General features: G+C 54.9%; 100 protein-coding genes and 1 tRNA gene (2 of these 101 running past the window's edge). 42 read left to right on the plus strand and 59 right to left on the minus strand.

Translation table 11 applies throughout. The annotated features are described in order from the left end of the window. On the plus strand, positions 1-599 hold the final stretch of the coding sequence (argH, locus tag FFI61_RS15525) for an argininosuccinate lyase (RefSeq protein WP_200203313.1). It extends 811 nt beyond the left edge of the window; 599 of the gene's 1,410 nt are visible here — the last part of the coding sequence; its start codon lies beyond the left edge, outside the window; its stop codon occupies positions 597-599. 38 nt (positions 600-637) lie between these two features. Here the strand turns inward: argH and FFI61_RS18030 are convergent, their stop codons facing one another. Continuing rightward, positions 638-3,106: an EAL domain-containing protein gene (locus FFI61_RS18030; RefSeq protein WP_200371665.1), complete on the minus strand. Its 2,469-nt coding sequence runs from the start codon at positions 3,104-3,106 to the stop codon at positions 638-640. Between the two features lie 117 nt (positions 3,107-3,223). Here FFI61_RS18030 and FFI61_RS15535 point away from each other — a divergent pair, with 117 nt between their 5' ends. From FFI61_RS15535 to FFI61_RS15570, 8 genes are all read left to right on the plus strand, one after another. Then, positions 3,224-6,094, plus strand: coding sequence for a class I adenylate cyclase (locus FFI61_RS15535; protein ID WP_200371666.1), 2,871 nt, complete (start codon positions 3,224-3,226; stop codon positions 6,092-6,094). A 70-nt stretch (positions 6,095-6,164) separates the two neighbouring features. Further along, positions 6,165-6,347, plus strand: a complete 183-nt coding sequence (gene lptM / locus FFI61_RS15540) for an LPS translocon maturation chaperone LptM (protein ID WP_227714976.1) — start codon at positions 6,165-6,167, stop codon at positions 6,345-6,347. A 41-nt stretch (positions 6,348-6,388) separates the two neighbouring features. Beyond that, positions 6,389-7,639 (plus strand): diaminopimelate decarboxylase, encoded by a 1,251-nt coding sequence (lysA, locus tag FFI61_RS15545; protein WP_200371667.1) that lies wholly within the window; start codon positions 6,389-6,391, stop codon positions 7,637-7,639. Between the two features lie 14 nt (positions 7,640-7,653). Beyond that, positions 7,654-8,577, plus strand: a complete 924-nt coding sequence (dapF, locus tag FFI61_RS15550; protein WP_200371726.1) for a diaminopimelate epimerase — start codon at positions 7,654-7,656, stop codon at positions 8,575-8,577. A gap of 16 nt (positions 8,578-8,593) precedes the next feature. Beyond that, complete coding sequence (locus tag FFI61_RS15555) at positions 8,594-9,340, plus strand: DUF484 family protein (RefSeq protein ID WP_200203325.1); 747 nt, start codon at positions 8,594-8,596, stop codon at positions 9,338-9,340. Between the two features lie 16 nt (positions 9,341-9,356). Continuing rightward, complete coding sequence (gene xerC / locus FFI61_RS15560; protein WP_227714977.1) at positions 9,357-10,316, plus strand: tyrosine recombinase XerC; 960 nt, start codon at positions 9,357-9,359, stop codon at positions 10,314-10,316. Beyond that, on the plus strand, positions 10,316-11,761 hold the full coding sequence (locus tag FFI61_RS15565) for a GGDEF domain-containing protein (RefSeq protein WP_200371668.1): 1,446 nt from the start codon (positions 10,316-10,318) through the stop codon (positions 11,759-11,761). The genes xerC and FFI61_RS15565 overlap by 1 nt, the downstream gene beginning before the upstream one ends. A gap of 26 nt (positions 11,762-11,787) precedes the next feature. Then, a complete protein-coding gene (locus tag FFI61_RS15570) occupies positions 11,788-14,571 on the plus strand; it encodes an ATP-binding protein (RefSeq protein ID WP_200371669.1) in 2,784 nt (927 codons plus the stop codon). Positions 14,572-14,577: 6 nt separating this feature from the next. On the opposite strand, the gene FFI61_RS15575 is transcribed toward FFI61_RS15570, so the two are convergent. Next, positions 14,578-14,943, minus strand: a complete 366-nt coding sequence (locus FFI61_RS15575; protein WP_200371670.1) for a hypothetical protein — start codon at positions 14,941-14,943, stop codon at positions 14,578-14,580. Between the two features lie 227 nt (positions 14,944-15,170). Between FFI61_RS15575 and FFI61_RS17995 the strand changes: the two genes are divergently transcribed. Both FFI61_RS17995 and FFI61_RS15585 read left to right on the plus strand, forming a co-directional pair. After that, the gene (locus FFI61_RS17995; RefSeq protein WP_200203340.1) at positions 15,171-15,764 is read left to right on the plus strand and encodes a hypothetical protein; all 594 of its coding nucleotides are present in this window, start codon (positions 15,171-15,173) and stop codon (positions 15,762-15,764) included. A gap of 7 nt (positions 15,765-15,771) precedes the next feature. Then, a complete protein-coding gene (locus FFI61_RS15585; RefSeq protein WP_200371671.1) occupies positions 15,772-18,015 on the plus strand; it encodes a patatin-like phospholipase family protein in 2,244 nt (747 codons plus the stop codon). 17 nt (positions 18,016-18,032) lie between these two features. Here the strand turns inward: FFI61_RS15585 and FFI61_RS15590 are convergent, their stop codons facing one another. From FFI61_RS15590 to FFI61_RS15600, 3 genes are all read right to left on the minus strand, one after another. Next, positions 18,033-18,695, minus strand: coding sequence for a GntR family transcriptional regulator (locus FFI61_RS15590; protein ID WP_200203344.1), 663 nt, complete (start codon positions 18,693-18,695; stop codon positions 18,033-18,035). Positions 18,696-18,781: 86 nt separating this feature from the next. Beyond that, positions 18,782-20,212, minus strand: coding sequence for a cardiolipin synthase (gene cls, locus FFI61_RS15595; RefSeq protein ID WP_200371672.1), 1,431 nt, complete (start codon positions 20,210-20,212; stop codon positions 18,782-18,784). Next, positions 20,212-21,261, minus strand: a complete 1,050-nt coding sequence (locus tag FFI61_RS15600; protein WP_200371673.1) for an AraC family transcriptional regulator — start codon at positions 21,259-21,261, stop codon at positions 20,212-20,214. The genes cls and FFI61_RS15600 overlap by 1 nt, the downstream gene beginning before the upstream one ends. A gap of 399 nt (positions 21,262-21,660) precedes the next feature. Between FFI61_RS15600 and FFI61_RS15605 the strand changes: the two genes are divergently transcribed. The 4 genes from FFI61_RS15605 to FFI61_RS15620 all read left to right on the plus strand — a co-directional run bounded on the left by FFI61_RS15605 (position 21,661) and on the right by FFI61_RS15620 (position 25,137). Further along, complete coding sequence (locus FFI61_RS15605; protein ID WP_200371674.1) at positions 21,661-22,464, plus strand: alpha/beta fold hydrolase; 804 nt, start codon at positions 21,661-21,663, stop codon at positions 22,462-22,464. Between the two features lie 38 nt (positions 22,465-22,502). After that, positions 22,503-23,585 carry an SMP-30/gluconolactonase/LRE family protein gene (locus FFI61_RS15610; RefSeq protein WP_200371675.1) on the plus strand — a complete coding sequence of 361 codons (1,083 nt, stop codon included), beginning with the start codon at positions 22,503-22,505 and terminating at the stop codon, positions 23,583-23,585. Next, the gene (locus tag FFI61_RS15615; RefSeq protein WP_200203355.1) at positions 23,585-24,049 is read left to right on the plus strand and encodes an acyl-CoA thioesterase; all 465 of its coding nucleotides are present in this window, start codon (positions 23,585-23,587) and stop codon (positions 24,047-24,049) included. Before FFI61_RS15610 ends, FFI61_RS15615 begins: the two co-directional genes overlap by 1 nt. Positions 24,050-24,153: 104 nt before the next feature. Next, positions 24,154-25,137 carry an NADP-dependent oxidoreductase gene (locus FFI61_RS15620; RefSeq protein ID WP_200371676.1) on the plus strand — a complete coding sequence of 328 codons (984 nt, stop codon included), beginning with the start codon at positions 24,154-24,156 and terminating at the stop codon, positions 25,135-25,137. A 22-nt stretch (positions 25,138-25,159) separates the two neighbouring features. Here FFI61_RS15620 and FFI61_RS15625 read toward each other — a convergent pair whose 3' ends face one another. The 3 genes from FFI61_RS15625 to FFI61_RS15635 form a co-directional block, all read right to left on the minus strand. Continuing rightward, on the minus strand, positions 25,160-27,133 hold the full coding sequence (locus tag FFI61_RS15625; protein WP_200371677.1) for a cation:proton antiporter: 1,974 nt from the start codon (positions 27,131-27,133) through the stop codon (positions 25,160-25,162). A 21-nt stretch (positions 27,134-27,154) separates the two neighbouring features. Beyond that, positions 27,155-27,946, minus strand: coding sequence for a tRNA cyclic N6-threonylcarbamoyladenosine(37) synthase TcdA (gene tcdA, locus FFI61_RS15630; RefSeq protein WP_200203363.1), 792 nt, complete (start codon positions 27,944-27,946; stop codon positions 27,155-27,157). A gap of 187 nt (positions 27,947-28,133) precedes the next feature. Continuing rightward, complete coding sequence (locus FFI61_RS15635; RefSeq protein ID WP_200371678.1) at positions 28,134-29,909, minus strand: acyl-CoA dehydrogenase C-terminal domain-containing protein; 1,776 nt, start codon at positions 29,907-29,909, stop codon at positions 28,134-28,136. A gap of 198 nt (positions 29,910-30,107) precedes the next feature. Between FFI61_RS15635 and FFI61_RS15640 the strand changes: the two genes are divergently transcribed. Further along, on the plus strand, positions 30,108-30,851 hold the full coding sequence (locus tag FFI61_RS15640) for an SDR family NAD(P)-dependent oxidoreductase (RefSeq protein WP_200371679.1): 744 nt from the start codon (positions 30,108-30,110) through the stop codon (positions 30,849-30,851). Positions 30,852-30,894: 43 nt separating this feature from the next. Here FFI61_RS15640 and FFI61_RS15645 read toward each other — a convergent pair whose 3' ends face one another. From FFI61_RS15645 to speA, 3 genes are all read right to left on the minus strand, one after another. Then, a complete protein-coding gene (locus FFI61_RS15645) occupies positions 30,895-31,533 on the minus strand; it encodes a ChrR family anti-sigma-E factor (RefSeq protein ID WP_200371680.1) in 639 nt (212 codons plus the stop codon). After that, positions 31,530-32,129, minus strand: a complete 600-nt coding sequence (locus FFI61_RS15650; RefSeq protein WP_200203649.1) for a sigma-70 family RNA polymerase sigma factor — start codon at positions 32,127-32,129, stop codon at positions 31,530-31,532. The genes FFI61_RS15645 and FFI61_RS15650 overlap by 4 nt, the downstream gene beginning before the upstream one ends. 131 nt (positions 32,130-32,260) lie before the next feature. After that, the gene (gene speA / locus FFI61_RS15655) at positions 32,261-34,171 is read right to left on the minus strand and encodes a biosynthetic arginine decarboxylase (protein ID WP_200371681.1); all 1,911 of its coding nucleotides are present in this window, start codon (positions 34,169-34,171) and stop codon (positions 32,261-32,263) included. A 214-nt stretch (positions 34,172-34,385) separates the two neighbouring features. Here speA and speE point away from each other — a divergent pair, with 214 nt between their 5' ends. Beyond that, positions 34,386-35,267: a polyamine aminopropyltransferase gene (gene speE / locus FFI61_RS15660; RefSeq protein ID WP_200371682.1), complete on the plus strand. Its 882-nt coding sequence runs from the start codon at positions 34,386-34,388 to the stop codon at positions 35,265-35,267. A gap of 75 nt (positions 35,268-35,342) precedes the next feature. Here the strand turns inward: speE and FFI61_RS15665 are convergent, their stop codons facing one another. Then, the gene (locus tag FFI61_RS15665) at positions 35,343-36,611 is read right to left on the minus strand and encodes an ammonium transporter (protein ID WP_200371683.1); all 1,269 of its coding nucleotides are present in this window, start codon (positions 36,609-36,611) and stop codon (positions 35,343-35,345) included. 71 nt (positions 36,612-36,682) lie between these two features. After that, a complete protein-coding gene (glnK, locus tag FFI61_RS15670) occupies positions 36,683-37,021 on the minus strand; it encodes a P-II family nitrogen regulator (RefSeq protein ID WP_200203395.1) in 339 nt (112 codons plus the stop codon). A gap of 390 nt (positions 37,022-37,411) precedes the next feature. On the opposite strand from glnK, the gene FFI61_RS15675 reads away from it, so the two are divergent. The 3 genes from FFI61_RS15675 (at position 37,412) to trmB (ending at position 40,105) form a co-directional block, all read left to right on the plus strand. After that, positions 37,412-37,666 (plus strand): accessory factor UbiK family protein, encoded by a 255-nt coding sequence (locus FFI61_RS15675; protein WP_200203397.1) that lies wholly within the window; start codon positions 37,412-37,414, stop codon positions 37,664-37,666. 88 nt (positions 37,667-37,754) lie between these two features. Then, positions 37,755-39,281, plus strand: a complete 1,527-nt coding sequence (locus FFI61_RS15680) for a YifB family Mg chelatase-like AAA ATPase (RefSeq protein ID WP_200371684.1) — start codon at positions 37,755-37,757, stop codon at positions 39,279-39,281. A 71-nt stretch (positions 39,282-39,352) separates the two neighbouring features. Then, positions 39,353-40,105 (plus strand): tRNA (guanosine(46)-N7)-methyltransferase TrmB, encoded by a 753-nt coding sequence (gene trmB, locus FFI61_RS15685; RefSeq protein ID WP_200371685.1) that lies wholly within the window; start codon positions 39,353-39,355, stop codon positions 40,103-40,105. A gap of 17 nt (positions 40,106-40,122) precedes the next feature. On the opposite strand, the gene FFI61_RS15690 is transcribed toward trmB, so the two are convergent. The 10 genes from FFI61_RS15690 to FFI61_RS15735 all read right to left on the minus strand — a co-directional run bounded on the left by FFI61_RS15690 (position 40,123) and on the right by FFI61_RS15735 (position 49,191). Continuing rightward, positions 40,123-40,656, minus strand: a complete 534-nt coding sequence (locus FFI61_RS15690) for a hypothetical protein (protein WP_200371686.1) — start codon at positions 40,654-40,656, stop codon at positions 40,123-40,125. Next, on the minus strand, positions 40,656-41,804 hold the full coding sequence (gene hemW, locus FFI61_RS15695) for a radical SAM family heme chaperone HemW (RefSeq protein ID WP_200371687.1): 1,149 nt from the start codon (positions 41,802-41,804) through the stop codon (positions 40,656-40,658). Before hemW ends, FFI61_RS15690 begins: the two co-directional genes overlap by 1 nt. A 5-nt stretch (positions 41,805-41,809) precedes the next feature. After that, positions 41,810-42,409 (minus strand): RdgB/HAM1 family non-canonical purine NTP pyrophosphatase, encoded by a 600-nt coding sequence (gene rdgB, locus FFI61_RS15700; RefSeq protein ID WP_200371688.1) that lies wholly within the window; start codon positions 42,407-42,409, stop codon positions 41,810-41,812. 7 nt (positions 42,410-42,416) lie between these two features. Beyond that, positions 42,417-42,842 (minus strand): DUF4426 domain-containing protein, encoded by a 426-nt coding sequence (locus tag FFI61_RS15705; protein WP_265092152.1) that lies wholly within the window; start codon positions 42,840-42,842, stop codon positions 42,417-42,419. A 32-nt stretch (positions 42,843-42,874) separates the two neighbouring features. Continuing rightward, positions 42,875-43,477, minus strand: a complete 603-nt coding sequence (gene metW, locus FFI61_RS15710) for a methionine biosynthesis protein MetW (protein WP_200203419.1) — start codon at positions 43,475-43,477, stop codon at positions 42,875-42,877. Then, on the minus strand, positions 43,474-44,622 hold the full coding sequence (gene metX, locus FFI61_RS15715; protein ID WP_200203423.1) for a homoserine O-succinyltransferase MetX: 1,149 nt from the start codon (positions 44,620-44,622) through the stop codon (positions 43,474-43,476). The genes metW and metX overlap by 4 nt, the downstream gene beginning before the upstream one ends. A gap of 136 nt (positions 44,623-44,758) precedes the next feature. After that, on the minus strand, positions 44,759-46,723 hold the full coding sequence (locus FFI61_RS15720) for a dynamin family protein (protein ID WP_200203433.1): 1,965 nt from the start codon (positions 46,721-46,723) through the stop codon (positions 44,759-44,761). 253 nt (positions 46,724-46,976) lie between these two features. Then, positions 46,977-47,561: a YggT family protein gene (locus FFI61_RS15725; protein WP_200203436.1), complete on the minus strand. Its 585-nt coding sequence runs from the start codon at positions 47,559-47,561 to the stop codon at positions 46,977-46,979. A 30-nt stretch (positions 47,562-47,591) separates the two neighbouring features. Then, a complete protein-coding gene (proC, locus tag FFI61_RS15730; protein ID WP_200371690.1) occupies positions 47,592-48,425 on the minus strand; it encodes a pyrroline-5-carboxylate reductase in 834 nt (277 codons plus the stop codon). Positions 48,426-48,486: 61 nt separating this feature from the next. Then, entirely contained in the window at positions 48,487-49,191 is a 705-nt protein-coding gene (locus FFI61_RS15735) for a YggS family pyridoxal phosphate-dependent enzyme (RefSeq protein ID WP_200203441.1), read from the minus strand. A 139-nt stretch (positions 49,192-49,330) separates the two neighbouring features. On the opposite strand from FFI61_RS15735, the gene FFI61_RS15740 reads away from it, so the two are divergent. The 3 genes from FFI61_RS15740 to FFI61_RS15750 all read left to right on the plus strand — a co-directional run bounded on the left by FFI61_RS15740 (position 49,331) and on the right by FFI61_RS15750 (position 53,135). Then, positions 49,331-50,365, plus strand: coding sequence for a type IV pilus twitching motility protein PilT (locus tag FFI61_RS15740; RefSeq protein ID WP_200203444.1), 1,035 nt, complete (start codon positions 49,331-49,333; stop codon positions 50,363-50,365). 44 nt (positions 50,366-50,409) lie between these two features. Continuing rightward, positions 50,410-51,531 (plus strand): PilT/PilU family type 4a pilus ATPase, encoded by a 1,122-nt coding sequence (locus FFI61_RS15745; protein WP_200203447.1) that lies wholly within the window; start codon positions 50,410-50,412, stop codon positions 51,529-51,531. Between the two features lie 122 nt (positions 51,532-51,653). Continuing rightward, a complete protein-coding gene (locus FFI61_RS15750) occupies positions 51,654-53,135 on the plus strand; it encodes an OmpP1/FadL family transporter (protein WP_200371691.1) in 1,482 nt (493 codons plus the stop codon). 64 nt (positions 53,136-53,199) lie between these two features. Here the strand turns inward: FFI61_RS15750 and polA are convergent, their stop codons facing one another. Beyond that, the gene (polA, locus tag FFI61_RS15755; RefSeq protein ID WP_200371692.1) at positions 53,200-55,947 is read right to left on the minus strand and encodes a DNA polymerase I; all 2,748 of its coding nucleotides are present in this window, start codon (positions 55,945-55,947) and stop codon (positions 53,200-53,202) included. A gap of 87 nt (positions 55,948-56,034) precedes the next feature. Here polA and FFI61_RS15760 point away from each other — a divergent pair, with 87 nt between their 5' ends. Further along, the gene (locus FFI61_RS15760) at positions 56,035-56,373 is read left to right on the plus strand and encodes a DUF2782 domain-containing protein (RefSeq protein WP_200203454.1); all 339 of its coding nucleotides are present in this window, start codon (positions 56,035-56,037) and stop codon (positions 56,371-56,373) included. 13 nt (positions 56,374-56,386) lie between these two features. Here FFI61_RS15760 and FFI61_RS15765 read toward each other — a convergent pair whose 3' ends face one another. Then, positions 56,387-56,902, minus strand: coding sequence for a fibronectin type III domain-containing protein (locus FFI61_RS15765; RefSeq protein WP_227714980.1), 516 nt, complete (start codon positions 56,900-56,902; stop codon positions 56,387-56,389). A gap of 362 nt (positions 56,903-57,264) precedes the next feature. On the opposite strand from FFI61_RS15765, the gene FFI61_RS15770 reads away from it, so the two are divergent. Continuing rightward, positions 57,265-57,645: a hypothetical protein gene (locus FFI61_RS15770; protein WP_200203456.1), complete on the plus strand. Its 381-nt coding sequence runs from the start codon at positions 57,265-57,267 to the stop codon at positions 57,643-57,645. A 126-nt stretch (positions 57,646-57,771) separates the two neighbouring features. On the opposite strand, the gene FFI61_RS15775 is transcribed toward FFI61_RS15770, so the two are convergent. Then, a complete protein-coding gene (locus FFI61_RS15775; protein WP_200203458.1) occupies positions 57,772-58,425 on the minus strand; it encodes a DUF4124 domain-containing protein in 654 nt (217 codons plus the stop codon). A gap of 3 nt (positions 58,426-58,428) precedes the next feature. After that, positions 58,429-59,067 (minus strand): orotate phosphoribosyltransferase, encoded by a 639-nt coding sequence (gene pyrE, locus FFI61_RS15780; RefSeq protein ID WP_200371693.1) that lies wholly within the window; start codon positions 59,065-59,067, stop codon positions 58,429-58,431. 81 nt (positions 59,068-59,148) lie between these two features. Between pyrE and FFI61_RS15785 the strand changes: the two genes are divergently transcribed. Beyond that, on the plus strand, positions 59,149-59,955 hold the full coding sequence (locus FFI61_RS15785; RefSeq protein ID WP_200203462.1) for an exodeoxyribonuclease III: 807 nt from the start codon (positions 59,149-59,151) through the stop codon (positions 59,953-59,955). Positions 59,956-60,226: 271 nt separating this feature from the next. Here FFI61_RS15785 and rph read toward each other — a convergent pair whose 3' ends face one another. Then, positions 60,227-60,943 carry a ribonuclease PH gene (gene rph / locus FFI61_RS15790; protein ID WP_200203464.1) on the minus strand — a complete coding sequence of 239 codons (717 nt, stop codon included), beginning with the start codon at positions 60,941-60,943 and terminating at the stop codon, positions 60,227-60,229. A gap of 170 nt (positions 60,944-61,113) precedes the next feature. Here rph and FFI61_RS15795 point away from each other — a divergent pair, with 170 nt between their 5' ends. After that, positions 61,114-61,980, plus strand: a complete 867-nt coding sequence (locus tag FFI61_RS15795) for a YicC/YloC family endoribonuclease (RefSeq protein ID WP_200203466.1) — start codon at positions 61,114-61,116, stop codon at positions 61,978-61,980. A gap of 36 nt (positions 61,981-62,016) precedes the next feature. Here FFI61_RS15795 and FFI61_RS15800 read toward each other — a convergent pair whose 3' ends face one another. Then, complete coding sequence (locus FFI61_RS15800; protein ID WP_200203504.1) at positions 62,017-62,601, minus strand: TetR/AcrR family transcriptional regulator; 585 nt, start codon at positions 62,599-62,601, stop codon at positions 62,017-62,019. Positions 62,602-62,752: 151 nt separating this feature from the next. Between FFI61_RS15800 and FFI61_RS15805 the strand changes: the two genes are divergently transcribed. Continuing rightward, the gene (locus FFI61_RS15805) at positions 62,753-63,973 is read left to right on the plus strand and encodes an oxygenase MpaB family protein (RefSeq protein ID WP_200371694.1); all 1,221 of its coding nucleotides are present in this window, start codon (positions 62,753-62,755) and stop codon (positions 63,971-63,973) included. A 264-nt stretch (positions 63,974-64,237) separates the two neighbouring features. Beyond that, positions 64,238-64,852 (plus strand): TetR/AcrR family transcriptional regulator, encoded by a 615-nt coding sequence (locus FFI61_RS15810; protein WP_200203508.1) that lies wholly within the window; start codon positions 64,238-64,240, stop codon positions 64,850-64,852. Positions 64,853-64,863: 11 nt separating this feature from the next. Here the strand turns inward: FFI61_RS15810 and FFI61_RS15815 are convergent, their stop codons facing one another. From FFI61_RS15815 to FFI61_RS15835, 5 genes are read right to left on the minus strand one after another with little or no spacing between them, the layout of a single operon-like run. Next, positions 64,864-66,285, minus strand: a complete 1,422-nt coding sequence (locus FFI61_RS15815; protein ID WP_200371695.1) for a coniferyl aldehyde dehydrogenase — start codon at positions 66,283-66,285, stop codon at positions 64,864-64,866. A 1-nt stretch (position 66,286) separates the two neighbouring features. Then, positions 66,287-67,249 (minus strand): alpha/beta hydrolase, encoded by a 963-nt coding sequence (locus tag FFI61_RS15820; protein ID WP_227714981.1) that lies wholly within the window; start codon positions 67,247-67,249, stop codon positions 66,287-66,289. Between the two features lie 2 nt (positions 67,250-67,251). Further along, entirely contained in the window at positions 67,252-68,787 is a 1,536-nt protein-coding gene (locus FFI61_RS15825; protein ID WP_200371696.1) for an AMP-binding protein, read from the minus strand. Positions 68,788-68,820: 33 nt separating this feature from the next. Further along, entirely contained in the window at positions 68,821-70,431 is a 1,611-nt protein-coding gene (locus FFI61_RS15830) for a GMC family oxidoreductase (RefSeq protein WP_200371697.1), read from the minus strand. After that, positions 70,421-71,920 carry a flavin-containing monooxygenase gene (locus FFI61_RS15835; protein ID WP_227714982.1) on the minus strand — a complete coding sequence of 500 codons (1,500 nt, stop codon included), beginning with the start codon at positions 71,918-71,920 and terminating at the stop codon, positions 70,421-70,423. The genes FFI61_RS15830 and FFI61_RS15835 overlap by 11 nt, the downstream gene beginning before the upstream one ends. A 366-nt stretch (positions 71,921-72,286) precedes the next feature. Between FFI61_RS15835 and FFI61_RS15840 the strand changes: the two genes are divergently transcribed. Next, a complete protein-coding gene (locus FFI61_RS15840) occupies positions 72,287-73,060 on the plus strand; it encodes an enoyl-CoA hydratase/isomerase family protein (protein ID WP_200371698.1) in 774 nt (257 codons plus the stop codon). 6 nt (positions 73,061-73,066) lie between these two features. On the opposite strand, the gene FFI61_RS15845 is transcribed toward FFI61_RS15840, so the two are convergent. Further along, on the minus strand, positions 73,067-73,882 hold the full coding sequence (locus FFI61_RS15845) for an RluA family pseudouridine synthase (RefSeq protein ID WP_200371699.1): 816 nt from the start codon (positions 73,880-73,882) through the stop codon (positions 73,067-73,069). After that, a complete protein-coding gene (locus FFI61_RS15850) occupies positions 73,882-74,769 on the minus strand; it encodes a universal stress protein (RefSeq protein ID WP_200371700.1) in 888 nt (295 codons plus the stop codon). Before FFI61_RS15850 ends, FFI61_RS15845 begins: the two co-directional genes overlap by 1 nt. Before the next feature lie 178 nt (positions 74,770-74,947). Here FFI61_RS15850 and gmk point away from each other — a divergent pair, with 178 nt between their 5' ends. The 4 genes from gmk to FFI61_RS15870 all read left to right on the plus strand — a co-directional run bounded on the left by gmk (position 74,948) and on the right by FFI61_RS15870 (position 78,636). After that, the gene (gene gmk / locus FFI61_RS15855) at positions 74,948-75,592 is read left to right on the plus strand and encodes a guanylate kinase (RefSeq protein WP_200203526.1); all 645 of its coding nucleotides are present in this window, start codon (positions 74,948-74,950) and stop codon (positions 75,590-75,592) included. An 89-nt stretch (positions 75,593-75,681) separates the two neighbouring features. Then, entirely contained in the window at positions 75,682-75,894 is a 213-nt protein-coding gene (rpoZ, locus tag FFI61_RS15860) for a DNA-directed RNA polymerase subunit omega (protein WP_200203528.1), read from the plus strand. Between the two features lie 147 nt (positions 75,895-76,041). Then, complete coding sequence (locus tag FFI61_RS15865; protein ID WP_310965258.1) at positions 76,042-78,183, plus strand: RelA/SpoT family protein; 2,142 nt, start codon at positions 76,042-76,044, stop codon at positions 78,181-78,183. 66 nt (positions 78,184-78,249) lie between these two features. Further along, positions 78,250-78,636, plus strand: a complete 387-nt coding sequence (locus FFI61_RS15870; RefSeq protein WP_200371702.1) for a RidA family protein — start codon at positions 78,250-78,252, stop codon at positions 78,634-78,636. A 67-nt stretch (positions 78,637-78,703) separates the two neighbouring features. On the opposite strand, the gene FFI61_RS15875 is transcribed toward FFI61_RS15870, so the two are convergent. Next, positions 78,704-79,570: an NAD-dependent epimerase/dehydratase family protein gene (locus FFI61_RS15875; protein ID WP_200203534.1), complete on the minus strand. Its 867-nt coding sequence runs from the start codon at positions 79,568-79,570 to the stop codon at positions 78,704-78,706. Positions 79,571-79,646: 76 nt separating this feature from the next. Between FFI61_RS15875 and FFI61_RS15880 the strand changes: the two genes are divergently transcribed. The 3 genes from FFI61_RS15880 (at position 79,647) to FFI61_RS15890 (ending at position 84,155) form a co-directional block, all read left to right on the plus strand. Continuing rightward, entirely contained in the window at positions 79,647-80,603 is a 957-nt protein-coding gene (locus FFI61_RS15880) for a hydrogen peroxide-inducible genes activator (RefSeq protein WP_200371703.1), read from the plus strand. Positions 80,604-80,611: 8 nt separating this feature from the next. After that, positions 80,612-82,687: an ATP-dependent DNA helicase RecG gene (gene recG, locus FFI61_RS15885; protein ID WP_200371704.1), complete on the plus strand. Its 2,076-nt coding sequence runs from the start codon at positions 80,612-80,614 to the stop codon at positions 82,685-82,687. 103 nt (positions 82,688-82,790) lie between these two features. Continuing rightward, on the plus strand, positions 82,791-84,155 hold the full coding sequence (locus FFI61_RS15890; RefSeq protein WP_200371730.1) for an aminoacyl-tRNA deacylase and HDOD domain-containing protein: 1,365 nt from the start codon (positions 82,791-82,793) through the stop codon (positions 84,153-84,155). A gap of 296 nt (positions 84,156-84,451) precedes the next feature. On the opposite strand, the gene FFI61_RS15895 is transcribed toward FFI61_RS15890, so the two are convergent. From FFI61_RS15895 to rpsU, 8 genes are all read right to left on the minus strand, one after another. After that, positions 84,452-84,907: a DUF2489 domain-containing protein gene (locus FFI61_RS15895; RefSeq protein ID WP_200203542.1), complete on the minus strand. Its 456-nt coding sequence runs from the start codon at positions 84,905-84,907 to the stop codon at positions 84,452-84,454. A 19-nt stretch (positions 84,908-84,926) separates the two neighbouring features. After that, positions 84,927-87,224 (minus strand): molybdopterin oxidoreductase family protein, encoded by a 2,298-nt coding sequence (locus FFI61_RS15900; protein WP_200371705.1) that lies wholly within the window; start codon positions 87,222-87,224, stop codon positions 84,927-84,929. 154 nt (positions 87,225-87,378) lie between these two features. After that, positions 87,379-90,621, minus strand: coding sequence for an Ig-like domain-containing protein (locus FFI61_RS15905; protein ID WP_200371706.1), 3,243 nt, complete (start codon positions 90,619-90,621; stop codon positions 87,379-87,381). Positions 90,622-90,634: 13 nt separating this feature from the next. Further along, complete coding sequence (gene aupA / locus FFI61_RS15910) at positions 90,635-91,972, minus strand: alkane uptake protein AupA (protein ID WP_200203554.1); 1,338 nt, start codon at positions 91,970-91,972, stop codon at positions 90,635-90,637. Positions 91,973-92,395: 423 nt separating this feature from the next. Further along, positions 92,396-92,472, minus strand: a tRNA-Ile gene (locus FFI61_RS15915). Positions 92,473-92,572: 100 nt separating this feature from the next. Beyond that, a complete protein-coding gene (rpoD, locus tag FFI61_RS15920; RefSeq protein ID WP_200203556.1) occupies positions 92,573-94,426 on the minus strand; it encodes an RNA polymerase sigma factor RpoD in 1,854 nt (617 codons plus the stop codon). Positions 94,427-94,534: 108 nt separating this feature from the next. Then, a complete protein-coding gene (dnaG, locus tag FFI61_RS15925) occupies positions 94,535-96,271 on the minus strand; it encodes a DNA primase (RefSeq protein WP_200371707.1) in 1,737 nt (578 codons plus the stop codon). A 150-nt stretch (positions 96,272-96,421) separates the two neighbouring features. Continuing rightward, complete coding sequence (rpsU, locus tag FFI61_RS15930) at positions 96,422-96,637, minus strand: 30S ribosomal protein S21 (RefSeq protein ID WP_072794797.1); 216 nt, start codon at positions 96,635-96,637, stop codon at positions 96,422-96,424. Positions 96,638-96,877: 240 nt separating this feature from the next. On the opposite strand from rpsU, the gene tsaD reads away from it, so the two are divergent. Further along, complete coding sequence (tsaD, locus tag FFI61_RS15935; protein ID WP_200203566.1) at positions 96,878-97,936, plus strand: tRNA (adenosine(37)-N6)-threonylcarbamoyltransferase complex transferase subunit TsaD; 1,059 nt, start codon at positions 96,878-96,880, stop codon at positions 97,934-97,936. Between the two features lies 1 nt (position 97,937). Here tsaD and plsY read toward each other — a convergent pair whose 3' ends face one another. After that, positions 97,938-98,528 carry a glycerol-3-phosphate 1-O-acyltransferase PlsY gene (gene plsY, locus FFI61_RS15940; protein ID WP_200371708.1) on the minus strand — a complete coding sequence of 197 codons (591 nt, stop codon included), beginning with the start codon at positions 98,526-98,528 and terminating at the stop codon, positions 97,938-97,940. 140 nt (positions 98,529-98,668) lie between these two features. Here plsY and folB point away from each other — a divergent pair, with 140 nt between their 5' ends. Together folB and folK (FFI61_RS15950) are read left to right on the plus strand one after the other, a co-directional pair. After that, positions 98,669-99,046: a dihydroneopterin aldolase gene (gene folB / locus FFI61_RS15945; protein WP_227714984.1), complete on the plus strand. Its 378-nt coding sequence runs from the start codon at positions 98,669-98,671 to the stop codon at positions 99,044-99,046. Further along, positions 99,039-99,563 (plus strand): 2-amino-4-hydroxy-6-hydroxymethyldihydropteridine diphosphokinase, encoded by a 525-nt coding sequence (gene folK / locus FFI61_RS15950; RefSeq protein ID WP_200203571.1) that lies wholly within the window; start codon positions 99,039-99,041, stop codon positions 99,561-99,563. Before folB ends, folK (FFI61_RS15950) begins: the two co-directional genes overlap by 8 nt. Here the strand turns inward: folK (FFI61_RS15950) and pgi are convergent. The 10 genes from pgi to dksA all read right to left on the minus strand — a co-directional run bounded on the left by pgi (position 99,546) and on the right by dksA (position 111,497). Continuing rightward, the gene (gene pgi, locus FFI61_RS15955) at positions 99,546-101,207 is read right to left on the minus strand and encodes a glucose-6-phosphate isomerase (protein WP_200371732.1); all 1,662 of its coding nucleotides are present in this window, start codon (positions 101,205-101,207) and stop codon (positions 99,546-99,548) included. The genes folK (FFI61_RS15950) and pgi overlap by 18 nt on opposite strands. 35 nt (positions 101,208-101,242) lie before the next feature. Beyond that, a complete protein-coding gene (panC, locus tag FFI61_RS15960) occupies positions 101,243-102,091 on the minus strand; it encodes a pantoate--beta-alanine ligase (RefSeq protein WP_200203574.1) in 849 nt (282 codons plus the stop codon). Further along, positions 102,088-102,882, minus strand: a complete 795-nt coding sequence (gene panB / locus FFI61_RS15965; protein ID WP_227714986.1) for a 3-methyl-2-oxobutanoate hydroxymethyltransferase — start codon at positions 102,880-102,882, stop codon at positions 102,088-102,090. Before panB ends, panC begins: the two co-directional genes overlap by 4 nt. Before the next feature lie 72 nt (positions 102,883-102,954). Next, on the minus strand, positions 102,955-103,452 hold the full coding sequence (gene folK / locus FFI61_RS15970; protein ID WP_200371709.1) for a 2-amino-4-hydroxy-6-hydroxymethyldihydropteridine diphosphokinase: 498 nt from the start codon (positions 103,450-103,452) through the stop codon (positions 102,955-102,957). Further along, a complete protein-coding gene (gene pcnB, locus FFI61_RS15975; RefSeq protein WP_227714987.1) occupies positions 103,452-104,834 on the minus strand; it encodes a polynucleotide adenylyltransferase PcnB in 1,383 nt (460 codons plus the stop codon). Before pcnB ends, folK (FFI61_RS15970) begins: the two co-directional genes overlap by 1 nt. A gap of 701 nt (positions 104,835-105,535) precedes the next feature. After that, positions 105,536-106,930: a sigma-54-dependent transcriptional regulator gene (locus FFI61_RS15980; protein ID WP_200371710.1), complete on the minus strand. Its 1,395-nt coding sequence runs from the start codon at positions 106,928-106,930 to the stop codon at positions 105,536-105,538. A 7-nt stretch (positions 106,931-106,937) separates the two neighbouring features. Further along, positions 106,938-109,901, minus strand: a complete 2,964-nt coding sequence (locus tag FFI61_RS15985) for an ATP-binding protein (RefSeq protein ID WP_227714988.1) — start codon at positions 109,899-109,901, stop codon at positions 106,938-106,940. Beyond that, complete coding sequence (locus FFI61_RS15990; protein ID WP_200203579.1) at positions 109,891-110,067, minus strand: hypothetical protein; 177 nt, start codon at positions 110,065-110,067, stop codon at positions 109,891-109,893. Before FFI61_RS15990 ends, FFI61_RS15985 begins: the two co-directional genes overlap by 11 nt. Positions 110,068-110,117: 50 nt before the next feature. Continuing rightward, positions 110,118-110,993 carry a tRNA glutamyl-Q(34) synthetase GluQRS gene (gluQRS, locus tag FFI61_RS15995; protein ID WP_200371711.1) on the minus strand — a complete coding sequence of 292 codons (876 nt, stop codon included), beginning with the start codon at positions 110,991-110,993 and terminating at the stop codon, positions 110,118-110,120. 63 nt (positions 110,994-111,056) lie between these two features. Then, positions 111,057-111,497, minus strand: coding sequence for an RNA polymerase-binding protein DksA (dksA, locus tag FFI61_RS16000; protein ID WP_200203589.1), 441 nt, complete (start codon positions 111,495-111,497; stop codon positions 111,057-111,059). A gap of 181 nt (positions 111,498-111,678) precedes the next feature. Between dksA and sfsA the strand changes: the two genes are divergently transcribed. Continuing rightward, complete coding sequence (sfsA, locus tag FFI61_RS16005; protein ID WP_200203591.1) at positions 111,679-112,410, plus strand: DNA/RNA nuclease SfsA; 732 nt, start codon at positions 111,679-111,681, stop codon at positions 112,408-112,410. Here the strand turns inward: sfsA and FFI61_RS16010 are convergent. From FFI61_RS16010 to FFI61_RS16020, 3 genes are all read right to left on the minus strand, one after another. Then, entirely contained in the window at positions 112,394-112,780 is a 387-nt protein-coding gene (locus FFI61_RS16010) for a Rieske (2Fe-2S) protein (RefSeq protein WP_200203600.1), read from the minus strand. The genes sfsA and FFI61_RS16010 overlap by 17 nt on opposite strands. After that, entirely contained in the window at positions 112,777-113,133 is a 357-nt protein-coding gene (locus FFI61_RS16015) for a pentapeptide repeat-containing protein (RefSeq protein WP_200203602.1), read from the minus strand. Before FFI61_RS16015 ends, FFI61_RS16010 begins: the two co-directional genes overlap by 4 nt. 82 nt (positions 113,134-113,215) lie before the next feature. Beyond that, entirely contained in the window at positions 113,216-114,757 is a 1,542-nt protein-coding gene (locus FFI61_RS16020; protein WP_227715008.1) for a bifunctional aminoglycoside phosphotransferase/ATP-binding protein, read from the minus strand. 157 nt (positions 114,758-114,914) lie between these two features. On the opposite strand from FFI61_RS16020, the gene mrcB reads away from it, so the two are divergent. Then, positions 114,915-115,343: the 5' portion of a penicillin-binding protein 1B gene (gene mrcB / locus FFI61_RS16025; protein ID WP_200371713.1), read on the plus strand. It continues 1,905 nt past the right edge of the window; only the first 429 of its 2,334 coding nucleotides appear in the window; the start codon lies at positions 114,915-114,917; its stop codon lies beyond the right edge, outside the window.

Consider the following 115,343-nt stretch of genomic DNA (forward strand, 5'->3'; position numbering starts at 1 on the left):
GGACCTCGGCGCAGTTTGATTTTATTGATTTGCCGGATCGTTTTTGCACCGGCTCGTCCATCATGCCTCAGAAAAAGAACCCCGATGTGCCGGAGCTTGTACGCGGAAAATCCGGGCGGGTAACGGGCCATCTGATGTCCTTGCTCATGCTGATGAAAAGCCAGCCGCTGGCGTACAACAAGGATAATCAGGAGGACAAAGAGCCCCTGTTCGACACGGTCGACACCATCAAAGGCTGCCTGAAAGCATACGCCGACATGGTCCCGGCCATTCGTGCAAAAGCCGATAATATGCGTGTTGCTGCCAAACGCGGGTTTTCGACGGCAACAGATCTGGCGGATTATCTGGTCAAGAAAGGCATGCCGTTCCGCGATGCTCACGAAGTTGTAGGCAAGGCTGTGGCCTTTGGTGTCGCTGAAGAGCGGGATCTTTCTGATATGACTCTGGAAGAGCTGAAGCGTTTCTCTGACACCATCGGTGAAGATGTGTTTGATGTCCTCACACTTGAAGGATCGGTTCAGGCCCGTGATCATTTGGGTGGAACAGCACCGGCTCAGGTGCGGGCTGCTGTGGCCCGAGCGCGTAAGCTGCTGAGCTGAAACCTGAGCCCCCGAGCTGTTTGTTTTGAGCCCGGGGCTTAGCCGCCGATTCGCCCGGTGGGAAGGTCTACCGCCACCGGCTTCAGTTCTGCCAGAGGTTTGGGTGGTCCAAGCCTGAATCCCTGGCCGAAATGAATGCCCAGCGTTCGGACCTTCCGGAGAATGTCATCGTTCTCGATAAAAGTTGCCACCGTTATTTTTCCTGCGTCCTGCGCAATCCGGTGCAGCGCCTCTACCATGACCTGCTGAACCGGGTCGGCTCCCAGTCTGAGCATCAGGCTGCGGTCGAGTTTGATTACGTCTATGGGCAGTTTTGCCGCCAGCCTGTAGCTCTCTACAGATGCGCCAGCACCATCCAGTGCTACGCGACAACCAATCCGGTGCAGGGCATCGCACAATACGGCCACTTCATCCGGGTACTGTGTTGCATGGGCCTCACAGATCTCAAGGCAGAAGGACTCTGCCGGGTAGTTTGAAGCCCCGAGAACAGATTCCATGAAGTCCGCAAAGGTGTCATCCAGCACGCTGGCTAGCGACAGGTTGAAACCGCAATATTTCAGCCTGGGCTCCAGTAACCTGTGTTCTCCCAGCCAGGTAAACGTTTGCAGTATGACTTGCCGGTCCAGTCGTTTGGCCAAATCAAAACGTTCTGCTACCGGCAGAAACTGGTCTGGTTGCAACCATTGTTCATGGGCACTGTTACCTGGAATTCGTGCGAGAATTTCGATGTGATCACCCCAGGTAACGCTGGCTACCGGCTTGAGCGGCTGGAACTCCAGTATCAGCGCCTGCCTGTCCAGGGCTTTTCGGATCCGGTCGACGAGTTCGTTGCTGTCGTTATGATCGGATTCCGGACGTGAGGCGTGGCCAGTATGAATCCGGTTCCGTCCCGATGTCTTGGCGTCATGGCATAAATCCGCTGCCTGCCCCAGCAGTTGCTCGGGGTTAGGGTATGTGTCTTTTCCCATGATCAACAGACCACCACTGGCGGTGGTTTGCAGTTGGTGCCCTTGCCACTCAAAAACAAAATCACGGATGAGGTTCAGAAGGTTGTCTGCAAGCTTACGGGCTGCAGACTCTGTGCAGTCTTCGATGAGTAGGGCGAAGGTATCACCGGCAAGTCGCGAAACTGTGTCCTGTGGCCTGCTCCGCACATCGAGAATGCTGGCCAGTTCCCTGAGATAGCGATCGCAGGCACCGTTTCCTGCAATGTTGTTGAAGTGCCCGAATGAGTCGAGGTTCAGATATAAAAGGCAACTGTCGACCGCATCGTCGCCAGCCTGTTCCACCTGCCGCTGAAGGCGAGCGACAAACTCCCTGCGGTTGGTGAGACCGGTAACCGGGTCGTGTCGGTATCTGTATTCGCTATCACCGGTTTTGCTGGCGCGGTTGCTGATATCGCTGGCTACAACCACAGCACCTGCGGTTTCGCTTTTTTCTGCACCGGAGTCCCCGATTTTGCTGTTTGTCAGGCGCTGGTAGTGAAATTCGTACACAGGCCACTCGCCGCTTTGTTGCGTGACAGGCATGTCGACAATAAAGCTGTCCTGCTCAAAGGCCCGGTGCCAGAGCTGTTCCGCCAAGTGCCGCTCGTTCGGGTGTTTTTCAAGCAGCTGGCGCAGGTTGTCTCCCACCTTGGGCGTGGCGCCAAATATGCTGCCAAACAATCGGGCATAGGGCGCGTTGAAGTGCAGCAGGTTAAGATTTTTGTCAACGGCAGCTATCAGCCCAGGGCTGGCGGCTGAGGTGGCATTCAGTATGTTTTCAGCTCTTGCGCAGGCCAGGTCGCGCTGCATTTCCCCCGTGCGATCGACCAGGGTTCCGCCAAGCTTTCGCACCCTGCCGCCGGTTTTAAGGGCTCGACCACTTAGCGTTGCGCGAATGTTTTTTTCTTTGGCTGTGAGCAAATGAAGCTCAATTGTGAAGGGTGCACCGGTGCGTGCGCATCTGCGGAACAGGGCCCGAACTCGTTCCTGGCCACTCTTGCAATAGAACAGCGCCTGCTCCGGTGTGATTTCTGTCCCCGGTTTCAGCTCCAGCAACCGATATAACCCTTCTGTCCAGGTCATTTGGTTACTGGTGACGTCCAGTTCCCATATTCCGAAGCCCGCAGCGCTTTCAGAAAAGCGTAGCAGGCGGGTGTCTATGGCGGAGTTTTCCTGTTGAGCAATGCGGGCGCTGGCGGCGCCATCTGAATCGCGCATGCTGATACGTAATGAAAGACTCGCCGTGTAGAAAAACCCTTCCTTGTGGCGAAAAGTGACCAGTACCGTTTGGCCGCTCTCGATACGGTGTCGATTGGCAGGTGCAAAGGGGTCGTCTTCTCTGGAAGCCAAGAACCGGTGTACCATAACGCCTTCCAGTTCGCTGGCATCGTATCCCAGTACAGCCTCGGCATTATTGTCTGCAAATAAAACCTTACCTTCGTCGTCAATACGCAACAGGGTCTGGCGACCGGTGCCACTGGATGTATCAGCACGATAACGCTGTATGACAAACTCTTTCACTGGGCCGGGCCTCGGGGTTTCTCAAGCGTATTCCGCTTTTAATTATTGATGGTTGTGCCACGATGAGTTCATCATACTGATAATTAAACCGGAAAGAACCTCTCCCCCGGAGCTGCCTTGACTGCTCACGCTACACCGATTGTCCTGGATTTTGATGAGGGCATTGATCGCAAAACCCTGCGCCGACTGCGGGACAGATTTCTCGTGCTTAACCGGCAGCGCTGGGAGCGAGCCCACTCGTCGCTTTCCTATCGACAGCAGGTGGTGCTGGAAATTTTGCCACTGGTGTTTCACACCAATCATCCCGCGCTGCCGGGCTATCTGGATGTTGATTGTCCTTACGGTCTGAGCCACTACCAGCCGGATTCAGCCATCATAAGTGCAGCACGGCGCCTGGCCCGTACCTTCAGCATGCGGGATGAAGGCAAACGCAGGGCCGACCTGGAGGCGCTGTTTCTGATGGGTAGCCCAGGCACCTTGGGCCATTCTGTTACCAGTGATCTTGATGTGTGGCTTTGCCATAGGGACGATCTTCACGGGCATGGGATCAGATTGCTGGAGCGTAAGGCTGAACGGTTAACTGAGTGGGCCCTGTCGTTTGGTATTGAGTTGCACGTGTTTGTATTTTCTGCGGCCGAATGGCGGGAAGGCCGGCAGCGGATAGAAGTGACGGGTGAGAACTGCGGTAGCGCCCAGCACTATTTACTGCTGGATGAATTCTACCGCACGGCCATCCATCTGGGTGGCTGTTATCCCATGTGGTGGCTGGTTCCCCCGGAGCAGGAAGGGCATTATCAGAAGTGCGTCGCTATGCTGGTGGACTATCGCTTTATTCGCGGCGATGCATATGTTGATTTTGGTGCTGTGCCATCCATACCGACCGGTGAATTTCTGGGAGCGGGAGTGTGGCAGCTCTACAAGGGAATCGATGCGCCCTGGAAGGCCATTCTGAAACTGCTGCTGATTGAATGCTATGCCCACACGCAGGATCTACCGGTCCTGTCGCTTATTTTCAAACAGGCAGTGTTCGATGGTGATACAGACGCGGATGATTTGGACCCCTATGTGATGCTCTATCAGCGCCTTGAACAGTGGCTTCTTAGTGACGGTGCCAGTTCGCGGTTGGATTTGGTGCGTCGCAGTCTGTATATCAAGGCGGGTCTGCCACTGACTCGCACCGGGATGGCGGGGCAGCAGGGGGTGGAGCCCTGGAGGGCTCGGCTGCTGAGGAGTCTGGTTGATGACTGGGGGTGGCAGCAAAACCAGCTTGAGTTGCTGGATAATCGTCACCGTTGGCGGGCAGAGGAGGCGTCTTCCCTGCGCCGAGTGGTGGTGTCGGAGCTGACCCACAGCTATAGGCTGCTGTCGAAAATGGCCCGTGATCACGGCGAGCAATCCGCTATCAGTGCAAACGATATCAACTTGCTTGGCCGCAAGCTCTACGCAGCATTCCAGCGCAAAGCCGGCAAGGTAGAGCAGATTAACCCGGGGTTGGTGCCATCACTGGCCGAGGAAAACCTGGCCTTTCATCATCAGTCAGAGCAAGGCGGCACAGGAACGGGCTGGCTGTTGTACAGGGATCTTGAGGACCCTTCGGACGCTTTCTGGCAACCGGTTATCCGGCGTTCGGGTAATCTCGCGGAACTGGTGGTCTGGTGCTACTGCAACGGCTTGCTCACCCGGGCAACTCGCCTCAACGTTCGTTCCGGGCAGGGCATTGCCTCCGTTAGCGAATTGCGGGAAATGCTGGATGCGCTTGCAGGATTTTTGCCATTTCCTGTCGAGCCTGCCGAGCGAGAGGCTCTTGCCCGTGGTGTTCGCCCTCTGCGCAACCTCCTGCTGATTAACGTAGGTGTTGATCCGCAATCCCACCTTACTGAGCGCGGCCTGCACAAGCTCAGTGCCAGGCATGACTCTCTGGGGTTCAGCGGCGGTCGCGAAAATCTGGTTGTTACCATTGACCAGATAACGCTCAACAGCTGGCAAGAGGTTAGCCTTCAGCACTATGCATCCGGGGACACCTTGATTCAGTGTCTGAAGAATGTTCTCGCTTCTGTGGCCATGGCGCCCCATAGCATTCCCGACCTTGAGGTACACAGCCATAACCGGGGGCATGGCAATGCTATCGCCAGGAGGGTGCGGGAGCTTTTTGCCGACGTGTTTCGCCAGTTCTTTGCAGGAGGAGCTGGTCCTCATCCCCTGCGTTATGTAATCGAAATGGATCTCCGGTATTTTTTGCTGGAATTCAGCGGCACCGAGCCCGGGTTTATGGCTCTGGAAAGCCGGGCTGCCTTGATGGAGTGCCTTGCTCAGCCTCGCGACACCTATTTGCCTGTTGTGTTTGACCGCCATGCATTGCTGGACGACCCGGGTTTGCGGGCCGCCTGCCAGGCGAGTGAGCCGGACAGCATTCAGGTGTTCTACAGGTTAAGGGGCGAAAAGGTTCTGATTCGGGTGATTGATGAGCGTGGATCTGTTTTTGGTTGGGATCAGCAGGTTGCTGGCCGACGCAATTTGCTGGCCCCATTGTTGCGCTTTCTGGAAAATCTGGTGGAAAGACGCACTTTGCGTAATACCGAAATGCCCGTAGGTCTTGCTGGAGTGCGTTGTTATGAGTTGGTTTCAAACAACGGAGTCTGGCGCCCGGAATATCGGCCGCAAACAGATGCCGGTTCGCCCCTGCCTGGATTTGAGGTGCAGGCTGTGGGCGTGCAGGAGGGTGATAGTCGCGTTCGCTTTGACCTTTACTGCGGTGAACAGGAGTTTACAGTGCTGCAATACGGTGACCAGCTGATTCCAGCTGTTGCTCACTATATTCACTCACTTCGGCAGAGCCGTGATCGTTATCCGGTTTACCTGACGGATGTGCACTTGCCCCACGATCTGGATCCGAGGGTGTATCAGCAGGATATACAGACCAGTCAGTACCTGTATTACCGGGCTTTTCTTGAGGATGCCCTGAACCGTGAACTGGAGTCATTTCTGTAGCTCGCCGGCCTCGCCGTGCAGGGCGTGGGTCAGGTATACTTTGGGCATTATGAACTCAGAGGTGTCAAGTATGCGCGCGAGGAAGATGCCGGTCGTGATACTGGTGATGGCAGCAGCACTGGGTGGCTGTGGTCAGAAAGGGCCGTTATACCGGGAAAGCCCGGAATCATCGTCCGAGCCAGTCGAGCAGGCAACCAGTGCCGCAACTCAGAGCGAGCGCCAGGACGACCAGGCAGATGCACTGGTTGAATAGCCCTGCACATACCAGACACCGATTTACGAATCAGGAATAAAATGGATTATTTCAACTACCGTGACGGCGAACTTTACGCCGAAGATGTACCTGTCTCCTCCATTGCTGAGCGTTTTGGTACGCCAGCTTATGTGTATTCCCGTGCCACACTGGAGCGCCATTACAGGGCCTATGATGAAGCCCTGAGTGAGCGCGAACTTCTTATCTGCTATGCCGTGAAAGCCAATAGCAATATTGCCGTGCTGAATGTGCTGGCACGCCTGGGTGCCGGTTTTGACATAGTGTCTGCGGGCGAACTGGAGCGGGTTTTGCGGGCCGGTGGCGACCCCGGCAAGGTAGTGTTTTCCGGAGTGGGCAAGCAGGAATGGGAAATGCGCAGGGCCCTGGAAGCAGGCGTTCGCTGCTTTAACGTGGAGTCTGACACCGAGCTGGACCGGCTTAATGCAGTTGCAGGCGAGTTGGGGGTTAAGGCGCCTATCTCGTTGCGAGTGAATCCGGATGTTGATGCCGGCACACACCCGTATATCTCTACGGGCCTGAAAGAGAACAAGTTCGGCATTGATATCGCGGAAGCGCTGGCCGTTTATGCCCGCGCTGCGACCTTGCCAAACCTGGAGATTTTAGGTGTGGATTGCCACATTGGATCCCAGCTTACATCTGTAACACCGTTCCTGGATGCGCTGGATCGTGTGCTGGAGCTGATTGACGCTTTGGCAGACAACGGTATTCATATCCGGCATCTGGATATGGGCGGTGGTTTGGGTGTTACCTACAATGATGAAACGCCGCCTCAGCCTGCTGAATACGTGAAAGCGCTGGATCAGCGTATTGGTGAACGTAACCTGACTCTCGTTCTTGAGCCCGGCCGTTCCATTGCCGCCAATGCCGGCATCCTGATTACCCGGGTTGAATTTCTGAAGTGCACTGAACATCGTAATTTCGCGATTATTGATGCAGCCATGAACGATCTGATCCGCCCTGCGCTGTATAGCGCCTGGCAGGCGATTGTCCCGGTGCAGCCTCATCAGGATGCAGAAGAAAAAATCTGGGATCTGGTTGGCCCTGTATGCGAAACCGGAGACTTTCTTGGCAAAGACCGGCCGCTCCAGCTCAAGGCGGGGGATCTCTTGGCGGTGCGCTCCGCTGGAGCCTATGGTTTCGTAATGAGCTCAAACTACAACACCCGTAACCGTCCGCCGGAATTGATGGTTGATGGTGACCAGGTGCACATTGTTCGTCACAGGGAAACCATTGAGGAACAGCTCGCGCCCGAAAATTGCCTGCCCGAATGAGTGATGGGCAGGATATGAACCCGCAGCGTCGCCATCAAGGGCAGGGGCCATTGCTCCGGTTCAGCAAAATGCATGGGCTGGGCAATGATTTCATGGTTGTTGATGCCATTAGCCAACCATTCAGGCTGCGCCCGGAAATGATTCGGGAACTGGCCGACCGGAATTTTGGTGTCGGTTTTGACCAACTTCTGGTTGTGGAGCCACCGGGTTTGCCCGATGTGGATTTCCGTTATCGGATATTCAATGCCGATGGCTCTGAGGTTGAGCAGTGTGGCAATGGCGCCCGGTGCTTTGCAAAGTTTGTCCGCGATCAGCGCCTGACAAACAAGAAGACCATCCGTGTGCAAACGGCCGGCGGCGTAATTGAGCTGCGAATAGCTAAAGACGGCATGGTCATGGTCAATATGGGCGTGCCTGAGCTGAACCCTCAGGCCATTCCTTTTGCCGCTGAGCACCGCAAGAACGTGTACACGGTGCAAGTGGGCGCAGAAACCGTTGAGCTCAGCGCGGTTTCCATGGGCAACCCCCACGGCGTTATTGTCGTTGAGGATGTGGATATTGCGCCAGTGGAGCACCTTGGGCCGCAACTGGAAAGCCATCCACAATTTCCCGAGCGGGGCAATATAGGGTTCTTGCAGGTTATCAGTCGGAACCATGTGCGCCTGCGGGTGTATGAACGCGGTTCTGGCGAAACCCTTGCATGTGGCAGCGGTGCCTGTGCGGCCGTTGTTGCAGGGCGCTTGCGCGGCCTGCTTGATGACCGCGTGGAGGTGGATCTCCGCGGCGGTCGGCTGGTCATCGAATGGAAGGGCGAAGGGTCGCCTGTTATGATGGAAGGCCCCGCAACAAGTGTATTTGAAGGGCAGCTGAGACTGCCCGGTGAATCAGGTGGTGCCCGGCGTAGAAGGCCCAGCCGCCCACACAAACAACGGATCTGATAGCCAGGAGAGCGCAATGACAGACCAAACGGCCCACCAGAAGGCCGGTAAGCTCACCCGGGAAGCGGTGGCTGAGTACCTGAGAGACAATCCCGATTTCTTTGTCGATCAGGACGAACTCCTGCGCAGTCTGACCTTGCCCCACGACAGTGGAAGGGCAATTTCCCTGGTGGAACGCCAGGTACACCTTTTCCGCGAACAGCGGGACACGCTTCGTCATGAGCTGGTTGAGCTGGTATCCATCGCCCGCCATAACGATCGCCTGTTTGAAAAGAGCAAGCGGTTGCTGATGCAGGTAATCGAAGCCCGCAATCTTATGGATATGGCTTCCACCATTGATGACAGCATTCGTGGTGATTTCGGTCTGGATGCAGCCTCTGTGATTCTGTTTGCTGATGCAGCGGTGGCTGGCAGTTCCCAGGGCGCACTGCACGTAGTGACTCCGGCAGAAGCCCAGGAGCATCTCGGCAACCTTCTGGAAGGCAGTCGAGCGGTCTGCGGCCAGTTCCGTGAGAACCAGCGGGAGTTTCTGTTTCCGGATCGCGACGACCCTATTGCGTCCGTGGCGCTGGTGCCTTTGCGTCATGAAGAGCTGGTGGGTGTTTTTGCGGTCGGCAGTTGTCAGCCCGGTTACTTCGATGAGCATATGGGCTCACTGTTCCTAAGCTACATCAGCGATACATTGAGCCGGCTCCTGCCCCCGATGGTGCGTCGCCACACCACTGCTGCCCCGGTCGCTGACCTTGCGACGGAGTCCCGCTAGAGTGGTTGCGGTGTCCATGCCAGCTCAAATACCTGATGAGCTGGGCGGGCACATGGCAGATTTCATGCAACACATGGCCTCCGAGAAGCGCCATTCCCCCCGAACCTGTGACAGTTACCAACAAGATCTGCAGCGCTTGGCGATTTGGCTCATGGAGCAGGGTAGCACTCAGTGGTGTGCTGTCAGCGGTCATGATCTTCGCCGTTACGTTGCTAACCTCAGTCGTCAGGGGCTCAGTGGTCGAAGCATTGCCCGCCACCTGTCAGCTGTAAGACGTTTCTATCAATACCTGTTACGGGAAGGTTTTGCCAAGGACAACCCGGCACTCGATATACGGGCACCCAAGAGCAGCCGTCGTCTGCCCCGCGTGGCCGACGTAGACCAGGTCAACTCTCTTCTTGATGCTGCACCGGATGATCCCCTGGAAGTGCGCGACAGATGCATGTTTGAACTGATGTATTCCTCCGGCCTGCGTCTTGCGGAATTGGCCAGCCTGGATGTTAATTCGGTTGACTGCAAAGCTGGCGAGGCACGGGTTGTGGGGAAGGGTGGGAAAACGCGACTGCTCCCGGTGGGGCGAAAAGCGCTTGACGCCATAAGCCAGTGGCTGCCTGTCCGTGCTGGGTTGGCTCCCGAAACAGAACCGGCGCTGTTTGTAAGCCGTCGGGGCGACCGAATCAGCCATCGCAGTGTTCAGGCCCGGCTCAGCCGCTGGGGCATTGTGAAAGGGGCAGATCAGAAGCTCCATCCACACATGCTAAGGCACTCGTTTGCAAGTCATATGCTTGAATCCAGTGGTGATTTGCGAGCGGTGCAAGAATTACTGGGTCATGCGGACATAGCCACAACTCAGGTCTATACTCATTTAGATTTCCAGCATTTGGCTCGGGTTTATGACCAGAGTCATCCCAGAGCGCGCCGACGCAGTTCCCGGGGCCGCGACGACCAGAACGCCGGACAGGAAGGAAACACTTGATGTCATCCGATCAAACCTGGAAAACCAAGTACTTCCAGGAACTTGAGTCTGCAGAGCAGCGGGAGGCGCATTGGAAAGCCGAGCGCAATGCACTGGAGCGTATGTTGGTGCGTACCAGTCTCGCATCTGCGGGCCAAACAGCGGAACTCGATCTCCTGCTTGACCAAATCCGGTCGGATCTTCGCAAAAGCAAAGTGGATGTAGACAGCTGGCGGAAACTGCAGGAGCAGATCGATCGCCAGGTTGCTCTGCTCGATGATGCACCAGCTCCGGTAACCAGGAATTCCCAGCCGTCTGCTGTCCCGGAACCGTCTTTGTCAGCAACAGAAGAGCCCCCGGTAGACGTTGCGGATGAAACCGATCAGCCAGTGCCGGTCGCGGATGTTGAAGAACAAAGCCAGCGCCTGCGGATTGCCCGGCGTGTCGGGCACCTCCTTGGCCAGTTACTCAGCCAGGTTTCCCTGGAACCGGACGCCGAAGCCCGTGCGCGAAATCTTCAGAGAGCGCTGCTCTCCAGCGATGACTGGGATGAGTTAAGAGAAGGTTTGAATCAGGTTGCAGATTTGATTGTTGCGGCTGTAACCCGCAGCCAAAGGGAGTTTGAAGCCTTCCTCAAACGTCTGGATGAGCGCCTGGCGATGCTGCAGGAGCATTTCTCCGTTCAGTCATCAGCGCAGACTGAACGCGAGGCTGCAGCGGAAGCGCTTGACCGTAATATTCGTAATGAGATTGAACAGGTTGGCCAACATATCGAAGCCAGCGGTGATTTACAGGAACTGAAACTGTCTGTTACCAGCCATCTCGAATCGATTGGCGAGGCGGTTGGCCGCTTCCGGGTTGAAGAAACAGAACGGGAAAAAATGTTATCTGAACAACTGATGGCCATGCAGGAAAAGATGGTCATCATGGAAACGCATGCTGAGCAGATGCGCGGGCAGATGCGCAAGGAACGTGAGCGGGCGGTGACAGACTTGCTTACGCAATTGCCTAATCGAGAGGCCTGGCAAGAGCGACTGTCATTCGAGTACAACCGCTGGAAGCGTTATCAGTACCCGCTAACAGTGGGTGTTCTGGATATCGATTTATTCAAACGGATAAACGATTCCTATGGGCACAAGGCCGGGGACAGGGTGCTTCAACTGGTGGCCCGGGAAATCAGAAACAGGTTGCGCAAAACGGATTTCGTCGCCCGTTTTGGCGGTGAAGAATTCGCGCTGCTGTTTCCGGAAACGCCTCCTGAAAATGCTCAAGCTGTTCTGGACAAACTTCGTGCCCACGTCAGCGCCTTGCCGTTTCATTTTGGCGGTGAACCGGTAACGGTTACCTTCTCTGGAGGGGTGGCAGGCTTTGGCCCCGATGACACTGAAGAAACGGTCTTTGACAGAGCCGACAAGGCGCTCTACCTTGCCAAAGACAGCGGCCGGAATTGCATCAGGATCGGCTAGTGCAGTACAACTTTTCAGGACATCCCGTGAAGGTCTCCCTTCTGTTTTTAACATACTTGTTGCTGCTGGTTTTTCAGTCCGCTGCATGGGCAGACCCTCCCCAGGCTTCGCCGGCACCCGTATTGGGCAGTAAAGACCTGAGCTGGATCAGCGAGCAGAAGGAGCTCAGGGTCGGTGTTCGTGCGGACCAGGTGCCCCTGGTGTTTGATACCGGAAATGGCACCCTTGCCGGCACCTACATCGACTACCTTGCCCGGCTATCCGACAAACTCGACCTGCCCATTGAACCTGTTGTGATAGGCGCTGACAGCAGCGCCGAGCCGCAGTTTGAGTCACCTGAAATCGATGCGCTTCTGACCACCAGAGTTCCAGGCTCGCCAGTGCCCGGTGGAAAACGTTTTACCACCCCCCTGATGACCCTCACCTATGGCCTGTTTGTGAGCGCAGGTGATGCCGCTATCCGCTCATTGGCGGATCTTGAAAGCGGTCGTATAGCGGTTTTGGAGGGCGACCCCAACCAGTACAGCATGCTGGATACTGTTGAAAAGTTTACGCCGGTACCTGTTCAGAGCCTGGGGGAAGCTGTCAGTCAGGTACTGTCGGGCCAGGCCGATGCCTTTCTCGGGCCGGTGCCGGTGGTTTCCGACTACCTTCAGTCTGCCATGATTAATGGTATCGGGCTTTCGATGTTGCTTGATCAGAAATCAGTTGATGTGGTGTTTCAGGTAGATGAGCGCAATGAGCCTTTGTTCCGGGTATTGGATAAAACCGTAGAGGCCATAAGCCATAATGAGCACCGCGTGATCCGGCAGTCCTGGCTGCAAGTGGATCTTACTGCGCTGGAGCAAAGTGGTGTGGAGCTCTCCGGTTCCGACCTTGAATGGCTCAAACGTCACCCTGATCTTAAGGTTGCTTTCCGTTCTGACTGGCCGCCATTTGAATACGCCCAGGATGGTCGCGCCACAGGCTTGGTACCAGACCTGGTCGCGCGGCTGGAGAATCAGCTGGGCGTGCGGTTTGAACGAAAAATACTGGAAGACCGCGTGGTTGCAGAGCAGGCACTGATGTCCGGGGAAGTGGATATTCTGCCCGGCTTGTCACGCACCCCAAGAACGGAAGAGTCGTTTCTGTTTACCCGGGCTTATGTGAATGTGCCAATTGCCTTGGCGATACGGGATGACGGGCGCTTTATCGGGGACCTGAGGGAGCTGCGCAGAGAGCGTGTGGGCGTGGTTAATCGCCATGCCGCCCACGATTACCTGCTTATCAATCATCCAAACCTCGACCTTTACCCGATGGCGACGATAGAAGCCGGGTTGCTTGCGCTGTCCAACGGCGATCTTGATGTCATGGTGACCCATATCCCGGCCGTCAGTTATACCGTTGCCAGATTGGGGCTTTCGAATCTTCGGATCACCAGTATCACTCCCTATCAGTACGATCTCCGTCTTGCAGTGCGAAACGATAGCCCGGAGCTTCATCGAATCCTGAATAAGGCCCTGGGTAGTCTCAAACCAGCAGAAACCGAGGCTATCTACAACCGCTGGATCCATCTCGATATCGAGCAGGAAACCGACTACACAGTGGTTCGCCGGGTTGTTCTGATCGCTATAGTGGTTGTGCTGATATTTCTTTATTGGAACCGCAAGCTCTCACGGGAGGTAGACGAGCGGATTCGTTCAGAAAACGCCTTGCGCCGGAGTGAAGATGAACTGAGAGCAGCAAAGCTGGAGGCGGAGCGTCTGGCTCGAAAGGCTGAAGCTGCCAGCCGCACCAAGAGCGAGTTTTTGGCCAATATGTCCCATGAAATCCGAACACCCATGAATGCGGTGATCGGTTATAGCGATCTGCTAAGTAACACCGTTACGGACCCTCAGCAGCGCAACTATCTGGACGCCATCCGGGCGGGCAGCCGAAGCTTGCTGATGCTGATTAACGATATTCTTGATCTGTCCCGAATTGAGGCCGGCAAAATGCGGTTGGATTATTCCCCCGTTTCCGTCCGCCGGTTGCTTGATGATGTGCGGCATATTTTTGATCTGCGTGCCCGTGAGCAAGGCATCACACTGGAAGTCAGTGTTGGCTCGGATATGCCAGTCGCCATGATGCTGGATGAAACGCGGTTTCGGCAGGTGCTGTTTAACCTGGTGGGTAACGCCATCAAGTTTACCCATGAGGGTGGGGTGACTGTGCGGGCAACAGTCAAACCGGTTCACGGCAAAGCCGGAGAAACACCCGAGCAGCAAAGCTATCGGCTCACCATCAAGGTGAAAGATTCGGGAATCGGCATCCCCCCCGACCAGCTTGAGCGTATTTTTGACGCCTTTGAGCAGCAGGAAGGACAAAACACCCGCCGCTATGGAGGCACCGGACTCGGGCTTGCCATTAGCCGTAAGCTGGCCCAGATGATGGGCGGAGAGTTAAGTGTGGATAGTGAGCCGGGGAATGGTTCTGTTTTTACACTCACCCTTCCTGACGTTCAGGCAACAGGAGATCAGGCTGAGGACGAAGGTGAAACCAAAGAATCTGAAAGGCTTTTGGCCCAAACGCTGAGTATTCAGGAACGGGGCTGGCTGAAAGAACAGCTCACGACTGACTTCGGTGACGAATGGGAAGCTGTTCGGGAAAGCGGTGATCCTGAAGAAATGAATGACTTTGCTCGCCGGGTATTGGAGTGGGGCGAACGTTATCGCTCACGGTCTGTAACGCGATACGGTGAGAAGTTGAAGGCTGATGTGGAAGCCTTCAATCTGGACGCTGTTAACAGTGCGCTTGATGCCTTCCCGAAACTGCTGGGCCGGGAAGATTAAGCAAGTTTACAGGCAGTCGAACTGGGAGCGGCGGTCAAAAGCTACAGAAACCATGTCATAGCCGGAGTCTGAAAGGCTGCGAACCAGTTCGCGGTCTTTCAGTAATGCCATACAGACTTTGTGAACACTGGCCTGGAGATGCTCTGCTGCTGGCTGGCTTGCGGCAAGGCGAAAGTCGACCACGAGATACTTGCGATCAATGGCAGAAGTGAGCGGGATGTCTTCGCGTTCAATACTTTCAAAACCGATATAAGTTGCCTGGTCCAGAGGAAATACCTGACTCATAACAATGTCCAGGTTTTCCGCTTGTGCCAGGGGCGCGCAGAGTATGATTGCAGTGGCTGCCGAACGGATCAGGTTTTGAATAGTCATGGCGGCAGCTCCCCCGGTGTACTTTTTTGTTGGTGCGTAACGAAGTGTAATGTTTGGTTAAGTTTGATTATTGCAAATACTGTCGCCTATTGCGCGAGATTAGGTCTACCTTTTTCAATTGTTTGCAGTTTGCATACATTTAAGCGATATGTTCCGCGGACGGGGGCTCCCCTGACACTGCGCTATCTACTATCATGAAATGAAAACCGACGGCAGGAGAGTTGCCCATGTTTCAGCTTGTGTTCAAGGGCGAGTGTGCCTCTGGCACCGATATGACAACAGCGCGGAACAACGCCCGCACGCTGTTTAAAGCCAGCGTTGAGCAAATAGAGCGCATGTTCAGCGGTAGCCCTGTAGTGATCCGCAACAAGTTGGATGAAGATCAGGCTGAAAAGTACCGCCAGGTGCTACACAAGCACGGCATGGTTGCCTATGTTCAACCCATGCCTGGAAGCCAGCCGCAGGCAAGACCTGCACCAGCGCCTGTACCCGCCCCCGAGCCCCAGCCAGCTAGCGCTGCTCCAGCTCCCGCAAAAGCAGCTTCCGGTTCGGCTACACCTGCGGTTGAGCCTGGTGATCGTTTGCCGGTGGCAGGCGACAAGGTTGATGACATCCTTGCGGGGTCAGCTCTTGGGCTCGACCCTGTCGGGGTAACTCTGGTGGAGCCAGAGGAAGTCGAGCCTCCCATGTTCCAGCATCTTGACGACTGGACGCTGGCACCCCCGGGGAGCGACATAGGTGTTGAAAGGGATCTTCCGCCACCTATGGTGCCAGATGTGTCTCATCTTTCGCTGGTAGACGATGAGTCGAAGAAAAAGTGAATATGGGATGCATGGAGTTTCTCGGGTTTTGACGCCCTATTCATTGCTGGCCCTCACCTGGCTAATTTTGGTATCCCCTCTATCTTTCGCTGCAACGGCCAGCGATGCAGCAGCAGAACGCCCTCGCGTAGGTTTGGTGCTTAGTGGTGGTGGAGCCAAAGGCATGGCCCACGTAGGCGTGCTCCGGGTGTTGGAAGAAATGAAAATCCCGGTGGACTTTGTGGTGGGAACCAGCGCCGGCTCAGCAGTGGGCGCACTTTACGCCTCTGGCATGCCGGTAGGAGAAATCGAGCAGCGATTTATCCAGTTGGACTGGTTGTCGAGCTTTCGGGATGATCCCGGTCGGGCGTACAAACCGGTTCGCCGGAAGCAGGTAGACTGGCGATTTCCCGTAACGCCGGGGCTTGGTGTCAGTTCGGATGGCTTGCACCTGGGTGCCGGCATTATTGCGGGCCAGAATCTTGGTTTTATACTCAACGAGCTGACCCATAGCGTTGCCCTGGTCGAGGATTTCGATCGTTTACCCATTCCTTTTCGTGCTGTTGCGACCGACCTGGAAACCGGTGATATGGTGGTGCTTGGCCATGGTCATCTTGCGACGGCCGTGCGTGCCAGTATGAGCATCCCTGGGGTATACGCTCCGGTCAACCTTGATGGCCGTTTGCTGGTGGATGGCGGCATTGCGAACAACTTGCCGGTCAGTGTTGCTCGCGAAATGGGTGCTGACATCATCATTGCGGTTGATATTACAAACGAATTGATGGGGTCGGATCAGTTGCGCGAAGCCTTCTCTGTGTTTGACCAGTTGACCACGATCATGACCCGGCGCAATGCCGATCAACAGCTAGGGTTGCTGGGAGCCAAAGACGTGCTTATCCGGCCAGATCTGGAAGGTCATGGTTCGGCAGACTTTTTTAACGGCCCGATACTGTTTGAGCTGGGCGCCACAGGCGCCCGCGCGCATGCAGTGGAACTCAACCCCCTGTCCGCATCTGATGAAGCCTGGCGTGCATACAAGTCGCGACTGGTCTCTGCCAGTCACAGTGCAGGATTGATCGTCGGAATTGAGATTGAACATGATCGCCGGCTGGGCCAGGAGTTCCTTAGGGAGCGAATACGGCAGAAAATCGGCGAGCCACTGGATGTGGAGGCTCTGGAGGCAGATCTGAAGCGCATCTATGGGCTGGGCTATTACGAAATTGTGTCCTACTCCCAGTCTCCGTCACCAGATGCAGATGGAACGCTGTTGATCATCAAGGTTCAGGAGAAAAGCTGGGGTCCTAATTACCTGTCATTTGGTCTGAACTATGAAGACAATTTTGACGGTGATACCCGCTTTAATCTTGCGGCATCTGTGCGAATGACCGAGTTGAATGAGCTTGGAGGTGAATGGCAAACCGGAGCGCAGCTTGGCACGGAGCCTTTCATAAGAACCCAGTGGTACCAGCCGATCGATTATGGCTTTGAGCGGTTTTTGCTGGCGGGTGCCGAGTATGCCCGCGACACCGTGAGCGTATATGATTCCGGAGGTAAGCGTGTTGCCGAGCTGGACGTGACGCTCCGCCAGGCGGATCTTGGCTTGGGAATGGAGCTCGGCAGAAACTCCCAGGCCAGCTTCACTTATGCCCGTGGTTACGCCACCGTGGACAAACAGGTGGGTGCGCCAGTCGCGCCCGAAGACGCAGTTCACCAGGGCAATGTCAGCCTCCAGTTGCTGCACGACTCCCTGGACGATGCGTTCTTCCCGAGAGAAGGAGCCTTTGCCGGAATCCGTGGCCGTGTTGAGCGTGAAGATCTGGGGTCAGACCGACATTTCGACGCGATAACGGGGATGGCGCTGGGCACGGGAAGCTGGAAAGAGTTTACCCTGACAGGGCTGCTCTATGCTCACACGGTGACCCGTGGGAATGCGGGAATTGAGAACACTGTCCGCCTGGGTGGTTTCCGGCGGTTATCTGCATACGCTCCAGGTCAGATTACCGGTGACAGTGCCGCTATGGCGTCGGTTTATGCCCGGCAGACATTCGGTGGCCCGATTACGCCCTGGTTTGCAGGGATGGGCCTTGAGACGGGGAATGCCTGGGATTCCCTCAGTGATGCCGGGTGGAATAGCTCGGTGAAATCCTGGAGTGTCTTTGCTGGTGTCGATACCTTCCTCGGTCCTGTGCAGTTAGCTACTGCCTACAGTAGTAAAGACAGCTGGGCGGTTTACCTGAATATCGGCTTTTCGTTTACCCAACTTTTTTATTAAGTCGACCCGGCAGGCAATTAAGTGCCAGAAACTGCCTCACATACTTGCTGGCACTGCTGAACTGCATAACGGTGGAGCACGGAGACGAGTCTGTGTTCATCTCTGTCCCGGAGCGCACCGATAGATTCCCGCATGTGCTCAAGGTTGTCTTCCAGAACCCGTTTGCCGCCCCTCTTGAAAGCGACGAAGGCGCAACGCCTGGCGGAGGGCCATAAGTCCTCAATTGCCGATACGATAAAGTAGTTGTCCGCGTAGGCTAGAGACGCTTTGGTGTACTCAATGCCCAGATCCAGAAATGCCATCAGGTCATTGTTGTGATAGTGGTCTTCCATTTTCTGGTTGAGCTGCTCCAACCGCTCCAGGTCTTCGGTTTGCCACTGGCGAGCAAGCTTGCACCCGGTATGGCACAGATACAGCTCCAGTGTTTCGTATAGGCTGCGCACAAAAAAATCATCCAGCTCTGTTACAAAGGCGCCTTTGCGGGGCACGTTTTTCACCAGATGGCGCTTTTCGAGAAGTAAAAGACCCTCCCGGATCGAACCGTGGCTGACCTCCATTTTCTTGGCCATGGCGGCTTCGTATATGCGCTCACCGGAATCAAGTTGGCCGAAAACGATCAGGTTCTCGATGTGGCGGGCGACCTGTTCGGTCAGTGTCACTTTAGGTTGGAAGGCCTTCATGGATGATGGTCGCTGGGCTTGGTTGAAAGAATGAAGGGAATAGTCGCATATTCACCCATTGCGGAGCCAGCGCACCGGAGGCCTGGTCAGAGCAGAGGTGCCAATAGACGCACTGCGCGGCAGGTCAGCCGGAACGCAATGGAGCGCCCCTGGTAATCCTCCTGCGTCATTTTGCGACAATAGGAAAGATCCTCCGTGAGCATGGCATCCACATCGGAAACAAACGTTTGTGAGGTGTTGATAGCCATTATCTCGAAGTTCAGGCGCATGGAGCGGTTGTCCAGGTTTGCTGTGCCCACAGCGGCATAGTGATTATCCACGAGAACAACTTTCTGATGCATGAAGCCGGGCTGGTAACGATAAATGCCAATGCCTGCCTGGCTGGCTTGAATCAAGTAGGAATAGGCCGCCAGACCAACCAGCCGGCTGTCTGATTTTTCCGGAATCATGATTCGCACGTCTACCCCTCGCAGGGCTGCGAGCTGCAGTGCGTTCACAACCTGAACGTCTGGAACAAAGTAGGGTGACGCAATCCAGATGCGGGATTGGGCATTATTGATGCAGCTCAGGAAAAACAGCGTGCAGGTTTCCCACGTGTCTGCCGGGCCTGTGGGGAGCACCAGAACCTGTTCATTACCAGGCAGCCTATCCTTCGGAGTCCAGTCCAATTGGGGAAACTCATTACTTGCCCAGTTCCAGTCTTCCAGCCAGGCAAGCTGTAACCCGGTTACGGCCGGGCCTTCTATCCGGCAATGAGTGTCTCGCCAGAACCCTTGGCCCAGTACAGTGCCCATATACTCATCGCCGAGGTTGATGCCTCCGATAAAACCGATTCTGCCATCGCAAACCAGCAGCTTTCTGTGGTTGCGAAAGTTGATCTGAAACCGCAGGCGCCGAATGTTACCGTCACCAAACGACGCCACTTTGGCGCCGGCTTTTGCCAGTTCATTCAGGTAACGTCGGGATAGCCCGAAACTGCCCACGTCATCGTAGAGAAACCATACCTGCACACCCTCGGAAAGCTTTTTCTCCAGCGCCGTTTTGATGCGCTGGCCAATTTTGTCTGAGCGTACAATGTAAAACTCAAGAAGAACATAAGACGTGGCGTTCTCAATAGCCGTAATCAGCGCCTCAAATGTTGCTTCGCCATCCCTCAGCAGCGTGCATTTGTTGCCCTCGGTGAACGGCTGACGTCCGAGCTTGCAAAGAACCTGCATCTGCTTGTCAAGATCTTGCTGCTCCGGCATGGAAAGGGATGTGGTGTGCTGTTCGAAGCGTGTGAGCAGGGCCGTGAGGGACTTGTCTCCCATGCGTCGCGCTTTGACGTACCCGCCGAAGCGCGAACGTCCGAAAACAAAGAAAAGCGGCACCGCAATATAGGGTAAACCAAGCAGGCCAATGATCCAGGCGATGGCGCCCTGGGTCGTGCGGTAGGTCAGCAGAATCCTATAAATACAGGCTGCTGAGCCCAGATAAAGCAGACTGACAGCGATGGCAACTAATGATGTATCAGGCATTATTCATCCGATTTCACAGTAAGGTGCTGCTCGCGGTACTGGGCCGGAGCCATGCCCGTCCAGCGTTTGAATGCGCGGCTGAACGCACTCAGCTCGGAGAACCCGAGAAGAAATGCGATTTCACCCAAAGCGTATTGGTCTGACGCAACGTAGCGCAGAGCCTTGTCCTTACGCACATGCTCTACTAGCTCATGAAAGCTGTAACCTTCCTTTTTCAGCCTCCGGTACAGGGTCTGGCGACTCATGTGAAACTGCCGGGCCAGAGTATCTGCATCAATCTTGTCGGTCGCCATCTGGCGAGATATCAATTTGCGTATCTTGCGACTGAAAGAACGTCGGGTTTGCAGGCGTGCCATCAGGCCGTTGACCTGTTTGAGAACGGCTGAATACACATAAGGGTTGCGATGGGGTATTGGGTGACTCATGTGGCGACTGTTGATGGCCAGTCGGGTTACGGCAGCCCCGAATACCACTGGACCACCCAGGAGGGTTTCATATTTATCGGCATAATCCGGGCGTGGGTGGGCAATTTCTGCCCACTCTACTGTCAGCCCGGGATAGATAAAATGCCGGCCTCGCGATAAGGCAGCCGCAACCGTACGATCCATGTCCTGGCGACAATAGTGTTCGGGCGAGTCAGCTTGCCAGGTCAGGATGGCGAGATCGTCAGTCTGCTCGAAACTCAAAATCACTGATTCGTTAATAAGCCTGTGTAAACGCACATATTGGGTGACTGCTTCGCCCAAGGTATCGCAATTGAAGAATACATGTCCCACCAACCCCATGCGCTCCGGGTCAATAATCTGGCCAGCTTTCAGGCCTACCGCCGGGTCGCCCGTGACCCTCTCGGCATGATCCCAAAGGCGGTAGTGCGCCTGCGCAGGTACGCGCCTGTCTGGTTCTCTGAGTGCTGACAGGTCCATACCAAGAATTTGCTCAACCCGTTGCCTGTTCAGCACACCCTGGCGATTCAGGTAGTGAGCCAGCGCCAGCGTACTGGATGCAGCAACAAAGGGTGTTGTTGTCGTGTTAATAGGCGTTTGGGTCACATTTACTGGCTCATTAACGGGTTTTCATGGATTTGTTACAAAATGTCAAGCGATTGGGACAGTCTGTCAACGCGCTTCATCTCTTGTAACGATAGCATTTAAGGCACAGGTTGAAGTAATGGATAACTCATCAAGGAGATGTTTTATGAAACCAGTCATTTTTGTACCGAGCACAGAGTTTGAGCGCAAAAACGTAGCAGCGCTGGCAGAATATCTTGGCGAGATTTACTACTGCTAATTGCTCAGTAAGTTAGCTTATGACTTTTACAGCCGGGCTCTGCCCGGTTTTTTTCTGCCCGAAGAAAGCCCTACCGACAATCCTTCCCCTTGCTAGCCTGACTGGCAGTGTTAATGTAACGGAATCTGAACCTTGTGATACCTGACGGAGACAGCCTGCCCATGAGTGCAATACTGAACCATCGAATTACCGGAGAAGGTGCCCCAATTATTCTGCTGCACGGCCTGTTCGGAGCTCAGGAAAACCTGGGTGCGATTGCCCGGAAATTCCATACGGACTGGCAGGTTCACGGCCTGGATTTGCGCAACCATGGCAGTTCCTTTCATGCAGATACAATGGACTACCCTTCCATGGCTGAGGATGTACTAGCCTACATGGACGAGAAAGGGCTTGATAAAGCCTGCCTCCTTGGGCACTCAATGGGTGGCAAGGTTGCCATGCAGGTCGCTTTGCAAGCGCCGGAGCGGGTGGAAAAGCTGATTGTTGCCGACATTGCGCCGGTAACCTATAAAGCACGGCACGATGCGATTCTTGAAGGCATGATGCGGGTTGATCTTGCCAGTGTGCGCTCCCGCCGTGATGCCGATAAACAACTGGCTGAGTTTGTAGAGATACCTGGTGTCAGGCAGTTTTTGCTGATGAATCTGGAGCGTATTCCGAATGAAGAGCAGCCAAAAGATGGCTCCGTATATCGGTGGCGCCTGAACCTGGAGGCGATTGAGGCTTGTTATGCCAATCTGGCCGCCGCACCCGAGGGCGATACGCCCTATAAGGGGCCAGTGCTGTTTTTGAAGGGCGCTGATTCGGCTTATATTCAGGAAAAGCATCGAGAGGAAATTAACCGACTGTTCCCCAGGGCTCAACTGACCGAGATTGAAGGCACCGGGCACTGGCTGCATGCGGAAAAGACGGACACCTTTGTGGCCTTGTGTCAGCAGTTTTTGAGTGGTGAAGAAGCCGTATAAGCTTCTTAAAAACAACAACAAGCAAACAGGTTGAACGTATGAAATGGTTGATGGGTGGGTTAGTAGTTCTGTTTATTTTACTGGGTGGCCTTTTTATGGCGCCATCACCTATTGATGCCAAAGCCTGGCAACCGCCTGTCCCGGAGGCCATGACCGGCTTGCTTACCCCGAACGAGCATCTGCGGCAGGCAGATTTACTGGCAAAAGGCCAGGTGTATGGCCCGGAAGACACCGCCGTTAACTCCGAAGGTGTGGTTTTTGCGGGCACCCAGGATGGTTACATTGTGCGCGTTCTCCCCGATGGGCAGGTTGAAAACTGGCTGTCTACCGGAGGCCGTCCCTTGGGCATGGTGTTTGACCAGAATGGCAACCTGATTGTTGCGGATGCATGGAAAGGCCTGTTGTCCGTTACGCCTGACGGTGACGTCACCGTATTGAGCACTGAAGCCGAAGGTGTACCCTTCCGGTTTACAGATGATCTGGATATCGCGCCTGATGGTCGCATTTATTTCTCAGATGCCAGTTCCCGCTTCTACCAGCATGATTACCTGCTCGATCTTTTTGAAATGCGGCCCCACGGCCGGCTTTTGCGGTATTCACCGGAAACCGGTGAAACTGAGGTACTGTTGAGAGACCTGCATTTTGCCAACGGCGTTGCGGTGGCACTGAGGGGTGATTACCTGCTGGTGAATGAAACCTGGAAATACCGTATCCACAAATACTGGATAAATGGCCCAAAAGCCGGCCAGACAGAGATTTTTGCAGAAAACCTGCCAGGTTTTCCCGACAATCTGGCAGTGGATGAACAAGGCAGGTTCTGGGTAGCCTTTCCCACACTTCGGAATGCCAATATTGATACCTTGCACCCCAAACCCTGGCTCAAAGAACTGGTTGCCAAACTGCCGCAGAGCTTTCAGCCCGCGCCTCAGGAATACGGCCTGGTGGTAGCGTTTAATGGCGAGGGCGAGGTGATCGCCAGTCTGCACGACACCGAGGGCAAACATTTGCAGGAAATTACTTCGGTTAACCCCCACGGCGATTACCTGTATTTTGGCTCATTGCACAATGATCGCATCGGGCGTTTGTCGTTACAGGATGTTCCGGGCCTTGGAGAGCAGTAATGACTGAAAATAAGCCAATACAATGGGATCTTCCTGACCCTTTTACCCTTGATATTCTGGTGGTTGAGGCCGATACCGACGAGTTGGGGCATGCAAACAACGTGGTCTATGTGCGCTGGCTCGAAGACGTCAGCTGGGCGCACATCAAGAGTCTCGGTATGACCTGGGAGCTGCACGAGGCCACTGGCAAAGCCATGGCGATTACCCGCACAGAGATCGATTATCTTGCGTCTGCCAACCCCGGTGACCGGCTGATTTTGGGCACCTGGCTTACGGGCTTTGACGGCCGTTTTCGTTCTGCGCGGCAGTTCCAGTTGGTGCGGCCAGCCGACGGGAAAACTCTGGTGCGGGCAATGTCGACTCACGCTTGTGTGGACCTGAAAACCCAGCGCCCCTCCCGGGCACCAAAAGAATTTGCCGACATTTTGCAAGCGGCCAGCGTAGCAGGCGGGAAAGGCTTGTAGATTGGTTGTCAGTCACTATTGCCGTCAACTTCTGGTAGTCTGAGAAGAGAATAAGCCCCCTCAACCAAATCAGTCACTATCATCACCTTTTTGCGGAGATACCCATGGATACCCCTATTGACCATAATTCTGAATCGTCCATGAAGAAGGTGGTCTACCACCAGTTTGGTGAGCGTGATGTTTTGGAAGTTGTCAGCTCAGATATTCCATCACCGCAACAAGGTGAGGTGCTGATTCGCGTTCACGGCGCCGGGTTGAATCCTATTGACTGGAAAACCCGCAAGGGTTTCGGATTTGTAGCCCAGCAGATAGAGAGTTCTTTACCATGGACCCCAGGCTACGATGTGGCTGGCGAAGTTGTTGCGATCGGAGATGGCGTAACCACGCTGGCTCCCGGCGACCGGGTTATGGGGCTGGTGGGTTTTCCATTGAATGGTGGGGGCTATTCCGAATACGCGCTGGCGGCGGCAGATGAGTTGGCCGTTGTGCCCGAGGAGCTTGATCTCGTAACCGCAGGCGCCTTGCCACTGGCGGCACTCACGGCCTGGCAGGCGCTGTTTGAAGTAGCTGAGCTTGAGCAGGGCCAGAAGATACTTGTGCACGCCGGTGCTGGCGGTGTAGGGCACTTGGCGGTGCAGTTTGCACTGGCACACGGCGCGCATGTTATTGCCACGGCCTCTGCAGGCAATCGCGACTTCCTTGCAGAGTTGGGTGTGCACGAAGTGATCGACTACAACACCACAGATTTTGCTGACGAATGCTTTGGGCTGGATGTTGTGTTGGATCTGGTTGGCGGTGAGACGGGCAAACGCTCTCTGCGCACCCTTGGGGAGAGTGGCGTCCTGGTTACTATTCCTACGGTCACAGCCGATGAGGTTATAAGTGCTGCCGAAGCCCAGGGGCTGAAGGCCTACGGCATGACCGTGCGCCCGGATGTGTTTCACCTTGATGAAATTGCCGAGCTGATTGAAGACGGTGATGTAAAGGTGCACATTGAGAAGGCTTTTAAGCTGGATCAGGCGGCACAGGCCCACGAACTACTTGAGGGTGGGCATGTGCGGGGCAAGCTGGTTCTGGATTGCAGCTAACCCTGAAGTACTTTTGCTGAATTCAGCTTCTGGGGGACGAGCTTTCTGTTGAGGAATCGCCCTCTGAAGCTGAGGGCTCCTTCCCGGGGGCCGAGGGCTCTTTGCCCATGGCCGAAGGCTCTTTGCCCATGGCCGAAGGCTCCTTACCCATAGCTGAAGGCTCTGCTCCTTCCCCATTGCTTTCCCTGCTTTTCCGCTCTTTGCGATCCTGTGGTGGCACCAGGCTTATCAGGATCCAGTCATCATCTGGTTTCAGGTCATCCATGCTGCGCACTGGTTTGATGCGGCTCTTGCTGTCAAATACAAACAGTACCAAGGCCTGTCCCTGGTACTTCACCAGAAAGTCGTTGTATCCAAACTCTTCGCTGAGCTGGGTGGTTTTTACCGTGTACCCCTGGCTCGCCAGGCTCGCAAGTTTGGCGTAGCTCACGTCGTCGAACAGGCCGCGAGTCATCTGAATCTTCCCTGCGGTCTGGTGCCGTGCCTTCTGATCCTGGTCGCCTTCCGAAAGGCTGAATACGCTGGTGTCACCGAACCAGTCCAGGAAGTGGTATGTGGCCAGCGAGTTCATGTGCTTGTACGGAGAGATAACCAGCAGGTTGCCGATTCCAGTGAGATCAAGGTGAGTTGAGGCATGCTCGGAAATCGGGTTACCGAAATACACCTTCAGGTTGTCCATCCGCGCCTGGCGCACGTTTTCCCAGTTGGTGTCCGCCAAAGCTACCGGAACATCATGTTTTTTGAGAGCCTGCCCAATCATACGGGCCACCGGGTTAGCGCCTAAAATCAGGAAGCCATACTCAGCCGGCTCAGTGACTTTCAGCAACCGGGCGATAGGCCGTGCAGTCAGGCTTTGCAGCGTAACTGTGGCAATAATCAGTACGAACACCATGGGTACAAGGGCGGCTGCGCTTTCGTAGCCCAGGTTTTGAAGCTGGAAGGCGAACAGGGCAGAAACAGCAGCCGCAACAATGCCTCTTGGTGCAATCCAGCTTAAGAACAGCTTTTCCCGCAAGTTCAGATCAGTGCCTATGGCCGAAAGAAACACGCTGAGTGGCCGTGCGACCAGCATCAGAACAGCGAGAACCACGGCCAATCCCCAGCCCAGATCCGCAATGGCAGCAAACTCCACCCGGGCGGCGAGGATGATAAACAAAGCCGAAATCAGCAGTACGCTCAGGGACTCCTTGAACTCCAGAATGCTGTCTACAGAAACCTGCTTCATATTGGCCATCCAGATGCCCATGACCGTAACGGTGAGCAGGCCGGACTCGTGGGCCATTTCATTGGAGAAAGCATAAACACCCAGCATAAAGGTGAGTGTTGCGGCGTTATGCAAGTAGTGCGGCATCAGGTGCTTGCGCAATACCAGTCCGTTCAGATAACCCGCCAGAGCGCCAGTGGTGAAGCCGATGACCAGGGTTTTACCGAAGATGTACAGGGAATGGCCGAACACGTTGCCCTGACCCCATGACACTATGCCCTCGAATACCAGAACCGCTAACAGGGCACCTACAGGGTCGATAATGATGCCTTCCCAGCGCAGGATATTGGCCAGCTTGGCGCTCGGGCGCACAGAGCGAAGCAGGGGCGCGATAACGGTTGGCCCTGTGACAACAGAAATTGCACCAAAAAGCATGGCGACAGCCCAGGAAATCTCCAATACCCAGCGTGCAGCCAGAGTGGCAATAATCCCGGTAACAACAGAGCCAACGAATATGAGATTGCGGGTCATTTTGCTGTGCCCGCGAATCTCATCAAAGCGCAGGGTCAGGCTGCCTTCGAACAGAATGATGGCAACCGCCAATGAGACCATGGGAAATAGCAGGTCACCGAATACTTCGTCGGGCTTCAGAAAACCCAGTACCGGGCCCACAAGAATGCCGCCGGCAAGCAGAAAAAGAATGGCAGGCACGCGCACACGCCAGGCAAGCCATTGAAACGACAGTGAAAGAATACCAATGATGGCAAGAATCAGGACTGTGCTGGCTGGCATAAAGATCTGGAACCCGTGTGATTATTGGTTAGCGCGTTTTGCAATGCGATTTAACAGCCGGGAAGCTGCAAACAGGCCAAAGCTGGCCGTAACAGGGCAGGCAGCGCCAAAGCCGGTGGCGCAGTCTAGCCGTGTGGGCCCCGAAGTTGCAGGCTTTTGCAGGCAAATTTCGCCATCTCCGGCAGGATATGTGAGTTGTTCAGTTGAGTATACGGCCTCGATCCCAAATCGCCGCTTTGGATTACGAGAAAAACCGTATTCCCGGCGCAGAAGATTACGAACCTTCGCCAGTAACGGATCCTGTGTGGTTTTGCTGAGATCTGCCACCAGAATTTTAGTGGGGTCTGTTTGGCCGCCCGCGCCTCCGGCGCAGACGATGGGGATCTTGCCCCGCTGACAGTGGGCAATCAGGGCCGCCTTGGGTTTCACGCTGTCTATGGCGTCTACCACGGCTGTCATGTCCGGGGTGATCAGCTCGGTCAGGTTTTTCAGAGTGAGAAAGCCAAAGTGAACACGGATATCGGCATGGGGATTGATGGCTTTCAGCCGATCCGCCATGGCATCGGTTTTTGTGCGCCCGTACTGGCCTTCCAGAGCATGGAGCTGGCGGTTGGTGTTGGACACACAGATATCATCCATGTCGACCAGTGTGATGGTGCCAATGCCACTGCGTGCTAATGCCTCCGCCGCCCAGGAACCAACTCCGCCCAAGCCAATTACTGCAACGTGGGCATCGCGGAAGGCGTGCAGGGCGCGGCGCCCATACAGGCGTTCGATGCCGCCAAAGCGGAGAGCGTAGTCGTCGGTGTTCATGAGTTCTCCGTTTGGGTCCGGGCACTAGCCGGATGAAATCAAGGGCGCGATTATACCCTAGTGCCTGAGCAGACATAAAATACCAGCAAAAAAGCCACGCAAGGCGTGGCTTTCGGGGTGTTAATCCGGGATTGGAGACTATGAAGGCAAGACGCCGCAACCGGATATCAAGCTCCAGGGCCTGTGCTCAGGCAGCCCAATGATCATCCCCCAGATCCATCAAGGTGTCTTTTCCACTTTCTATGTCGCTGAGCAACCAGTGAATTTCCGGCAGCAGCTTTTCAAAATAGAAGCGGGCAGACACCAGTTTGGCCTCCAGCAACGGCTTGTTGCCTTCTCCTGACGCAAGCTGCTGACTCGCCACATTGGCCATGCGCGACCACATATAGCCGACAACCGTCAGCGCCATCAAACGCAGGTAGGGTGTGGCGGCTGCGCCGGCCTGCTCAGGATCTCTCGGGGCGTTGGTTGCCAGCCACATGGTGGCTTTTTCCAGTGCGCCCATGGCGCCTTTGAGATCTTCGCGATGAGGCGCTTCCGGGTTGTCCTTCAGGTGAGTCGCCAACACGCCAAACAGGGTGCGTACCAGCTGCCCGCCTTTCAGGCTCAGTTTCCGGCCTACCAGATCCATGGCCTGAATGCCGTTTGTGCCTTCGTAGATGCGGGCGATGCGGCCATCCCGAACCAGTTGTTCCAGCGGCCAGTCGGTAGTGAAGCCAGAGCCACCAAGCACCTGCAGGCCAGTGTTGGCATTATTGGCGCCTTCGTCGGTTAGGAAGGCCTTAACCACAGGTGTCAGCAGTTGTACCAGGTCATCCGCCGATTCCCGTATTGATTCATCCGGGTGGGCCACTGACAGATCCAGTTGATGGCCGGTAAACAGTGCAAGGGCTCGCATGCCTTCGTTCAGAACCTTCTGGCGCATGAGCATGCGGCGCACATCGGGGTGCACGATAATCGGGTCGGCCGGGCCATCCGGGTTTTTCGGGCCGCTCAGGGAGCGGCTTTGCAGGCGTTCCTTGGCAAACGCGAGGCTTTCCTGATAGGCCATTTCCGCAAGCCCAAGACCCTGCATGCCAACCATCAGGCGAGCCTCGTTCATCATGGTGAACATGGAGCGCATGCCTTTGTTGGGCTCACCCACCAGCCAGCCCTTGGCACCCTCAAAGTTCATCACGCAGGTGGCGGAACCCTTGATGCCCATCTTGTGCTCCAGACCGCCACAGAACGCAGGGTTGCGCTCGCCGGTATCAGGCAGGAATTTGGGAACGATAAACAGGGAAATGCCCTTGGTGGTGTCTGGTGCGCCGGGCAGCTTGGCCAGAACCAGGTGCACAATGTTGTCGGTCAGGTCGTGCTCACCGCCGGTAATCCAGATTTTGGTGCCTTCAATGGCGTAGCTGCCGTCATCATTTGGCGTGGCGCGGGTGCGAATCATGCCCAGATCGGTGCCACACTGAGGCTCGGTCAGGCACATGGTGCCTGTCCATTCTCCGGAAATCAGTTTTTCCAGATAGGTCTGCTTCAGCTCATCGGAACCGTGAGCGTGCAGTGCGCTGATGGCTCCGTGGGTCAGGCCGGGGTACATGCCCAGAGATAAGTTGGTGGAGCACACCATTTCATCCACAACAAATTTCAGAGTGTGGGGCAGGCCTTGGCCACCAAATTCTACCGGCGCATCCAAAGCTGTCCAGCCGCCTTCCACAAACTTTTTATAGGCTTCCTTGAATCCTTGTGGTGTTTTCACATCGTGGGTTTCCGGGTTGTAGTGGCAGCCTTCGCGATCACCGGTCTGGTTGGTTGGCTGAATCACTTCGGCAGCCAGTTTGCCGGCCTCGTCAATAACGGCAGAAATCAGATCCGGTGTGGCGTCGGCGTATTTGTCCAGCTCGTGTAGCCGGTCGACACCCAGTACATCAAACAACAGAAAGCGAAGATCATTTGCTGGAGCCTGGTATTGCATGAACACTCTCCTTGGTGAGTCTTGTTGGCCCTTGTGGGCTTTTTCGACCGTATGAGCAGGCTGCGGCAGTTGAGCCGGAGCCTGCGGTTGATGTCATTACCAATTCATACGGCTGTTTTAATTCCGTGGTTCACCGATTTATTGGGTCTGAGGCAGCAATTTTTCGTATATCGTTCATAAGTAGGTGGAGGGGCGAATATGAAACTAATAGTGGTGGCCGGCGTGTCCGGCGCGATTGGTTATGCACTGGCAGAAGCGTGTTTGGCCCGTGACGAGGAGTCCCGGGTGATTGGTCTTTGTCGTGAGCCGCTGAAGGTGCCGGAGCCACTGCGCAGCCACAGCCGCGTGAACCTGTTGGCGTGGGACGCAGAAGAGGAACAGTCACCTCAGAAGGTTGCACTGGCGCTGGAAAAGGTTATTCCGGCGTCCCGGGGCATAGATACGTTCTTGTACGCCGCAGGCTTGCTGCACAATGATGACATTTTCCCCGAAAAGCGCCTGGAAGACCTGAAAGCGATGAGTATGGCTCGGGCTTTTGCCGTGAATGCAACGGGCTTTGCCACTTTGGCTCAGGCGTTGTTGCCGTGGCTAAGGCACCGTGAATTCAAACGTGTTGTGGCTATTTCTGCCAAGGTGGGTTCCATTGAGGATAACCGTTTGGGCGGCTGGTATGCCTATCGAAGCTCCAAAGCGGCTCTGAATATGTTGGTGCGTACGCTTTCAGTGGAGCTGCCTCGCCGCTGCAAGCCCATCGCCTGTTTGGCCCTGCACCCGGGAACAACCGATTCAGGCCTGAGTAATCCCTTCACACAATCTTTGGCGCACCTGCAGGTGCACAGCCCGGCTGAAACCGCCGGGAATTTGTTGTCGGTTATTGAAGGAATAACACCGATGGAAAATGGTTGCTTTTTGAGCTGGGATGGCTCGGTTTTGCCCTGGTAGAGGCCAGCCAAAGTCGCACTCAGCAAATGGGTGTGAGAAAAAATCAGCGTATAAACGGATTCAGCAAACGAGTGAAGGTGCCAGTCAGTTTGACCGGAGCACTCAGCACCGAGAGCGTAATGCAGTCCTCTGAACCAAGTGCGACAGGCTTGTGCTCATCCTGTTCGGTCAGAACCACAAAATCCCATTGGCTGAATACACCTTTATGGTCGGAGAACATTCCCTGCAGCACGATGGTTGTTTCAGTACCACGGTGTGTGTGAGCGGGGGCCTTACCCCCGGCTACCAGCTTCTGCAGGACAACCTGTTCATTCTGGCCCGGAAACTTCCCGGTAATATCCAGAACGCTGACATCCCCCAGTTGCCGTTTCCAGGGCAGATTGTTTATGTCTTCACCCAGCAATTTTTGTAGCAGGCTCGTCTTGGGCTGCATTTTTACTTGCGGCCTGGGTTCTGTTGAGCTGTCTATTCTCGCGAGGATGTCATCGAACATCGTTCCGGAAACGCTGACTTTCGGCTGCTTTTCCATCACCACAGCACCCAGGCTGTCGAGGGTGTCTACCTGGCAGCGGCACTGTGCGCATTTGTCGAGATGGAGGCGGATGCACAGAGCATGGGGTTCGCTCAGGTTGCCTGCACTGTATTCCATCAGGCTCAGGCTATCGGGGTGATGCCGTGTCATACGTTCTGATCCTGCAAAATCACTTTCAGTTTGCTCAGAGCAAGGCGCACCCGGCTCTTTACTGTGCCCAAGGGAATGTTCAGTTCGTCTGCCACCATCTGGTGGGACTTCTGCTCCATATATACCTTGGCAATGACTGTAATCTGGTCTTCTGGCAACTGGCTTAGCGACTCTCTGACGCGACGCTCGGACATGAGACGGTGCAGTGAGGTGACTGGCTGATTGTCGTCTTCTCCGGGAATCTGCCATAGATCCTCGGTTTCCACTGCCATCTCCACACTGGAGCGACGCATCTTGCGTAACATATCGATGCGCTGGTTACGTGCGATGGTGAAAATCCAGGTAGAAGCTGCGGCTTTTTGCCAGTCATACAGGCAGGCCCGGCGCCAGATAGAAACGAACACTTCCTGAACCAGTTCGTCTGCGTGGCTGGCCATGCCATTAGCCATGGCGTAATACTTCAGCTGTGGCGCGAAGTGCTCAAATAAAGAGTGGTAGGCTTGGCGATCCTGGCTTTTCCCCACTTTCACCAACAGCTGGCTCCAGGGGTCCTTTCGGCCCTCGGCACGTGCTGGCTGTTGATCCAGTGTGGTCACCGGACGCTCCTTGACAGTTGCATGGTCTATGTTTGTTACGTTACTCATTCTATGCACTCGCCCCGGGATTGTCAGTTACGATATTTACGGGGCGGGTTTCAGAGCGGATCAGTTGTGTTTAAAAGAAACGCTTATTCTTCGAGATAAGTGTAACCCTCAAGCCCGGCAGCCAACTCTTCCAGCAGTACGGCTTGGGTACTTTCAGGCAAGTCACTTGCGGCAAACTTGTTGTGGTAAGCTTGCAGCAGGTTGTTGGGCTCGAAGTTAACATACCTGAGCACGTGGGCCACAGTGTCGCCGATAATGGGCGTGTTGATATCATAGCCCCCGGAATCGTTCAAACGTACGTCTACAGAGTGTGTGTCACCAAACAGGTTGTGCATATCCCCCAGAATTTCCTGATAGGCACCGGTCATAAAGAAGCCCATCAGCAAAGCCTCGCCAGGCTTCTCTTCGGGCAGGGGAAGGGTGGTTTCCGTGCCCTGGCCATCCACATAGCGGTCGATGCGGCCATCCGAATCACAGGTGATATCCTGAATCACCGCCCTGCGGGTGAGCGGGCGATTCAGGCCGTTTATGGGCATTACCGGAAATATCTGGTCGATGCCCCATACATCCGGCAGCGACTGGAAAAGCGAGAAGTTAACAAACAACTTCGCAGCCAGTTTTTCGTTCAGCTCGTCAATGATTTCGCGGTGGGCCCGGCTGTTTTTATCCAGTTGGCTGTGAAGTAGCCGGCAACAGCGGATGTACAGTATTTCTGAATCGGCACGCTCCTGCAGAGTGAGTGTGCCGTGGGCAAACTGGCCGTGAACATCTGCCATGGCGTGCAGAACGTCGTGATAGATTTCTGCCAGCGAGCGTGGAGATTCCGGGTCTTCCAGGCTTTTAAGGTCTCGCCAGAGATCTTGCAGAGGTGCCGGTGCATCCTCAGCTGGCTCTTGGGAAGAGTGATCTTCCGGCTCCTCATGGTCAATTACATTGGTCACCAGCACGGAATGGTGCGCGGTCAGTGCCCGGCCGGATTCGCTGATCAGATCCGGGTGCGGAAGGTCGTAACGATCGCATTCAGTTTGCAGCACACGCACCACGTTGTAGGCATACTCATACATGGTGTAATTCATGGAACAGGCGCTTCGGGAGCGAGTACCTTCGTAGTCAACGCCAAGCCCACCGCCTATATCCACGGTGTTCACCGGGGCACCCATGTGTCTCAGTTCGCTGTAAAAGCGCGCACATTCCCGCAACCCGGTCTGAATATCGCGAATATTGGCTATCTGGGAGCCCAGGTGGAAGTGCAGCAGTTGCAGGGTATCCAGGGCATCGGCTTCGCGCAGAGTGTTGACGACATCAAGAACCTGGCTGGCGGACAAACCGAACTTGGATTTTTCGCCGCCCGTGTTCTGCCAGTTACCCTTGCCAATGGTGGCCAGGCGAACCCGAACACCGATGAGCGGAGAAACCTCCAGCTTCTTGGCTTCGTCCAGAATCAGCGGCAACTCTGATTGTTTCTCCACCACAATAAACACCCGGTGGCCAAGCTTCTGGCCGATTAGAGCCAGGCGGATGTACTCTCTGTCTTTGTAGCCGTTGCACACGATAACCGAGCCAGTCTGCCTGGCCAGTGCCAGCACGGCCATGAGTTCTGGTTTGCTGCCGGCCTCCAGGCCGATTTGGCCGTTGCTGGCAGCCGGTTCTGCGGCAATCAGCTCTTCAACCACTCGCCGCTGCTGGTTTACCTTGATGGGGTAAACCGCTGTGTATTGCCCTTGGTAGTCATGCTCAGCGGTTACTTTATTGAATGAATTGCACAGCTTGTTCACCCGGTCGTGCAGAATATCTGTAAAGCGGATCAGCACAGGCAGTTGGAGCCCGGAGTCCACCAGCGAACGAGTTAACTCCGGCAGGTTGATCTCCGCATCGTTCTTGCCTCGGTTTGGCCGAATAACAACCTCACCCTCGGGATTAACGCCAATATAGCCATCGCTCCATTGGGTGATGTTATAAACCTTGTGGGCCGGTGAGGCGCTGGTGTTGCTCATGGATACTATCCTTATGAAAACCGGGGGCCGGGCAGGCCGGCTTAATGATTGGTATTGTAGGGTTTAGCCATTGCAGCTGAAAGGGCCTGTTTCCTTGGATGGGGTTGTAACGGCAGCAAACCTCAATAATTGCCAACAAACACTATGGCTGGCCGGCACAGGCCCCTACAATACACGTTTTGACCATTGCGCCAAGGTTTTGCAGGAGAGCACCATGACAACGCTGAATAAAGATTGGTTCACCGAAGAATTCCAGGATCAGGGAACCGCATTTTCCCTCCAGGTGAAAAAGAAACTGCACGAGGAGCAGACACCGTTTCAGAAACTGGAAATATACGAAACGGAAACCTTCGGCAATCTTATGGTGCTGGATGGCTGCGTAATGCTGACCACCCGGGACAACTTCCTTTATCACGAGATGATGACCCACCCGGTGCTCTTCACCCATAAAAACCCGAAAAAGGTTGTGATTGTGGGAGGCGGAGACTGCGGTACCTTGAAAGAAGTGCTGAAACACCCTGATGTGGAAGAGGCCTGGCAGGTTGAGATCGACGAGCGCGTTACCAGCATGTCCGAGAAGTACTTCCCTGAGCTGTGTGAATCCAATGATGACCCACGTGCCAACTTCTTCTTTGGCGACGGTGTTCAGTGGATGCGGGAGGTGGATCCCGGCAGCATCGATATCATCATTATCGACAGCACCGACCCGGTTGGCCCCGCAGAAGGACTGTTTGCTCTGGATTTCTATCGCGACGCCATGCTGGCGCTGGGCGAAGGCGGTATTATCGTACAGCAAAGCGAATCACCGTTGCTGCACACCGATACCATCATCAAAGACATGCACAATGACATGCGCAAAGCCGGCTTCGACCACGTGCAAACACTGCCGTTCCCTCAGCCCGTTTACCCCACCGGCTGGTGGAGCTGCACCATGGCCAGTAAAGACAATCCGTTGAGGTATTTCCGCGAAGACGACGCCAACAAGCGGCCCTTCGTAACCCGCTACTACAATCGTGGCATTCACTACGGCGCGCTCGCCATGCCCCAGTTCATGATCGACGCCCTTGAAGACGAAACGCGTCCCGGAGAGGGTTAAGGCGGGGCTATGCTCAGAGCAAAAAAAGGGGGGAGCCAAATGGCTCCCCCCTTTTTTACATGAATAAAGCCTGTATCACTTCCCGGTAACAAACTCCGGGTAGGCTTCCATGCCGCACTCAGCTAAATCAACGCCCTCGTACTCTTCCTGTTCGCTGACCCTTACTCCCATCACCGCTTTGATTATGCCCCACACCAGCAGGCTGGCCAGGAACACCCACCCGAAGATGGTTGCCGCGCCGATCAACTGCCCGCTGAAGCTTGCATCTCCGTTGGTAATGGGCACGAGTATCAGGCCGAGAAACCCGCATACGCCGTGAGCCGAGATGGCGCCCACTGGGTCGTCGATACGCAGTTTGTCGAGAAAGATAACGCTGAACACCACTGCTACACCGCCCAGAGCACCCCAGAGAGTCGCAATCAGTGCACTTGGGGTAGAGGGCTCGGCGGTGATAACCACCAAGCCGGCGATGGCGCCGTTGAGGAGCATGGTTAAATCCGCTTTACCAAACAGCAGGCGACCGGTTGTCAGGGCGGCTATAGCGCCACCGGCAGCAGCAGCGTTGGTGTTGAGGAAAACCATGGCAACCGAGTTGGCACTGGCGATATCACCCAGTTTAAGAACAGAACCGCCGTTGAAGCCGAACCAGCCCATCCACAAGATAAAGGTGCCTAGCGCAGCCAGGGGTAGGTTAGAGCCCGGGATTGCCCGGATTTCGCCTTTGGGGCCGTATTTGCCTTTTCGGGCGCCCAGCAGCAGCACGCCAGCTAGAGCGGCGGCTGCACCGGCCAGGTGGACAATACCGGAACCGGCAAAGTCACTGAAGCCAAGGTCACCCAGGTTGTAAAGCCCGAAAACATCCTTGCCTCCCCAGGTCCAGGAGCCTTCCAGAGGGTAGATTACTCCGGTCATCACTACCGCAAAGGCGAGGAATGCCCAGAGTTTCATTCGCTCTGCTACGGCACCGGATACGATCGACATGGCGGTAGCGACAAACACCACCTGGAAAAAGAAATCTGCAGCGCTGGAGTAAATCGCACCGCCTTCGAAGCCATCTTCCCGGCTTGCAAAGTCACCCAGAACTGCCACCGCATCGGTTTGCTCAATGCCGCTTAGCAGAAGGGTGCCGTCGTACATAATGGCATAGCCGCACACCAGGTACATGGTGCAGGCAATGGCATAAAGCGCGACGTTTTTGGTGAGTATTTCGGTGGTGTTTTTAGCTCTTACCAGCCCGGATTCGAGCATGGCAAAACCGGCGGCCATCCACATAACTAATGCGCCGCACATCAGGAAATAAAAGGTATCTATTGCATACTGCAGGTGAAAAATATTGCTTTCCATAGGAAGCCCTCCGCACAAGGCACTTCAGATTGGTTTTTTTGCGTTGGTTTGTTCAGGTAACCAGAGCTGGATCAGACCGCTTCTTCGCCAGTCTCGCCTGTCCGGATTCGAATCGCCTGTAGCAGTTCGGTTACGAAGATCTTGCCGTCGCCAATTTTGCCGGTGTTGGCAGCCTTGGTAATGGATTCGATAACCTGGTCCAGAAGATTGTCGCCAATGGCTACTTCAACTTTTACCTTTGGCAGAAAATCCACCACATATTCCGCGCCACGATAAAGTTCTGTGTGGCCTTTCTGCCGCCCGAAGCCTTTAACTTCGGTGACGGTTACGCCTTGTACGCCAATCTCGGATAGTGCCTCTCGGACATCATCCAACTTGAAAGGCTTGATGATCGCTGTCACAAGTTTCATTGCTTTCTCCTTGGTAAAACCGTCCCAACATGAGAGGCCAGTGGCCATTCGTTGAGTTCGGAGTGCTGCCGCTCTGCACGTCAACTGTGCGGATTGCGTACAAGAGCTATAGCACCGGGTGTGCCAACGCAAAAAAATACTTTTAAATCATGGGTTTGATGATCTTTTGTTGCATGTTGCTGTTAGTCTGATAGCCAGTTTGTGCACCAGATCAGGGCGCTCTGCCATCCCTTGAGCCACATTGGAGCAAACCAAGGGGCAGGCAGCGCTATTATAGTGCCCAACGTGCCTAGTATGGCAGGGGTGGCGGTGTGATACACTCCTGCTAACAGGTCGCGGCTCTTGTCTTTTGGCCGAAATCGGACATTATTTTAATCAGTGAGGTGATGAGTGAAAGGCCCACAGGATATTTTTGCGCAGTTACAGGGGCAGTTTGGGCAATTTGTGCCGGATATGGCACGCGCCGCCCGGGACGATTTTGAAACTCAGGCCCGCGCAGCGGTTACATCGGTTCTGTCCCGCCTGGAACTTGTAACCCGTGATGAGTTTGATGCCCAACAAGCAGTGCTTATGAAAACCCGTGAAATGGTAGAAGCCCTCGAAAAACGAGTGGCGGAGCTGGAGAAGTCTCCGAAAGCTCAGTAAACCGAATTCATCCTGGCAGGACGCCGGGCTCAGGTGGGGCTAACCGTTGTGGTCCCGCACTGATACTCAGAAACCATGGAAGGTTGTTATGCTTGCTGTCGTTCATTCCCGCGCCATTATTGGCGTGTCTGCGCCGGAGGTCACGGTAGAGGTTCATCTCTCCGGGGGGCTTCCCGCGCTTTCTATTGTTGGCCTGCCAGAAACCGGCGTGCGTGAAAGCCGCGAACGCGTAAGAAGTGCCCTGCTGAACGCAGGCTTCGAATTTCCAGCCAGAAGAATAACCATCAATCTTGCCCCCGCAGACTTGCCAAAAGAGGGCGGCCGATTTGATCTGCCCATCGCTCTTGGTATTCTCGCCGCCTCCGGGCAGATCCCTGCTGAAAGCCTCACCGCCTTGGAATTCCTTGGAGAGCTCTCACTCAATGGCGCGCTCCGCCCGCTAAAAGGTGTGTTGCCCGCCGTTTTGGCGGCGCGAAAAGCAGGGCGGGGTTTGCTGGTGCCCAATAGCAACGCTGACGAAGCGGCGCTTGCAAGCCAGGGCGATGTGCTGGCAGCGGGGCATATACTGGCAGTATGCGAACACCTGAGTGGGCGCGCCCGTTTGGTGCCTGTGCCCCGCACAAAGCCGGAACACTTGGCATGCGCAAGTATGCCCGATCTTGCGGATGTGCGAGGCCAAAGTGTCCCTCGTCGAGCGCTGGAAGTGGCTGCCGCTGGTGCCCACAATTTACTCTTCTTTGGCCCCCCGGGAACCGGGAAAAGTATGTTGGCCAGCCGGTTGCCCGGAATCTTGCCGGATTTGAGCGATGATCACGCCATGGAAGTGGCCAGCGTGCACTCGGTCGCCGGGTTGCGGGTAGGAGAGAGTGGTTGGCGCCAACCACCGTTCAGATCTCCCCACCATACGGCGTCTGCTGTGGCTTTGGTGGGCGGAGGTAGCAGCCCCCGGCCGGGAGAAATATCTCTGGCACACCGGGGGGTGTTGTTTCTCGACGAGCTGCCGGAGTTTGAGCGCCGGGTTCTGGAAGTGCTGCGTGAACCTATGGAAACCGGTGAGATCTCCATCAGCCGTGCCGCGCGGCAGGTCACGTTTCCTGCACGGTTTCAGGTTATCGGCGCTATGAATCCATGCCCATGCGGCTACAGTGGGCATCCAACCATTGAATGCCAATGCACGCCCCAGCAGGTGATGCGTTATCGCTCGAAAATATCCGGTCCGCTGCTGGATAGGTTCGATTTGCATGTGGAGGTGCCTGTGCAAAGTGGCGACGTATTGATGCAATCCGGCGGGGATGGCGAGTCCAGTGCCCTGGTGAGAGAGCGGGTAGCGTTTGCCAGAGATCGCCAGACTCAACGTGGCTGTGTTAATGCGACTTTGTCAGGGCGCGAGCTGCAGAAGGTCTGCCGCCTTGAGCACACCAGTGAAAAGCTGCTTTCCGGGGCAATGGAGAAACTGGGGCTGTCAGCCAGGGCGCTGCACCGGATACTGCGGGTTGCGCGCACGCTGGCGGATCTTGAGGGAGCTGACTCGGTTACTCAGCCACATCTGATGGAGGCGTTGGGCTACCGACAGTTTGACCGTCAAACCGGAAAGAGTTCTGTGGTATCCGCCTGATTCTTTTTACTCTGGTAAACTGTGTGCAAACTCCGTTTACAACACCCGCAGCCTGGGGTTAAGGATTGCAGATGACTGACCAGAAAGAACCACACGACCTTGGCGACGAAAACGAAGCGAAACAAGCGGCAAGCGAATCGCCTATTACGACTCGCCGTGGCGTCCGCAGCTTTGTTTTGCGCCAGGGGCGTATGACCGAAGGCCAGAAAAAGGCCTACGAACGCAGTTGGCCAAAGTTTGGCCTGGCCCGTGAAAACGGCATGATTGATCCACGCCAGGTCTTCGGCCGTGATGCCATGCTCAACCTTGAAATTGGTTTCGGCATGGGGCGTTCGCTGGCAGAAATGGCCGAAGCGGCCCCGGAGCAGGATTTCATTGGTGTGGAGGTTCATTTACCGGGCGTCGGCGCATTGCTCAAAGAGATCGAAGAGCGGGGCCTGGAGAACATCCGCGTTTACAACATAGATGCTAACGATGTGATCGATTTGTGCCTGCCGGACGCCTGCCTGGATCAGGTCATGGTGTTCTTCCCGGACCCCTGGCACAAAAAGAAGCATCACAAGCGCCGGTTGGTTCAGCCTGAATTTGTCCAACGCATACGCCATAAGTTGCGTGTTGGCGGCATTCTGCATCTGGCCACTGACTGGGAAAACTATGCAGAGCATATGATGGAAGTGATGGGTGATTCTGAGGGGTTTGCCAATACCCAGGAGCAGGGTCAATACTCACCGCGGCCGGATTATCGCCCGGTTACCAAGTTTGAAAAGCGTGGTGAAAACCTGGGTCATGGTGTTTGGGACTTGTTGTTTCACCGCACCAACTAGGTTTCACGCCTGAGCAGCTACCCCGGCGCTAATGGATGGCGCCGGGCTGCACGGATAATCACAAGCCCTGCAAGGCCTAGTGTAAGGGCCGTGAATTTGGCCAGGGAACTGATGGTGGCCGCAAGGCTAATGGCATCCGTGGGCGCCTCCAGGTTATTCAGCAGCAAGACATTCTCTGTCGCATCCGCCACGCCGGCAACAATAAACAGTGCCCTGACCCAGCGTGCGGCGGTTTGTTCACGAACGCCTGGCCGGTCGAGAGTGCAGTGTCGGGTTAGCAGAATCAGGGTCAGGCAGTAGATCGGGATGAAAAAGAAATCGAGCCAAAGAGACAGTTTGGCCCACTGCAGACCCTCCTCTCCCCAGCTTTGTACAATCGCCAGCGCTTGTTCAGCACCACCCGCTAACTGAAAGCTCACAATGCCCTGATGTGCAGACCCGGTTTTCAGAGGCTGATTAATCAGTATTAGCACAGCGAGTAACACCACTGTTGCTATCAGGCAGCCTTTCAGACGTTTGGGGAACGCCAACAATCGTTTTGCCGTGTCCATTACAGAAAACGCTCCAGCAGGCTGTTCAGATACCTTTGCCCCAAGCCGGTGGCTTGAAGCCGGTCACCAATCAGCAATTTATCATCACGCAACGACTGAAGTTGTACCTCAATGGATGACAAGGGTAAACCCGTTCGCTCATAGAAAAGGCGTTCATCCACCCCTTCGCGCAGGCGCAGAGCGTTCATCAGGAACTCCAGAGGGAGTTCTGCCACTCCTATCGTGTCGCTTCCGGCGGTACGACTGCCGATCCGGTTGAGGTAGGCCTCTGGCTGACGTGTTTTCCAGTAACGCTTTATGGTGCCGTCGGGAAGGCTGATTTTGCCGTGCCCTCCTGCACCTAGCGCCAGATAATCCCCGAAGGTCCAGTAGTTGAGGTTGTGCCTTGAGGCCTTGCCATGCTGGCACCAGGCAGACACCTCGTAGTCGCTGAAGCCGTGCTGGTACAGAAACTCACTACCGCGCTGGGCAATTTCCCAGAGTAATTCGTCGTCTGGCAAGTCTGGTGGTCGGCTGTAGAACTCTGTATTCGGCTCCAGCGTGAGCTGATACCAGGATAAATGAGGCGGTTCATGGCTCATTGCGGCCCTGAGATCTTCCAACGCCTCGTTTGGAGTTTGGCCGGGTAGGCCGTGCATCAAGTCCAGATTGAAGTTGTCGAAGCCGGCCTTTTGGGCAGACTCGATCGCTCTATGTGCTGCCGTGCTGTCATGAATTCGGCCAAGGGCTTTCAGGTGCACCGGGTTGAAGCTTTGCACACCGATAGATAAACGGTTGATGCCGGCGTCGCGGAAGGCCTCGAACCGGCCTTCTTCCAGAGTGCCCGGGTTAGCTTCGAGGGTGATTTCTGCCTCGGCTGCAAAGGCCAGTCGCTCCCGCAGTCCTTTGAAAAGTTTTTGGTAAAATGCGCCACTCATCAGTGAGGGTGTACCACCCCCGATAAATACGGTTTCTACAGTTCGGCCCGACGCCAGTGGGAGATCCTGGTCAATGTCTTCAAACAGGGCATTAAGGTAGGCGGATTCAGGCATGTCGTTCTGAACAGCGTGGGAATTGAAATCGCAGTAGGGACATTTGCGCACGCACCAGGGTACGTGAATGTACAGGCTAAGGGGTGGCGAGACCGGCTCGGGTGTGAAAGTGACCAAGGAACTCAGGCCTCAGCCTTGAGCTGTTCCATCAGCAATGCCAAGGCCCGGCCCCGGTGACTGATCCGGTTTTTCTCATCCCGGCTCAGTTCAGAGGCGCTGCAGTTCTTTTCCGGGCAAAGAAAGATCGGGTCGTAGCCAAAGCCACCGTCGCCTCTGGGTGCCCTGAGAATCGTGCCTGGCCAACGTCCATGGCACACAATGGGAGTGGGGTCGTCTGCGTGGCGCAGATACACGAGAACACAGTGGAATTGTGCGCCGCGTTGGCCATCTGGCACATCCGTCATGGCTTCCAGGAGAGCGTTAAGATTATCCAGGTCAGAAGCCCCGGCCCCGGCGTATCGTGCTGAACGAACCCCCGGCGCGCCGCTCAGCGCATCCACCGCCAAACCACTATCGTCAGCCAATGCAGGTAAGCCGGTTGCCCGGGCGGCGTGACGTGCTTTGAGGATGGCATTTTCCACAAACGTAACCGCTGGTTCTTCGGCTTCGCTCACACCCAGCTCGCCTTGAGGCACTGGAATGAGATTCAGTGGCGCAAGAAGTTGGGTGAATTCGAGGATTTTGCCTTTGTTGTTACTGGCAATAACAAGTTGCTCGGGCATAGTTCGCTCAGTCGCCGAAAAGAGTGTGGGCAAATCGTACCGGCAAGTCCTGTTTATGCCCGGTAGGGCGAGCGGTAACGTTGAATGTCATCAGCTCGCCGGATGAGTACTGGTACTGGGCAATAAAGTACACGGAGTCGCCTTCCTGTATTCTGCGAAAGGCCAGAAACTTTACTTGCTGAATGTCGTTTGAAACCTTGCCTTCCACCTGACCGGGTACGGGTTTAATAGCCCCGTTTGCGTCTTCCTGCATAATGGAAATGTTAACGACGCCAATACTTCTGCTGCGCTGAAGGTTGTTGGCCTTTGCGACTTCAGGTGTAAGAAAGGTGCTTGGAAACACGCTCCAGTGAACCTGATAGTCTCCGAAATCTTCCGATCCGGCCAAAGCAGGAAGGCTCACAAGGGCGGCCAGGAATGCGGCTGCTGCCATGGCAATAATGTTGTGCAGGGCTTTGGTTTTCATTACGTTTTCTCCCGGGTAATGCGGTAGATCGCGATCTCACCCAACAGGTTCGGCCAGAAACGCGCCAGCCAGTTGTTCTGGTGCTGACCGTCCACTACGCGACGGCTTTTGATGCGAATGCCTTTCTCGCGGCACAGGGCTTCAAAATCCTTGAAGGTACATAACCGTATGTTGGGGGTGTTGTACCACTTATAGGGTAATGCGTCTGATTCGGGCATGCGGCCGCTAAGAGCCAGCCCCCAGCGCAGTCGCCAGTGTGCGAAGTTGGGGAAGGTCACTATGCCTTCGTCGCCAAGACGCAGCATTTCATCCAGCACCTTGTCTGGGCGGCGAACTGCCTGCAGTGCCTGCGTCATCAATACAATATCGAAGCTGTTGTCTTCAAAGTTGTCCAGGCCCTGGGTATCCAGGTTCTGCTCGATCACTGAAACACCGCGGTTCATGCAGGTAGTTATGTGGTCGGGGTTAATTTCCAGACCAAACCCTGTGGCATTGCGTTCCCGCTTGAGGTAATCGAGCAAGGTGCCGTCACCACAACCAAGGTCCAGTACATGGTGGCCAGGCTTTACCCATTGCTGGATGATTTCAAGATCCGCTCTCATGCGCCCACCTCTCTGGCAACACGGTCCATGTATGCGGTAAAGATATCAGTATAGCGAGGGGTTGGGATCAGGAATGCATCGTGGCCCCAAGGTGCGTCAATTTCTGCATAACTTACCTTCCGCCGAGCTGCGATCATGGCGTTTACCATCTCTTCTGAACGGGCCGGAGTGAAGCGCCAGTCTGTGCTGAACGAAAGCACCAGAAACTCACAGCTGGCTTCAGCCATGGCCTTGGACAAATCTCCGCCAAACTCATAGGCGGGGTCGAAATAATCCAGTGCGCGGGTCATCAGTAGATAGGTGTTGGCGTCGAAGACTTCAGAGAAGCGCTCGCCCTGATAGCGGAGGTAGCTTTCAACCTGGAACTCGGCATCGTAACCAAATTTGTAAGCCTGATCTCGTAATTCGCGGCCAAATTTCTCTCCCATGGAGGCATCGGAGAGATAAGTGATGTGGCCTACCATTCGCGCCAGCATCAGCCCGCGGCGGGGCAGGGTGTCGAAATCAAAGTAGCGGCCATCATGGAATTCACGGTCCGAGGTGATTGCCTGGCGCGCTACCTCATTAAAGGCAATGTTCTGAGCTGTGAGGCGTGGACTGGAGGCAATGGCCACGGCATGTTTCAGCCTGTCCGGATAGTCCAGACTCCATTGCAGTGCCTGCATGCCGCCCAGAGAGCCACCTACTACCGCTGCCCAGCAGTCAATTCCGAGGCGGTCCGCCAGCAGTGCCTGGCTTTTAACCCAGTCGCCAACGGTGACTACGGGAAAATCCGGGCCGTAAGGCTTGCCTGTGGCAGGGTTGGTCGAGATGGGGCCGGTGCTGCCATGGCAACCACCCAGGTTGTTGAGGCACACTACAAAAAACCGATTGGTATCAACGGGCTTGCCGGGGCCTATGCAAGTATCCCACCAGCCGGGCTTGCGGTCGTCCATAGAATGGTAGCCGGCGGCGTGGTGGTGCCCGCTCAAGGCATGGCAGATGAGCACAGCATTGCTGCGATCGGCGTTAAGTTCGCCATAGGTCTCAACTACCAGATCATAGCGCTCCAGCGTTTGGCCGCACGCCAGTTCAATGGGCGTTTCAAAATGGTACGTCTGCGGGGTGACTACCCCGACAGAATCCACAGGCAGGGAATCGGGCATTGGCGCGGCAGGTTCCTGGTTCGGTCCGTTAGAAAACTACTTTGCTGGCAAGGGCAAACGCCTGTACCAGCAGAGCAGTTTAAAGGCGGGTCGTCATACCTGCAACCGACAGACTGTACGAGGGTCAAGCGGCGGGCTAGAACCCGCCTGAAATATTGACCACTTTTTGCTGGATCATGGTTGGTGCAGGCTTGCGGATTTGACGCTGCATGGCATCCGCCAATTCCAGTTGACGGCGCAAATCAGTGATAGTGTTGTGGAGCCGTTCGCGCTCGGTGCGGCTGTCACGATCGCTTCTCACCATATCCCTAAGGCGACGGATTTGATGTTCCAGTAGCTGTTTTTGCTCCATGGAGTACTGCATGATCGGTAGCAGGGCTTCTGAAGGCCAGCGCTCTACATCTGCGCGTACACGAGCATGCAGGGTTCTGGCTTCGCTCACCATGACATTGAAAAAACGTTGTACCAGAACGGACTGCTCAGTCAGCAGGTTTTTGGGGCTGGCGCGGAAGCGTCGGGCTTTTTTGCGCAGTTCTCTTATAGCAATAACATGGCGGCCGGCGCGAAGAGGAATAGGCTCCAGGTGGCGGGCACGGGTATCTTCGTTGTAGCGACGGTAAATGGCACCAACCATCTTCTCGGCAAGGCGACCCTCACTGAGAAGGTTGCTGAAGTCGCCCTCAAGCAGCTCGAAAAACTGTTCCATGGCGTTGTTCATGCCCGCCGTCGTCCAGCTTTTTGTCATGGATTTCCGGATTTTTTCGGCATGAGCTTCAAACCGGTCTTCGTCTACCAGCTTTTTCAGCATATCGCCTTGAGATGCCATGAGTCGGCGGCTTGAGCGCAGCGTGATCAGCTTTTTATAGTAAAAGTCGTAATCTTTCTGGGAGCGGTCGGCCAAGCGAGCAAGGGCCGCTTTGTCCATGGTCACGCCGGAGCAGGCCTTGAATTCTTCGTCAAGAGAGTCAAGCCGGTTCTGCATGGCGGCCTGGCTATTTTGCAGCATACCCAGCAGATCGTTGATCAGGCTTTGGGTGATCAGCTGCTCTTTATGCATCAGGATGCGCTGAATAATCAGCTGCTCAAGATTGCCAATGTTGGAGCGGGCGAAAAGATCAGAATCTTTCCGGACTCTGGCAACCAATCCCTGTTTTGCCGACAAAGGGATGACATCTTGTTGGCGGATGCCCAGATGATCTGCGGTATAGCCACGCACCCGCTCGATAGCATCGTGTGTGTGCTTCTCGCCCTGCAGGTCGTCCCACAGCACATCAATCTTGTTCAGTACCGCAAAGCGACCGGCACGGTGGTCGGCATGCTCGGTATCAATGTATTCCTTCCAGATAGTCATATCGCTGGCGGTAACGCCAGTATCGGCACTTAGCACGAAGATAATAGCGTGCGCGCGCGGGAGCATGCTGATTGTGAGCTCTGGCTCGGAGCCGAGTGCGTTCAGGCCCGGTGTGTCGAGAATCCGCAATCCGCGTTCAAACAGGGGGTGGCGGATACTGATCTGTGCATTGCGCCAGGCAGGAATCAGAACCTTGCCGGGATTGTTGCGGTCTTGCTCCAGCATACTTTCATCAAAGCCCAGAGCGCGTGCCTCTCCGGGGGAAACGCTTTTCACTCGAGCTACTTCGCCCAGAACCTCGCGCATGATTTCAGGGTCGCGCTCATCCAGTTCGTGCTTAACCCAACGCTCTGGTTGCTTGCGTAGTTGCTGCAGTGACAATTCGCCGGTGCGGGTTTCTATGGGAAGCAGCAGTAGGTAGTTTTCGTTGGCGCTGCGATCAAAGAATAACTCAGTAGGGCACATGGTTGTGCGCCCGGCCTGTGAAGGCAACATGCGCTGGCCAAAGTCAGAGAAGAACAGAGCGTTTATGAGTTCCGTTTTGCCACGGGAGTACTCACCAACAAATGCAATGGTAAGCTCGTCTTCAACGAGCAGTTCAAGCCCATGACGAATCCGTGCACTGATATCATCAGAGAACAGGTTGTTGTCCTGAAGCCACAGCCGGTAACGGCCGATCTGGCGGATCAGCTCTTTTTTCCAGTTATGGTAGGCTTCTACCTGCTGGGTAAGGTTTCCCTGAAGACTCATCGGATATTCCCTCTGCACCACTTCCGGCATTCCCCCGGCTAGCTAAACCGGGCTCCGCATGATGGACGAATTAATTAATTACTGTTAATACTAACCTGTTCCCGCAATGTTTGGAGTCAGGCGATTTTTGGTATGTAGCAGTTGGTGGCAGGAGTCTAATGAAAAAAGCCGCAAAATCAACAGGTTGATGATGCGGCGCAAGATTCAGGATTTTTGTGGAGAACTGTTACAGATTGTTGATTTGAGACGTGACCTACATTCCCAGCCCAATGGCTCCAAGGCCGACAGCCATTTTCATGTGGCCAATAACAACCGTGATAACGTTCAGAATCAGAAAAACGATAATAGGTGACAGGTCCAATCCGCCCATGGACGGCATCAAATTGCGCACCGGGCGCATAACGGGCTCTGTGATTTGTGCGACAAGCTGAATGGCGGGGTGGCTGCTTCCCGGGGCAATCCAGCTGACAACCACTACAGCGATAACCGACCAAAAGTAAATCTTCACGATCAGTTCCAGTACTGCGATAACGCCCCAAACCAAGAGTATGAGCGGGTTTATGGATGGTATGCCGCCGTTGAGGGCTACAAGAATCAGGAAGAATACGACTGCCTGAATGAGAACCGCCAGTACCAGTGCCGCACCGTCAATGCCGCCCCAGCCAGGAATAATCCGGCGCATAGGGCGAAGCAAGGGGTTTGTTGCTTTCACTGCAAACTGGGAGATCGGGTTATAGAAATCAGCTCGAGCCAGTTGCAGCAGAAAACGCAGCAGAATTATGGTCATGTAAAACGTGGACGCGATCAGCAGGATCGTAATCAGGATGTCTGCCAGCATGTAACCTGTTCTCCGTTGTCAGTGACTGTTTTAATCTTTGCCAGCCAGTTCTTTGGCCATTTCTTCCGAGCGCTTGTACGCAGCGTTATACGCTTTTTTAACCAGTTCGCGCATGCCGCCCTCTTCGAAGGTATGCACCGCCTGTTCAGTTGTTCCGCCCGGAGACATCACGTTCTTCTTCAGTTGCGCTGGATTCTGCTCGCTCTTGGCGGCCATTTCAGCGGCGCCTGCCATGGTTTGAATGGCAAGCTGGCGGGCGGTTGCAGGGTTTACGCCGGCGTCTGTTGCTGCGGCCTCCAGAGCTTCCAGCATCAGAAAGAAATAAGCGGGGCCGCTACCGGAAAGGGCTGTTACGCCGTGAAGCAACGCTTCATCCTCAACCCATACTGCAAGGCCGATGCCTTCAAAAACCGATTGCACAGCCTTTTTCTGGGCGCTGGTGACGCTTTCGCTGGCGAATAGACCTGCAGCGCCCTTACCCACCAGCGAGGGCGTGTTGGGCATGACTCGTACAATGGGCAAGCCGCCACCCAGCCACTCATCAAGAGTATCGGCGCCAAGGCCAGCTGCTATGGAAACCATCAGCGGGCGAGTGTTCTGAGCGATGGGGGCTATGTCGCGACATACGTCGGCCATGGCCTGGGGTTTAACCGCGAGCACCACTATATCTGCCTGCTGTGCGCAGTAGCGGTTATCGGTTGTCACGCTGATTCCAAAGCGCTTGCGAATGGATTGCAGGTGTCCGTCGTCCGGCGCACTGGCCCAAATGCTGCTGGCTTTGAAGCCGCTATCCAGCATGCCGCCAATAATGGCACTGGCCATGTTGCCTGCACCGATGAACGAAATGGTTGGTGATTTGCTCAAGGTTTGCTCCAGCGGTTATTCGGTTGTATTCCGGTTCCGATAATAGCAGGTACGGGCCTGTTCAGCTCTTCCGGGAGCGCTCGCCAAAGACGGCTGTGCCAATGCGGACACAGGTAGAGCCTTCTGCGATTGCCGTTTCGAGATCCCCGGACATGCCCATGGATAAAGTGTCCAGTGGCCCGGCTTCCGGAAAGTCTCGCTTTAGCTCTTTCAATGCATTTGCAAGCATTCGGAAACTCTGCCTCAGGCCGGTCTCGCTCTGGTCCGGATCTGGTATGGCCATAAGCCCTCTGAGCGTGAGCCCCGGCAGCTGGCTTATCTCTGAAACCAGTTCCGGCAGTTCCTCTGGCCGGCACCCGGATTTACTCTGCTCATTGTTAATGTTGACCTGAAGGCAAATATTCAATGGGGGCAGGCCGGTTTCTCTTTGCTCGCTCAGGCGTCTTGCAACTTTCAGGCGGTCAACGCTATGAACCCAGGAAAAAGCCGCGGCGATTTGCCGTGTTTTGTTGGATTGAATAGGGCCAATGAAATGCCATTCAATATCGGCCAGGTCGCTGAGCTCTGACATTTTGTCGAGAGCTTCCTGAAGGTAGTTTTCCCCGAAAGCCAGCTGGCCTGCAGTGGCGGCTTCTCTGAGTTCCTCTGCCGAACGGGTCTTACTGACCGCCAACAGGCTCACAGAACCGGCATCGCGGCCTGCCTGCAATGTTGCTTTTTGTATGCGTCGGGTTACGCTCCCGAGGTTGTCTGCTATGCTGCTCATAGTATGAAATAGTCGCGTTTGGTCTGCCCATTATATGGCGACACGTTACTCGCAGGTCACTGAAATGCCAAGTGATCGGAGTAGAGTCATGCCAGACAGGCGCTACCTGGATTAAAGAGTAAGCCCTCCGAGGACTTGTATGGATATTACTGAACTGCTTGCCTTCTCGGCGAAACAGGGTGCGTCTGACTTGCATCTTTCCGCCGGCCTGCCCCCGATGATTCGTGTTGACGGTGATGTTCGCCGTATCAACCTTCCGCCCCTGGAACACAAAGAAGTTCATGGGCTTATCTACGACATCATGAACGACAAGCAGCGCAAGGACTACGAGGAGTTCCTGGAAACGGACTTTTCCTTCGAAGTACCCGGTGTCGCACGCTTCCGTGTTAACGCCTTTAATCAGAATCGGGGCGCAGGAGCCGTTTTCCGCACCATCCCCTCGAAAGTTCTGACCATGGAAGACCTTGGCATGGGTCAGGTGTTCAAGGATATTGCCTCAGTTCCCCGTGGGCTGGTTTTGGTAACCGGGCCGACAGGTTCTGGTAAGTCCACCACTCTGGCAGCGATGGTGGACTACATAAACGATACGCGCTACGAGCACATTCTCACTGTAGAAGACCCAATCGAATTTGTGCACGACTCCAAGAAATGCCTGGTCAACCAGCGGGAAGTGCACCGGGATACTCTGGGCTTTAACGAAGCCCTGCGTTCCGCATTGCGGGAAGACCCCGACATTATTCTGGTTGGTGAGCTTCGGGATCTGGAAACCATCCGTTTGGCCCTCACTGCGGCAGAAACAGGGCACTTGGTATTCGGAACACTGCACACCACCTCAGCAGCAAAAACCATCGACCGGGTGGTAGACGTATTCCCGGCCCAGGAAAAATCCATGGTGCGATCCATGCTTTCTGAATCGCTGCAAGCTGTTATCTCCCAAACGCTCATGAAGAAAATGGGTGGTGGCCGTATAGCTGCGCACGAAATCATGATTGGTACCTCTGCGATTCGGAACCTGATTCGCGAAGATAAAATTGCCCAGATGTACTCATCCATTCAAACGGGTGGCTCCCTGGGTATGCAGACGCTGGATCAGTGCCTGGAGCGCCTGTTGCAGAAAGGCCTGATTTCCCGTGAGGCTGCAAGGCTTAAGGCGAAAATGCCGGATAATTTCTGATTTTGATCGGGCAGTCACTTAGTAAAGAACATAGGTAAATAAAGATGGAATTCGAAAAGCTGCTTCGTCTCATGGTAGAGAAAGGGGGGTCAGACCTCTTTATTACTGCCGGTGTTCCGCCCAGCATGAAAGTGCACGGTAAAGTGCTACCAGTCACCAAGAATGCTTTAACGCCAGAGCAGACCAGGGATTTGGTATACGGTGCAATGACCGAGAAGCAGCGTGCAGAGTTTGAGGATTCTCACGAGTGCAATTTTGCCATAAGCGCCCGGGGTATAGGGCGTTTCCGGGTGAGTGCGTTCTTCCAGCGCAACCTGTGCGGTATGGTGCTGCGACGGATTGAAGTGAAGATTCCTCAGGTCGACGAACTAGGGCTGCCGGAAATCGTCAAAGAACTGGCTATGACCAAGCGCGGGTTGATCATGTTTGTGGGTGCCACAGGCACCGGTAAGTCAACATCGCTGGCCGCCATGCTGGGGCACCGTAACCGTAACAGCCGTGGGCACATAATTTCCATTGAAGACCCGATTGAATTCGTGCACCAGCACCAGGGCTGCATCGTAACCCAGCGGGAAGTTGGCATTGATACCGAGAGCTTTGAAGTTGCGCTGAAAAACACGCTGCGACAGGCACCGGACGTTATTCTCATTGGTGAGGTGCGTACCCGCCAGACCATGGAGTATTCGGTTCAGTTTGCTGAAACCGGTCACCTTTGCCTTGCAACACTCCACGCCAACAACGCTAACCAGGCGCTCGACCGGATTATCCAGTTTTTTCCGCCCGAGCAGCACAACCAGATCTGGATGGACTTGTCTCTTAACCTGAAGGCCATTGTAGCGCAGCAGTTGATTCCCACGCCGGACGGCAAAGGCCGCAAGGCGGTTATTGAGGTTCTGATCAATACGCCACTGGTTGCCGACCTTATCCGAAAAGGCGAGGTTCACAAGCTTAAGGAGTTGATGTCCAAATCTAATGAATCCGGTATGCGGACCTTTGATCAGGCATTGTATGAACTCTATGCCGAAGGCTCTATTACCTACGAAGATGCTTTGGCTCACGCCGACTCAGCTAACGATCTGCGCCTGATGATCAAGTTGGGCGCCGATGCTCAGGGGGCAGACAAATTGTCGTCTTCTGTCGATAAATTGACCATTCAGGATAGCTGACATGCTTGACCCCACCAGGGGGCAAAACTCGTTAGCTTTTGAAATTAGTAGTTTTGGCATTTGAGACCACTAACCCCAGCTGCGTATACTCCGCCCAACATTAAAAAGGAGTTACCGCTGTTATGAAATCTTCACCTCTGACTCGCGCTATTCGGCTGGCCACGCTGGCCGCAGTAGCTGCCCCAGCCAGCGTTTTCGCTGGCGGTTTTTCCCTGAACGAACAAAGCGCAAGTGCCATGGGCGTTGCTAACGCCGGTGCTGTTGCCAACCCTGAGAACGCAACGACAGTTTTGTTTAACCCTGCGGGCATGAGCCAGCTCAAGGGCACGAATATCTCTTTTGGCGCGGCTGTTCTTGATATTAAGGCTGAGGCCAAGAGTGCCAGTGCCACGAACACATTGGGCGGGCCAGTTAATGGTGGTACTGGTGGTGATATTGCAGATCCAGCCTTCCTGCCTAACTTTTACCTGACCCATGAAATCAACGACTCGATCGATGTGGGCTTTGGTTTTCATGCGCCATATGGCCTCGCCGCTGACTATGATGATGATTTTGCTGGGCGTTATTTCGCGGACAAGACTGAACTGACCGTAATTTCGTTTTCGCCAGCGATCTCTGTGAATAACGGTAAAGGCCTATCCATGGGCCTTGGGCTTAACATTATGTACGCAGAAGGCAAGCTAACCAAATTCCAAGATTACTCGGGTATATATGGTCGTTGGCAGCAAGGATATGCGCAAATAGAGAGCGGTCTTCAAGGGACGGGGATGACACCTGCGGATTTAGGTCTTGCTGCTCCTTCAGCTTTTGAGGAAGGCTACGCGGATATTGAGGGTAATGATATCGCGGTTAATTTCCGTGTAGGTTTTCTGTATGAGCTGTCGGATCGGACCCAGTTTGGTTTGACTGCTCAGACAGGTACTGAGTTTGAATTGAAAGGAGATGCTGAAATCTCTGGGTTGCCGCAGACAGCAGACTACAACTTGGGAGCTTTCGGCACCCAAACGCTGCCAACTGGCGCTCAAGCTGCAGCAAGCGAAGCTGTTCGAGTGCCTCTCGCGATTCCTGAAAGCATTACTGTCGGTGCTCGTCACCAGTTAAACGACACAGTAACGCTGTTGGCTGGCGCGTCATACTCCAGGTGGAGCCGCTTCGAGGAGCTGGATATCATCAGCCGCGAAGGCGGAACCGGGGCAGTTTCCAGTGTCACCGGCAACGAAGTCATTACCCACATCACCGAAAAGTGGAAGAACACTTGGCAATTTAACGTCGGTTCAATCTGGCAGGTAACTCCAGAGTGGGCGTTGAAGGCTGGTTATGCTTGGGATGAGTCGCCTGTCGACAACTATCTGACAGCTCGAATCCCATCAAGCGACCGGCACTGGCTGACACTGGGTGGCCAGTGGAAGAGCATTGATAACGGTTGGACCGTTGATGCGGCCGTTGGTACCTTGCTGTTTACTGACGACCCGAAGGTTGATGAGTACTCATACCTCCATGCTGCACCGGACCAAAAAGACCCAAATGCAGGTGCGTCCAACTATAAGGGCGAGTACGAACTAAGCGCCTGGAGTGCTTCCTTGCAGGTCAGCAAAGCCTTCTAAATCTTTCAGGTGAAGACTTAGCTAAAAAAACGCCCGGCCGAGTTCTCTCGCCGGGCGTTTTTATTCAGTGTGCCTGATCCCAGTTATCACCCACACCTGCTTCCACTAACAGCGGCACTGCAAGCTTCGCCGCGCCGGACATACGCTTGATCAGCCCTTCGCGAATTTCATCTACGGCTTCTTCCTTCACCTCAAGAATCAATTCGTCGTGGACCTGCATGGTCATGCGAGCGGTATCGGGATGCTCTGCGAGCAGCCAACGTTCCACCTCGATCATTGCCAGTTTAATGATGTCCGCCGCTGTGCCTTGCATGGGCGCGTTGATCGCTGTGCGCTCAGCGGCTTGCTGCAGCTGTTTGTTGCGGGCATTGATCTCTGGCAGGTACAGGCGTCGACCAAACAGGGTTTCAACATAGCCATCGTCATGGGCCTGCTTGCGTATGTTGTCCATGTACTTGAGGACACCCGGGTAACGCTCGAAGTAGCGGTCGATGTATTCCTGCGCAACACCACGAGTTACATCCAGTTGCCGGGCGAGCCCGAAGGCAGACATGCCGTATATCAGGCCAAAGTTAATGGCCTTGGCACTGCGACGCTGATCGCTGTCTACGTCGCCCACTGCCACCCCAAAAACTTCAGCGGCGGTTGCCTTGTGGATATCTTCGCCTTTCTCAAAGGCGGTCAGCATGCCTTTGTCGCCTGAAAGGTGCGCCATGATGCGCAGCTCAATCTGGGAATAGTCGGCTGCCAGTAGCTTGTAGCCCTTCTCGGCTATAAAGGCCTGGCGAATGCGCCGGCCTTGAGCTGTCCGGATAGGAATGTTTTGCAGGTTTGGCTCGGATGAAGATAACCTGCCGGTGGCTGTAACTGCCTGATGATAAGAGGTGTGCACGCGCCCGGTGCGATGATGGATCAACTCTGGCAAGGTGTCCGTATAGGTGGACTTCAGTTTGCTAAGGCTGCGGTGTTCCAGAATCAGCCTCGGCAGCTCGTGTTCGTGGGCCAGTTCCTGCAATACGGGTTCGGCAGTAGAGGGGGCGCCTTTGGGTGTTTTCTTGATGACCGGAAGCCCCATCTTCTCGTAGAAGATGGCCTGCAATTGCTTGGGTGAAGCCAGATTGAAGTTCTCGCCGGCAACTTCGTGGGCTTCTTTCTCCAGCTCTGCCATCCGCTCCGCCAGCTCCTGGCTATGCTGTCGCAGAGTGCTTGCGCGGATTAACGTGCCGCGTTGTTCCATACGAGACAGCACAGGCACCAGAGGTAAGTCTATGTCTTCATAAACTGACTGGAGCTTGCCAACCTCGGCCAGTTGCGGGCGTAGTACCTGATGCAGACGCAAAGTGATGTCGGCGTCTTCTGCCGCATAGGGGCCTGCTTTTTCGAGATCCAGCTGATTAAAGGTGAGCTGTTTGGCGCCTTTGCCGGCAATGGATTCAAAGGTGATGGTTTCTTCACCCAGATAGTTGCGGGCGAGGGTGTCCATATCGTGGCGGGACGACACGGAATTCAACACGTAAGACTCCACCATGGTGTCTTCGGCAATGCCTTCCAGGCAGATATCGTGGTTGGCCAGTACGTTTTTATCGTACTTCAGGTTTTGGCCTACCTTCTTCAGGGCAGGGTCTTCAAGCAAAGGCTTGAGCTGTGCCAGAACGTCATCCCGGTCAAGCTGCTCCGGGGCGCCCATGTAATCGTGGCCAAAGGGTACATAGGCTGCTTCGCCCGCTTCAATGGCAAAAGACACACCCACCACTTCCGCACTCATGTACTTCAGGCTTGTTGTTTCAGTATCAAAAGCGAACAGCTCGGATTTTTTCAGCCTTGCGACCCAATCGTCCAGTTCCGTTTGGTCGGTAATGACGCTGTAGCGCTTCTCCTTTGGCGCTGCCGCAGGGGCATCGCCGGGCGTTTCGGTTGCCTGATTTGAAACGTCTGCGGCGGCTTCCGGAGCTTTGGCTTCCAGTTCCTCGGTCCAGCCGCGTAATTCGTATTCCCGGAACAGCTCCAGCAACTCTGCGTCGTTTTGCTGCCGCTCCTCCAGGTCTTCAAGGCCGAATGCCAGTTCCACATCCATTTTGATGGTGGCCAGTTCGCGGCTTAACGGTAAGGTGTCGAGGGCGTCGCGAAGATATTCGCCAATTTTGCCTTTAATCTCATCGGCGTGTTCCATCACCCCGTCCAGAGTGTCGTAGGCTGCAAGCCATTTCACGGCTGTTTTCGGGCCGCATTTATTCACGCCTGGAATGTTATCCACTTTGTCGCCGACCAGGGCCAGGTAGTCAATGATCTGGTCTGGGCGAACGCCAAACTTTTCCACAACGCCGTCCCGGTCCATGTGGACTTCGGTCATGGTGTTGATCAGGGTAACGTGTTCACTCACCAGTTGCGCCATATCCTTGTCGCCGGTTGAAACTACTACGTCAATGCCCTTGCTGGTCGCTTCGTTGGCCAGGGTGCCAATAACATCGTCGGCCTCCACGCCATCCACGATCAACAGCGGAAGCCCCATGGCTCGTACCATCTGGTGAATGGGTTCAATCTGAATGGCCAGGTCTTCCGGCATGGGTGGCCGGTTGGCCTTATACTCTTCATACAGGTCGTGGCGGAAGGTTTTGCCTTTGGCATCGAATACCACAACGACTTTTGATCCGGGAAAATCCTGGTCGAGGCGTCGGATCATTGCGATAACGCCTTTAATGGCGCCAGTAGGGTGGTTCTTGCTGGTGGTCAGTGGTGGAAGTGCATGATATGCACGGAATAAATAGGACGAACCGTCCACAAGCACCACAGGTGGGGTCTTTTGCTCTGTCATGTCAAAACGGGTCCGGATTCTGATTGAAGCGTGGGTTGGCTTGTGCAACTCTGTACTGAATATGTTGTTTAAAAGGGTATCACGAAAATGAAACGAATCGCTTGCTCTGCCTTCCTGTTGGTTTTGGGCTTTGGTTCTGCGATGGCGCAAGACAGCGGTGCTTTGGATGAAACTTTGGTCGAAACACCCAGAGAGCCGGTTGTGGTGTCTGATTACCAATCATCAACCGCTGGCCCGCAGATTGTTATCCGCCCCGGGGATAATGAGGTGTTCTATGAGTACCGGGTGAATGGCCAGCTTATGGAGATCAAAGTGGTGCCGGAAGTGGGGCTCGAATACTATCTTGTGCCCGCAGATGGCGGCGGTTGGATACGGGAAACCGATTCCGACATGTTGGTGCCGAGCTGGATTCTGTTCCGCTGGTAAGCCCGCCCTGTGTTCAGATCAAGTCAACAAGCACCGGCTCTGAGCGCCGGCTTTCCAGCCCTTCGGCATCCACCGTTGTAATCTCAAACTCGTAAGCGCCGGGCGCCAGGTCGGTAAGTGGCTGACTTGTGCGTTCCGGGTTGTCGACGGGGATTACACTAAAGCTGTCCTCGTGCCTTAACCGGTAGTAGATCCGGAAGCCTGCAATTTGGCCAGGCTTTAGTGCGGAACCGTCCTCTCGGGTTTGTGGGGCGCTCCAGCTCAAGGCTTTTGGGGGCTTTACTTCATCTGTGGAAGTATTGGTTGGCGGCTTTTGTCCAAGTGTTTCGAGTAGCCCGCCTGTTGCCGCGTCGACCCGGCTGTTTGCGAGCTCGGATGCTCTGGCAGCTGTTGTGCGAGTCGCTCTGTCATCCTCCTGGCAGCCAGTCAGGAACCACAGCGTCGAGATAAGGGTAATAAATTGCAGGCAAGCGAGCAGGCTAAATCTGCTCCGCCGCGAGAAGACTCGATAAGGCATGGCACGTTTCATGACGTTCTCTAAATAGACTATCGATATAGCTGCAGCTATATCGCTCGCACGTTGGGGCTGGTTTTGCAGCCTCTATTTTTTATGAGTTCGTGGCGCCGGAATAAAGCGGGGAGACGGCTACAGAAAACAGCTCTGCATTATGCGGATCGAGAGACGCCTGACAAGTGAATAATCCGTAAAAAAGCCTATATGCAGACGGAGTGCTCATTTTGGTTTTAGTATGAACATTCTAATTTTTCACCGTAACCTTGGATACAGAATCAGAGAAAGGCGTTTACCTTCTCGCTGATCAAGCAGGCCAAAACCGCGATCAGTAGTGAGGTGAAGGTCTAAAGAGCTTCAGTAAACCAAGGAGAAGTGACATGAGCAAACTCAAAACTTACCAGGAACAGCTTCAGGAAATCGTAGAGAAAGGCATCAATGCCGCTGAACAGCAGCAGAAGAAGCTTTCAGCCAAGCCTTTCGATTTCGCAGAAAAGCTCGAAACCGAAGCGCGTGAGTACAGCGTCAAGACACTGCGCGAGCGCTACAACGGTTACAGCGACAGCCTGTTTGGTCAGTTGCGCACGTTGAATAGCCGTTTCGGTAACTTTGCAGGCGATCTCGTAGCCAAGCTTGAAAAAGAAGCCGCTGAAGGCGCAGACGTGGTTGCTGAAGCCGCTCAGGACGTCAAGAAGACTGTAGAGACCAAGAAGCCGGCCGCCAAGACGACTGCAAAGAAGAAAACTGCTGCTTCTGCCTGATTCAAGGTGATGCAGTTGGGCCAGCGCGAAGTTAGCGCTGGCACATAAATAAAGGGCGCCAAACTGAGTTTTGGTGCCCTTTTTTGTTAGGTGACAGGTAGTGTTCCGGTTCTCGTTGCCTTTGGCTCACTCGTCGGCGTTATCGGGATCCAGTGACAATGTGCGGGTTTCGCCGGTGACTCGTTCAAGACGTTCGATGTCTTTTTCGTATGTCTGTTTAAGAGAGTCTATCTCCTGAGTTTGCCAGGAGATTTCCCGTTCAATGTCGCGAATCTGGGATTCAAGTCGGCGGATTTTTTCGAGGGTTGCATCTGGTATCTTCTGCCCAGTGCGCTCCATATCCGCTGCACGGCTCTGCTCGTTGTCCAGTTGGCTGGAGATGACTGAGATGTTGCCTCGTTTGAGCTGGATCAGCCCTCGCAGTTCATCGAGTTTACGGTGCATGGCCTTGATGGCCTGATCCGGATGGCTGAAGCGTTTTAACAAGAGAGCATCTTTTTCACGCTGAATGGAGAGTTCTTTCTGACGCTGCTTTTCCGCCTCGCGTGCGGCGATTTCATCTTCTGTTGGCGCAGGTGGAATAGTTTCGATTACGCGCCCGTTTGAGTTCAGGATGTCGTAGCCGCGCTGTGTGGCTGGCTGCGGGATGGTGTTGCTGATGACAAGTTGGCCGTCTTCGTCCGTGAAACGGTACATGCTTGCCGCTGCTTTGACTGGAATGATCAGCGAAAACAGAAGGGCAGAAGCAGTAACTGAAAATACGGTGCGGCTTTTGTGCATCAATCAGACTCCATAGCGTTCCCGGTAGCTGGCAACCTTTTCAGCATGGCCAGAAAACTCCGGGTTAGTCTTAAGATAGTCTAAAACTTGTTCCAGGCGGATGATACTGACCACCGGAATGCCAAATTCGCTTTCTACTTCCTGTATTGCAGAAAGCTCGCCGTTGCCTCGCTCCTGCCTGTCCAAGGCAATCAATACACCGGCAGGCTCGGCGCCTGAGGCGCGAATGAGGTCGATGGACTCGCGAATGGCTGTGCCGGCGGTAATGACATCATCTACGATTAGCACTTTGCCCTGCAACCGGGCACCAACAATATTGCCGCCTTCACCGTGATCTTTCTTTTCTTTACGGTTAAAGGCAAAGGGTTTGCTGTTACCTTCCTGGGCCAGCGCCATGGCGGTTACCGTGGCCAACGGAATGCCCTTATAGGCAGGCCCGAATATGATGTCATAATCAACGCCGCTGCGGGCGATTGCAGCTGCATAGGCTTGGCTTAGGTTTAGTAGGTCGTCGCCAGTGTTGAATAGCCCTGCGTTAAAAAAATAAGGGCTGGCGCGACCGGATTTGAGAGTAAAGTCACCAAAACGAAGTACATTGCGGCGAATGGCGAATTCAATAAAATTTTGCTGATAGTCGTGCATGGCAAGGCTTCTGGCGGGTGTGAATCTTTTAATAGCGCGTAAAAACGGTATCATACACACAAACCGAATCAGGGAACACGTATGCGGGTAGTATCAATCAGCGTCAACGGTCTTGCCCAGGCTGTTGAAAAAGGTTTTTTTGACTGGCTGGCCGAGCAGGATGCAGACGTTGTGTGTGTTCAGGATCACCGTATGCGCGCCTATGAGATTGAGGATTTCAACCTCATTCCTGAAGGGTATGAAGCTTACTTCATCGATGGCGAAAAAAATGAGGACGGTGGCGTTGGGATATACACGCGGCACTTCCCCAAGGCCATAATGTACGGTTTCGCCAACGAGCAGGCGGATCGTGAAGGGCGCTTTATTCAGGCAGATTTCGATAAGGTTTCTGTAGCCTCTGTTCTGGCGCCCTGTGCGCTGGGTCGTGAGGAAGAGCTGATTAGCGAGGACGATCTGACGGTTCTCGACCATAAAGATGATTTTATGGATGCGTTTGGGCTGCACATGCAGAAAACCCTGCGTAAGCGTCGGCAGTTTATTTTCGGTGCAAACCTGCAAACAGCACACCATGTGACGGACGCCAGTCCGCTTTACCACAGGGTGGATTTTTCAGGGTTCTTGCCGCACGAGCGTGCCTGGCTGGATCGTTTGTTTGATGAGATGGGTTGCGTGGATGCGTTCCGTGACATCAATAAGCAGAGCAACCAGTTTACCTGGTGGCCGGAGCAGACTGAGGGTTCGCGGAAGAATGCGGGGATTCGGGTGGATTACCAGTTGATGACACCGGGTATTCGCAAGACCATTCAGGATGGCTGGATTGACAGCACGACCCGTTTTTCGGATCACGCTCCGGTGATTATGGATTACGATATCGAAATCGGCATATGAGATAGGCGGTCGCGTGTCCGGAGGGGGAGACCTTTCCGGGACACGCTACAAGCACCCCTGCGGGGTCCGGCCAGCAATCACAGATTGCTGTCGTTCGGCTACGCATGAAGCTGCGCTTCATAAACGCTTGCCTCACCCCTGTGCGCTCGACTCCGGCCGTCCTTGGCCGGAGACGTTCCCGGAAAGGTCTCCCCCTCCGAACCCGCTAGATTGTAATAAGCTTCTATCAACCCTGGACAATTTAGCCATCCAGACTTGAGAGCTGCCTTCCTTAGCCTTCCAAAGCTTCTTTCTGCAGTACAAACAACTTATCAATACCCTGCTTGGCCAATGCCAGCATGCTGTTCAGTTCTTCCTGAACAAACGGTGCGGCTTCTGCAGTTCCCTGAATTTCGATGAAGCCGCCCTGGTCGGTCATGATCACGTTCAGGTCTGTATCGGCTTCGGAGTCTTCCGGGTAGTCCAGATCAACCACTGGTTCTCCTTTGTAAATACCAACGGACACAGCGGCAATCATTTGCTTCAGCGGTGACTTCTTCAGTCGCTTGGTTTCAACCAGGTGGTTCAAGGCATCAACCAATGCCACACAGCCACCGGTGATGGCTGCTGTGCGGGTGCCGCCATCGGCCTGGATGACGTCGCAGTCGATGGTGATGGTGTGCTCGCCCAAGGCTTTCATGTCGACGGCTGCTCGCAGGGAGCGGCCAATTAAACGTTGGATTTCGACGGTGCGGCCGCCTTGTTTGCCACGGGCTGCTTCGCGGCCCATGCGGCTGCCGGTTGAGCGGGGAAGCATGCCGTATTCGGCGGTGATCCAGCCTTTGCCTTCTCCGCGCAGGAAGGGCGGTACTTTGTTTTCTACAGAAGCAGTGCAGATGACCTTGGTGTCCCCGAATTCAACCAGTACGGAACCCTCGGCATGGCGGGTGTAATTCCGGGTTAGGCGAATTTCTCTGGGCTGCTCGGGAGTTCTGCCGCTTGGACGCATAGTGTTTCCTGATTTCTGAGGTAAGTGTCCGGGATCGTCGTGCCCCGGGCGGGTTCGAATTTGGTAGCCGGCAAGTATATCACGTTGGATCTGGGTGCCGGGGCGGCGGCTGGCTGATAGACTCATGCTTAACGAAAATTATTAAGACCAATGACCAAGCCGGAGCTGCCATGATAAGAAGTATGACTGCATTTGCCCGGAAGGATGTTCAGGATGGGCACGGAACCCTGACCTGCGAGATTCGTACCGTTAATCACCGCTACCTGGAACCCTCGTTTCGGGTGCCCGAGGCCCTGCGTGAGCTGGAGAACCCGTTTCGGGAAGAACTGAGGAAACAGTTGAAACGGGGCAAGGTGGATGTGTCGATCCGCTTGCAATCCGCTGAAGCGAGTGCACCCGGGTTTGAAATTAATGAAGACATAGCGAAGGCGGTCAATGAGGCTGCAAATCATATTAACCGTATGCTGGACAATCCTGCCCACATCAATGCACTAGATATTCTGCGCTGGCCCGGCGTGCTGTCTGTTCCGGAGCAAGACTATAGCCCGGTCAGGGAGGCTGCGTTAAAGCTCTTTAAAGATACAGTCGAAGAGCTTTCCGTTGTTCGTGCACGTGAAGGAGAGCGCTTGCGTCCTTTGTTTGAAGACCGCCTCACACACATGAGCGCCCTGGTTGCGACGGTTCGCGAAGGTATGCCGGGGTTACTCAAGGCGCAGGAAGAGCAGTTGCGTGAGCGTTTTCAGAAGGCGAAGGTGGAGCTGGATCCGGAGCGTGTTGCTCAGGAAATGGTCATGCTGGCGCAGAAGAGTGATGTAGCAGAAGAACTGGACCGGCTGGATGCGCACATCAGCGAGGTTACAGACACCCTCAAGCGTGATGAGGCCATTGGACGTCGGCTTGATTTTCTGATGCAGGAGCTGAACCGGGAAGCTAATACTCTGAGCAGCAAGAGTATTGATGCCGGCGTAACCCGCGCAGCGGTGGATTTGAAAGTGTTGATAGAGCAGGTGCGTGAGCAGGTGCAGAATATAGAGTGATGTCCACCCGGGGGCGGCTTTGCGGAGCTTCCCCCTTTATTGCTGTCCTGTCGCTACACGGTGAATCAATTCCTCCGCCGTGGGCGCAAGCGCCATCAGTGAGCCATTATCTTTTTCAGTGAGCTCATAGAGAATAAGCTCGTTTATTCCCGCCACCAGCGCCATGCTCATTAGCAGGCTCAGCGATTGCAGCGTGCTGTCGTGGGCACGTTGCTGCTCAACTTGTTTCTGCAGGAACACGGCGAATTGCTCTGCTACCTTGCGCCGCATTTGAACCCCTGACTCCCCCAGTGCCGCGAGATCTATATAAAGAGCCCGCATCAAATGGGGCTTGGACTCTATAAAAAACAGGTAGGCCTGAGTGATATCCCTTACCAGTACGGACCAGACTTTTGTGGTCGAGCTGGCCTCGAGAACCGCCACCATCATGCCCTTGCTTGTGTGATCGGCTAGTGCAAGCAGGCAATCGTCTTTGTTCTGGAAGTGTTCATAGAACGTGCGCCGTGATACCCGGGCAGCGGCGGCGATATCTGCCAGAGTAATCTCTCGATAACGTTTTTTTTCAAGGGCTTGCGCAAGGCCATCAAGTAGCCGGATACGGTAACTGGTTTCAGCCTTCATTATATTTTGTCCAGCTCAGGAGCTTCGCCGCTTCGGGGTATTTTGCGAAGTAAGATTAATTTTGGTACTTGATAGTACCAAAATACATTGAGGGCTGGTAGTCTGGTACTGGGGCGTACCAAAAACAATTGATAACAGGGGAAGCTGAGTTATGGATCTTCAAAAAGTGCCCTCACGGCACGGCACGGACAGAGCCGAAGCTGAGAGAATTGCCAAGCCGCTGCTTTGGTTGATCCATGATCGCAAGGCTGCGGTCCCCGATGAGCAACAATGGCAGCGCATGGGGGAGGCCCTGATGGTTGGCGATCCGGTTGCAGATGATCTGGCAAAGTACGTTCGGGGCGAGGGCGGCGGTAAGGCTTTTGCTCAGTTCAAGAAAATCGTGGACTCGGGAGATTTCGATCAGAAGGGCCTGGCTCCGCAGTTGCGTGCATTCTTTGATGCGGTCAAACAGCCCCCCGAGTGGGTGGATTGGGATCGGCTGGAAAGAGGCGCTCGGGCCTCCTCTATTTCCGGACAAACGGGCATGCGTGTATTGCGCGATCTGGGGTTGATGGCGGGTTATCAGGCCCGGGGTATCAACCAGACGTTGATCATGACCGGCGCACTGGAGAAGGGCGTATCGCGTCGGGTTGCGGAGACTGCCAAATGGTGGCTGGACTGCTCGACTCCGGGGGGGATGAAGCCTGGCGCTGAAGGCTTCAAGACAACTTTACGGGTTCGCTTGATTCACGCCATGGTTCGTGAGCAACTTCTGGAAAATCCCGAGTGGGATACGTCCATGTGGGGTCTTCCGGTTAACCAGCTTGACATGCAAGCAACCTATCTGGCGTTTTCCGTATCCTTCCTCTTTGGTCAGAAACTGATGGGCACTCTTATCAGTCGCCAGGATGCAGAAGATGTCATGCATTTATGGCGTTACATCGGTTGGCTCATGGGAGTTGATGAATGGCTGCTGTGTAAGTCCGAGCAGGAAGGCAGAATCGCCCTTTACCAGAATGTTATTAGCCAGGCTACGGGGGACGAGAACAGTCGCAAGCTTGGTCGCTCACTGATGGACGAGCCGCTTGGCAGACGTTACCCGAGCTTTGGCAAGCTCCGGGGCCACTGGGAGCGACAGGTTCATTTGAGCATGACAAGGCTGTTTGTTGGTGGAAAAGGAATGGACGCACTCGGTTTGCCGAGAACGGCTATGCCTTGGTATCCGGCTGTGTTTGCGCCGTTGAACGCCGTATGGACAACCGGCCACAGACTGTTGCCAGGTGGCCGTGAGCGCCTGATTCGGAACGGCATTAAAGCACAGCGAACCCAGCTGCACACGCTGTTTGGAAGAGATGTGCCAGAGATCACCAGCGGTGTTCAGTTTGGGTGATCGCTGTCTCAGGTAGCCTGTGTTCGCTATCACCGGATTCGGCTGTCAGGCCGATCCCGGCGCTAGATTCCCGTCAGCTCTTTGCGTTGCGCCGCGCCGGTTGGCGGCGCGGCGTCAAGTCGTTGAGAAAGCTTGCAGTAATCCTGCCAAATGCCTGATAATCACAGGCCAGTCCATCCCTTCGTACATCACTATCACGGTTGCCTTGCTGGTCTCCGAACGATCTGATCAGGAGGCAGAATTCACTTTCATGGCTAATGTTCAATGACCGGCGTACAGCGACATATTCTCGATACTGCCCTCCGGCATTTTGCCGATACAGGTGAGCAGAGCATATCGGTCAGCGATTTGTCGCGAACAGCTAAAATCGCCCGTGGAACCATCTACAATAATTTTGATGATGTAACCAATCTGTTCCCCATGGTGACCGAGCAAGTCTGTAGCAGGTTTGAGGACGAGGCCCGAGAGTTAATAAGCACTGTTGATAAGCCAAGAGTTGCTTTGAGTGTGCTCCTTGGGCTCTTCCTGAGATACGCCCATGAGCTGCCAGAGCATGGGCGTTTTCTTATCCGGTTTGCGCCTTATATTGGGCGGCTCAGGGACATCTGGAGCAATCTGCCCTACGAGGTTTTGCGCCGAGCTGTCGAGGAAGGGCAGTTGCCGCTCGCGAAAGACCAGGCAGTTTACTATCTGCAATTGCTTGCTGGGTCCACATACGGGTTCATGACACTGGTCGTTGAGGGGCAAAAAAGCTGGAGAGAGTCGACTGAGGCGTTAAGCTTGATGGTATTGGCTGCGTGCGGAGTGCCCCAGCAGGATGCCAAGAATGATGCCCGTGAGGCGCTTGAGATCTTGACGGCCTCCTCAGAGGCCGTCTGAAAGCAGTGAGATCACACGATCTTCCGCAGTACCTTTCCTACGAACTTGTTAAAACCACCGGCTGGCGGATTAAAGGCGAATGCGCCGTTAAGCTTGGGCTGTATCAGTACCGATTTGAGATGGCTCAGCTGATCAAATCCGGCTTTGCCGTGATAGGACCCCATCCCACTTTCACCAACACCGCCAAACGGCATGGTGTCTGCAACCACATGGAATGCCGTTTCGTTGACGCAGGCCCCGCCAGACAAAGTGCCATTGAGCCAGAAGTCCCGTTCTTGGCGGCCGTCTGAAAATACATACAGCGCGAGTGGCGACGGGCGAGAGTTTACGAAGTCCCGGGCTTCCTCGGGAGAGTCATAGGTGATCAGCGGCAGCACTGGGCCGAAGATTTCCTCACGCATTATTCGGCTGTCTTTGGGCGGGTTCAGCACCAGCGTTGGGGTCATTTTGCCCTTCGCATGCTCAGTGTTTTTGGGTAAAAGCTCCCGCACTTCAGCACCGGCTGCTTTGGCATCAGCCACCAGATCGCACAGGCGGTTAAGGTGGTTGTCATTAACGATCCCGGTGTAGTCCGGGCTTTGCGGGCCCTCCGGAAAAAAGCTGTGCACCGCAGTTTCCATTGCCGTCGCAAAGGCTTCCAGCTGATTCCGTGGCAACAATACATAATCCGGAGCAACACAGATCTGCCCGGCATTGGCCACTTTCCCGAACGCAATTCTGCGTGCTGAATAGTCGAGGCTGGCGTGTTCACCAATGATAGCCGGAGATTTTCCGCCAAGCTCTAGCGTAACGGGTGTCAGATTTCGCGCAGCCGCCATTGCCACTTCCCGTCCTACCCGGGTAGAGCCGGTGAAAAACAGGTGATCAAATGGCAAGTTGGAAAATTCCTGAGATAGTTCAACGCCGCCGATGCACACCGAGACTTCAGTTGGATCAAACATGTCAGCGATCATTTTTGCCATTACTTCGGACGTTTTTGGCGTTAACTCCGATGGCTTCAACATTACGCGATTACCCGCCGCCAAGGCTGCAGCAATGGGGGCAAGGGCAAGATATACGGGGAAGTTCCAGGGCGATATAACGCCGACCACCCCTTTGGGCTGGGGAATGACGCGGCCACGAGCAGGTTTTAGGTGCAGTGGCACGCCAACTTTTCGCGGTTTCATCCAGCGTTTGACCGAGCGGCGATTGCGCCGGATGTCGCCAAGCGGAATCGTTATATCGAAAGTGCCCGAGTCAGACTCCGAGCGGTGCCGGAAGTCTGTGTTCATGGCGGCGACCAACTCCGGCTCATACTGGAGTAACGCCGTTTCAAGCCGGGACAAGCGCTCCCTGCGTACTTCGGCAGAAGGCATTGGGTCGGTTAAGTGCGCGGCACGAGCGGCTGAAAAAACGGCTAGCAGATGATCAGATTTGGAAAGATTAGAAGTCATATCAGCGCTCCTCAGCGAGATGAAGCTGGAAAGCTTCGGGCCAGAATGCACGCCGCAGGAAGGCGGCCATTTGGTTGTTGGCGTAGCTGGCTTCGGGCGTCAGGTGCATACGAACTGGCCAGATATGACCCGCCCCGGCTTGCCGCAATACCTCTACCTGACCGCCGGCAGCTGAGAGAATGTTGGCCATGCGTTCAGTGTCATCACGCAGGAGTTCGTCTTCGCCGGTGAGCAGCATGGTGGGTGGGGGCGGGCGGTCCCATTCTGCAAACAGTGGTGACACCGCAGGGTTATCAAGCGACTGGCCGCCGGCATAAAGTTGTGCTGTTCGCCGCAGCCAGCTCTCCGGCACCATGGCTTCGCTGCGCTTGTTGGTGCGTACAGACTCTCCTGAAAGCGACAGGTCAAACCAGGGTGAGACCGCCATCATGGCGGCTGGGTCGGGCAGCCCGGCGGCGCGAATACGGGCCAGCAGGGCAAATGCGAGCGCGCCCCCGGCGCTGTCCCCGGCAATGGCGATATCGGAAGGCTGGTAGCCTTCGGCAAGCAGCCCACGATAAACCGCTTCGGCATCGTCGGGGGCTGCTGGGAATGGGTGTTCCGGGGCGAGCCGATAGTCCGCCAGGAACGCACGGGCTCCACCGGCAGCGGCAACTGTGGCCGCCCAAGCACCGTGGGAGCCTACGCCACCTACGGTAAAGGCGCCACCATGAAGCCATAACAGCACTTTTTTGGAGTCAGGCGTGACTGCGGGGGTGCCAAGGTCACACCAGCGCCCAGGAACCCCACCCACTTCGCCTTTTTGCAAGCGAACATCCATGGGGCGGGGGTAGCACATCCAGGCGTGCAACCCCGCCACGCGGCGTAATAGCGGTTGTGAGCGAACGGCGCCAATCAGAGGCTTTTCGAACAGGTGTTGGAATAGTGTCCAGAACCGTTGGCGCTTTGAAATACCCTTCGCCATGATCAATCTCCGGTGAGCTGGGCGCGGAGCTCGTGCTTTAGCACCTTGTTCATGGGTGAGAGTGGCAGCTCCTTCACCAGCGACAGGCTTCGAGGGTGCTTGTAGCCGGCAATCCGGTCTTTCAGATAGCCGTTAACCTCTTCCAATGTGGGTGTGTGGGTTTCTTTAGGGACGATAACGGCATGAACTCTTTCACCCCATTTCTCGTCCGGCAACCCGACCACGGCCACCATGGCAACACCGGGCAGTGTTGATATGGCGCTTTCAACCTCAGAGGAATAGACGTTTTCGCCACCGGTAATAATCATGTCTTTTAACCGGTCGCGCACATAGAGAACGCCCATGTCATCAAGCATGCCGAGATCGCCCGTTCGGTAGCCGCCATTGCGCAGTGCGGCTTCGGTCTCCGAGGGGCCGTTGCGGTATCCGGACATCACGGTCGGCCCATAAACCACGATTTCACCAACCTGGCCCCGGGGCAGGGCAGCACCATTATCATCCTCGATACGGATCTGTACGCCGGGCGCTCCGGGTTGGCCCGCACCGTCGATACGCTCAAGCTCGCCGCTGTGGAATTGGGGCCCCAGAAATATGGTTATCCCGGCTTCCGTCATGCCATAGGCCTGGGTATAGGTGACGCCAGGGAAGGTGCCTTTGAGGCCTGCCAGAAGCCCGGCGGAAATTGGCGAAGAGCCATACATCAACCGCTCCAGGCCGGCGAAGTTTTTGCAGCTGAACTCCGGGTCTGTAATCAGCATTTGCATCATGGTGGGTGCCAGGCCCAGCTCTTGTACGCCGTGGTCACGCACTGCGGAAGCGACCAGATCCGGTCTGAACAAGGGCATCAGCAGTTGGGTTGAGCTTTGGATCAGGCGGGTCAGTGTGGGCTGGATTCCGGCAACGTGGAAGAACGGGAAGCAGGAGCTGTAGGTCTTTCCAGTAGTAGGGAAACCGGCTACAGCCATGACCATGGCACCGGCGACCAGGCTGGCATGGGAATGAACCACTCCCTTGGATCGCCCGGTGGTGCCGCCGGTATAGAGAATAATAGCCGGGGTTGCAGGGTCGCGCTCAGGGTTCAGCTCAACAGGCTCGGCGCGCAAATCATTTACCGACTGCATACCCGCGGGCGTATCGCCCTGACCTATATGCACAAAGATCAAGTCCGGCCTGTTTTTGGCAAGTTCGGCCGCCAAGGGCAAGAAGGGGTCATCCAGGGCGACCACCGCTACATCTGCGTCATCCAGCGCAAAGGCAATTTCTGCCGCTGCCCATCTTAAATTCAGAGGGACTGGAACCAGGTTCGCCAAAGGTGCGGCCAAGATTATCTGCAGCGTTTCAATGCTGTTAAGTCCCAGCACGGCCACGCCCTTGCCGGGCTTTAGCTCAAGCCCGGTTAGCCCGCCGGCGATTTGCCGAAGGTCGCGTACAAAATCCGGGCTGGTTAGTGCTCGCCCGGACAGGTCACTGAAAGCCGCTCGTCCGCTATCGGTTTTTTCGGCGAAAAGGTAAAGCTCATCTAACGTCTGGAAGGTCATTGTTATCTTCTCTAACCAGGGAGGAAGGCTATATCAGTCGCGGAAGAACTCCGCTGCTGCCTTCTCTGCAATCATGATTGTCGGGGCGTTTGTGTTGCCGCTGATTAGCGTTGGCATCACAGAAGCGTCTATCACGCGAAGACCTTCAACGCCTCGTACCCGCAAAGATGTATCGACAACCGAATCCTGATCGCTGCCCATGCGGCAGGTTCCAATGGGGTGGTAAACGGTGTCGCAATGGTTGCGGATCATTTCCAGCAGATCCTCGTCGCTGTCAGTGGAGCGAGCGGTGAAAGACCGGGTAATTCGGCTCGCGACCGGCTCAGACTCCATTATCTGCAAGGTGCGTCGAACCGCTTTTAAAAGTAGCTGTGCATCTCGCTCGTCGCCCAGGAAGTCGGGATCGATTAGCGGTGCTGCCATCGGGTCAGAGGAGGCGAGAGCAACATGGCCGCGGCTTTCAGGCCGAAGAATGCAAGCATGGCAAGAGATTCCATAGCCAGGTTTGATCTTCCGGCCGTGATCCTCAACTCGCGCGATAACAAAGTGCAGCTGAACGTTGGGCCAGTCATCATGAACTCCATCTACTGAGAAAAATGCACCACCTTCTGTGAAATTGGTGGACAGCAAGCCTTTACCGCTGGAAAACCACTCTCGCATCCCACCCAGTAAGCGGAAGGTGCCTGATACACCGACACCAAACACATAGGTGGTGTTAACCCCGTAGGACAAAACCACATCGGGATGGTCTTGAAGGTTCTGACCTACCGCTGGCAGATCATGAATTACGGGGATTCCGTGCTGCTGTAGATGTGCCGCAGGGCCGATACCGGACAGCATCAATAGCTGAGGCGACTGAAATGCACCCGCAGACAGAATCACTTCGTTGGCGGCTACGATGGTCAGCGTTTTACCGCCTTGGCGATATTCAACACCAGTGGCCTTGTTCCCGGAGAACAAAACGCGGGTAGCATGCGCACCGGTAATCACCTTCAGGTTGGGGCGGGTGTCCATCACAGGGTGGAGATAGGCCGCCGCCGCAGAGCATCGTTGCCCCCTGCGACTGTCGTGGAACTGGGTTACCTGGTAATAACCGATTCCAGCCTGGGTTTCGCCATTAAAGTCGTCTGTAAGAGGCAATTGGCAGGCTTGGCCGGCAGCAATCCAGTCTTTGGTAATAGAGCGGGGGCTAGAGGGGTCGGCCACATGCAAGGGTCCTGCAGCTCCGTGCAGTTTGCTTCCACCGCGCTCATTGCTCTCGGATTTGCGGAAGTAAGGCAGTACGCCCTTCCAGTCCCAGCCTTCAGCACCGAGCTCAGCCCAGCGATCATAATCCCGGGGATTGCCACGGGTGTATACCATGGCATTAATTGCTGAGGAGCCGCCCAATGTGCGCCCACGTGGCTGATAGCCGCAGCGGCCATTGAGCCCTCGCTGAGGCACGGTCGTAAATGCCCAATTATTCATCTTTACGGGTTTGCCTGGCATCATCGCTACTGTCAGCGCGGGCATGCGAACAAGCAAGCTTTTACCGTCGCCACCGGCTTCAAGCAGGCATACTCGTTTTTCCGGGTCCTCGCTTAAACGAGCTGCGAGCACAGAGCCAGCCGAGCCCCCTCCAACAATCACATAGTCAAACTGCATGGAGAACCTCCTGCTGGCAAGGCTTGACGCATACCATGGTCAGCTCGCGCCGGTCGATCTCGGCCATGGAGGCAATAAATTCCTTCCAGGTGTAGGGGAACACGACAGGCACACCGGCCGCATCCAGATACCAGCTCTGGCAGCCACTCGTCCAGACAGACTCGCCAAGCCCTGCCTTTATATACTCAACGAAGGCCGATACAGCTTCCGGGGTGGGTTCAATCTCGTCTGCATCGCCGTCGCGCCAGATATCCATCAGCCGCAACACGTAGTCCAGCTGTTCCTCCGCCATGCCAATCACCGAGTTGTTGCCGATGGGCGTGCCAGGGCCGAGCATCAGGAAGTAGTTGGGGAAGTGTTCCATGAGTACAGCGTGATAGCTGGGGTAGGTGCCGTCTTTCCATGCATCGTCGATGGTATGACCAGAGCGTCCTACCAGGCTGCCCGGGCGCATATAGGCGAAGTTGTCGAATCCTGTTGCCAGCACAATAACGTCGAGAGGAACCAGCTCTCCCGTGACCAGGCGCACGCCATCAGCCTCAATACCTTTGATGCCGTCGGTAATCAGGTGGGCATTGTCTTTCTGTATCGCAGGGTAGAACGTGAAGTTGACCACCATGCGCTTACAACCAACGCCGTACTCCGGCGTGAGCTTCTCGCGTAGATCGCGTTTGCGAACACCCAGGCGAAGATAGGCTTTGCTGGACAGGTTCAGAAGCGTGCGCTGTACCGGCTCCCCTGTCGTTGCTTTTACGAAGAACTGCTCAATAAATGTCTTGTACAGTGACTTCCAGGGCTTCATCCGCTCGGGCTTTTCCTTCCAGCGGTTGCGCATCCATTCCGGGAAGCTCAGGTTTGGAAAGGGGAATACCCATTGCGGCGTTCTCTGGAATACAAAGGTTTCGTGCCCGGCCTTAACCAGCTCGGGTACCACTTGGTGGGAGGTAGAGCCTGTTCCAATCACGCCCACACGTTTGCCTTTCAGATCCACATCGTGTCGCCACTCGGCGGTGTGCCACATCTCGCCGTTGAAGCTGTTCAGCCCGGGAATGTCAGGGCGCTTGGGTTTGTGAAGAATACCCGTTGCTGCAATCACAAAATCTGCGGTGAAGACATCGCCCTTGTCGGTCTTCACCGTCCAGGTTGCTGTGGTCTCATCGTAAACGGTGGAAACGACAGTCGTTCCAAAGCGAATCATCGGGAGTAGGTTGTATTTTTTCGCAACGTGTTCCAGATACTCCTGAATTTCTCCGCCTTGGGCACACTGGCTTGACCAGGGCCAGGGCTCGAATGAGTAGCAGTAATGAGGCGAGGGGATATCGCAGGCTACGCCGGGGTATGTATTCTCACGCCATGTGCCGCCAACCCGGTCTGCTTTTTCAATAATGATGACGTCGCTGATTCCTGCTTCTGGCAGTTTGATACCTGCAAGAATACCGGTGGCGCCTGCCCCGATTACCAGCACTGAAGGCTGCCTTTTGTTATTCATAATATCTCCCTCTAGCTGGCCGGCATCCGGCCCTTTGCACTCCGCTGCCATCGCGAACGTTTTTCTGGAACGGCTTATAGTGAACACCTGTGATCAAAAATATTCAAAGGCGGTTAACAGCTAATCATAAAAGCAGAGCATAGACAAACTTTTTGGACTTTGTTGACTTGTTTTGAACGCTAGTGTTCAATTTGGCCTGATGTGCAAGATAAAGCGGCTCCTTATGGAGGGGATCGATGGAGGGTTTCGCAGATGAATATTTGTGCTCAGAGGTGCAGTCTGGGTATACCGGAAATAGTAGTCGTGATTTTGGCGAAGCCCGGCGCGAAAACATAAGAAACGATTTAACAGAGAAGGAGCAATGAGATGAGTGATACGCCAGTTCTTTTGTCGCGCGATGGGCAAGTTGCGACGATTACACTCAACCGGCCAGAACACTACAACGCTTTGAATGCGCCGATGCGCAAGGCTCTGACCTCGACCCTGGCTGAAGTGGAAGCAGACCCAACCATTCGGGTTTGCATTATTGGTGCAGCCGGTAAGGGATTTTCTGCAGGGCAGGATTTGCAGGATTTTGACTACAAGCAAATATCGGATCTGCTGCTGGATGAGTACGAGCCTCTGCTGAAAACCATTCATCACGGCAACAAGCTCTATATCGCTCGCGTTCATGGTCAGGCAGCTGGTATTGGCGCTGCGCTGGCTCTGACATGCGATCTGGTGATGATGGCAGAAGATGCCAGTGTATATCTCGCGTTTGCTGCCATTGCGCTTGTGCCCGATGGTGGGCTCACATGGCATCTGCTAAATGCAATGGGTCGCCACCGTGCACTGGCGGCCATCATCGAAGGAAAGCGGCTTGATGCGGATACGTGTTTAACTCATGGCCTGGCCAATAAAGCTGTGCCTGCTGAAAACCTTGAGCAAGAAGTGTTTGAATGGGCCAAGGCCTTGGCTGGCGCCGCACCACTTGCTGTCGCCGGAACCAAACGGTTGCTGCGCCAAGTGGCCAGCTGCGACTGGCGCTCAGCGGTAGCGGTTGAGGCTGAGGAACAGAACGTTACAACGAAATCAAAAGACTTCATGCGGGGCGTTCAGGCATTTGTTGCTCGCCGTGCCCCTGAGTTTGAAGGTAACTGAGACGTTTCATTTGGCGAGGTTGGCAAGCTCTTCCGGTAATTCCAGTTTTACCCGCTGACGGCTAAGGGGGCAGTCAAATTCCAACCCGGCGGCGAGTAGCTGCAGGGGAACTCGTGCAGGTTTTCCGTAAAGACGATCGCCAATAATCGGGTGCCCTATGCTCTGCAAATGTTTGCGGATCTGATGTTTGCGCCCCGTTTCGATGATAACTTGCACGAGACTGGTTTCGGCGGCTTCATCGGTGCTTAGTGTTGTCACCCGGCTGATAGCCGCTTTGCCGTCAACCGGGGAGTCAATGAGCTGATCCTTTGTATTGATAATGCCGGCTACTCGGGCCCGGTAGCGTTTGGCCATGGTGCGCCCGGCAAAGCATTGGGACAGGGCGCCGGCGGCTTTGGAGTCGTGGGCAATCAGCATTAGCCCCGCAGCATCTCCATCTAACCGGTGAACCAGAAAGCAGGGACGCTTCAGCTCAAGTTCAGCCGAGCGCAGCAGGCTGCAGTGGTCTCCCCATTGGGAGCCTTGAGCGAGTAAGCCATGGGGCTTGAACCACACACTGTAACGGCTTTTATCTTCGATCAGAATTGCCGCTTTGGGCGTGCGGTTCAGAACATTTTCATCGTAATAAAGCTGCAACTGGGTGCCGGCTTGCAGCTCTTTGGTTGCACGCCGTAACCGCACTTTCTTGCCTTTCAGAGTCCACCAGCAGGCGCCTTTGTTCATGGCGTCTTTTATGCGTTGGCGAGGAAGCCCTGAGGCTTCACTCAAGGCTTCGCAGGCTGTTTCTGGCTGCTTGACTGTAACGTCGATTTTTCTGCGCATTACTTGCCTGAGTCTCCAGGCTTGATCGCGAGCAGATCGGTTCTCAGGTGAGTGAGCACCTTCTCGGCGGTGTTTCCAATCACGCGAGCCTTCAGGCCGGTTTTACCGCTGGTGCCAATGACCAGCATATCGGCTTTCAACGTGCTGGCTACGCTGGGAATTACCTTGTGGGCCGGGCCAACCGCCAAGTGAACCTGGTCCCGGCTAAGGTGCCAGGTGTTGCATAGATGCGTTATGGTCGGCTCCAGCGCTGCTCTGCGCCGCTGCTCATGCTCAGCCACATTGATGATCTCCAGATCTGCCAGCACCTCCGAAATATGCAGGGCATGAACCAGGTGAACCTCTGACCCAAAGGCCTTTGCCAGTGCACGGGCCTGCTCAATGATTTTGGTGTTAAGGGCTTTTTTGACCGGTTTGGTGGAACTCAGATCTACCGCAGCCAGAATCGGGTGAGCATGGTTCCATTTCTGTTCTGCAACCAGCATGACCGGTACCGGGCATTCTCGGATCAGGTGCCAGTCGGTGGGCGTATACCGCCAGGTTTCTGTGCGACTGCCAGTTTTGATCACGGCCTTGAAGCGGTTGGGGTGGCAGTGCTCGATTATCCACTGATGTATGTTTTTCTCCCACACTGTGTGGGTGGTGACTTGCAGGTCAGTGCAATCGGAGAGAGCCAGCATCTGGTCCAGCCAGCGCTGACGAAGTTCAATCAGTGCATCCCGGGCACGTTGCTGCACAGTAGGGTCTGAAGGCAATGCGCCCAGATGTTCATGGGTGAACGCCACGATTTCCAGATGGGCGCCTGTGGCGCGAGCCAGTTCGATTCCCCGGGCCAGAGCTTTCTGGTGCTTGTGGGCCGGGTCCATGACAATCAGAAGTTTATCCATGCTGCCTTCCGTCGTTTGCTGAACTTGAGAGTGGTACGTTGTCGTTTAGCTGCTATATCTTTGATATTACCAGTTGTGGCGGCATCCGGGATGCGGTGTTTGGTCAAAGGTCGTATAATTATTTGCTTTGCGGGCCTCCAGCAGTGGCGGCCAGATCCAGTCCAGGAGTTGTCCAGTCATGAGCCAGGCCGGTGAAACGGGTACGTTGTTTGTTATTTCTGCGCCATCGGGTGCTGGTAAAACCAGTCTTGTAGCAGAAATGCTGCACGCGGATCAAAAGCTGGGTGTGTCCGTATCCCATACGACGCGCCCCATGCGTGAAGGCGAGAAGGACGGCATTAACTACCATTTTGTCGGCCGTTCCGAGTTTGAAACCATGATTGGCCAAGGCGATTTTCTGGAACACGCTGACGTATTCGGTAATTATTACGGCACGTCTCAGGTGTGGGTTAGAGAGATGCTGGCCATCGGGCGAGACGTGATTCTGGAGATCGACTGGCAGGGTGCGTCTCAGGTACGCCGGCTTATTCCCGAGTGCGTCAGTATTTTTATCGTGCCGCCTTCGGCTGAAGCCCTTCGGGATCGCCTTGTGGGCAGAGGAACCGACGCGCCAGATGTTGTGGCCCGACGGTTGACTGAGGCCAGAGAAGAGTGTCGCCATGTAGGCGAGTTTGACTACATTGTTGTCAATGATGAGTTCAAGGAAGCGTTGGCGGATTTGTTGGCAATCGTGCGCAGCCAGCGCTTACAGGTGGGCACTCAGCAGTCACGGCATAAACAACTGCTCGCGGAACTCTGCGGAGAAAGCAGCAGCCCGGCCTGATAGGGACTTTTGCTGTATACAATTTGTGCCGTTGGCAGTAAACTACGCGGTCTGCAAAATCAGTCATTTTTATTATTGTCGGGGATGTTATGGCACGAGTTACTGTTGAAGATTGTCTCGAACACGTTGATAACCGCTTCCAGTTGGTCATGCTGGCCACCAAGCGTTCCCGTCAGCTGGCTACCAAAGGTGCTGAGCCAATGGTTCCGGAAGAAAACGATAAGCCTACGGTTATCGCCCTGCGCGAAATTGCCGCAGGTTTGGTCAGCCGTGATCTGCTGAACGAAATTGAAGAAGATTAAGAATGCATTGAATTCTGCCTCCGCAGTTTTATAGTGTATCTATAGATCGTTGCTGGAAGGATAGAGAAAAGACCCGAATGCATGCATTCGGGTCTTTTTGTTTGTGCTCCTGGTAGGCGTTTGAAATTGGAGTATTACGGAGGCGCGGTGTCACTTGAGGCTACGGTAGAAGGTCTGGCGGTTGAGCTCAGTACCTATCTGGATACCAATCGCATTAACCAGGTGCGAAGGGCCTACTATTATGCCGAGCAGGCTCACGAGGGCCAGATGCGTAAAAGTGGTGATCGCTACATCACTCATCCCCTCGCCGTTGCTCACATACTTGCAGACCTTAAGCTGGACCATCAGAGCCTGATGGCGGCCATGCTCCACGATGTTATTGAAGATACCGGTATTCCCAAGGATGCCCTTGCCGAGCAATTTGGCGAGGATGTTGCTGAGTTGGTGGATGGTGTCAGTAAGCTGACCCAAATAGAATTCCGTTCCCGCGCAGAGGCCCAAGCAGAAAACTTTCAGAAAATGACCTTGGCCATGGCCAGGGATATCCGGGTGATTCTGGTGAAGCTGGCTGACCGCTTGCACAACATGCGCACCCTGGGGCCCATGCCCTACGAAAAGCGCAAGCGCATTGCGACAGAAACCCTCGATATATACGCCCCCATCGCCAATCGCCTTGGTATGCATGCCATATCCACCGAGCTTGAAGACCTGGGCTTCGCTGCGCTGCATCCCATGCGCTCCCGCTATATCTCCAAGGCCGTAGCCAAAGCGCGCGGTAGCCATCGTGAGATTATTGAAGAAATACGAGGTCGGCTGCAGGAAAAGCTGGAAGAGCGTGGCTTGCCGGGCCGGATAATGGGGCGTGAAAAACACCTGAACAGCATCTACAACAAGATGAAACTCAAGCAGAAGTCGTTTTACGAGATTATGGACGTATACGCCTTCCGCATCATTACCGATACCGAAGATGACTGCTACCGAATTCTGGGAGCCGTTCACAGCCTCTACAAACCTATGCCGGGCCGTTTCAAAGACTACATTGCCATGCCCAAGGCCAATGGTTATCAGTCATTGCATACCACTCTCTTCGGCATGCATGTGAATATCGAAATCCAGATCCGCACTGAGGAAATGGAGCACATTGCCAACGACGGTATTGCCGCTCACTGGATGTACAAAAACGAGCCGACCAGCGTAACCAGCGTTAACCAGACGCGAGTGGATCGCTGGGTGAAAGGCCTGATGGAGATGCGTGAGCGTGCCGATGACTCTTTGGAGTTTATTGAGCACGTAAAGGTGGATCTCTTCCCGGATGAAATCTATGTGTTTACTCCAAGGGGTAAGATCATGGAGCTGCCCAGAGGGGCTACCCCGGTAGATTTTGCCTATGCCATCCATACCGACATCGGCAATGCCACGGTCGCTTGCCGCATCAACCGTAACTTGGGGTCTCTGAGTAAACCGTTACAAAGCGGTCAAACCGTAGAGGTGATCACCGCGCCCGGGGCACGTCCGAACCCAGCCTGGCTCAGTTTCGTTGTCACGGGCAAGGCGCGCAGCAGTATTCGTCACACCCTGAAAGGGCAAAAGCTGGCGGAATCCATGGAGCTGGGGCGGGTGCTGCTTAAAAAATCCCTCAACGGCTTTGGTAAGCGCTTGTCTGATATCGACGATGCGCAAAAGCAGGCTGTTGTTAACCACAATCAGGTCAACAGTTTTGATGAACTGATCAGCGATATTGGTCTTGGTAATCGAATGGCCTATCTGGTTGCGCGCCAGCTTGCGTTTGGTGCCGAAAGCGCAGAGCCCAGTGAGGAGGTCAAGGATATTCAGGGTGGCAGCGATGTACCGGTAACCATTCAGGGAACCGAAGGCATGCTGGTCCACTTTGCCGACTGCTGCAAGCCGATTCCCGGAGACCCTGTAGTTGGCGTGATGGGCTCAGGCAGCGGCATGGTTATTCACTCTGACACCTGTTCCCGCCTGCCGGAAGACAACGAGGGGCGATCCCGCCTGACCCATCTCACCTGGGCCAAGGACATCACCGATGAGTTTTCTGTAGAACTGAGGGTTGAGCTGGAGCGTCAGCACGGAGTGATCGCCGAGGTGGCTAATGCAGTGGCCATGGCAGATGGCAATATAGAGCGAATAAACGTAGACGAGCAGAATGCCCGCTTTAGCGTCGTCAGCCTTGTAGTAAAAGTGCACGGCCGAAAACATCTGGCTCGCGTAATGCGACGGGTTCGCAATATCAAAGCCGTTACCTCGATCAACCGGGTAAAATACTGACTGGTTGACAGCTCACGTATGGAACGGCGACGATTGGTGTTTTAGACGATAAGGAAAGCAAACGGCATGACCAACAAATCCATCATTCAGACTGAAAACGCACCTAAAGCAATTGGTCCTTATTCTCAGGCCGTAAAGGCTGGTGACACTGTCTATATTTCTGGTCAGATTCCGCTGGACCCTGAAACCATGGAAGTAGTCGGGGGCGATTTTTCAGCCAAGACCCGTCAGGTATTCGATAACCTGAAAGCCGTATGCAAGGCTGCTGGCGGTGAGCTGAAAGACATAGTTAAAGTGAACATCTACGTGACCGACCTGGCAAACTTTGCCACGGTTAACGAGATCATGGGGACCTATTTCCCCGAGCCTTATCCCGCACGTGCGGCGGTTGAAGTTTCCGCACTGCCCAAGGGTGTTCCTGTAGAGGTGGAAGCGGTAATGGTGCTGAGCTGATTCAGCGCGCACAACCAAGATAGTCAGAACAAAGGCGATCCTCGGGTCGCCTTTGTTCGTTTTGGACCTAAGCGTTATCGATCATATCGCGATACCCGGCACGAAAGTCAGGGTAGCGAAATGTAAAGCCGGTTTGCAGTAGCCGCTGATTGTTGCAACGCTTGCTGCCGGCCCGGCCGCCTTTCCTGGCGTCAGCAACGGGCTCGGCGCAAGGTACCTGCTGACGAACCCAGTCGACCACTTCATCCAGCCGAACCGGCTCGCAATCGCTGGCCACATAGCAGGTGTCCAAAGACTTACCGGAAAGCGCCAGCTGGTTAAGAAAGACCACTGCCGCTGCCGCGTCATCTTCATGAATGCGATTGCTGAACGGTGCCGGTTTTGTCGGGTTCATGCGGCCCTCAATCACCTCCTCCAGAAAACGACCTCTTGATGGTCCGTAGATTCCGCTAAAGCGAATAACCGTAGCGGGATGACCACTATTCAGTGCCGTCTGTTCTCCGGCCAGAATTTGCTGGCCTGTGACGCGGGAGGGTGAGGCCGGGCTGGTTTCATCAACCAGGCTGTCATCGTTCTGGGCGTAAACGCTGGTGCTGCTGATAAAAAACAGGCGCTTCAGAGGCTGGTTGCCAATGGCTTCCAGCAGGTTTTTAAGGCCGTTAACGTAGGCATCGCGATAGCCTTGCTCGTCATAACTGGATGGTGTCAGGCAGTAGATAACCGTTTCGAGGTTGTCTGGCAGCTTGCCGGTTAAGGTTTCCGGGCGGGTCAGATCGGCGCCTATACCTGTTACGCCTTCGGGCACCTTGGCCGGGTTGCGGCGTAATCCGTAAACGTGCGCCGACTCAGTCAGCATGCTGGCGATGGCGCCCCCGAGCTTGCCACAACCGGCTATGAGAATTCCTGGCATACTATTGCGATCAGCGATTGCCATAGACAATATCAATCCTTATCCTCTAGCTCATAAATTAGTGAAACTTCGACCCGTATCCTTTTGACCGGAGATCACCATGACTCTTACCGAGTTACGATACGTCGTTACGCTTGCTCGCGAAAGGCATTTTGGCCGCGCAGCCGAGCGTTGCCACGTTAGCCAGCCGACACTCAGCGTTGCGGTCAAAAAACTGGAAGAGGAGTTGGGAATCCCCCTGTTTGAGCGAAGCAAAAGCAGTATTCGCGTAACGGAAACTGGTCAGCGTATTGTTGAGCAGGCCCAGCGGGTTCTGGATCAGGTGGGTGTTATCCGCGACATGGCTCAGGATGGTAAAAACCAGTTGAGCTCGCCGCTCAAGGTGGGTGCCATATACACCATTGGGCCTTATCTGTTTCCGCACCTTTTGCCCGAGTTGCGCCGCGCAGCACCGGAGATGCCGCTCTATATAGAAGAAAACTATACCGCTAACCTGCGCAAGAAGCTGCGCCAATCCGAACTGGATGCCATCATCATAGCGCTACCGTTTGAAGAGGCGGAAGTGCTGACATTGCCACTTTACGATGAGCCTTTTGTCGTGCTTCTGCCAGCAGATCACCGCCTTGCGGCCAAGAAGGAGATCACAGGTGATGAACTGGCTGATGAACAGTTACTCCTGCTTGGCCCTGGTCATTGTTTTCGGGATCAGGTGCTGGAAGCTTGCCCACCTCTGGTGGAGGCAGTCACTCGCCGCGCAGATGCCGGTACTCCATCACTGGTAACCGAAGGCAGTTCTCTGGAAACCATACGTCACATGGTTGCTTCGGGCTTGGGGATTACCGTACTGCCGCTTTCCGCTGCGACGGGTATGCGGTACCAGAAAGATGTGCTTGTCACCCGGCCTTTTGCTCCACCTGTACCTTCCCGCACCGTGGCCCTGGCCTGGCGGGTAACCTTCCCCCGGCCCAAAGCCATTGATGTTCTCTCGCTTGCAGCCGGCCAATGCCGGGTGATTGAAAAAGCGACAGAGGACACTCCGGTTGTTGCGACAGGCTGAGCCCAGATATGGCATCACTGGATGACCTCCCGGTTACGGAGCTCAAGGGAGTAGGAAGCGCCCTTGCCGAGAAGCTTGCGCGCCTGGGAATCTCATCATTACAGGATTTGTTGTTCCACCTTCCCCATCGATACGAAGATCGTACCCGCATTATCCCCATGGGTAGCTTGAGGGTAGGCGATGTCGCCGTTGTGGAAGGCGAGGTGATGAAGTCAGATCTGGTGATGGGGCGTCGTCGTAGCCTGCAGGTCACTCTGAAAGACAGCAGCGGGTTTCTGGTGCTACGGTTTTTCCACTTCAATGCTGCGCAAAAAAACCAGCTGTCCGAAGGTGCCCGGGTTCGCTGCTTTGGCGAGGTGCGTCCGGGGCGCGCCGGGTACGAGTTTTACCACCCGGAGTACCAAACCAACCCGCCAGCTATGCCCACAGGGGAGCAGGCCACCCTTACACCGGTTTATCCGCTGACCGAAGGCATACAGCAACCCAGAGTAAGAGGTTTGTGTCAGCAGGCTCTGGGATACCTTCAGCGCCACCCTATACGAGACTGGTTGTCAGCTGAGTTGCTGGCGGGCTATCAGTTGCCGGGAATTAATGAAGCTGTCCAGATGGTGCATTCTCCCCCGGCGAGCGCTCCGGTTCATCTGCTGATGGAGGGGCGCCATCCCGCCCAGCAGCGCCTGGTGATGGAGGAGTTGCTGGCGCATCAATTGAGCATGCTTCAGGTTCGTGAACAGATTCAGGCTCGGCAAGCTCTGCCCTTGCTCCCCACTGGCGACCTGGCAGAGCGCTTTCTTGAGGGATTGCCGTTTGCGCTTACGGGTGCCCAACGTCAAGTTATGAGTGAAATCCGGCAGGATTTAAGCCAGCCGCTACCCATGCTGCGCTTGGTGCAGGGGGATGTAGGCTCGGGTAAAACCGTGGTGGCCGCGCTGTCGGCAATTCAAACCATCGGCGCGGGTGCCCAGGTGGCGCTTATGGCACCTACCGAGATATTGGCGGAACAGCATTATCAGAATTTCAAAGGCTGGCTGGAGCCTTTGGGCATCCAACTGGCCTGGCTGTCTGGCAAGGTCAAAGGCAAAGCCCGGAAAGAGGCGCTGGAAGCCGTGCATACGGGTGCTGCCAGCGTAATTATCGGCACCCATGCGTTGTTTCAGGATGATGTGCTGTTTCACCGCCTGGCGTTGGTGATTGTGGATGAGCAGCATCGGTTTGGCGTACACCAGCGCCTTGCCTTGCGGGAGAAAGGCGTAGGCGGCACCCTGGCGCCACACCAGCTGATCATGACCGCCACGCCCATCCCCCGTACTCTGGCCATGAGTGCCTACGCCGATCTGGATACCTCAGTGATCGACGAACTGCCCCCGGGCCGAAAGCCCATTGAAACTATCGTCATTCCTGACAACCGTAGGGAAGATGTGATTGAGCGCGTACGCAGCGCCTGCACTGACGGTCGTCAGGCATACTGGGTGTGCACACTGATTGAAGAGTCGGAGGCCTTGCAATGCCAGGCGGCAGAAGTAACAGCGCAAGAACTGACTGAGCGCCTGGTGGGCCTGAAGATCGGGCTGGTGCACGGACGGCTCAAGTCGGCGGAAAAGGCCGAGGTAATGGAGCGCTTCAAACAGGGGGAGCTGGATCTACTGGTTGCCACCACGGTGATTGAAGTGGGTGTGGATGTACCCAACGCCTCACTCATCATTATTGAAAATCCGGAACGCCTGGGCCTGGCCCAGTTGCATCAGCTCCGTGGCAGGGTGGGGCGGGGTGAGCAGGCCAGCTTCTGTGTGCTCATGTACCATCCTCCGCTGTCGGCCAATGGCAAGGCGCGCTTGCAGGCCCTGAGAGACAGTCAGGATGGCTTTGTTATTGCCGAAAAAGACCTGGAGATACGTGGGCCAGGGGAAGTGCTTGGCACCCGTCAGACTGGCATGATGCAGTTCCGACTGGCAGACTTTGAACGGGACAAAGGTTGGATTGAGCCGGTGCGGGAGATGGCACCCGGGCTCATGAGGCACCCACAGCTGGTACAGGCTCTGATCCGGCGCTGGATGGGAGAGAAAATGCGTTACGGGGAGGTTTGAACCGGTGCATATCAATTTATACAGCTAAGTCATGGCCTATACTAAAAAACCAACGGCAGATTATGGTAGCCGGATGGCAAGCAGCGATACTCGGGAGAAAATGATGGAATTACCTGTCACGGTTCAACAGGCTTTGGGCGATTCAGCCAAAGGCGTATCACTGAGAGATATGCGCCAGGCTAATCAGCACGAGCTGTTGCGGATGGTGTTGCTCCACGACGGGCAGGAAAACCTTCAAGCCATTTGCTGCAAAGACGATTTGATTGATCTGGAACGATTGAACAAGCAAATGGGCCGGGACTTCCGGCTGATGAAGCCTCGCGAGCAGATTCGCGTTAAAGAGCGCGCCGGCCTGAGGGAGCTACCGGCCCTGCCGTCACTTACGGGCTGGCCTACTATTGTGGATCGTCGGATCGATGATTTGCCCTCGGTAGCCTTGGCGCTGGGAGAGCAAAACCTGGCGATGGTAATGCCAGCTGAAGAGTTTCGTACGCTAACAAAAAATGCGGATCGCCTGTCGTTCACGGTGGCATCGGAAAACATAACCGTGAATCTGGATGATCCGGATAACGATCGTAGCCAGCTGACCTTTGCCATCAAAAAATTCACCAGTCTGCGTATTCAGCAGCGCCTTGAAGACACTCTGGAGCTGCCGCCGCTGCCGGAAACCGCCCAGCGCATTATCCACCTGCGGGTAAATCCGAACGCTGTTATGGGGGATCTGGTTGATATCGTTGAGAGTGACCCCAGCCTGGCGGCTCAGGTGGTCAGCTGGGCATCTTCATCGTTCTATGCCGCGGCCGGGCAAGTGCGCTCTGTGCACGATGCCGTATCACGCGTTCTTGGCTTCGACATGGTAATGAACCTGGCGATGGGACTGTCGCTGGGGCGTGCGCTCAAGCAGCCCCAGGACCATCCAGAAGGCTACGTGGACTACTGGCAGCAAGCTATCTGGCAAGCTCAGTCGGCTGGTATTCTGTCGAGTATGATGCCTCGGGGTGAGCGGCCAATGTTTGGGTTAGCCTATTTGGCAGGTCTGCTGCACAACTTTGGTTACCTTCTGCTTGCGCAGGTTTTTCCTCCCCATTTCAAGTTGGTATGCCGCTCCCTGGAGGTGAACTCGGATATCGATTCCTCGGTATCGGAACACTATCTTTTGGGGATTACCCGTGAACAGATCGCGGCGCAGCTTATGGAAAACTGGGGTATGCCAGATGAGGTGACTCAGGCCATAAGGTATCAGAAAAGCAAAACCTACCAAGGCCCCCACAGTGTATACGCCCGGCTCCTGTGGCTTGGCCGCCAATTGCTTACAGAAAGGGGCATCGCTATGGGTGCAAATGCACCCGTGGGGCAGGAGATTTATGACGAACTCGGCCTCAATCGTGAACAGGTAGAAGAACAGTTTGATGAACTGGTGGCCAGCCGGGACAAGATTATGGCGATGGCCGGTATGATGAATCAGTGAGCACAAAAAAGCCGGCCTTAAAGGCCGGCAAGGTTTCCGCTCATTGCAGAGTCGTCCGAACGTAACAGGAGAAATAACCCAGGGCGATAATTGCAACCTTGAAACCAACCGTTAAAACCTTATCGCCCTGATTTCAAGTTAGACAACATCTGCAAAAAAGAAAGGTTGCCACTCAAGGGAATGAGAAGCTGAGCGCTTCGTCATTTTTAGTGAATTGAGCAAGCTTCTGATATCAAATCGATAAAATTATCATTTGTAGACATTTCTGTTACAAAATGACACAAATCTTGAGTGGGTCAGAAGCTGTGATTCCGGATGGCTGTTGCGGCACGACGTATTTCATCGGCGTAGCGCCTTTCCACTTCAAACCGCTCCTTATCCATCTTCTCCACAAAGCGCGTCTCGGTATTTTGGCGTGCTTGGTGAGTGGGCATGTGGCGAAGTTGCTCATACACCTCCATAAATACCTGATAAGGTGATTGTTCCATCAGCTCAGGAGCCACATGGTCCAGCAAGCCTTTCATGCGCAGGCAGGCCTCTGAATATTCGATCTGGTCTTCTTCTACGGCCATGGCAATAACACGAATGCTATCGACCATGTCCTTGCGCCGCTTCGCCTGGAAAGCCTCTGCTTTTTGTTGCCGTCTTCGGTTTTCGGCCAAGGTAACCATTTGCCGCCGGATAAAACCCAGCAGAACAAAGATGGCGATTGTGCCGGCAATAATCAGGCTCCATTGTAGCCAGTGAGGCATGCTGTTCTCCCAGTCTGGTTCAGGCGGGTACGGGTTGCTGTTCTGGTTCGCAGACTTTGACAGTTACTGGCTGACCATTCAACACGGAAGTACCTGCCACGGGGTCGGTTAGCTGATCACTCAACACATCGTTGATACTGGTGCCAGCATGGGCCGCCGCCGTGGATTGCTGTGTTCCTTCCCGGACATGGCCCCAACCATGGGGGATAGAAACCACACCGGGCATCATGTCTTCAGTTATTTCCACCGGCATTATCACTAAACGGTCATCGGCGCGGATCTCAGCGCGGCCGCCTTCTTTAAGCCCCAAACGGTTGGCGTCGTCCGGGTGTACCAGCAGTGTACAGCGGTCTTTGCCTTTTACCAGACGGTGACTGTTGTGCATCCAGGAGTTGTTGCTGCGAATGTGGCGCCGCCCAATCAGTAGAAGCTCGTTTGGCGAATCTGGCACGGAGAGCTGCTGGTGCAGGCGTTCTACGTCTTTCAGATAGCGCCTTGGTGCCAGGTTGATCTTTCCATCCCGGGTGAACAGACGGCCGGGCAGAGCGGGCCTCAAGGCGCCGAGGTCAATCCCGCTGGGGCTCTCTTTCAATCGCTTCAGGGAAAGCCCTTTAGGAAGCTTCTGCCACTGGGGATTGAGAGAGCTCAGCTTGGCCAAGCCACGTAAAGGGTGGTGCTTGGGCAGCAATTCCAGAACCCGCTTTGTGGCGGTTTCCAGAACTCCTCGGGCGCGCCCGGTATCTGTGCCATAAGGCCCGGTACGCAAAAGCACATCAACGATCGTATCAGGGCCTGCACGTTTGAAGGCCTGCCAGCCCAACTCGGAACGGATCGGCAGCTTGCCGCCCTTGCGTAATTTCTCAAGTCTATGCGCCAGCTCCAGCAGAATCTGCCAGTCATGACGGCTGTCCGGGCCCGCATCAAACAGGGCTTCGCTGTATTTCGATACATTGCGCACGGCCAGCATGTTGAAAATAATGTCGTAGTGGCTGCGTTCGAGCACGGCGGTTGGCGGCAGGATAATGTCGGCATGACGAGTGGTTTCATTAATGTAGTAATCCACTGACACCATAAAGTCCAGCCCGCTCAAGGCCTCGTCCAGCCTGCGCCCGTTCGGGCTGGAGAGCACCGGGTTGCCGGCAATGGTCACAAAGGCACGGATTTGTCCGTCGCCCGGGGTGAGTATTTCATCGGCCATGGTGCTGGCCGGGTATTCGCCCGCAAACTCGGGTAGCCCCTTAACCCGGCTGTGGCGGCTGCCAAAGTGCCCGCGCTGTCCAGACATGGCGCCGATGGCGATCAGATCAATGGCGGGTTGCGTAAACATCATGCCGCCGACCGTATCCAGCTTGCCCGTAAGAATGTTCAGGCAATACGCCAGCCAGGTTGTAATGCTTCCAAACGTTTGGGTGCTGGTGCCCATGCGCGTATAGAGCGCTGCTTTTGGCGTGTGTGCGAGCTGTTGTGCAAGATCGCGTATGGTTGTTGCCGCAATCCCGGTGCGTTCGGCAACCGCTTCTGGGGTGAAGGGTAGGGAAGCCAAGCGTAAAAGATCCAGGTCTTTAATAAGCTGTTCTGCAGGGCCGGGGTGAATTAGCTCATCTGCAAACAGCGTGTTCACCATGGCCATCAGCAAAAATGCATCGGTGCCAGGGCGAATAAAATGAAATTCCTCAGCCTGCTTGGCGGTTTCTGTGCGCCTGGGATCCACCACAATTATCTTCCCGCCGCGCTTTTTAAGCGCTTTCAGCCGGCCACGGAAATCCGGCACCGTCATCAGGCTGCCATTGGACGCCATGGGGTTGCCACCAATACAGATAAACAAATCCGTGCGGTCGATATCCGGAATAGGGAACAGAACCTGATGGCCGAACATCTCCAGGCTTGCCAGCATGTGGGGAAGTTGATCATTGGAGGTGGCAGAAAAACGATTCTGGGAGCCGACAGCCCGAAGAAACGGCATGGTGGCGATTAATGAGCTGTGATTGTGGGCGTTGGGGTTGCCAAGATACACGCCAATACTATTGCGGCCGTGCGTTGTGCGGGTGCTGTGAAGCTTTTCGGCAACGGTTTTAAAGGCCTCATCCCACTCGATTTCTTGCCAGCCGGTGGCGGTTTTACGAACCGGCTTGCGCAACCGTTCCGGGTCCTCATGAAGATCCTGCAGGGCCACAGCTTTGGGGCAAATGTGCCCTCGACTTAGCGGATCATTGTCGTCTCCACGAATCGACGCAATGCGCCCCTCCTTCACTTCAATGGCAACGCCGCACATGGCTTCGCATAAATGACAGGTGCGGTAATGGGTGCCGTTTCGCATGAAGGTCTCTCCTGATGTTTTTGTTTTTATAAGTGGGTTTCATTGTGCAACCAGATTAGCAGGAAATTCGCCGCAGAGGGAAACGCCGGGTCGTTGTTTTGGGGATAAAAAAAGGCCAGTCCGGAGACTGGCCTTGAGAGTACTGTGGCACTATTTACTGCACTACGGGGAGATCCTTCACAGGATTCGTTACGAAGTTGAGATAAGTTCCTCCGATTGGAATCTGCAAGGGCAGTTTTATGGTTATCAGCCCGGCATTTTTCACCCCAAGGGCATTTGCTTTTACGGCGATATCCACCAGATTGGTATTGCGTTGCTCGATCTGCATTCGGCCATCATCGAAGAATGTGACATCACCTTCGAGCTCAAACACAAACTCCCGGCCGTACAGGTCATGAGTCCCACCAAGTGGAATAGCCATGTCAGGCGCATCCAGCATCAACTCAGCTTTCGTTTTGAATACTGGTTGCCCGTTATCACCCTCAACAATGACTCCAGGGATTAGCTGGTTTCGAGGGCAGTCAGACTGGGCTGCACAGCTCGGGTCTTTGGAATACCGCATACGGATCACTTGCGTATTAGTAATGGACTCTTCCATAAGAGGGATAAAGCCCAAAACCTTAAGCTCTACGAACACGCTAATAGATGTTGTCGCAAGCATTGTGGGGTATAGATTTACAAGAATGCCTTCCTCGCCCGTTGGCTCATAAATTCCCGGGCCAACCACCTCTGAGTTCAGTGCATATGTCTGATAGATGAACTTGTTTTTAGGGCATCTTTGCCCCGTTTCGCAGCCCACGCGAGCGTCTGCCTTACCGGAAACCAGTCCGGGAGTCGCTGATGCCTTGTTGTCTTTGACACGCAACTTGGTTGTGTTGGCGGAAGGGGCCCAGCCATCTGCATCGCTGCCCTCATGATCGAAGGGCTCAAGGCAATTGGCATTGTCGTTAGAACTGCAATCAATGCGGAAGTTGGCATTGGTGTCACGAATTGGCAGATTTCGCAGCGGAGTGAACACAGAATCCTGTGCGGCCACGCCCTTGAAGTAGATGATCATCGAGTTCTCACCGTTACCACCGCCGCTCAACCCTTCAAGCAAATCAGTCTTTAGTGTTAGTCCGTTCTCGCCACAGATTGACGTCGGGTTTGCTTGGTTACAGTCAGGTGTAGCTCTGTCGACTCGCATAGTGTAACGGTAGAACTCGCCGGGTTCCCATGGCTGGTCGGGGAAGAAGCGAATGCGCTGGTTGTTTTTCTCTAATCGGCCCGGTACAGGCTCGATCAGGGCTTTATTTGCGTCAACTTTCTCAACAATAAAGGTCTCTCCAGCACGTATTGAGCTCAACTTCATCGGCTGTGAAAACACCACAGTGATAGGACGGTCGGTGGGCATTTCGGAGACAGGTAATACGTCGCCCTTTTGCCCGCCAGACGTGGCGTCCCAGCACTGTCCATGAACACCGGCTGCAAGGTTAATGGCTTCAGCTGTTGTTTCACAGGGGAAGCCTGGATAGGTGGTTAATGCGAGAGGCGGAGCTTGTGCTACAGAAGGTACTGCAGTGTCAGTCCGGTCCAGGCTGAATGACAGGTCATCTGCCATGCTCACGTAGGGGTTTCCGGCAAGATCGGTCAATCCCAAGGCTGAAACCTTGTACTGAACACCTTGCTTCAAACCATCCTCCGGGTTCAGTGTGAGAGCTGTGCCATCCAGTTGCGTGCGTAGATTCTCTACAGGCTGCCCATTCGCTAAAAGGGTGACACCACCCTCGATGGACGCGGGGTCCAGGGGCTCGTCAAAGAACAGGATCACCGGATCACCGGGGCGGTGCATTGACTGTCGAGTGGCGGGGATGGCATCCGGGGCTCCGGGTGTCCAGCTCACCAGCTTGGGAGCCGTAACATCCAGTTCTCGCAGCAGTTCGGCGTCCAGTACGGAATCGGCGTCGGTGGCGGCTTGGAGGTGGAATGAGATGGTAGCATCTGTGTATTCCTGCCCGAGCAGATTCGGCTCAACCGTGGCGATGGCATCAATTGTTAGCACGCCGTTTTTAACCAGAGCGATACCACGGAGTTCCAGACCCATAAGGTCTTGGGAGAGAGCGGCATTAGGCTGGGCTTCTGCCGTGTTCATGGAAACATCCATAAACAAGGTGATCTGCCGGGGAGCATTGATGTCGTTGGTGTAGGCGTTCGGGCTCAGGTAGCCCGATGCATCGGAGAGCATGGTTACCTTGATGTCGCCAGTTGTCTGAAGCTGATTGGTCGCAGCGTCAAGAACAGGCACCTTGCCTCCAACAAGTATGTCCAGGCTGGTACTTCGAAGGACACTTCCTTTGGCGATGCGCAACGGCAAGGCTTCTGTTGCTTTAAATGCAGGCGCATAGGCAAGTTCAGCAAACAGGTCGCCGGTCTGCTGAGAAGGAGCTGTGACACCCTGAAGCACGGAGTTCAGTGTGATCCCGTTGATAATCTGGCCGTTCAGGATAGACGTGGTTAGTTCATTCTCATCCGTCTCGCCTGCTGCCAGGCCAGAGTCTATAGCACTTTGCTGCAAAACAACCGTAGGGCCAGTCTCACGGGGAGTGAAATTGAATTCACCGGTAAACCGGTTTTCCGAGCCTGAGTTCGTCAGGCTTGCCAGATTCGTGAATTTAAGTGTGTAAGTTTCACCACTATCCAGAACGTCGTCCTTGCCACCGCATTGCACCTGGCTAGGCGCCATACAGGGGTCAACAGTAATGCGGTTGCCTTTAACCAGAACCGTTGCGGGTACTGGCTGGCCGTCTTTGTCCAGCAGTTCGACCGAGCCACCAAGTTTTTTCCAGTCTGGATGGACTGGCTGGGTCATGGCAAAGCGGAATGTAGAAAAATTCAGTGTCATGAAGTTTTGATCAGAGTGGTCGTCGCTCGCCGGAACCATCCAATCAACACCAAAACTATCCGAGATGTTTGCCAGCCCTGCTGAGCCGGAGAAGCTGCCTCGGGTCTGGAACTGAATGCCCGGATCACCCACGCCATTGGGCGTGTCGATCAAGCGCCCGCCTTCAGCTTTGAGTGGCTCATTGAACACGACAGAATAGTCTGTGGCAGTACTCAACGGGCCGCTTGTTGTCAGCTTCAGGCTTCTGCCGCCATCAACTTTCTCCGCAGTGAACGGAACTGCTGTGCCGTTCGAGTCCACATTGATTTTGCTGATGAGGTCAGCGTCGTCCTCAGTAATCGCGTGGGAGAATCGGAGAACAATATCCGTTTTAGGGCTGATGCCCGCTTGCCCATCGGCCGGGTATGAATAGATCACCGAGCCAGCCGTGGTTTTCTGATTCATGGTCTGTTCATCTCCGCCACATGCTGCTAGCAGCAAGGCGGGAATCAATGCCAGGGTTTTATTGTATTTCATGGCAAACATCTCCTCAGAACTTCAGGGTAAGGGAGCCGCTGATAACGTGGATATCGCCGTCTGCTGTTACGCCGGTTTCAGTGCCATCAAAATCTACCAGGGTAAAGTCGCGCTCTTGCAACTGCTGGTACTGGTAGCCCAGATCAAAGCGAACAGGGAAGGCCAGAAGGCGAGTACGGTCATAGGTGGCACTTATGCCGAGGCCAACCACTATTTTGTCCGTATCCAGGTAGTTGATTTCAGGGTTGCGAGTGGTTTTCAGAGGGGATTCCTCATAGGCCACGCCGCCCCGGATAGAGAAGTTCTTATTGATGTCGTACTCAGCCCCAATGCGTGGGATTACCGTGTCCTTGAACTGTATACGGTCGGATGCGGGGGTGGCGGCCTGGTCCTTGATGGTGTCGCCTTTGAAGACTTCTGACAATTCAGACCAGTTCTGCTGCTCCACGCTACCGCCGAAGCGCCAGCCGTTGCCTTTATACTGTGCGCCAACGCCAAAAGTTTCCGGTTGGAAAGAGTCGATGGTGGTTACGGCAAGGCTAAGGCCCGGGTCCGGGATGGTTTGCGTAACAATGATGCCCGAATCAACGGTTGTAGACGCAGATGATTTGGTGCGATAGGTAAACGCTGTTTCCCAGCCCTGCAAAAAGCAGTTGCTTTCGGGGCAGAAGGTGCTGCCGAGATCAATGCTCGTGCCAAGGATGGTTTTGATTTGTGGCTCAGCATTAACTGCCAATCGTTCCCGGCTGGTTTCCCCGCCGAGTGTCGACACGGCTTGAAGATCAGCCGTTGCGTCCAGAGTTATACGGGCGGATAGCCCTACTGAAATGCCGCGCCAGACTGGAGTGGCACCGCCTACGTTCAAGAACAGCGGCTCCTTACCATATTGAAGAAACTGCCCGCTGTTCGATGTCTGTGAATCGAATGCCAGCATTTCCTTGCCGTACTTTTCAACACCGGCAATGAAACCCAGGTAAATAGGGTGGTTAAAGCGCGTGAGGGAGCCCAGGTTGGTTTTCATGCCAATAAGCACGTGCTGACTGGGGGAGCTGGAAACCACATCTCCGTTTGCATTCGGATTTGTAGACCGCAGTTCTTGCTCGGCGTGCAAAATACCTGAGGTCAGTTCGCCGCGCTCGTCCCGGGTCAGAGCCGCCGGGTTGTAGTAAGTGGCGGAAACCTGGTCATTAAACATGGAGAGAGATTGAGCGGTAGCAACGTCTATGGGCATTACGCCAAAGGTTGTACCGATGTTGCCCATGCTGGCGGATGCTGACATGGCGAAAGTGGTGGATACTGCTGCAACCGCTAGGCTCAGCGCCCGTACTGAAAACCGGGTGGTAGGAACCATTAATACACTCCATTTATCGCGTTGTTTTTAGACTTGACCGTATGCTCGTCATCCGGGAAGTGGGCGACTCAGTCACGGCTGGTTCGTTTGTTCATTTCACAGTGTATGAGGCTTGTTGTTTTAGGGCCTTGGCATGTTTGACACGGTATCGTGTCGAAATGACCATTTTCGGTGCGGGATCTATAAAAGACAATGAATACAGTAACTTGAGGTGTGTTGGATTTGCCAGGTCAGATCAGGCAGTGTGTTGAGGTTCTGTAATTGTGAATCACACCTCAGATTTCACTTTGCGCTAAGCGTCAGATTTTCTGATGAGCGTTGATCCTGTCTCTTTCCTGGAGAGGGAAAGAGTAAGGCAGGTAGAAAGGGGAAAGCCAGATACAACAAAGCCTGCTCGAAAGCAGGCTAAGTCGTTGAAAATAATGGTGGGCCCACCTGGACTCGAACCAGGGACCAAAGGATTATGAGTCCTCTGCTCTAACCAACTGAGCTATAGGCCCGTTCAGCGTACGCTGTTTGGAAAGTATTTTCCCTTGAGGGAAGCAAAGCGGGCGCCATTATACCGGGGGGGTGCGGCGCCCGCTACTGTTGTGTGCTGCTTTATCCGTTGCCCTGATCGTCTATAAAGCCGCGCAGGTGATCGGAGCGGGAAGGGTGGCGCAATTTGCGCAGTGCCTTGGCTTCGATCTGGCGGATTCGCTCACGGGTTACGTCGAACTGTTTGCCGACTTCTTCCAGTGTGTGGTCCGTGTTCATCTCAATGCCGAAGCGCATGCGCAGTACCTTGGACTCACGGGCGGTAAGGCCTGCGAGAACCGAGCGAGTAGCTTCGCGCAGGCCTTCAGCCGTTGCAGAATCTACCGGCGAAAGGGCCTGGATGTCTTCGATAAAGTCGCCCAGATGGCTGTCTTCATCATCGCCGATCGGAGTTTCCATGGAGATTGGCTCTTTGGCAATCTTCAGGACCTTGCGGATCTTGTCTTCTGGCATTTCCATACGCTCACCCAGCTCTTCTGGAGTGGGTTCGCGACCCATTTCCTGCAGCATCTGGCGAGAAATACGATTGAGCTTGTTGATGGTTTCAATCATGTGCACCGGAATACGAATGGTGCGAGCCTGATCCGCTATCGAGCGAGTAATGGCCTGACGAATCCACCAGGTGGCGTAAGTTGAGAATTTGTAGCCACGACGGTATTCAAACTTGTCGACGGCTTTCATCAAGCCAATGTTACCTTCCTGGATCAGGTCGAGGAACTGTAGACCGCGGTTGGTGTATTTCTTCGCGATAGAAATAACCAGACGCAGGTTGGCCTCAACCATTTCTTTCTTGGCGCGGCGGGCTCTTGCCTCGCCAATAGAAACTCGACGGTTGATCTCTTTGATGTCGACAACATCAAGGTCCACATCAATCTGCACGTTCATGATGCGCTTTTGGAGGCGGACGATTTCGTCCATGCGCTCGTTAATGGCAGAAGCGTAAGGCTTTTTGCTTTTGGCGATTTTCTCGCCCCATTCCTGGTTTGCTTCGTTGCCCGGGAATGATTTGATGAAGTCCTTGCGTGGCATTTTACACTCGCGCACACAGATCTTCATGATGGCGCGTTCGTTTTCGCGTATCAGATCGTTGGTTGAGCGAACAACGTTCACCAGCTCGTCAAACGCCTTGTTGCCCAGTTTGAAGGGTGCGAAAACCAAGCCCAGATCGTTCAGGGCTGCCTGGGTTTTCTTGTCGCCCCGGCCATGCTTGGCCAGCAATTTGTCTGCTACTTCCAGCTTTTCTTTCAGCAGCTCAAACCGCAAGCGCGTTTCTTCAGGATCTGGACCGCTTTCTGGTTCTTCCTCTTCCTCTTCTGCATCGTCGTCTGCATCTTCGTCAGATGTGTCGTCAGTGGAAGCTTCGGGCTTGGCTGGCGGTTCCGGCATGAACGGTTCTGCGTCGTCCGGGTCCAGGAAGCCTGTGATGATGTCGGTAATACGACCTTCATTCTCGATGATGCGGTCATAGGCCTGGATAACGGTGCCGACGGTGCCCGGGAAGTGGGCTACGGCTGCCATAACATCGCGAATGCCTTCTTCGATGCGCTTGGCAATAACGATCTCGCCTTCGCGGGTCAGCAGTTCCACTGTACCCATTTCGCGCATATACATGCGTACAGGGTCTGTGGTGCGACCGGCGTCGGATTCCACGGCGGCGAGAGCGGCGGCGGCTTCGGCGGCAGCAGCTTCGTCTGCGGTGGAGTCACCGTCGGTCATCAGCAAGGTATCGGCATCCGGCGCCACTTCGGATACCTGAATGCCCATATCGTTGATCATGCGAATGATGTCTTCGACCTGATCCGGATCGGCAATGTCTTCCGGGAGGTGGTCGTTTACCTCGGCGTAAGTCAGGTAGCCTTGTTCCTTGCCTCGTGCGATGAGGTCTTTCAAACGTGATTTCTGCGAATTGCCTGACATAGACACCCTGTGAACTCGCTTAAATAAATAAAAAATGAAACAGCCATTATAGCTGTCGCTCTAATGCACTGCCACCGAATGGTTAGATGGTGATCAATGCGCAAAGTTTCAAGTGCTGCTCTCCGGGGTTCCCCCGCTAAGCTCTCGCAGTTCCTGCCGTTCGTCGGCGGTAAGATTTGCGAAGTTACGTAAAAGTGTAGCCAGCTTTTGCTGTCTTGTTGCTTCTTCGTTGGGGCTCAACAGTTCTCGTGCTGCGGCCAGCGTGCTTTCCCGGGTTGGGATGTGCTCAATGCCATCAAACAGATTGTAGAACCGTTCGCGTGCCTGGCTATCCATTGCCAGCGTTGTTATAAGTGATTTCCGGTCCCGGATTTTTCGCTCCAGAATAAAACCGGCAAATGTCATAGCCTGATTAAATTGGCGCGAGCTGCGCGCCAGTTCGGTAACTTCAGTGGCCAGATCTGGCGCTTCCAGCAGGGCAAGGCACAAGATGCTGTCTTTGCTCAACTTTACATCGATGCGCTCTTCCGTAACCCGGTCGCGGCGTTCGCCTTTCCAGTTGCCCTGTTGTTGGGGCTTACGGCCTTGCCACTGGCTACGGCCCCCGCAGAGCCGAAGCATTTCGTGCCACATTGCATCCCTGAGGGTGCTTCTGGGCATTTTGTTCAGGAGCGGCTCCGTTCTCGCCCTCAGCTCGCCCCGATTTTCTGGTAGCTGAAGATCCAGCCCTTCGCTCTGACGATCAAACAGATACCGCGAGAACGGCGTTGCGCCATCGATGCGCTTCTGGAACGCATCCGGACCTTCCTTGCGCACCAGGGTGTCCGGGTCTTCGCCTTCTGGCAGCATCAGGAATTGCAGGTGTAACCCGTCTGCCATCAGTTCCAGGGCGTTTTCCATGGCCTTGTCGGCTGCTCGGAATCCGGCCTGGTCGCCATCGAAACAGAATACAATATGCCGTACCTGTCTCAGCAGGGCGGTGAGGCTGTCCTGGTTCGTAGCTGTGCCCAAGGTCGCTACGGCGTAGTGAATGCCGTTTTGCGCCAAGGCAATAACGTCCATGTAGCCTTCTACCACGAGCAGCTTGTCGAGCTGCTTCAGGGCCTGCTTTGCTTCAAACAGGCCGTATATTTCACGGCTTTTGTGAAATACATCCGACTCCGGAGAGTTGATGTATTTGGCTTTGTCATCGCCAAGAGTCCGTCCGCCGAAGGCGATGGTTTTACCCCGGCTGTTCCGAATAGGAAACATGACCCGGTTGCGGAAAAGATCCCTTGGCCTGCCGTACTTGTCCGAGACGGTGCCGGTTTCGATCAGCGGTCCCTGCAACTCTTTGCTGGCAACATCAAATAATGCGGTGCCTGTGGCAGGCGCATAGCCCACCTGGTACTGCTTGATAATGCTGTCGTCCAGCCCCCGCTGCTTTAAGTAGTCGCGGGCGAAAGAGCCTTGCTGGCCGTTAAGCGCCGATTGATAGAAGCGGCTGGCAAAGTCCAGTGCGTCGGTCAGGGTGCGCGCTTGCTGTATTTCATGCTTGGCCGCCTCATCGTACGGCACTTCGAGCCCCGCTCGGCGGGCTAGCTCTTCTACAGCATGGGTAAAGCCCAAGCCTTCAAATTCACGAACAAAGCTTATGGCGTCACCATGGGCGCCACACCCAAAACAGTGATAAAAGCCTTTATCTGGCCTCACATTGAACGAGGGCGTTTTCTCATCGTGAAACGGGCAGCACGCCTTGTAGTTGGCGCCAGCCTTTTTGAGAGTGATGCGCGAGCCGATCAGCTCTGCCAGATCTACCCGGTCGAGCAGGTCTTCGACAAAGCGTTGGGGGATCAGTCCGCTCATAATGGCTCCACATCAGGCCCTCGGCGTACGAGGGCCAACAGCCAAAAATGCCGCCGAAGCCAGGCCCCGGCGGCATTTCTTGGTCGCTCTGTGCAGCCTGTGGCTGTACAGGCAATCAGTGCTTTGCAGTCAAGCGGCGTCTGCGGTAACTCAGTACAGACGCTCGAACTTGCGCTGTTCCCGCTGAAGCTTCTTGAGATGACGCTTAACGGCAGCAGCAGCTTTACGCTTGCGAACGGAAGTCGGCTTCTCGTAGTGCTCACGACGACGTACTTCTGAAAGTACACCTGCTTTTTCGCAGGAGCGCTTGAAGCGACGCAATGCTACGTCAAACGGTTCATTCTCTTTCACTTTAACAGCTGGCATTCGACAATCACCTACCTGATAGATTCGGTTTCATTTAGATGCGCATCTGGCGGTGCCAGACTGGCTCGATCCCTGGTCAGATTGGCTAAAACTCGACCAGTTCGTAATTTAGGGCGGCAATGATAGCGCCTCGGTCGTGGCAAGGTCAATGTTTGTTCGATGAAACTGCCAGTGAGTTTCGGGTTTCTGCTAAAATGCAGCTCGTTTATTCATTTACGCCAACCTATGTGGCCAGGTTATATGCTGATTCTGGGTATTGAGACTTCCTGTGATGAAACCGGTGTTGCGTTGTTCGACACTGAAAAGGGGCTTTTGAGCCACGCTTTGTTCAGCCAGATCGATATGCACGCTGATTATGGCGGCGTAGTGCCAGAGCTGGCATCCCGTGACCACGTTCGCAAACTGTTGCCCTTGTGTGAGCAGGTGCTTGCAGAGGCTGGCCATGTTCGTGACGACATTGACGGGATTGCCTACACCGCAGGGCCAGGCTTGATTGGTGCGCTAATGGTGGGCGGCTCGGTGGCCCATGCTATGGGTTTTGCTCTCGGTATCCCGGTGCTGGGAGTACACCACATGGAGGGCCATTTGTTGGCTCCCATGCTGGAAGACAACCCGCCAGCCTTTCCGTTTGTTGCTTTGCTGGTGTCGGGAGGGCACACACAGCTGGTGCGGGTGGATGGTATAGGGGAATACCAGATGCTTGGGGAGTCGGTAGACGACGCTGCAGGTGAGGCTTTCGATAAAACTGCAAAGATGCTGGGGCTGGATTACCCGGGTGGCCCTCGGGTCGCGGCGCTGGCGGAAAAGGGCGTGCCTGGCCGTTACCGTTTTCCCAGGCCTATGACCGATCGTCCAGGGTTGGATTTCAGTTTCAGTGGCTTGAAAACCTTTACGCTGAATACAGTCAATGGGGAGAAAAAGACGGCGGAGGGCCTGAGTGACCAGGTTCGGGCTGACATTGCCTTGGCATTTGAAACAGCTGCCGTAGATACCTTGGTGATCAAATGCCGTAGAGCGCTGGAGCAAACTGGCTGTGACCGGCTGGTGATTGCAGGTGGCGTAAGTGCCAACAAGCGGTTGCGGGCCGGCCTGGAGAAAATGGCTGAAAAGCTCCGCGCCTATGTGTTTTATGCGCGTCCGGAGTTTTGCACAGATAATGGAGCGATGATTGCGTATGCCGGGGCCCAGCGCATGAAGGCAGGCCAGCGTGACGGAGAGCGCATTGTAGCCGTGCCGAGATGGCCAATGAACACATTGCCACCCCTCAGTGAGGCCCGGGTGAACGGGCTGGTGGAATGAGCTAGAGGCTGGTTTCCCGGCCTTGTGCCAGCCGGATCAGGTTGTTGCGGTGGCGCACAACAACCAGGATCGCCAGCAAGCCGAACATGGGGAGAGTTTCCGGTTCTATGAATGCGCTTATCAGGGGGCCGCTGACAATGGCGATCACAGAGGCTAACGCCGAGATTCGCCAGCGCCAAATGACCAGCAGCCAGAGTGTAGCCATGGAGGCAGTGGTGACCGGAGCCAGAGCAAGGCCTGCACCAAGGGCTGTTGCAACCCCTTTGCCCCCTTTGAATCGATAGAACACCGGGATCATATGCCCGGTAACCGCGAAGAGCGCCACCATTGCCTGAGTCAAGGCAGAGAGACCTGCATTATATGCGAGCCAGACTGGCAGCCAGCCTTTGGCGGCATCCAGTGTCAGAGTAATCAGTGCCGGGCGCCAGCCCCCGGTGCGATAAACATTGGTGGCCCCGGGATTGCCTGAGCCCTGTGCCCGAGGGTCGGGCAGCCCCCAAATCTTGCATACCGGCAGCGCAAACAGTACTGAGCCCCCCAGGTAGGCGCACATACAAAGCAGAACGGTTATTACGGGGTCACTCAGGAACATTTGTGCGCTCAGAGACGAAGACGTGTGAGGGTAAAATGTGCGAAAATGCCGGCCCTCAATTTACAGGCTGGCGACGTTACATTAGTCGCAGTTTGTACGTTATTCAATCAGCAGTGTGTGGGATTGCCCCGGGAGCCCTCTTGGCAGACAGCGTATTGATCGAAGGCCTGGTTGTAGAAACCGTGGTAGGAGTATACGACTGGGAGCGCGATGTAACCCAGGCTCTGGTTGTAGATCTCGAAATGTCTTGGGATAACCGAATTCCCGGTGCGTCTGATGATGTCACGGATGCGCTTGATTACGCATCGGTCAGTGAGTGTGTAGAGCACTGTCTGAAAGAGCTCAAACCAAAGCTGCTGGAGCACGGTGCCGAGGTTCTTGCAGAGAAACTGCAAAGAGAGTTCGGAATTGGCTGGCTGAGGTTAACGCTGCGCAAGCCCGGAGCTGTGCCTGCAGCCCGATCTGTCGGTGTTTGCATTGAACGGACTGCATGCAAAGGAGTACCCGGTAATGCCTGATCAGGTTCCTGTATATATCAGTGTCGGCAGCAATATCGACCGCGAGCGCTATGTGAAAGCGGCTCTGGATGCTCTGGCAGGCTGGTTTGGTGAGCTGGAGATTTCTCCGGTGTATGAGAGCGAAGCGGTAGGGTTTGATGGTTCGCCATTCCTGAACCTGGTGGTGGGCGTGAAGACCAATCTCGCAGTGGGTGAGCTTTCGCAGCACTTCAAGCAGCTGGAGGCCGAAAACGGTCGACGACCGGAAGCTCCCAAGTTCAGCGCGAGAACGCTGGATCTGGATATTCTGACCTATGGGGAGGCAGTAGGTCGTCTCGATGGCGTGGAATTACCCAGGAGCGAGATACTTAAAAACGCGTTTGTGTTGCGGCCCCTGGCAGATATTGCCCCGGGAGTGAAGCACCCTATATGCCGCAAGAGCTACCTTGAGCTTTGGCAGGCTTATAATACCGGCCAGAAGCTCTGGCCGGTTAACTTCAGCTGGCAGGGCAGGGTGATTTCAACCGCTGTTTGCTGAGCGGAATAGCGCTATCAGGTTGTCTGTAGCGCTGTCAGTTGCCTCATCTGACTTTTCTGCCCCAAGCAGTCTTGGCCGAATGTTTTCACCCAGCTTCTTGCCCAGCTCGACTCCCCACTGATCAAACGAATCAAGGTCCCAGATAACGCCCTGCACAAAGGTTCGGTGTTCATACAGGGCGATCAGCGCGCCGACGGTTTCCGGAGTTACTTTGCTCATCATCAGCGTGTTGCTGGGCTGATTGCCAGGGATCACCTTATGTGGCGCGAGGCGGTCAACTTCTGCTTCCGTCAGACCGCTGGCTGCCAGTTCCGCTTTAGCTTCTTCCAGTGTTTTGCCGGCCATCATGGCCCGGGACTGGCCCAGGCAGTTGGCGAACAAGTCGGCATGATGGGTCGCAACCGGGTTGTGGGTTTGCAGAGGAATTATGAAGTCGGCCGAAATCAACCGGGTGCCTTGGTGAATCAGTTGGTGGTAAGCGTGCTGGCCATTGGCACCTACACCGCCCCAGATGACAGGGCCTGAGTGGTAGTTCAGAGGCTCGCCTTGTTGATTAACCCGTTTGCCGCTGCTTTCCATATCCAGTTGCTGAAGGTGATCTGGCAAGCTGCGCAGGTAGTGGTCGTAGGGCAGTATGGCGTGGGTTTCCGCGCCCCAGAAATTGCTGTACCAGATGCCCAGCATGGCCATCACAACGGGTAGATTCTTTTCCAGGGGAGTGTCCCTGAAATGGGTGTCCATGGCGTGGGCGCCAGCGAGCAGAGCCCGGAAGTTATCCATTCCAATGGAGAGTGCTACAGGCAACCCAATCGCCGACCAAAGTGAGTATCGGCCACCAACCCAGTCCCACATGGGGAATACGTTGTCAGGGTCTATGCCGAATTTCTGTGCGGCATTTACGTTGGCAGTAACCGCCATAAAGTGGCTGGCGACAGCCTGCTCGTTACCGCTGCACTCTATAAACCACTTTCGCGCGACTTTGCTGTTTTCCAGCGTCTCTCTGGTGCCAAAGGATTTCGACTGAACCAGAAAAAGAGTGGTTTCAGGATGTACTTTTGCCAGGGTTTCGCTGATTTCTGTGCCGTCAATGTTGGCCACATAGTGGCAGCGAATGCCGGGTGTCCGATACGGCTGTAGCGCTTCGGTGACCAGCTTGGGGCCCAGAAACGAGCCGCCAATGCCAATGCTGACTACGTCGGTGAACGCCTTGCCGGTATAACCGGTGCGCGAGTGGTTCAGCACCTCCGTTACGAACGTCTCCATACGATCCAGAGTGGCGTTCACTTCCGCAATTACATCCTGGCCGCCGACAACAAGAGTGTCTGTTCCGGGGTTGCGCAGCGCTGTGTGCAGTGCTGGGCGGCCCTCGGTAATGTTCACCTTGTCGCCGCGCAGTAAGGCGGCCCTGCGATCTTCAAGCTTCCGACTGCGTGCCAGAGCCATCAGTGCGCCAAGGGACTCATCGGTAAGCCGGTTTCTGGAAAAATCCAGAGAGAGGCCGGCACCTTCAATGAAATACCGGCTTGCTCGCTCCGGGTCATCCACAAAAAGCGTCTTCATGGGGCAGTTTTGCAGGCTTTCCCTGCATACCACTAGCGCCTGCCATTCGGGAGACGATGTCAATGCAGCGTCTGGCGAAATCATCATAGAGTCCTTTCCTGGTATTTTGGCATAAGGCTTCAGCGGGTTACTGAGATGTTATCAATCAGTCGGGTGGAACCAAGATAAGCGGCAGCCAGCAGTGTCACTTCCCTGTCTTCCTGCGTGGCGGGCTTCAGAGTCTGGCTGTTTGCAATGTTGAAGTAATCAAGGCGCAGCCCGGCTGCCCCCAGGCTTTCACCGGCCTCTTGTGCGAGTGCGAGGAAGTCATCGCGCCCATCAACAATCTTGGCTGCAGTAGCCTGCAGCACTTGGTATATAACCGGCGCAGTCTTGCGGTCTTCTGCAGAGAGGTAGCCATTACGTGAGCTTTTGGCCAGGCCGTCATCTTCCCGCACAGTGGGTGCGCCGATGACTTCAACCGGAATCATCAAGTCTCGCACCATCTTGCGAATTACCGCCAGCTGCTGAAAATCTTTTTCGCCGAATACGGCGAAATCCGGCTGGATCATGTTGAACAAGACAGAAACCACCGTTGCAACGCCTTCAAAGTGCCCTGAGCGGCTGGCCCCGCAGTGGCCATCACTGACATCAGGAACTATGACACGGGTGTGCCGGGCAAGACCGTCCGGGTAAACTTCTTCCGCAGAGGGTGCAAAGACCAGAGTGTTTCCCGCTTCATCGAGTTTGTTCTGATCATCGATCAGGGTGCGTGGGTAGGTGTCCAGATCTTCGTTGGCACCAAACTGCATCGGGTTCACGAAGATACTGGTGACCACAACGTCTGCTGCTTCGGCAGCTTTGCGAACCAGTGAGATATGCCCCTCATGCAGGTTGCCCATGGTAGGCACCAGGCCAATGGTTTTTTCCTGCTGGCGGTAACCGCGGAGGATGGCGCGCAGCTCTTTCAATGAATGGACGGTTCTCATGCCTTGAACGTATGCTCCTCGGCGGGGAAGGTGCGCTCACGTACGGCTTTATCGTAGGCGGCAATGGCTTCCTGAATAGAGTCAGTCTCTGCCAGGAAATTTTTCACAAACCGTGGCTTTCTGCCTGTGGTAACTCCCAGCATGTCGTGCAGCACCAGAATCTGGCCATCGGTATCTGCGCCGGCACCAATGCCGATCACAGGTGCTGTAACAGCTTTGGCAATGCGGGCGGCCAGCGGTGCAGGAACACATTCCAACAGAATAACGTCAGCGCCGGCTGCTACCAGCTCGCAAGCGTGGTTGATCATCAACTCCGCGGCATTTTCATCGCGACCTTGAACCTTGTAGCCGCCAAATTTATTGACGAACTGAGGGGTTAGGCCCAAGTGCGCGCATACCGGTACAGCTCGCTCGCTCAACGCGCTGATGGTGTCTTTCATCCAGTCGGTGCCTTCCAGTTTGACCATGTGGGCGCCAGCGCGCATGAGTTCTGCCGCATTTTCAAGGGCTGCCTCTACAGTGCCATAACTCATGAAAGGCATGTCGGCCATGATCAGCGAGCCGCGGTTGCCTTTGGCTACACAGCTAACGTGATATACGATCTGATCCATGGTTACGGGCAAGGTGCTGTCGTGGCCTTGAAGCACCATGCCCAGCGAGTCGCCGATCAGAATAACGTCCACACCGGCTTCGCTCACTACCTGAGCAAAGGTAGAGTCATAAGAGGTGAGGGCGGAGAAGGCTTCGCCCTTTTGTTTGTATTCCAGCAGGGTGTTGATGGTAACAGCCATAATATCCTTGCCTTTTGGGTAGGTGGGCCAAGACCGTGCCGGGATGACCGGCGTTTAGTTGCTATGTAACTGCTAAGGGTAATCCCGAGGTGGAAGTTTGCGCAACCGGTTGTCAGGGCATTGTGCCCTCAAGTTAGCGATTGTGGTGCCGTCAGGCAACTTCAGGTCCGGATTCAGGTCCAAAAGCGGGTGAAGGACAAAATCCCGGTTGGGGAGCTCTCGGTGGGGAACGGTAAGCCGGTCGTCATCCAGAACCTGGTTGCCGAATATCAGCAGGTCAAGATCAAGCGTGCGGGGCCCCCAATGTTCCAGCCGTTCCCGCCCGTGGGCCTGTTCAATGGCCTGAAGTTGATCGAGCAGGGCGTGGGGCTCAAGTTCGGTGGAAATCCACGCGGTACCGTTCACGAAATCTGGCTGATCCTGGGGGCCGACAGGGCTACTGGCGTAAAAGGGCGATTGTGCGACCAGTGTTGTCGTGGGTAGGGCGGCCAGTTCTGCAACCGCCCTTGCCAGCTGGGCGACGGGCTCTTGCAGATTACTGCCCAGGCCAATGAAGGCATCGGTTTTCATCAGGGTGCAGGCCGCTTTACCGGTTTGCGGCGACGGCGCTTTTTAGGGGCGTCGCTGCTGAGTTCTGAAAGCATGCGCTCTTGGCCACGCTCGTCCATACGCTGAAACTCTGTCCACCACTGGCCCAGACCTGGCTCGATCTCACCACAATCTTCCCTGACCAGCAGGAAGTCGTAGGCGGCGCGGAATCTTGGGTGGCTCATGGTTACAAACGCTCGCTTGCCTTGGCGGCGGGGCAGGCGCATCTGGAGTTCCCAGATTTCCTTCATGGGGCCAGAAAAACGCTTGGGTATAGACGTTGCCTGTACCTGGCGGCCAATGACCTTGCCGATTGCACCGTGCAGAGCTGGCTGCACCGGGTCGCCGTTATCCTGGCGGTGGTTCCATTCTCTTTGCAGCGCAGGCCAGAGCATGGCGGCAAACAAAAAGTAGGGTGTGACGGACTTCCCTTGGGCTATACGGCTGTCGGTATTGCGCAATGCCTGACGAATCAGTTCATCCGACTCCCCGGCTTCGATGGCTTTTACGGTTTCAGGAAATAGTGGTTCCAGCAGGTTGTAGTGGCTGAGAAGCTCGTAGGTTGCTTCGCCGTAGCCGGCTGAAAACAGCTTCAGAACTTCTTCAAACAAGCGCGCTGGTGGGATGTGAGTCAGTAATGGTGCCAGTGCCCGAATGGGTGCTTCTGTTTCGGGCTCAATGTCAAAATCCATCTTTGCGGCGAAGCGGATTGCGCGAAGCATGCGCACAGGGTCTTCGCGGTAGCGGGTTTCGGGGTCGCCAATTAGCCGGAGTTGCCGGTTTTGGAGATCTTCCATGCCGTTTGCAAAGTCGACAACGGTAAAGTTCCGGATGCAGTAATAAAGTGCGTTGACGGTGAAGTCCCGGCGCAGTGCATCTTCTTCGAGGTTGCCGTAAACATTGTCTCGCAGTAACAGGCCATGCTCGCTGGTTTTGCGATCATCATCCGTGTTGCTGTCATCTGCGTCTGTCGCATTGCCGCGGAAGGTAGTTACTTCGATAACCTCGCGCCCGAAAACAACGTGAACGATCCGAAAGCGCCGGCCTATGAGTCGGGAGTTGCGGAACAGGTCGTGCACTTCCTCCGGGGTGGCGTTGGTGGCTATGTCAAAATCTTTGGGCTGTCGTCCAAGGAGCGCGTCGCGTACGCCTCCGCCAACAAGGTATGCCTCATAGCCGGAGTTATTGAGTCGGCTGAGAACCTTCTTGGCGGGCTCACTGATAACAGAACGTGAGACGTTGTGCTGATCCCTGGGAATCTCGCGTCGTTGGTAGGCTCGAGCCTTTTTCTTCCCGTTGCCGGGGATGAAGGAGCGGAGCTTATCGACGGATTGCTCGAAAATAGAGGAAAGTGTTTTTGACATTGAAATCCGTGGTTGCGTTGAGCAAAACCGAGAGTTTAACGGTTTGAGCAGGATTTGCACACGTTTGCCGTGGAATCTTGCATACCCCGAATAATCAAAAGGCGGATTCGCTTACACGAATCCGCCCTCAAAACGTTGACGATCTGCATTGTTTTTATTTTTGTTCGGGATTTTTCTTCGTTTTTTTACCCCACTGTGTATCCCCAAAACCAGGGCTTCTCAGTAGTGCAAACGGAAAGCTTTGAACACAATGAGCAGTCAAAGACATCGAGCAAGTTATTGGTAGGTGCTGCGTCACCTCAAGGGTGATTCTTCTCTGCATCTCTACAACTCACACAAGCCAAGGGACTACCAAAAAAGCAAAGTACCCAAAACACTCAGTTCGCTCACGTTCTATTTTTGTTTTTGTTGCTGAACGCATTCCCGCAGCTTTTTGTTTTTGTTGAGGCGCTGCATTGTCACTGTTGTTTTTGTTGTCGTGCGCTTAAATAGAGTGCAGCTGCTGTGCCAAAATTTAAATATCGTTAATTAACAGATGGTTGGGGGTTTTCATGATGTAAGTGTTACCCCGTACTCGATATAAGTGTTACCCACTAGCTGTGCTTTCTCTGGGAAGTGTTACCAAGAGGAACATGCGGTAACATCTGAGTGGCGGTTCATACTATGGCTTGACGGTGGAGGGGCTCGACCTTTGCGGGAGGTCAGTTGCCAGAGGTCTTCTTCCGCGGAATGCCAAGGCGCTGTCGCCGTTCCCACAGGGATTTCCGGCTAATGCCCAACTTCTGAGCCAGCTCTGTTTCACTCATGCGATCCTGGTTTTCCAGTACAAAATGCTGAAAGTAGTCTTCGAGGGACAGGTCGTTTGCACTATCGGGTTCCCGAGCCTGGAGTTGCTCATTGTTGCCTGCTACCAATGATTCGGGGATGTACTCATCACCACCCTCACTATCGAGATCCAGCAGCGACGGCGTAATGATGTCCCCATCGCTGAGGATGCTGGCGCGCTCGATGGCATTCTCCAACTCCCGAACATTACCCGGCCAGCGGTGCCGTTCAAGTGCTCGCATGGCTTCGGGGCTCAGGTTCAGGTTGGGTCGGCCCACTTTGCTGCCCTGGGTGACTAGAAAGCGACGGGCAAGGCCCAGAATATCGCTCTGGCGGTCACGCAGCGGCGGAATCCGTATCTGCATTACGTTCAGGCGATAGTAGAGGTCTTCCCGGAACTCTCCGGTGCGGGTCATTGCTTTCAGGTTTCGGTGGGTGGCCGCTATCATGCGCACATTCACTTTTTGGCTCTGGGTTGAGCCCACCTTGCGAATTTCGCCTTCCTGCAGAACTCGTAGCAAGCGTGCCTGCGCCTCCGCAGGCAACTCACCAATTTCGTCCAGGAACAAACTGCCGCCATCCGCAGCTTCGATCAGGCCGGTTCTGGCGGACACTGCGCCGGTGAAAGCGCCTTTTTCATGTCCGAACAGTTCGGATTCGATGAGGCTTTCGGGAATGGCCGCGCAGTTTACCGAGATCAGCGGTTTTGTAGCACGGGGACTGAGAAGATGAAGTGCGCGGGCCACGAGCTCTTTACCGGTACCCGACTCCCCCTGAACCAGTACGGTTGTCTCGGTTGGTGCTACCTTGCGAATAAGCGTGAACACCCTTTGCATAGGCTCGCATTGGCCGTACATGATGCTGGCCGGGTCACTGTTTTCTGTTGCCGTTGGGGTGCCTTGGTTTCCATTGGGCGTGGGGGCAGTGCGGGCAAGAATGCTTTCTACGGCGGCCAGCATTTCATCGTGGTCAAAAGGCTTGGCGATATATTCCACGGCACCCATTTTCATGGAGTCCACTGCTGAGCGCAGGCTGGCGTAGCTGGTCATGATTAACACGGGTGTGTTTGGCGCACGGTTGATCAGCTCGGTACCAGCAGCCCCGGGGAGGCGCAGGTCTGAAATGATCAGGTCGAACTGGTCAGGATCGTGGTTTTGTTCGGCTTCTTCCACCGAGCCGACATCTTCAACCTCATAGCCCGCGTGTAACAGCAGTTTGCGAACAGCGGAGCGAATAATGTCTTCATCTTCCACGATCAAAATACGGGGCATGGCAGTCTCAGAACCTTTCGTTCGGGCGAGTGGTGGCGGAGTCTGTCTCCGGCTCGTAAGCAGGCAACTTCAATCGTACGCAGGTGCCAAGCCCGGTTTGGGTATTGGCAGGGCTTTCAACCTGAATATTCCCATAATGCTCTTCAATAATGCTGTACACCAGTGACAGACCAAGGCCCGTTCCTTTGTTGGATGCCTTGGTTGTATAGAAGGGCTCGAATACATGATCAAGCTGGTCTGCGGGTATGCCCGAGCCCTGATCAATGATCTCGATGATAGCCGAGTAGCCATCTTGCTTGCCAGTCACCTGGATTGAGCCACCATCGGGTGAGGCATCACGGGCGTTGGCCAACAGGTTGACAAAGACCTGTACAAGCCGTTGTTCGTCGCCCAGAACCTGCAGCGTGTCGGGGCAGTCATTTATGTAGCTTATGCCCATTCCTTTATCGCTGAGGGAGAGGAGGTTACTGGCTTCATCTACACAGCGGCGGATGCTTACAGGCTCATACCGGTTGGTTCTGGAATGATTGCCCGTGCGGGCGAAGTTCATTAGCGATTGTAAAATGGCTGATATGCGGCGTGTCTGCTGTTGGATCTGACTGGCGGTCTCAAGGATGTCCGGGTTGTCAGTTTCCAGCTTCAGGTTCTGGGCAAGGGAAGATATACCCGTTACCGGGTTGCCTATTTCGTGGGCAACGCCTGCGGCCAAACGCCCTACGGAAGCCAGCCGTTCGCTATGCATTAGTTCATCTTCCAGTAGGCGGGTTTCAGTTTGGTCCTCCACCAGAATGACGCTGCCGCCATCCGGGTGATCAGGGCCGCTCAGGGCCGCTTTGTGCAAGTTCAGCCAGTGGGGGCGGCCTCGCAGATCCAGGCGGTGTTTGTAGCGGTGCAGATCTTCACCTTTGTTGAAATCATCAAGCAGGTGGTGCCAATGATCGGGCAGGGCCATTAATCGTGCGCCGACTACATCGTCTGCTGTAATACCGGTGAGCTCTTCAATGGCCTGGTTCCACATCAATATTTCGCCGTCTTCACCAACGGAACAGGCAGGAATAGGCAGATTTTGAAGGGTTTGCCGGTAATGTCGACGTAAAGTGTCCAGCTCTCCGGCCAGCCCTGTTAGCTGGTTCTGGTAATCACCGAGCGCGCGCTCTACGTAGCGAATATCCTGAGCGGTGCCGCCGCGGGCCATAGGTTTGAATCCAAGATGGCGCTTAACCATATCCCGAGCGACCGACGGGCCAAGCAAGCCAGACAGGTTGATTTCGATCTGATCCCGCAGCCGTCGCAGCTGATAGGGGCGGTATTCCACGCTCGGCAATTTCAATTGCCCGATAGCGCGCTCTATTTCGCGTTTGGCAACATCGTAACCAAGAGGCTCAGCCAACTGGCGCTCGAAATCGTCTGACGAACTTGCCAGTAATTCGCGGCGCTGGGGGCGTGACAAGGCACCCATGGAGCAGGCCTGGGCTGCGCTGGTTTCTTCGTTTGAGCTGGAGCTCAGCATCGAGGTCAGGGTAAACACGGTAATGTTCGCGGTAAGGCTGACAAACGTGAAGATGTGCCAGTTGCCATAATCCGGAACTATGGGGGCGTTCAGCCAGCCCAGCAGGTTAGCGGTGTGGGAGAATGGCAGCACCAAGGTGATCAGCCAGATAGCCAAACCGGTTAGCAACCCGGCAATCAGACCTCGCCTGTTCCCTTCCGGCCAGTAGATGACGCCCAAGGCGCCAGGCAGCAACTGTAGCGTTCCCGCGAGGGATATTGCCCCGAGAATGGACAAGTCCAGATTCTTGCCAAGGGTTTCATGAAACAGTAAAGCCAAAAAGATGATAGCGGCAATCAGCATGCGCTTGACCCACTGAAGCCAGCGGTAGATGTCGCCTTGATCTTTAGGAGTTTTCAGGGGCAGGACAACATGGTTGAGAACCATGCCAGCCAAAGCCAGAGTGCTTACGATCATCAGGCCACTGGCGGCCGACAGGCCTGCAATGTACATGAACATTGTCAGTACCGGGCTTTCAAGGGCCTGGGCAATGCCCAGACTGTAGAAGTTGGGGCCAGTGGTCACAGCCAGTTCCTGGCCACCCCAAAGAATCAGTGGTACGGGAATGCCTAACAGCAGGAGATAGAGCGGTAGTCCCCAACTGGCTTTAGCCAGTGCCTTTTGTGAGGGGTTTTCACTGAAAGTCATGTGGTACATGTGGGGTAACACCAGCGCCCCGGCGAACGACATCAGCATCAGTGCGCGCCAGCTGCCATCGTCAATACTCATGGACATCGCAGTTGCGGGCGTGGTGTTGTCAGTCAGCCAGGTTTCAAGGCCAGCCATGCCGCCAAACACACTGAAAAGCACAACGCCGCCAATCACTAGCAGAGCGACCAGTTTTACCAGGGAGTCAAAGGCAATGGCCACCACCAGGCCGGGGTGGTTTTCCATTTCCTGATTGCGTCTTGCGCCAAACAGCATGGCGAAGAGCACAACAATCAAGCTGAACATAATGCTGATCAGGTGAGGAGAAGTATCCGGGGCAAGAATGCTGGCTGATGTCGATACCGCCTGTATCTGCATGCTCAGAAGCGACAGGATGGCAAGGCCTGAGCAAAGAGTAACCAGCGTGCCTGCCCATTGGCTGCGATAGCGGTAGGCGAACAAATCGGCAAGGGAGGTGAGCTGGTAGGCCCGGCCAATTCTCATGATGGGGTTAAGTAGTACCGGGGCTAATAGAAAGGCACCGCTGATACCCAGATAATAGGCAAGGAAGCCGTATCCGGATTCCGCTGCCAGTCCGACTGCGGCATACACTGCCCATATGCCGGCGTAAACGCCGAGGCTGAGTGTGTATACCAGTGGGTGCCGTACCCAGCGACGGGGAATGATGCCGCGTTCGGTACTCCAGGCAATGCCGAACAGGAGCATGAGGTAGAGGAGGCTGGCGAGCAGTAGCCCGGGAGCGCTAAAACTCATTGGGATCCCGTCGCCATTCGAGCCAGAAGCCGACAGCAATCAGAGCGGCCCAAATCACAAAGGGGCTGTACCAGACATTCCCGGGTGCGGTCCACCAATCAAGAATGTTGGGCGAAAAAATATAGATGGCCAGAACCAGCAAAAAAACCAGGCGATAGATATACATCCGGCATGCGATCCGCGCAGAGGATTGTGAATGGCTTTATACCACGGCAGTCACCGGGATGTCAGGTGAGCGGCCCTTCGATTCCAGTGGGTGCAGCCCCATTGAAGAAGATCGTCCACCGACCCGTGCTGCAAGAATCCAGGGGGTTGCTGATTAAGAGCAACCAAAGCGGAGTACAGGTTCTTGACCGGGGTGAGGTTGTCCAGGGCGGGTGCGTGGTTTTGTTTGGAGAGCTTTTGTCCCTGTTCGTTAACAATCACAGGTATGTGCAGCCATCGTGGCGGTTTTGCGCCCAGCGCCCGGTATACCTGTATTTGCTGTGCTGTCATGTCCAGCAGGTCGGAGCCCCGGACTACATCAGTAATGCCTTGCTCAATATCATCTACTTCCACTGCGAGTTGATAGGCAAAAAAGCCTTCCTTGCGCACAATCACCGGGTCGTCGATTTCTGCGCGAACAACCTGTGTTTGGGGTCCCAATAACTGATCTTGCCAGTGGCAAATCTCGTTCTTTAGCGCAAAGCGTATGGCAAAAGGCTGGTTGACATTTTTGCTGCCGCCTTCCCTGCAGTGCAGAGGGTGTCTGCCGTTATGTGCTTCAAGCTGTTTGCGCGAGCAACTGCAGCGGTATGCAAAACCTTTACTGAGTAGTTGCTCCGTGGCTGCCTGATAGGCAGCATGACGGCGAGACTGAAAAAGTACCGGTTCGTCAGGAAAAAGCCCATGGGCGTCAAGGCTGTTCAGAATTTGGCCGGTTGCCTCCGGAGGTTCCCTCAGTGGGTCAAGATCCTCAATGCGGACCAGCCATTGGCCGTTCCGGGATTTGGCTTCCAGGTAGCTTGCCAGAGCAGTAACCAGAGAGCCAAAGTGCAGTGGGCCAGTGGGTGAGGGGGCGAAACGACCCCGGTATTGGTGCGGTTTGGTCATGGAGTGGACACAGTGGCCGGCTGTGCCTCATCAGGCTGCGCCGGCCAGGTCGGGTTTGCCGTATCAGATGCCAGTTTGGCGCTCGCGGATTTCGGCAAGAGTTTTGCAGTCGATGCACAGTGTTGCTGTCGGGCGCGCCTCAAGGCGACGAGTGCCTATTTCTACACCGCACTGATCGCAAAAGCCGTAGTCGTCTTTGTCGATGCGATCGATGGTCTGGTCAATCTTCTTGATCAGTTTGCGCTCACGGTCGCGGGTACGCAGTTCCAGGCTGAACTCTTCTTCCTGGGTTGCGCGGTCGCTGGGATCCGCGTAGTTTGCTGCGTCTTCCTGCATGTGGTGCATGGTGCGATCCACTTCTTCCATAAGTTCCTGCTTCCATTGCAGCAGCAACTCTTTGAAGTGCTCCCGCATGTCGGCACTCATGTAGTCTTCACCCTTTTTCATTTCGTAAGGGGTGAAGTTGGTGAAACGTTCGCGTGTTTGGTCTGCTGTGGTTGCCATATGACCCGGCCTCTTTTTATATTCCTCACAAGAACGCTGTGCTTCCCTGCGCGCCAGCCCCCGCCGCGGCGCGGTTATCACTTGGATGAAGCAGTCGTCCTAAAACGGGATTTTGCGGAAAATAGCAGATAAGTCACGGAGGTGCCAGCCCTGTGATGCCTACTTGGTATTTGGAGAGCCTATGAAATTCCCGGAACCCTTGATAGAAGGGCGCCTGATTCAACGCTACAAACGCTTCTTGGCCGATGTGCGCCTGCCTGATGGCGAGGAAGTAACGGCCCACTGCCCGAACACCGGCTCTATGCTGGGCTGCCAGCCAGCCGATGGCCGGGTATGGCTTAGCCGCAGCAATAACCCCGCCCGTAAGTTGCCGTTCACTTGGGAGCTTGTAGAAACGGCACCTGGCATGTTGGCGTGTGTGAATACCGCAAGGCCTAATGCACAGGCGCGTGAAGCCATTGAGGCTGGGCGTATCAATGAGCTTACCGGCTATAGCCATACCCGGTCGGAGGTGAGGTACGGCGAAGAGAAAAGCCGGATAGATTTGCTGCTATCCGGCCATGGGTCGGAGCCGGATGCATGGGTAGAAGTTAAGAACGTCACGCTTGAGGACTCCGGGCAGGGCTTCTTCCCGGATGCAGTTACTACCCGCGGGCAGAAGCATTTGCGAGAACTCATGGCTCAGGTTGCTTTGGGTGATCGCGCAGTGTTGTTTTTTGTGGTGAATCACACGGGGATCGAAACCGTGCGGCCTGCAGATCATATCGACCCCGAATACGGACAACTGTTGCGGCAGGCATGTGATGCCGGGGTAGAAATCCTGGCCTATCGGGCAAACCTGGCCGGTGATGATGGTGATCCGTCGGGTGGCTTGGCGCTTTCGGAATCTGTCCCGGTTATTCTGGAAATCTGACTTCCAGAACGCCTGCAACCACTCGAGTATCCAGTGCGGTGAGTGCATCGCCCTGACAGGGGCCGGCAATGCATTCTCCGTCCTGGGGCTTGAAGAGGGCTCCGTGGGTTGAGCACTGAAGAAACAGTTTATCTGTGTCCATAAAACTGCCGGGTTTCCAGTTCAGCTCGACGCCCATGTGAGGGCATTGATTCAAGTAGGCTCTTGGAGTGGAGCCATCCAGGAATGCAAAGCCGGCAGGTGGCAAGGTGTCAGAGTACTTTGCAGGGTCGGCCTCGATGCGGGGTAGTGTGAATTCGACAAAACGCCCCGCCTCCAAGTCCGCCTGAGCGCATACTGCCTGCCAAGGGGTTGCTTGTGTGCTGCTCATTTTTCGGCGCTGTACCGCATCCGCGTGCCGTGGTTCAGCGACATCACGATTTCTGAAGCATCAAGCCTGCGGGGGAAAAAGCATCCGGAAATTTTTGCGCCAGCAATACTGGCGCCTTCCATCGCCGTCCGGCTGAAGTTGATACCTCGCAAGTCCGCCCCGCGGAAGTAGGCATGGCGGAAGTCCAGTCCTTTGGCATCCAGCCCACGCAGGTCGAGCCCGCGGAAATCACCGCGTGCGAAGCTCGGCAAATCCGTTCGTGTAAGTTTTTCTTTGTTGAACGCAGCAACATCTTCTTGGCGAAGCATATCGTAGAGCGGATCTTTGATCTGGCGTACTGCGTCGATTTCCATGATTGTTCCTTATTTTGTTTTGCTCGTGTTCTTTACGAGTATTGCGCATTAACCGCTTTTCGCGAGCCCGATGCGCAGGTTTTTACCCGCGTGGCAGGCCGAAGTGCTGCCTTATTCGGTCTGCTACAGCTTCAGCCACGTGTTCCTGATCGCTGCGCAGGTGCACTGTGTAGCTTGTTTCTTCGGCAGTGAGGGGCTCAAACCAGTCCTTCTGTGCGTCCAATAATTCTACTGTGGCTTCAGACGCATCGCCTTTGCGGTTGCGGACCCACTCCTTGCGCAGGGCTTCAGGCGCTTCGCAGTGAATCAGAGCAAAAGGTACTCCCTGACTCTCAGCTACTGCGGCAAACAAAGCGCGTTCTTTTTCTTTCAGGCTGGCGGCATCAACGATGACAGGCAATCCGGCCGCGAGCAGGTCGCTGGCAAGTTTGGCAAGCCGAACGTAGGTTTTCTCATTGGCTTCGGGAGAGTACAGGTTTGCCCCGGTGGGCGACTGGCTGTCCTCTAGTGGGGCCAGCCCGTGCAACCGCTTGCGCTCTACGTCGGATCTCAGGCGGATCAGGCCCAATTCGGCTGACATGGCTGCACTGACGCAGGTCTTCCCGCTGGCAGAGAGGCCAACAGTGGCCAACAGGTAGCGGTTTGGAATGTTGCTGTAATCTTCTGCAAGTTGAGCGTAGTCGCGGTAGTGCTGCATCAACCCTTCTTTTTCCTGCTCCGCAAGGGAGGGGTTGCCCATGGTGAACAGGGCAATTTTCGCTCTGACCAGCGCGCGATACGCCTTGTAAAGTGGCAAGAGGGGCAGTGCTTCGAAATCGCCGCGGTATTCCAGATAGGTGTTCAGAACCAGATTGGCCAGCGCCGGTTCGCGCCGGGACTCCAGGTCCATCAGTAAAAACGCAAGATCGTTTATGACATCAATCCAGCGGAAGGGCTCGTTGAATTCGATGCAGTCAAACACCGTTACTCTGCCTTCGTACACAGTGATGTTGGCGAGGTGCAGATCGCCGTGGCATTCACGCACATAGCCGTCTGTTCGACGTTGCGCAATCAAGTCGCGATGACGCTCGAAGGTGGTTTGGGTCCAGGCTTCGAGGTTGTCGAGTTGGCTGAGCAGGGAGGTATCGCTGATCAGTGGCCGAATCTGGTCAAAGTTTTCCTGCATGGCCGCATACACTGCTTCCGGTGTGCCCAGCGGCTTGTCGTCTGCAATCGGTTCAAGACTGTTATGAAAGTTTGCTACCTGTTTCGCCAGACTGGATAGCAGCTCCGGTTTGAGTTCGCCGGCTTCCTGTTGCTGGTCAAGCAGCTGGTTTTGACGGAACTGGCGCATTTTCAGCATGTACTCAAACGGTTCACCATCGCCGCCGATAACAGGCTGCTCTGGGCTACCAGTAATTGGAAGTACCTCGAGGTAGAGTGGTTCTGCCAAGCGCCGGTTCAGGCGAAGCTCTTCTTCGCAATAGTGCTTGCGGAGTTCCAGCGTGGAGAAATCAAGAAACCCGAAATCTACCGGTTTTTTGATCTTGTAGGCATACTGGCCCGTTAGAATCACCTGAGAGATGTGGGTTTCGATGATCTGAAATCCATCTACCGGGTGGTGGTACAATGCGGGGTTCTGCATTGCCAGCAACAGATTGCCTGGGGATGTTTCACTCACGGTGTGCTCCTCGCTTCCCTGAACTTATTGAATTTTTATCGTCCCATCATAACGGGCAGGTTACAGAAATAACACATAGTTGGCCTGCCTTATCTTGTACAGGCTTCGTTATAATCCGCCCATGAAAAAAAACAGCTCCTCTGCAAAAAAGCCCAATAAGAAGCCCCGGAAAAAAAATGCCGGGAATGGACGCCGCCCCTGGTTCTGGAAATTGTTCATGCGCGTGAGTGCCATTGGCCTAGTGCTACTGGCTTGCTGGATGGTTTATCTGGACGCTGTCGTTACATCCCGGTTTGAGGGGCGACGATTTGAAGTGCCTTCCCGGGTGTATGCACGGCCCCTGGAACTTTACGATGGTGCTGGTGTGAGTTCTGGGTCACTGGAGCGGGAATTGGCTCTTGCGGGATATCGCAAGGGTGATGGAGTAAAACCCGGGAGTTACCGGCGCAACGGTGGCCACTTTATTATCAGCACCCGCGGCTTCCGTTTTCCGGATGGTAGTGAGCCCAGACGAACACTTTCTTTGAACATATATGGCGATCGCATCCAG

Source organism: Marinobacter sp. DY40_1A1 (assembly GCF_016597815.1).
In the GTDB taxonomy this organism is placed as follows: domain Bacteria; phylum Pseudomonadota; class Gammaproteobacteria; order Pseudomonadales; family Oleiphilaceae; genus Marinobacter; species Marinobacter xiaoshiensis.

What these genes read in the sequence shown, in the direction of transcription:
- sfsA (WP_200203591.1), top strand. Translation starts at nt 111,679, where the DNA reads ATGAAATTCCCGGAACCCTTGATAGAAGGGCGCCTGATTCAACGCTAC.
- FFI61_RS15745 (WP_200203447.1), top strand. Translation starts at nt 50,410, where the DNA reads ATGGAATTCGAAAAGCTGCTTCGTCTCATGGTAGAGAAAGGGGGGTCA.
- FFI61_RS15990 (WP_200203579.1), bottom strand. Translation starts at nt 110,067, where the DNA reads ATGTATATCTATCGCCTGGTTTTTTTGCTGGTTCTGGCCATCTATATT.
- FFI61_RS15690 (WP_200371686.1), bottom strand. Translation starts at nt 40,656, where the DNA reads ATGGACACGGCAAAACGATTGTTGGCGTTCCCCAAACGTCTGAAAGGC.
- rpoD (WP_200203556.1), bottom strand. Translation starts at nt 94,426, where the DNA reads ATGTCAGGCAATTCGCAGAAATCACGTTTGAAAGACCTCATCGCACGA.
- FFI61_RS15800 (WP_200203504.1), bottom strand. Translation starts at nt 62,601, where the DNA reads ATGAAGGCTGAAACCAGTTACCGTATCCGGCTACTTGATGGCCTTGCG.
- metX (WP_200203423.1), bottom strand. Translation starts at nt 44,622, where the DNA reads ATGCCCGATTCCCTGCCTGTGGATTCTGTCGGGGTAGTCACCCCGCAG.
- FFI61_RS15645 (WP_200371680.1), bottom strand. Translation starts at nt 31,533, where the DNA reads ATGACACGGCATCACCCCGATAGCCTGAGCCTGATGGAATACAGTGCA.
- speA (WP_200371681.1), bottom strand. Translation starts at nt 34,171, where the DNA reads ATGAGCAACACCAGCGCCTCACCGGCCCACAAGGTTTATAACATCACC.
- FFI61_RS15725 (WP_200203436.1), bottom strand. Translation starts at nt 47,561, where the DNA reads ATGCTGGCAGACATCCTGATTACGATCCTGCTGATCGCGTCCACGTTT.
- FFI61_RS15840 (WP_200371698.1), top strand. Translation starts at nt 72,287, where the DNA reads ATGAGTGATACGCCAGTTCTTTTGTCGCGCGATGGGCAAGTTGCGACG.
- FFI61_RS17995 (WP_200203340.1), top strand. Translation starts at nt 15,171, where the DNA reads ATGTTTCAGCTTGTGTTCAAGGGCGAGTGTGCCTCTGGCACCGATATG.
- gmk (WP_200203526.1), top strand. Translation starts at nt 74,948, where the DNA reads ATGAGCCAGGCCGGTGAAACGGGTACGTTGTTTGTTATTTCTGCGCCA.
- FFI61_RS15565 (WP_200371668.1), top strand. Translation starts at nt 10,316, where the DNA reads ATGTCATCCGATCAAACCTGGAAAACCAAGTACTTCCAGGAACTTGAG.
- FFI61_RS15805 (WP_200371694.1), top strand. Translation starts at nt 62,753, where the DNA reads ATGGATCTTCAAAAAGTGCCCTCACGGCACGGCACGGACAGAGCCGAA.
- FFI61_RS15845 (WP_200371699.1), bottom strand. Translation starts at nt 73,882, where the DNA reads ATGCGCAGAAAAATCGACGTTACAGTCAAGCAGCCAGAAACAGCCTGC.
- FFI61_RS15875 (WP_200203534.1), bottom strand. Translation starts at nt 79,570, where the DNA reads ATGGCAATCGCTGATCGCAATAGTATGCCAGGAATTCTCATAGCCGGT.
- dnaG (WP_200371707.1), bottom strand. Translation starts at nt 96,271, where the DNA reads ATGAGCGGACTGATCCCCCAACGCTTTGTCGAAGACCTGCTCGACCGG.
- FFI61_RS15625 (WP_200371677.1), bottom strand. Translation starts at nt 27,133, where the DNA reads ATGCCAGCCAGCACAGTCCTGATTCTTGCCATCATTGGTATTCTTTCA.
- gluQRS (WP_200371711.1), bottom strand. Translation starts at nt 110,993, where the DNA reads ATGACCAAACCGCACCAATACCGGGGTCGTTTCGCCCCCTCACCCACT.
- FFI61_RS15720 (WP_200203433.1), bottom strand. Translation starts at nt 46,723, where the DNA reads ATGAGTCTTCAGGGAAACCTTACCCAGCAGGTAGAAGCCTACCATAAC.
- cls (WP_200371672.1), bottom strand. Translation starts at nt 20,212, where the DNA reads ATGCCTGATACATCATTAGTTGCCATCGCTGTCAGTCTGCTTTATCTG.
- FFI61_RS15750 (WP_200371691.1), top strand. Translation starts at nt 51,654, where the DNA reads ATGAAATCTTCACCTCTGACTCGCGCTATTCGGCTGGCCACGCTGGCC.
- FFI61_RS15830 (WP_200371697.1), bottom strand. Translation starts at nt 70,431, where the DNA reads ATGCAGTTTGACTATGTGATTGTTGGAGGGGGCTCGGCTGGCTCTGTG.
- rph (WP_200203464.1), bottom strand. Translation starts at nt 60,943, where the DNA reads ATGCGTCCAAGCGGCAGAACTCCCGAGCAGCCCAGAGAAATTCGCCTA.
- FFI61_RS16015 (WP_200203602.1), bottom strand. Translation starts at nt 113,133, where the DNA reads ATGGAAATCGACGCAGTACGCCAGATCAAAGATCCGCTCTACGATATG.
- FFI61_RS15635 (WP_200371678.1), bottom strand. Translation starts at nt 29,909, where the DNA reads ATGCAATACCAGGCTCCAGCAAATGATCTTCGCTTTCTGTTGTTTGAT.
- polA (WP_200371692.1), bottom strand. Translation starts at nt 55,947, where the DNA reads ATGACAGAGCAAAAGACCCCACCTGTGGTGCTTGTGGACGGTTCGTCC.
- FFI61_RS15705 (WP_265092152.1), bottom strand. Translation starts at nt 42,842, where the DNA reads ATGGCAGCAGCCGCATTCCTGGCCGCCCTTGTGAGCCTTCCTGCTTTG.
- glnK (WP_200203395.1), bottom strand. Translation starts at nt 37,021, where the DNA reads ATGAAACTTGTGACAGCGATCATCAAGCCTTTCAAGTTGGATGATGTC.
- FFI61_RS16020 (WP_227715008.1), bottom strand. Translation starts at nt 114,757, where the DNA reads ATGCAGAACCCCGCATTGTACCACCACCCGGTAGATGGATTTCAGATC.
- rdgB (WP_200371688.1), bottom strand. Translation starts at nt 42,409, where the DNA reads ATGCCCGAGCAACTTGTTATTGCCAGTAACAACAAAGGCAAAATCCTC.
- FFI61_RS15880 (WP_200371703.1), top strand. Translation starts at nt 79,647, where the DNA reads ATGACTCTTACCGAGTTACGATACGTCGTTACGCTTGCTCGCGAAAGG.
- folK (WP_200203571.1), top strand. Translation starts at nt 99,039, where the DNA reads ATGCCTGATCAGGTTCCTGTATATATCAGTGTCGGCAGCAATATCGAC.
- FFI61_RS15555 (WP_200203325.1), top strand. Translation starts at nt 8,594, where the DNA reads ATGACAGACCAAACGGCCCACCAGAAGGCCGGTAAGCTCACCCGGGAA.
- FFI61_RS15590 (WP_200203344.1), bottom strand. Translation starts at nt 18,695, where the DNA reads ATGAAGGCCTTCCAACCTAAAGTGACACTGACCGAACAGGTCGCCCGC.
- FFI61_RS15900 (WP_200371705.1), bottom strand. Translation starts at nt 87,224, where the DNA reads ATGCGAAACGGCACCCATTACCGCACCTGTCATTTATGCGAAGCCATG.
- rpoZ (WP_200203528.1), top strand. Translation starts at nt 75,682, where the DNA reads ATGGCACGAGTTACTGTTGAAGATTGTCTCGAACACGTTGATAACCGC.
- FFI61_RS15665 (WP_200371683.1), bottom strand. Translation starts at nt 36,611, where the DNA reads ATGGAAAGCAATATTTTTCACCTGCAGTATGCAATAGATACCTTTTAT.
- panB (WP_227714986.1), bottom strand. Translation starts at nt 102,882, where the DNA reads ATGGCTGTTACCATCAACACCCTGCTGGAATACAAACAAAAGGGCGAA.
- trmB (WP_200371685.1), top strand. Translation starts at nt 39,353, where the DNA reads ATGACTGACCAGAAAGAACCACACGACCTTGGCGACGAAAACGAAGCG.
- speE (WP_200371682.1), top strand. Translation starts at nt 34,386, where the DNA reads ATGACAACGCTGAATAAAGATTGGTTCACCGAAGAATTCCAGGATCAG.
- recG (WP_200371704.1), top strand. Translation starts at nt 80,612, where the DNA reads ATGGCATCACTGGATGACCTCCCGGTTACGGAGCTCAAGGGAGTAGGA.
- FFI61_RS15615 (WP_200203355.1), top strand. Translation starts at nt 23,585, where the DNA reads ATGACTGAAAATAAGCCAATACAATGGGATCTTCCTGACCCTTTTACC.
- xerC (WP_227714977.1), top strand. Translation starts at nt 9,357, where the DNA reads ATGCCAGCTCAAATACCTGATGAGCTGGGCGGGCACATGGCAGATTTC.
- FFI61_RS15905 (WP_200371706.1), bottom strand. Translation starts at nt 90,621, where the DNA reads ATGAAATACAATAAAACCCTGGCATTGATTCCCGCCTTGCTGCTAGCA.
- pcnB (WP_227714987.1), bottom strand. Translation starts at nt 104,834, where the DNA reads ATGTCAAAAACACTTTCCTCTATTTTCGAGCAATCCGTCGATAAGCTC.
- FFI61_RS15610 (WP_200371675.1), top strand. Translation starts at nt 22,503, where the DNA reads ATGAAATGGTTGATGGGTGGGTTAGTAGTTCTGTTTATTTTACTGGGT.
- aupA (WP_200203554.1), bottom strand. Translation starts at nt 91,972, where the DNA reads ATGGTTCCTACCACCCGGTTTTCAGTACGGGCGCTGAGCCTAGCGGTT.
- FFI61_RS15585 (WP_200371671.1), top strand. Translation starts at nt 15,772, where the DNA reads ATGCATGGAGTTTCTCGGGTTTTGACGCCCTATTCATTGCTGGCCCTC.
- FFI61_RS15895 (WP_200203542.1), bottom strand. Translation starts at nt 84,907, where the DNA reads ATGCCTCACTGGCTACAATGGAGCCTGATTATTGCCGGCACAATCGCC.
- FFI61_RS15760 (WP_200203454.1), top strand. Translation starts at nt 56,035, where the DNA reads ATGAAACGAATCGCTTGCTCTGCCTTCCTGTTGGTTTTGGGCTTTGGT.
- FFI61_RS15985 (WP_227714988.1), bottom strand. Translation starts at nt 109,901, where the DNA reads ATGAGTTTTAGCGCTCCCGGGCTACTGCTCGCCAGCCTCCTCTACCTC.
- FFI61_RS15775 (WP_200203458.1), bottom strand. Translation starts at nt 58,425, where the DNA reads ATGCACAAAAGCCGCACCGTATTTTCAGTTACTGCTTCTGCCCTTCTG.
- FFI61_RS15620 (WP_200371676.1), top strand. Translation starts at nt 24,154, where the DNA reads ATGGATACCCCTATTGACCATAATTCTGAATCGTCCATGAAGAAGGTG.
- FFI61_RS15835 (WP_227714982.1), bottom strand. Translation starts at nt 71,920, where the DNA reads ATGAATAACAAAAGGCAGCCTTCAGTGCTGGTAATCGGGGCAGGCGCC.
- FFI61_RS16010 (WP_200203600.1), bottom strand. Translation starts at nt 112,780, where the DNA reads ATGAGCAGCACACAAGCAACCCCTTGGCAGGCAGTATGCGCTCAGGCG.
- dapF (WP_200371726.1), top strand. Translation starts at nt 7,654, where the DNA reads ATGAACCCGCAGCGTCGCCATCAAGGGCAGGGGCCATTGCTCCGGTTC.
- pgi (WP_200371732.1), bottom strand. Translation starts at nt 101,207, where the DNA reads ATGATTTCGCCAGACGCTGCATTGACATCGTCTCCCGAATGGCAGGCG.
- metW (WP_200203419.1), bottom strand. Translation starts at nt 43,477, where the DNA reads ATGAGAGCGGATCTTGAAATCATCCAGCAATGGGTAAAGCCTGGCCAC.
- FFI61_RS15980 (WP_200371710.1), bottom strand. Translation starts at nt 106,930, where the DNA reads ATGCCCCGTATTTTGATCGTGGAAGATGAAGACATTATTCGCTCCGCT.
- FFI61_RS15810 (WP_200203508.1), top strand. Translation starts at nt 64,238, where the DNA reads ATGACCGGCGTACAGCGACATATTCTCGATACTGCCCTCCGGCATTTT.
- FFI61_RS15575 (WP_200371670.1), bottom strand. Translation starts at nt 14,943, where the DNA reads ATGACTATTCAAAACCTGATCCGTTCGGCAGCCACTGCAATCATACTC.
- FFI61_RS15605 (WP_200371674.1), top strand. Translation starts at nt 21,661, where the DNA reads ATGAGTGCAATACTGAACCATCGAATTACCGGAGAAGGTGCCCCAATT.
- FFI61_RS15850 (WP_200371700.1), bottom strand. Translation starts at nt 74,769, where the DNA reads ATGGATAAACTTCTGATTGTCATGGACCCGGCCCACAAGCACCAGAAA.
- FFI61_RS15870 (WP_200371702.1), top strand. Translation starts at nt 78,250, where the DNA reads ATGACCAACAAATCCATCATTCAGACTGAAAACGCACCTAAAGCAATT.
- plsY (WP_200371708.1), bottom strand. Translation starts at nt 98,528, where the DNA reads ATGTTCCTGAGTGACCCCGTAATAACCGTTCTGCTTTGTATGTGCGCC.
- lptM (WP_227714976.1), top strand. Translation starts at nt 6,165, where the DNA reads ATGCGCGCGAGGAAGATGCCGGTCGTGATACTGGTGATGGCAGCAGCA.
- FFI61_RS15890 (WP_200371730.1), top strand. Translation starts at nt 82,791, where the DNA reads ATGGAATTACCTGTCACGGTTCAACAGGCTTTGGGCGATTCAGCCAAA.
- FFI61_RS15640 (WP_200371679.1), top strand. Translation starts at nt 30,108, where the DNA reads ATGAAACTAATAGTGGTGGCCGGCGTGTCCGGCGCGATTGGTTATGCA.
- dksA (WP_200203589.1), bottom strand. Translation starts at nt 111,497, where the DNA reads ATGGCAACCACAGCAGACCAAACACGCGAACGTTTCACCAACTTCACC.
- FFI61_RS15820 (WP_227714981.1), bottom strand. Translation starts at nt 67,249, where the DNA reads ATGGCGAAGGGTATTTCAAAGCGCCAACGGTTCTGGACACTATTCCAA.
- FFI61_RS15815 (WP_200371695.1), bottom strand. Translation starts at nt 66,285, where the DNA reads ATGACTTCTAATCTTTCCAAATCTGATCATCTGCTAGCCGTTTTTTCA.
- pyrE (WP_200371693.1), bottom strand. Translation starts at nt 59,067, where the DNA reads ATGCACGACTATCAGCAAAATTTTATTGAATTCGCCATTCGCCGCAAT.
- rpsU (WP_072794797.1), bottom strand. Translation starts at nt 96,637, where the DNA reads ATGCCAGCTGTTAAAGTGAAAGAGAATGAACCGTTTGACGTAGCATTG.
- tsaD (WP_200203566.1), top strand. Translation starts at nt 96,878, where the DNA reads ATGCTGATTCTGGGTATTGAGACTTCCTGTGATGAAACCGGTGTTGCG.
- FFI61_RS15680 (WP_200371684.1), top strand. Translation starts at nt 37,755, where the DNA reads ATGCTTGCTGTCGTTCATTCCCGCGCCATTATTGGCGTGTCTGCGCCG.
- FFI61_RS15765 (WP_227714980.1), bottom strand. Translation starts at nt 56,902, where the DNA reads ATGAAACGTGCCATGCCTTATCGAGTCTTCTCGCGGCGGAGCAGATTT.
- FFI61_RS15825 (WP_200371696.1), bottom strand. Translation starts at nt 68,787, where the DNA reads ATGACCTTCCAGACGTTAGATGAGCTTTACCTTTTCGCCGAAAAAACC.
- tcdA (WP_200203363.1), bottom strand. Translation starts at nt 27,946, where the DNA reads ATGAACACCGACGACTACGCTCTCCGCTTTGGCGGCATCGAACGCCTG.
- FFI61_RS15735 (WP_200203441.1), bottom strand. Translation starts at nt 49,191, where the DNA reads ATGAGCAGCATAGCAGACAACCTCGGGAGCGTAACCCGACGCATACAA.
- panC (WP_200203574.1), bottom strand. Translation starts at nt 102,091, where the DNA reads ATGAGAACCGTCCATTCATTGAAAGAGCTGCGCGCCATCCTCCGCGGT.
- FFI61_RS15740 (WP_200203444.1), top strand. Translation starts at nt 49,331, where the DNA reads ATGGATATTACTGAACTGCTTGCCTTCTCGGCGAAACAGGGTGCGTCT.
- FFI61_RS15770 (WP_200203456.1), top strand. Translation starts at nt 57,265, where the DNA reads ATGAGCAAACTCAAAACTTACCAGGAACAGCTTCAGGAAATCGTAGAG.
- FFI61_RS15785 (WP_200203462.1), top strand. Translation starts at nt 59,149, where the DNA reads ATGCGGGTAGTATCAATCAGCGTCAACGGTCTTGCCCAGGCTGTTGAA.
- FFI61_RS15795 (WP_200203466.1), top strand. Translation starts at nt 61,114, where the DNA reads ATGATAAGAAGTATGACTGCATTTGCCCGGAAGGATGTTCAGGATGGG.
- lysA (WP_200371667.1), top strand. Translation starts at nt 6,389, where the DNA reads ATGGATTATTTCAACTACCGTGACGGCGAACTTTACGCCGAAGATGTA.
- folK (WP_200371709.1), bottom strand. Translation starts at nt 103,452, where the DNA reads ATGAAAACCGATGCCTTCATTGGCCTGGGCAGTAATCTGCAAGAGCCC.